Below are 115,343 nucleotides of genomic sequence, written 5' to 3'. Positions count from 1 at the left end.
GGCCAGGCACCATGCCGACGCACAATCCTGCCAGCAAACAATCCATCCCGGTTTCCCACTCTGGCACCACCAACCGCCGCTGATTATCCAGCGTCCATGTCATACGGCGCGGTAACGCACGCGAGGTATCCTCCAGCACCAGCGATGGCCACGCCCGCAAGGTTTCATCATCCAGCTCCTTGCTGTTAACCAGCGGATGATCAGGGCTCACCACACAACGCCAGTTCAGCGCGCCCATATCCTGAAAGGCAAAACGTCCGCCCACCGGAATGGCCTGGGTTGCGCCAATCGCCACATCCACCCGACCATCAGCCAACGCATCCCACACGCCGTTGAACACTTCGTAGCTGATAATCAGCTCCATATCGGGAAAATGGCGATAGAAGTCCTTCACTAACTGTCGCGTGCGCTGCGGTTTTACAATGCAGTCAACCGCGATGCTCAACTCGCCGCGCCAGCCATTTGCCAGTTGCTGACACTGTCGGCGAGTGGCCAGCATTTTTTTGATAACAGATCGGCCTTCCCGCACAAAATGCTCGCCCGCCGCTGTCATCACCACTTCCCGATGCTGGCGCTCAAACAGCGGCACCGCCAGCCAGGTTTCCAGCTGGCGCACAGTATAACTGACGGCAGAGGGCACGCGATGCAGTTCCTGCGCTGCCGCGCTAAAACTGCCGGTGCGCGCTACTGCATCCACCACTTCAAGCGCATATTCTGACCACATAAATTTGCCTTCAAAAATTTTAACAGCACCATGCAAATATTAGCGTTTCACAAAGCGCGCCGCATCCTTTTACACTCCCCGGCGTTCACCCTGCCCAAAAGAGAATCAACATGTTGTCGTCTAAAGCATTTATGCCTTATCTCGCCGTGCTCAGCATGCTCGGCTTTCTTGCCACGGATATGTATTTGCCCGCCTTTGGCGATATGCAGCGTGATTTTGCTAGCGCACCCGGCACCATCAGCGCCAGCCTGAGTCTGTTTCTCGGCGGTTTTGCCTGTGCCCAGGTATTTTGGGGACCGCTATCAGATCGTTATGGACGTAAGCCGATTTTGCTGGCGGGCCTTGCCATCTTCGCCCTCGGTTGTCTGGGAATGCTGTGGGTGACCGATGTCCGCCTGATGCTGGCGCTGCGTTTTATGCAGGCGATTGGCGTGTGTGCGGCTGCCGTAAGCTGGCAGGCGCTGGTGGTGGATCACTATCCAAAAGCGAAAGCCAATAAAGTGTTTGCAACGATTATGCCGCTGGTTGCGCTGTCGCCGGCGCTGGCACCGCTGCTCGGCGCCTGGCTGATCGGCCACTTCCACTGGCGCAGCATCTTTATCACGCTGACGCTGGTTGCCGTAGTGTTGCTGATCGGTACGCTGCAATTAACCTCGCCTAAGCGCGAGAAAGTTGCCTCAGGCAAACAACCCGGCTGGTTGACTTTGCTGGGTACCCGCGTATACAGCGGTAACGTCTTAATCTATTCGGCATGTTCGGCGAGCTTTTTCGCGTGGCTGACGGGCTCACCTTTCATTCTCGCCGCAGCTGGCCTGACGCCGGGTGATATTGGCCTGAGCTATATTCCGCAGACCATTGCGTTTCTGATTGGCGGCTTTGGCTGCCGCACGCTGTTAAATCGTTATCAGGGCGCGCAACTGCTGCCGTGGTTGCTGGTGCTGTACAGTCTGAGCATCCTAAGTCTGTTTGTCATCGCCCTGATGCCTTCAGCGCCGCTGTTTGTGCTGCTGATGCCCTTCTGCGGCATGGCGCTGGCCAATGGCGCGATCTATCCGATTGTGGTGGCCAGCGCATTAGCGCCCTTCCCGCACGCCACCGGTAAAGCGGCAGGATTACAGAATTTATTGCAGTTAGGATTGTGCTTTGTCGCCAGCCTGCTGGTCTCCGCCGGCCTTGAGCAGGCGCTGTTCAACACCACATTAGTGATGGTGGCCACCGTGGTACTGGCGTGGGTGGGCTTTGTCTGCCAGCGATCGGCAAACGCACAAAGTGATATTGCCCACACTTCCCGTCCCTGCGAAGATAATCTCTAAGCCAACGCTTTTCGTTAGCAAACTAACGATAACCCGTTGAATATTGACCCACGTGAGCATATACTCAGTGGGTCAATAATTCTGTATTAAATCAATAATATAAATGTAATACCTTTAGCGACTCTGTCGCGGGATGGCGTCTGCACGATACTCCAGTGCGGCGTCCAACTTTTCTATTCAAATTCATGCCTCTGTAAAACGTCGGATTTCTGGCGCACGGATTTTCCGTGAGTTCTCTCACAGGTCTTGGGAAATTGGCTATTCTTTTTCTCAGGTTCAGATCGGAAGGTGATGGAGAAGCTATGAGTTCATCTGTTATAGAAGAAGTGAGCCTTGAAGAAAACCACTGGTTTCGGATCGTCAATGAACTGCTAGAGCGTGCTGATATTGCAGTTAATGGCACTCGTCCCTGGGATATTCAGGTAAAGCATCCAGATTTTTTTAAACGCGTGCTCGAGGAAGGATCGCTCGGATTAGGTGAAAGTTACATGGATGGTTGGTGGGAGTGCGAACAGCTTGATATGTTCTTCCATCGCGTTTTAAAACACCATCTGGATAAACAATTACCGCGGCATTTTAAAGATACGTTGCGCATCGCCGCCGCGCGTCTTACTAATTTGCAATCGAAAAAACGCGCCTGGATTGTGGGTAAAGAGCATTACGACCTGGGTAATGATCTATTCTCACTGATGCTTGACCCTTATATGCAATATTCCTGCGGCTACTGGAAAGATGCTGATACGTTGGAAAACGCGCAGCAGGCCAAACTGGATATGATTTGCCGCAAGTTACAACTTGAACCGGGCATGACGCTGTTGGATATCGGTTGTGGCTGGGGCGGACTGGCGGAATATGCCGCTCGCCATTATGGCGTTACGGTGCATGGCGTCACTATTTCTGCTGAACAACAAAAACTGGCACAACAACGCTGTGAAGGACTGGATGTCACAATATTATTGCAGGACTATCGCGATCTGAATAATCAATATGATCGCATTGTTTCTGTCGGAATGTTTGAACATGTCGGGCCGAAAAACTATGCCACTTATTTTGATGTTGCTGACCGCAATCTCAAACCAGACGGCATATTTTTACTGCACACCATTGGTGCCCTCACAACGGATATGAATGTCGATCCGTGGATTGATAAATATATCTTCCCGAACGGTTGTCTGCCGTCGGTCCGTCAAATCGCTGATGCCAGTGAGCCACATTTCGTCATGGAAGATTGGCATAACTTTGGCGCAGATTACGATACGACGTTAATGGCCTGGTATGAACGTTTTCAGGCGGCGTGGCCGCAGCTGGCTGAGAAATATGGCGAACGTTTTAAACGAATGTTCGACTATTATCTCAACGCCTGCGCCGGTGCGTTTCGTGCCCGTGATATTCAGCTGTGGCAGGTGGTATTCAGTCGTGGCAAGGATGGCGGATTACGCGTAGCGCGTTAATGAGCTTGCAGAAATAAATCAAGGCGCCGCAGGGCGCCTTTTTTAGCGCCATTATTCTGCGCTGGCAATCTGCGCCAGTGCAGCGGCTTCACGCTGCGCTAATACGCGTTCAACGGTTTCCACAATGGCCTGCGTATGAGGATCAATCTCAATATTGACCTTCTGACCAAACTTCTTCGCGCCTAACGTGGTGCGCTCGAGGGTTTCCGGAATCAGATGCACACAGAACTTGCTTTTGGTAACGTCGCCAACGGTCAAACTAATTCCGTCGATACCCACAAAACCTTTATGCAGAATATATTTGATCTGCGTGGCGTCCTGTAATTTAAACCAGATTTCGCGGTTGTTTTCTGACTGGATGATTTTGCAGATTTCCGCCGTGGTCATAATATGGCCAGACATTAAATGGCCGCCAATTTCATCACTGAACTTCGCTGCACGCTCAATATTCACCACATCCCCGACCTGTAATTCACCCAGGTTGGTAATGCGCAATGTTTCTTTAATCAGATCGAAGCTAACCCGATCGCCATTAATCTCAGTCACAGTCAGGCAGCAGCCGTTGTGGGCTACCGATGCGCCCAGCGCCAGTCCCGGTAACAGCTCATCCGGTAAGCGCACAATATGGGTACGAAACAGATCTTTCTCTTCAATGCCGACAATTTCTGCCGTGCCTTGCACAATTCCAGTAAACATAATCTTAGCCTCTGCAAAGTTTGCGTCAGTTTATCACAGCTTGTCGGCGGCAGCTTAATTTGGCGGAGTTCAAACTTTACACAAATTGCTAAACAAAATGCGATCAACGTTTGGCGGAAGCCAGCGCTGCCGCTACACTGTGCGCGCATTCTTTGGGGATTTCGCCCCGCTCTCTTCATTAATTAAGCAGGTGTAACGTGCAGAAGTATTTTACCGAAGCGCGTCAATTGCTGGCCCTCGCGATCCCGGTCATCCTTGCTCAGGTGGCCCAGACTGCGATGGGATTTGTAGATACTGTTATGGCCGGTGCGGTAAGCGCCACGGATATGGCCGCCGTCGCTGTCGGCACCTCTATCTGGCTTCCCGCCATTCTGTTTGGTCATGGTCTTCTACTGGCTTTGACGCCTACCGTTGCGCAACTCAACGGTTCAGGACGACGCGAACGTATCGCGGAACAAGTACGCCAGGGATACTGGATGGCAATCGGTGTTGCACTCCTGATTATGGTGGTGCTGTGGAACGCTGGTTATCTGATTAACACCATGCATGATATCGATCCTGAATTGGCTGCCAAAGCTGAAGGATACCTGCATGCCTTGCTGTGGGGCGCACCGGGTTACCTGCTGTTCCAGGTGATGCGCAACCAATGCGAAGGTTTGTCGAAAACCAAACCGGCGATGCTGCTCGGCTTCCTCGGCCTGATGGTGAATATTCCGCTCAACTATGTGTTCATTTACGGCCATTTTGGTATGCCGGCCTTAGGCGGCGTCGGCTGCGGCGTGGCGACGGCATCGGTCTATTGGGTGATGTTCCTGGTGATGCGCTTCTGGGTGAAACGCATGGCAAGCATGCGCGACATCCGTATGAAAACGCGCTGGTCTGCACCGTCACGTGCGATTTTGTCACGCCTGTTCACGCTGGGTTTGCCGGTGGCATTGGCGCTGTTCTTTGAGGTGACGCTGTTTGCCGTGGTGGCGCTGTTGGTATCACCGCTCGGTATCGTGAAAGTGGCCGGACACCAGATTGCACTCAACTTCAGTTCGCTGATGTTCGTGTTGCCGCTGTCGCTCGGCGTCGCCACTACCATTCGCGTTGGCTATCGGCTGGGACAAGGTTCGGCCGAACAGGCGCGCGTTGCTGCGTGGACCGGGCAAGGCGTCGGCATCAGCATGGCGGCCATCACCGCGCTGTTTACCGTGATTTTCCGTCACGATATCGCTGGCCTGTACACGGCAAATCCAGAAGTCATTACCCTTGCGGCACAGCTCATGTTGCTGGCGGCGATTTATCAGTTCTCAGATTCAATTCAGGTGATTGGCAGCGGTATCTTGCGCGGTTATAAAGACACGCGCTCGATCTTCTTCATTACTTTTATCGCCTATTGGGTGCTGGGTTTGCCGGTGGGTTATGTACTGGCGATGACGGATTGGGTCTTGCCGAAGTTGGGTCCCGCCGGTTTCTGGTGTGGCTTTATTATCGGCCTGACCTCCGCAGCGGTGATGATGATTTGGCGCATCCGTCGTTTGCAGCGCCTGCCTGCGCAGGTCATCCTGGCGCGCGCTGCGCGCTAAGTGGCTGGTAACGGCGAAAAAAACGACGCATAGCACAGTTGCTGGTCAGTCGTAGGGGAAAAACACTTTTTCCCCTTGCCAGCATCACGGCCTGCCGTTAATATTCGTCCCCGCTGTCGCCCTGACAGCGTGTTGCGCTCTTAGCTCAGTTGGTTAGAGCACCACCTTGACATGGTGGGGGTCGATGGTTCGAGTCCATTAGAGCGCACCAAGTGCGTCCGTAGCTCAGTTGGTTAGAGCACCACCTTGACATGGTGGGGGTCGGTGGTTCGAGTCCACTCGGACGCACCAATTTTGTGAATTTCCTCAATGCGCTCTTAGCTCAGTTGGTTAGAGCACCACCTTGACATGGTGGGGGTCGATGGTTCGAGTCCATTAGAGCGCACCACTCTGGTTTTATCTCCTTGCGCAACACCTTTTTCTTGATCTGCATCGTCTATATCGCGCCGCTTTTATATTGGTTTTCGCATACTTAGCGACTATACTATGCCGCGTTGTTCCACCTGAAAGGTTTCAGCGCTAACGTGCCTATGCAAACAACTCCAATGATTTGCGCAACACTGATCACTCAGTTCCCTCGCGTACTGCATAACTTCTCTGCACGCTTTGCTTTCGTCTCCTATTCTTATTTCTGTGAAATCCGATCCAACACCATAAATATTCTCACTTCGGTGCCGTGCGCATCGAATCCCGACCTTTATCATCCATCACAACTTATAGAAAACCTGACATGAAAAAGACCAAAATCGTTTGTACTATCGGTCCAAAAACCGAATCTGAAGAGATGCTGACCCAACTGCTGGAAGCGGGCATGAACGTGATGCGCCTTAACTTCTCGCACGGGGATTACGCTGAACATGGCCAACGCATTACCAACATGCGTGCCGTTATGGAAAAAACCGGTCGTCAGGCCGCTATTCTGCTGGACACCAAAGGTCCGGAAATTCGTACCATGAAATTGGAAGGCGGCAACGATGTGTCGTTGAAAGCCGGCCAGACCTTCACCTTCACCACCGATCAGTCAGTCATTGGTAACAGCGAACGTGTTGCCGTGACCTACGCCGGCTTCACTGAAGATCTGAAAATTGGTAACACCGTTCTGGTCGACGATGGTTTGATCGGTATGCAGGTCACTGAAGTGACTGAGAATTCAGTAATCTGTAATGTCCTGAACAATGGCGATCTGGGTGAGAACAAGGGCGTTAACCTGCCAGGTGTCTCCATTCAGCTGCCTGCATTGGCGGAAAAAGATAAGCGCGACCTGATCTTTGGTTGCGAGCAGAACGTTGATTTCGTCGCCGCTTCGTTTATCCGTAAGCGTTCTGACGTGCTGGAAATCCGTGAGCACCTGAAAGCGCATGGCGGCGAGCATATCCAGATCATCTCGAAAATCGAGAACCAGGAAGGCCTGAACAACTTCGATGAGATCCTCGAAGCCTCAGACGGCATCATGGTTGCTCGTGGCGACCTCGGCGTTGAGATCCCGGTTGAGGAAGTGATCTTCGCGCAGAAGATGATGATTAAGAAATGTAATAAAGCACGCAAAGTGGTCATCACCGCGACGCAGATGCTGGATTCCATGATCAAGAACCCACGCCCTACCCGCGCGGAAGCCGGCGACGTGGCGAACGCCATCCTCGATGGTACCGATGCGGTCATGCTGTCTGGTGAGAGTGCTAAAGGTCGTTATCCACTGGAGTCGGTCACCATCATGGCGACCATCTGTGAGCGTACCGATCGCGTGATGAAATCGCGCATTGACTCGCTGCAGGACTCACGCAAGCTGCGCATCACCGAAGCGGTATGCCGCGGTGCCGTTGAGACTGCAGAGAAGCTGGAAGCACCACTGATTGTTGTAGCCACCGAAGGTGGTAAATCTGCTAAAGCTATCCGTAAGTATTTCCCGGATGCCACCATTCTGGCGCTCACCACCAACGAAACCACCGCTCGTCAGCTGATTCTGAGCAAAGGTATCGAAACTCATCTGGTGAGAGAAATTGCCTCAACTGATGATTTCTACCGCATTGGTAAAGAAATGGCGCTGGAAAGCGGATATGCGCAGAAAGGCGATGTGGTGGTAATGGTTTCAGGTGCATTAGTACCAAGCGGAACGACAAACACCGCGTCTGTACATGTAATCTGATTAGCAACTGAATTTTTATTTAAAAGCGCCTTTTAAAGGCGCTTTTTTTATTGCAGAGGTAATACAAAAGCCAGAAATTTCCAATCGAAATTAACTATTCAAAATCTCGTATGATTAAGGTTAGTCCGATTAAATCTCTCTGTTTTAGCTAATTATTTTCATCATCTTCTGTTAAATGCTGTTTCTTTGAGCGAACGATCAAATTTAAGCATGTTCTCATCAAAAATTTATTCTCAACTCAAAAAGCTTTGTGTAATACTTGTAACGCTACATGGAGATTAACTCAATCTAGAGGGTATAAAGAATGAATCGCACTAAACTGGTACTGGGCGCTGTAATCCTGGCTTCAACTATGCTGGCTGGTTGCTCAAGCAACGCTAAAATCGACCAACTGTCTTCAGACGTTCAGACTCTGAACGCTAAAGTTGATCAGCTGAGCAACGACGTGAACGCAATCCGTTCTGACGTTCAAGCTGCTAAAGATGACGCAGCTCGTGCTAACCAGCGTCTGGACAACCAGGCTCACTCTTACCGTAAGTAAGAGTTCTGGTTTGAAAAATGGTGCCCATGTGGCACCATTTTTTTTGTCCTGATTCTGCGATGCTCTGGTCCGAATTCAGGGCTGCGCTACAGCTTCACCACGCTGCTCCGTTGGTACTGCGCTTTCATCTGTCACCGGCTCACCGCTGCTCACTAATACTGGCATCCCGGAACGTCGGGCTATCGCTTCCTTGATCAACGCCGTATCACTCTTCTCGCTCTTTGAGAAGGCTTTCAGCTGCGCTGACTGCGCAATCGGCATGGTTTGCGGATCGTCCTTATCATTACGTGATAACGGCTGATGCACTTCAACGTAGCGCTTACCGTCGGGCTCAATCGCATATTTGATGGGCTGATTGATCACCTGCACCCGCGTCCCTTTAGGCACGCTGTTGAACAGCGCTTCAATATCATCCGGTCGCAAGCGAATACAGCCGGAACTTACGCGCATGCCAATACCAAAGTCAGCATTGGTGCCGTGAATCAGATACTGACCGGTCCCACGCGCCAGACGCATCGCAAACAGCCCCATTGGGTTATCTGGCCCGGCTGGCACAACGCCCGGCAAGGTAATGCCCTCTTTGGCGTAGCGCTTGCGGATATTGGTGGTTGGCGTCCAGGTAGGATTCGGGATTTTCTGGCTGATGCTGGTGACCATGGTTGGCGTCATAGCGCCTAACTGACCGATCCCGATCGGATAGACGACCACACGATCTTCACCTTTCGGATAATAGTAAAGTCGCAGTTCCGCGAGGTTAATCACGATACCTTCCCGTGGTGCATCGGGTAGCAGCATCTGCAGTGGCACGGTTAATTGTGTGCCAGCCTTGGGGAGCCAGGGATCAACGCCTGGATTAGCTTCAAGCATGCCGAGCATGCCTATCTTATAACGTGCGGCAATGCTCTCCAGCGGCCGCTTGTCATCCGGCACGGTGGTCAGGGTGTTTTCGCCAATCAAACGGCTATTATCGGCTGGTAGGGGATATTCCGTAGCAAATGCAGGTGCAGAGAGTCCGCAACAGGACAACAGCAATGCACCGGCTAAACGTAAGGCTGGTTTCATGCAATTTTCTCTTTGTCGGATAGAACAGACCCCGGTCAAGCCGGGGTCTGGAGAGTGTAACTTAGCTGAGGGTCTGAGCGTTATGCCGGATCGCGCGAATCATCGCTTCCAGCCCCTGCGAACGCGAGGGAGTGAGATGTGAGGTCAGCGCCAATTCGCCGAACCAGTGGCGCACATCGAGATCGAGAATCTCTGACGCCTTAAGCCCTTGATACAGACTAAATACCACTGCAATCAACCCTTTAACGATGGCGGCATCGCTGTCGCCTTCGAGGGCGATGGTGCCATCGGCCTGCGGGGTCATGCGTATCCACACCTGGCTCTGACAACCTGAAATCACGTGTTCCGGCTGCTGTAAGCTTTCGGAGGATTCTGGTAATTTCCCACCGAGTTCAATGATGTAGAGGTATTTCTCTTCCCAGTTTGCGCAACGATTGAAGTTACGAACCAGTCTCTCTTTATCTGGCAAATTCGCCATGAATCACTCCTGAAGTCTGCTCAACCGCCCAGCAGACGATGAATACGGGTCAAACCTGCGGCCAGACGATCGGCTTCTTCTTCGGTGTTGTACAGCGCGAAGGAGGCACGACACATGGCCGGCACCGCATAATGACGCATCAGCGGCATCGCACAGTGATGGCCGGTGCGGATCGCAATACCGTATTGATCAAGGAAACTGCCGACATCAAAGGCGTGATGGTTGCCGAGGTTAAAGGCCACCACGCCGCTGCGACTTTCCGGACCGTAAATCACCAGATCCGGCACCGAAGCCAGTTTATCCAGCGCATAACGCATCAGCATCGATTCGCGCTGATGAATCACGTCCAGGCCCAGTTCGCTGATCCACGTTAACGCCGCACCCAAACCAATGATGCCGCCGGTATTCGGCGTGCCCGCTTCGAAACGCCATGGTGTAGTGTTAAAGGTGGTGCCGGTTGGCAGCACAACATCCGAAATCATCGAACCGCCGCCTTCCCAGGGTGGCATGATCTCCTGCAACGCTTTACGCGCATACAACACACCAATGCCGGTCGGACCATAAATCTTATGGCCGGAGAAAGCGTAGAAGTCGCAGTCGATATCCTGCACATCCACCTTGTGATGCATCACCGCCTGCGCGCCATCCAGCAACGTAATCACACCAGCGGCTTTCGCTTGTGCCACGATAGCTTTTACGGGATTGACGGTGCCGAGCACGTTAGAAACGTGGGTGACCGCCAGCAAACGGGTGCGGCTATCAATCAAGCCGCTCAGCTGTTCCAGCGCCAGCTCGCCCTGCGCATTCAGCGGCAAAACGCGAATTTCTGCGCCGGTACGCTGCGCCACCATTTGCCACGGCACGATGTTAGCGTGATGCTCCATCTCGGTGACGATGATGTTGTCGCCCGGCTGCAACTGACTGCCGCCCCAACTGTTCGCCACCAGATTGATGGCTTCCGTGGTGCCTTTGACGAAAATAATCTCTTCTGGCGAAGCGGCGTTAAGAAAACGCGCGGCCTGATGACGTACGTTCTCCATGTCGGTGGTCGCCTGCGCGCTCAACGAATGGATACCACGGTGCACGGCCGCATAGCCGTGCTGGTAGAAATAACTTTCCGCATTGATGACCGCGAGCGGGCGCTGTGCGCTGGCCGCGCTATCAAGGTAGGCCAGCGGATGTCCGTTGACCTCACGTTTCAGAATCGGAAATTCCGCTCTGATGCGTTCGAGATCGAAACTCATGACTCAACTCCCGGGATACGCGCGGCAATGCGCTGCAGCACCACCTGACGCAATACCGGATTTTCCAGCGTTTCGGTGAGTTCAGCGGCAAAGGCATGGATGATCATACGCTGTGCGGCAGTCTCATCGATGCCGCGCGAGCGCAGGTAGAACATCTGCTCTTCATCAATACGACCAATGGTCGCACCGTGGCTGCACTTCACGTCATCCGCATAGATTTCCAGCTGCGGCTTGGTGTCCACTTCAGCCAGACGGCCCAGCAACAGGTTGTTGTTGGTCATCTGTCCATCGGTTTTCAGCGCGTGCTGCGCCACTTTGATCATGCCGTTGAACACCGCACGACCTTTATCGCGCGCGATGACTTTATGCATCTGACGGCTGGTGCAGTAGCCTTTGTTGTGTTCCAGATAGCTGCGGGTATCGCACACTTCCTGATTCACCGGCAACGACAAGCTGTTGATAGCCAGATTGGTATTTTCGCCATTAAGCTGCGCGCTGGTGTTATGACGCGATAAGCCGGCACCCAGCAGGAAGCTAGTGGTGGCCACATTCGCATCGCGGCCCATCACCACATCATTGTGCGCGAAGTGGTAAGCCTTCTCGCTCTCGAATGACAGTTTGATGTGCTGCAGTTTGGCATTGTCGGCCACGTCGAAAGTGAAACGCGCGCCGGTAAAGTGCGCCACGTCATTCAGCGTGACATAGTGCTCAATCACTTCCGCTTCTGCGCTGGCTTCCAGCTGCAGATGGTGGCGATGGTGCACGGTGTTGGTGCCCGCATCCTGACCGCTGGTGATGTGCAACAGATAAAGCGGTTTAGCCGCTGATTTGCCACGCGCCAGACGAATTGTCGTGGCTTCTTCTGCCAGACTTTCAGTAAGATGCAGGAACACTTCCGGCTGAATCGGTGCCGGTAGCGGACGACGCTCAGAAGCCTGCGCAAGCTGAATTTCAAACAGGCCGGTATCACGGCTGCTCAATTCAGCCTGAAAACGGCCGTCAACAAACACCAGACGCACCGCATCAACCGGCAGCGCCAGCGCTTCAACTTGTTCCGGGCTCACTTCCTGCGGCTGCGGCAGCACAAACTGCTGCGCCAACAGGCCATCAAGCGGCGTGTATTTCCAGTTTTCATGCTTACGCGTCGGCAGGCCGACACGCATCAGTTGCTGCCAGTGCTGCTGCGCCTGCAAAGAACGTACGTCACCGCGCGATTCAAACAGATGATGCCACTGCTGCAGGGCGTTATCACTCCTGGTCGGTAAGCCAGCCATAGCCTTGCTCCTCCAACTGTTTCACCAGCGAGAAGTCGCCAGATTTAACGATCTTGCCCTGATACAGCACATGTACGTGGTCTGGCTTGATGTAATCCAGAATACGCTGGTAGTGCGTCACGATGATGAATGAACGCTTACCGTCGCGCAGGCTGTTTACGCCTTCTGCCACGATTTTCAGCGCATCGATATCCAGACCGGAGTCGGTTTCATCAAGGATGCACAGCTCAGGTTCCAGTGCCGCCATCTGCAGGATGTCGTTACGCTTCTTCTCACCACCGGAGAAGCCCACGTTAACTGAACGGGTCAGCAAATCTTCTGGCATCTTCAGCAGCTGGATTTTATCTTCGATGAAATCCTGGAAGTCGAAACGGTCCAGCGGCTCCTGCTCACGGTATTTACGTACCGCGTTGACCGAGGTCTGCAGGAAAAACTGGTTGCTGACGCCCGGAATTTCTACCGGATACTGGAACGCCATGAAGATGCCTTCACCGGCACGCTCTTCTGGCTCAAGTTCCAGCAGATCTTTGCCCTTGAAGGTGACAGAACCGCCAGTGACTTCGTAATCTTCACGGCCAGCCAGCGTTGCAGACAGGGTACTTTTACCTGAACCGTTCGGTCCCATGATGGCGTGGACTTCGCCCGGTTTCACTTCGAGGTTCAGACCGCGCAAAATCTCTTTGTCTTCAACGCTAACCTGCAAATCTTTAATGCTTAACATACTCTTTCCTTCACATTGCTTCCGGCAACGGGCATCAGCCCACACTGTGCTCAAGGCTGATAGCTAACAATTTTTGCGCTTCCACGGCGAATTCCAGTGGCAGCTCGGAGAAAACGTCTTTGCAGAAGCCGTTGACAATCATTGAGATCGCATCTTCTTCGCTGATGCCACGCTGCAGGCAGTAGAACATCTGATCTTCACCGATGCGCGAGGTGGTGGCTTCGTGCTCCAGATGGGCGGTATTGTTGCGCGTTTCCACATATGGGAAGGTGTGCGCACCGCACTCGGCACCAATCAGCATCGAGTCGCACTGAGTGAAGTTACGCGCGTTGGTCGCGGTTGGCATGATTTTCACCAGGCCACGATAGGTGTTCTGACTCTTACCGGCAGAGATACCTTTGGAGATGATGGTCGACTTGGTGTTTTTACCGATGTGAATCATCTTGGTACCGGTATCCGCCTGCTGGCGGCCTGCGGTCAGTGCGACCGAGTAGAACTCACCGATGGAGTAATCACCGCGCAGAATGCAGCTTGGATATTTCCAGGTGATCGCCGAACCGGTCTCAGACTGCGTCCAGGACATCTTGCTGTGATCGCCTTCGCACAGGGCACGTTTGGTCACGAAGTTGAGGATACCGCCCTCGCCTTCGCCGCCTGGGAACCAGTTCTGTACGGTGGAGTATTTCACTTCAGCGTTTTTATGGATGATCACTTCTACCACTGCGGCGTGCAGCTGATAGGTGTCACGCACAGGCGCAGAGCAACCTTCGATGTAGCTGACGTAGCTGTCTTCATCGGCGATCAAAATGGTGCGCTCGAACTGACCGGTTTTTGCCGCGTTGATGCGGAAATAGGTCGACAGCTCCATCGGGCAACGTACGCCTTTCGGGATATAAACGAAGGTACCGTCAGAGGCCACAGCGGAGTTCAGCGCAGCGAAGAAGTTATCGTTTGGCGGCACGACGGTGCCGAGATACTTCTGCACCAGCTCAGGGTGATCGTGAATCGCTTCGCCGAACGAGCAGAAGATGATGCCCTGCTCCGCCAGCTTGCCGCGATAGGTGGTTGAAACGGAGACGGAGTCGAAAATCGCATCCACCGCCACTTCACGACCTTCACGCACCGGAACGCCTAACTGGTTGAACGCGTCTTCCACTTCCTTCGTCAGGTAGTCGCTGGACGCGACGCTGCCGGAGGTTTGCGTGGCACCGGGTTCAGAAGCACAGCTGTCATCGCAGTTGCCGCAGGACGGCGCGGAATAATAGCTGTAATCCTGATAATCCAGTTTCTCGTAGTGCGCTTTCAGCCAGTGCGGCTCTTCCATTTGCTCCCAGGCGCGGAACGCCTTGAGACGGAATTCAAGCATCCATTCAGGTTCGTTACGTTTAGCCGAAATGGCGCGCACCACATCTTCATTGATGCCGTGGGCAAATTCTTCAGTTTGTAACTGGGTAAAGAAGCCCTCTTTATAGTTGAGCTTACCTTCCCACATTTGTACATCGTCAGATGCTTCGCTGTGTCGTGACATATTTCACTTACTCGACGCCAAAGCTTTCACCGCACCCGCAGGCGTGTTGAGCTTTAGGGTTGTTGAATTTAAAAATCTGGTTAAGACCTTCGCGGACATAATCCAGCTCGGTACCGTCAACAAACGGCATCGCCTGAAGTGGCACAAACAGTTTTGCGCCGAATTGCTCAAACTGCAGGTCGTCATCGGCAGGATCTTTCACCAGGTCCATAACGTACCCAAAACCGGCACAGCCGGACGTTTTCACACCCAGTTTCAAGCCCTTGACTTCAGGGTCTTGTTCTACCAGGTTAAGAATCTGTTTCGCTGCCGATTCGGTCAGCGTGAGCCCTTTCCAGACGAAATCTTCGGGTGAAAAAGAGTCGGCATTTACTGATGACATTGTGCTACCTCGTATGTCTGGGCCTTTTCAGGCTATCCCCCTATGGTAGTGATATCAGATATCACTTCAACCTCTTGTTTTGCAGGGATAATCATCTCGTGCTGTTTTTTACTGCTGCTTTATTAAGCATAGTCGCTTCAAAGCAGATTGACGGCAGCATTCCCGTGCGCGCCTGACCAACGTAACCCGTTAAATTGTCGTAAAATTTCCAAAATCAATTTTACGTTTCCATCCTGATTGATAGGTTACGCCTTTCCACTATGTAAAGAAATTGTTATTACCGATTTTAGTAACAGGCAGAGGAAATCAATAAAATTTCACAGCGGGAATTGCATTCCTGACGCGGTTTAATATGATAATGATTATCATTAACCTAAAAAGGTGGCGATATGACGCTTACCGTCTCAGCCTGGTTACAACATAAAATCGACGAATATAAGTTTTCGGTGCGTGATATCACCGTTGACTTCTACATGGCTCAGGCAAAGCTCAACCGCACTGATTGCACACTCGACCAACTGCGTCGCTTTAACGACACCTGTCTTGATATGGCAGAAATCTGCGAAATCAACGGCGACGATCACAGCTTTCTGCATGCCATGGGCAAGCTCCATCATCGCTTAGTGCAGGAGATGGGCAATGCCGATCGTGACCGTTTGTTCCGGATTCAGGCCTATCAACTGGCGCGCCTGTCATTAACACGCTTGTGTCATCAACTGGCGCTCAGCGGCGAGTGGGATCAAGCCACCCGCCTGCAGAGTGATTTTGTTCGCCACGCAGGCTGGATATTCTAATCCAGCTTTGTGACGTCTCCTACAATTTGTTTACATCATTTCCAGTAATGCTTGCAGTGGATGACGCATGCCATTGCCTTCTGCGCGTTTTACCTGACTACGACACGAAAAACCGGTTGCCAGACAGCGCTGACGCGGCAGCTTTTGCAATTGCGGATGCCAGGACAGCTCGTAAATCCCCAGCGAATTCTCCAGGTTTACGCTTTCGTGGCCATAGGTTCCCGCCATTCCGCAGCAGCCCACATTGACGTTTTCCAGCTTCGCACCAAAGCGCGCAAAAATGCTCTGCCACTGATTCGGCGTGGACGGTAGCGCGGTCACTTCGGTGCAGTGCGCAAACAGATACCAGGCTTCGCCGCTGGCGGTTTGCTCCGCACGTGCCGACAAGGCGGTTTGCAGCCACTCATGCACCAGTTGTACGTTAAACTCGCCGCGCTGCTCGCCCAGCACCTGATGGTACTCATCGCGGTAACAGAGCACGGTCGCCGGATCGACACCGACCATCGGCATGCCCAGTTTTGCCACGCGATTGAGAAAATCAGCGGTTTTGCTGGCGGTGCGCGCAAAGCGCTGCAGGAAGCCTTTCACATGCTGCGCCTTGCCATTCGGTGAGAACGGCAGCAGCACCGGACGATAACCGAGTTTCTCAATCAGCTTGACGAAATCGGTGACCAGCTGTGCCTCGTAATAGCTGGTGAAGGGATCTTGTACCACCAGCACGCAGTTTTCGCGTTGCGCCGCATCCAGCGCTTCTAACTGCTCCAGCGTCAGGTTCATCGCCGGATGGCCGCCTAACTGCTGCTTGAGGCTCGGCGATGACAGCAGCGGCAAATCCACCATGCCGATATGCTTTTTGCTCAGCTCGCGCATCCACGGCTGCTTGAGGAAAAAGTTGAACACCTTAGGCGCTTTGGCCATCAGCGGCGCGTAACTCTCCACGGTGGCTACCAGATGATCGCTCATCGGGCGCAGATAGCGGGTGTGATACAGCTGCAGGAAGCGTGAACGGAAGTTCGGCACATCGATCTTGATTGGGCACTGCGTCGAGCAGGCTTTACACGCCAGGCAGCCCGACATCGCCTCTTTCACTTCGTGCGAGAAGTCATATTCGCCCTGATTTGCGTGCCAGGTATTACGCGTGCGCTGAATCAGCGTACGCAAGCTGGCGCCCTGTTTCGGCAGCGCCTGCTCAAGTTGGGTAGGATCCACGCCCTGCTCGGAGAGCAAACGCAGCCATTCACGCGTGAGTGTGGCGCGCCCTTTCGGCGAGTGAATGCGGTTGCGGGTAATTTTCATCGACGGGCACATTGGGCTACGTGCATCAAAGTTGAAGCACAAACCGTTGCCATTACACTCCATCGCACCGCGCCACTCGTTGCGCACCGTAACCGGAATCTGCCGATCATAGGTGCCGCGTTTCACCGCATCAACCTGCATCATCGGTTCATCACTGCCGAGCGGCGTACAGATTTTGCCGGGATTCATGCGGTTGTCAGGATCGAACGCGGCTTTGATGCGGCGCAGCTCATTGAATAACGTTTCGCCAAAGAACTCCGGGCTGTACTGCGCGCGGAAACCTTTGCCGTGCTCGCCCCACAATAAACCGCCGTAGCGCGCGGTCAGCGCCACCACTTCATCAGAGATCTGCTTCATCAGCAGCTCCTGCTGCGGATCGCACATATCCAGAGCCGGACGCACATGTAGCACGCCAGCATCCACATGCCCAAACATGCCGTAGCTCAGGCCGTGACTGTCGAGCAGCGCGCGAAAATCGACGATGTAATCCGCCAGCTGTTCTGGCGGCACCGCGGTGTCTTCCACAAACGGAATCGGCTTGGCGCGCCCTTTGGCATTCCCCAGCAGGCCAACCGCTTTTTTGCGCATATTATAGATGCGCTCAATGCCGCCTAAATCGTTACACAGTTGATAGCCAATCACGCCGCCCATCTGCTGCTGCATCAGCTCATTTAAGCGCTGACATAGCGTGCTGATCTGCTGCTCAATCAGTTCGCCATCATCACCGGCAAACTCCACGATGTTGAGCCCCAGCAACTGTTTATCTGGCACATCGGTAATTAATTCATTTACCGAATGCCAGACGATATCTTCTCGCGCCAGATTCAGGACTTTTGAGTCAACGGTTTCAACCGAAAGCGCTTTGGCTTCCACCATTAAAGGGGCGTTACGCAGGGCTGAGTCGAATGAATCGTATTTGATGTTGACTAGACGGCGCACTTTAGGGATGGGGGTGATGTCGAGGCGCGCTTCGGTAATAAAGGCCAATGTGCCTTCCGCGCCGCACAGCAAACGCGTCAAATCAAACGTCTGCAAATCGTCGCTGAACACATGACGCAGGTCGTAGCCGGTCAGGAAGCGATTGAGCTTGGGGAATTTCTCCAGAATCAGATCGCGCTGTTCGCGGCAGCGACTCAACACCTGCTGGTAAATGCGCCCTTCCGCGGTCGGCGTGCTGGCCAGCTGTTCCGCCAATTCAGTCGGCATGGCGCGCGTATCAAGGATGTCGCCACCCAGCAGCACCGCGCGCAGGCCTTCAACGTGATCGGAGGTTTTGCCATACACCAGCGAACCCTGGCCTGAAGCATCGGTGTTGATCATGCCGCCGAGCGTGGCGCGGTTGCTGGTGGAGAGCTCCGGCGAGAAGAAGAAGCCATACGGCTTGAGCCACGCATTGAGCTGATCTTTCACCACGCCCGCTTCAACCCGCACCCAACCTTGCTCGGTGTTGATTTCCAGGATGCGGTTCATGTAGCGCGACAGATCCACCACGATGCCCTGATTCAGCGACTGTCCGTTGGTGCCGGTGCCGCCACCGCGTGGCGTAAACACCAGGCTGGTAAAACGGGTTTCACCGGCAAGGCGCGCAATCAACGCCACATCCGCCGTCGAGCGCGGAAACAGCGCCGCATCAGGCAGCAGCTGATAAATACTGTTGTCGGTGGCAAGCGAGAGGCGATCGGCATAACTGGTGGCGGTATCGCCGGTAAAGCCTTGCTCTTTCAAGGACTGCAGGAATGTCAGCACCAGTTGAACGAGGCCCGGTGCCTGAGAAATCTGTGGGATCATTATTGAGTGACCGAGATGTTGTAAACGTTTGCGTCGTGATTTTTTTCAGCCCTTGGTTTTATCATACTTTTCTGCTGGCTGCTGTTTTTTCAGGAAAGCGCGCCGCCGTCGCTGCTTTTCCTGTTTAATTTTCAGGAAATAGATCATCATTAATCAGGGCTGTTCAGCCCCACTCTGAAGGATTCAATCGAGGTTAACCGTTGTGATGAAAGACCTGCAACGCGGTATGGATTTACCGCAAATGCTGTTTTCACTGATGTTCATTCTAATCATGATCATCGCCAGTCTGTGGGTGGTGCAGCCCTTTATTCTTGGCTTCGCCTGGGCCAGCATGGTGGTGATCGCCACCTGGCCGTTGATGATTCGTCTGCAGCACATGTTGTGGGGACGGCGCTCGCTGGCGGTGATCGCCATGACCATTTTGCTGTTACTGCTGTTTATTATTCCTATCGCTTTGCTGGTCAGCAGCCTGATTGATAACAGCGCGCCGGTGATCGCCTGGGCAACGCAGCGCCATCTGGTAATGCCTGACTTCGATTGGTTGCGACAGATTCCCTACGTCGGCAGGAAACTCTACTCGAGCTACCACAAATTAGTGGATGGCGGCGGCGCGGCGATGCTGAATCAGGTGCAGCCTTATATTGGTCGCACCACTGGCTTCTTTGTGGCGCAGGCCGGCCACTTCGGCCGCTTTATGATGCACCTCATCGTGATGCTGTTGTTCAGCGTGCTGCTCTACTGGCGCGGCGAGCAGGTGGGCCACGGCATTCGTCATTTTGCCTATCGCATGAGTGGACGCCGTGGCGATGCCGCAGTGCTGCTGGCCGGTCAGGCGATTCGTGCTGTGGCGCTGGGCGTGGTGGTCACCGCGCTGGTTCAGGGCGTGCTCGGCGGCATTGGTTTAGCCATTTCCGGCATTCCTTACGCCACGCTGTTAACCGTGTTGATGATTCTGACCTGCCTGGTGCAGCTCGGGCCGCTGGTAGTGTTAGTGCCAGCGATTATCTGGCTGTACTGGAGCGGCGATACCACGTGGGGCACGGTGCTGCTGGTGTGGAGTTGCGTGGTCGGTACGCTGGACAGCGTGTTGCGTCCGGTGTTGATTCGCATGGGTGCCGATTTACCGATGATCCTGATTCTTTCCGGCGTTATTGGCGGATTGATTGCTTTCGGTATGATTGGGCTGTTTATCGGTCCGGTGGTCCTGGCGGTGTCTTATCGTCTGGTTTCAGTGTGGATGCATGAAGCGCCCGAACCGGATGACGATGTGCAGACCGCCATCGAAGCGTTGGCCGATCACGAAGAAGAACTACATTAAGCGTTCCCCGCCGGGTCGCCATTCATTCATGGCGACCTCATTCACATTAACGCCCACTCAGCGAAGATACACGTTCTCTCAGTTTTACACTGGCCTTACTTTAACCCGCCTAATGCCCCAACATCGCCACCGCGCATTTCTTACTGATAATAATTTTTTTTCATAAGCGGTTTTTAAGAAAAAACGCAGTTTTAGGCGCTTTAGGCGGAATTCTCTTACGGAATGATTATTTTTACAGCTGAATTGCCGCTTAGCAGGGAAGAAAAAGGCCACGAAAGGTTATCAGCTTTAAACTAATAAGAGGATTCTTAAAGACGCCAGCGAGCCTGATCAATAACATGTTTCCTATGTTTTGAATCAAGCTACTGATTTCTAAACAACCTTATTCCCCTGAGTAAAGTGAAGAATTGCTGTGTGTAGTCTTTGCCCATCCCCTGTGATGGGCTTTTTTTTGGCTTTTTTTTAGACAAAAAAATAAGGTCAGCAGCGCTGACCTTGATAATTACACTAATGACACATCAGATTCTCATCTGATGCATCAAATTACCGCCTGGTTAATGTTTGGATGCGTTCAGCTCTGCCAAACTCAACCAGGTTTCAACCACGGTATCCGGATTAAGCGACAGGCTATCAATGCCCTGCTCCATTAACCATGCCGCAAAGTCCTGATGATCCGACGGTCCCTGACCACAAATACCGACGTATTTGCCCTGTTTTTTCGCCGCTTTGATCGACATCGATAACAGCGCTTTCACGGCATCATTACGTTCATCAAACAGCGCGGACACCACGCCAGAGTCACGATCTAGGCCCAGCGCCAACTGCGTCATGTCGTTGGAACCGATGGAGAAGCCATCGAAGTGCTCGAGGAACTGCTCAGCCAGCAAGGCGTTGGACGGGATCTCACACATCATGATCACTTTCAGGCCATTCTCGCCGCGCTTCAGACCGTTTTTCGCCAGCTCGGCGACCACCGCTTCGGCTTGATCGACGGTACGCACGAACGGAATCATGATTTCAACGTTGGTCAGCCCCATTTCGTTACGCACGCGCTTCACCGCTTCGCACTCCAGCTTGAAGCAGTCGCGGAAGTTGTCAGCAACGTAGCGACCGGCGCCACGGAAACCGAGCATCGGGTTCTCTTCTTCCGGCTCATAACGCTCGCCACCCACCAGGTTGGCGTATTCGTTGGTTTTGAAATCGGAAAGACGAACAATCACCCGTTTCGGCGCAAATGCGGCACCCAGCGTCGCAATCCCTTCGGTTAGACGGCCGATGTAGAACTCAATCGGGTCATCAAAGCCTTTCATCATCTGACGAATCTGCTGCTGCAATTCCGGCGTTTGCTGATCAAACTCCAGCAACGCTTTGGGATGCACGCCAATCATACGGTTGATGATGAACTCCAGACGCGCCAGGCCAACACCTTCGTTCGGCAAGCAGGCGAAATCGAAAGCACGATCCGGATTACCGATGTTCATCATGATCTTCAGTGGCAGTTCCGGCATGGTATCGACCTGCGAGCTGGTCACTTCGAAGTCCAGCAGTTCGTCATACACATAACCGGTATCACCTTCGGCGCAGGAAACCGTGACTTTGTGGCCATCTTTCAGGTGATCGGTGGCATCGCCACAGCCCACCACCGCCGGAATGCCCAGCTCACGCGCGATGATCGCTGCATGGCAAGTACGACCGCCGCGATTGGTGACGATGGCTGAGGCTTTCTTCATGATCGGTTCCCAATCGGGATCGGTCATGTCGGTTACCAGCACGTCGCCTTTTTCAATGCGATGCATCTCGCTGATGTCGTGGATGACTTTGACTTCACCGGCGCCGATACGATGACCAATGGCGCGGCCTTCGACCACCACGTTGCCTTTGCCCTGCAGCGTATAACGTTCCATCACCTGACCGTTGGAGCGCACCGTTTCCGGACGCGCCTGCACGATGAACAGTTTGCCGGTGTGGCCATCTTTCGCCCATTCAATGTCCATTGGGCGTTTATAGTGCTGCTCAATCAGCACCGCCTGACGCGCCAGCGCCTGCACTTCGTCATCGGTTAAGCTGAAGCGATCGCGCTGTTCCTGCTCGACATCTTCAATGCGCACCTGCTCGCCATGCTCCTGCGAATCCGCATACACCATGCGCAGCTTTTTTGAGCCCATGGTGCGGCGCACAATCGCCGGACGATTGGCGGCCAGCGTTGGTTTATGCACGTAGAACTCGTCGGGGTTCACCGCGCCCTGCACCACCATTTCGCCCAAACCAAAGGCGGACGTGATAAACACCACCTGATCAAAGCCCGATTCGGTATCAATGGTGAACATCACGCCCGACGAGGCGAGGTCCGATCGCACCATGCGCTGAATACCGGCCGAGAGCGCCACGCCGCGATGGTCGTAGCCCTGATGCACACGGTAGGAGATGGCACGATCGTTAAATAAGGAGGCATAAACGTGCTTCACCGCGATGATGACCGCGTCATAACCCTGCACGTTAAGGAAAGTCTCCTGCTGGCCGGCAAACGAGGCGTCGGGCATATCCTCGGCGGTGGCTGACGAGCGCACCGCAAAGGAGGCGTCGGCATCATCAGCAGAGAGTTGTTCGTAGGCGCTACGAATTGCCGCTTCCAGTTCAGGCTGGAATGGCGTGTCGATCACCCATTGACGAATCTGTTTACCCGCTTGCGCGAGCTCAGCAACATCATCAACATCCGTTTTATCCAGCAAATCATAGATCCGCTGGTTCAGTCCGCTTTGATCGAGGAACAGATTAAACGCGTAAGATGTGGTCGCATAACCGTTTGGTACGGAAACTCCCAGCGACGACAAATTCGTAATCATTTCTCCAAGGGAAGCATTCTTGCCTCCCACCCGATCAACATCATGCATGCCAAGCTGGTTGTACCAGAGCACTAGCGACTGTTGGTCTTGATTGGACATTGAGATTATCCTTTTAAATGATGTGAATACACATGGAACATTTTGCTATTCGCCAAAACAGCCTGGCACAACCGATTAATAAAGACTAAGTGTTGAATCGTTAAAGCAAGAAAAGAAAGACAAAATCGGATTAGTACTTAGAATTAATTGTGTTGCGCAACCGCCCTATTTCACGCTAATAGATTGCTGTAGCGATATTTTTCCCCTTTTCAGAGGGTTAGCGATTGATTTTTGTTGCGCAACGCCTTCACACTTTATTTCATGCGCGAAAAGGAAAATGCGCGAAAATAATGCTTTTCAAAACAGCATTTCATCTAATATTGATTATTCGCTGATTCATCTTTGTGAGCGCAATAGCGGACAATATGGATATTTCATTTTACTATTAATTAAAATGAAATATTGTCATCGATAATTTGGGCATTGCTACGCAAGAGGATATTTGCACTATGAACACTGAACGCAGCGTATTCTACATTTCTGATGGCACCGCCATTACCGCCGAAGTGCTGGGCCATGCGGTGTTATCTCAGTTCCCGGTGATGACCCACAGCGTGACGCTGCCGTTTGTCGAGAATGTGCAGCGCGCTCAGGCGGTTAAGGCGCAGATCAACGCGCTTTACCAGCAGAGCGGCTTGCGCCCGCTGGTGTTCTTCTCCATCGTCACGCCCGACGTCCGCGAAATTATTCTGGAGAGCGAAGGCTTTTGTCAGGACATCGTGCAGGCGCTGGTGGCGCCGCTGCAAAGCGAGCTCGGCGTGGCGTCAATGCCGGTGGCGCACCGCACGCACGGTTTGACCGCCAGCAACCTCGGCAAATATGACGCGCGCATTGCCGCCATCGATTACACCCTTGCACATGATGACGGCATTTCCCTGCGCGGCCTCGAAGATGCGCAGGTGATTCTGCTCGGCGTGTCGCGCTGCGGGAAGACGCCCACCAGCTTGTATCTGGCAATGCAGTTTGGCGTGCGTGCCGCTAACTATCCGTTTATCGCCGATGATATGGATAACCTGAAACTGCCGCCGGCGCTGCGTGCACATCAGCATAAGTTGTTTGGTTTAACCATCGACCCGGAACGCCTGGCGGCGATTCGCCAGGAGCGCGCGGAAAATACCCGCTACGCTTCGTTGCGCCAGTGCCGTCTCGAAGTAGGCGAAGTGGAAGCGCTGTTCCGTACCAACCAGATTCGTTATCTCAACAGCACCAACTATTCGGTGGAAGAGATCGCCACCAAAATTCTCGATATCATGGGTCTGAGCCGCAGCATGTATTAGGTTTCTCTGCCGGTCGCCATAAATGGCGACCTCCCGCCACATACCTGGCCTGTATTGCAATCGTAAAGTCTGGCTTCCGTCTGGTTTTAAGACCTTTGTTTTTAGCAGGTTGAATTCGCAGGCTATTAGTTTATTGTGATCACCATCACTTCCCGGTATTTCACCGCTGCGAAGAACAAATTTTTGAGAATCTCAATGAATAAGACTGATGAACTGCGTACCGCGCGCATCGGTAGCCTGCTGACTCCGGCTGCGCTCGCGCATGAACACCCTATTTCGGCAGAGATTGCCGCCAACGTCACCGCTTCCCGCCAGCGCATCGCACGCATTCTGACCGGTGAAGATCCGCGTCTGCTGGTGATTATTGGCCCTTGCTCGCTGCACGATCCTAAAGCGGCGATTGAGTATGCTGAACGTCTGAACGTGCTGCGTGAGCGCCATAAAGATCGTCTGGAAATCGTGATGCGTGCCTATTTCGAAAAACCGCGCACCGTGATTGGCTGGAAAGGCCTGATCTCCGATCCCGATCTGGATGGCAGCTACGATGTAAACCGCGGCATCGCCATTGCGCGCAAACTGCTGCTGGATATCAACGCGCTGGGCTTGCCAACCGCCACTGAATTCCTCGATATGGTGATCGGCCAGTTTATTGCCGACCTGATCAGCTGGGGCGCGATTGGCGCGCGTACCACCGAAAGCCAGATTCATCGTGAAATGGCGTCAGCGCTCTCCTGTCCAGTCGGTTTCAAAAACGGTACCGACGGTAACGTGCAGATCGCAGTCGATGCGATTCGCGCCGCGCGTGCTAGCCACATGTTCCTGTCACCGGATAAAAACGGTCAGATGACCATCTATCAAACCAGTGGCAATCCGCATGGTCACGTGATCCTGCGCGGCGGTCGACAGCCGAACTATCACGCCGAAGATGTGGCGGCGGCAGCGGCCAATCTGCGCGACTTCAATCTGCCGGAGCAATTGGTGATCGACTTCAGCCACGGCAACTGCCTGAAGCAGCACGGTCGTCAGCGTGACGTTGCCGATGATGTGGCGGCGCAAATCCGTGCCGGATCGCGCGCGGTTGCGGGCGTGATGATCGAGAGCTTCCTGCAGGAAGGGAATCAGAAAGTGGTGAACGGTGCGGCGCTGACCTATGGTCAGTCAATCACCGATCCGTGCCTCGGCTGGGAAGACAGCGCCGAGGTGCTGGCAAAACTGGCTGCCGCGGTCGACAGCCGTTTTTAATGCTGATCTAGCTGGAACAACTCACTTCAAGCGTTTTGCCCCACTCTGGTGGCCGTTGGCGCAACTCTGCGCTGACGGCCGCATCGCTAAACGGTTGCTGTAACGCGCTATGCAGCTTCGCTAACGCCGTGGTCTCGCCGTTCTCGACCTCTTCAATCACCTGCTGTGCCAGATAGTTGCGTAACACCAGCGCCGGATTAGCCGCTTTCATCACCGCCTGACGCTGCGCATCGCTGGCGTGGTCTTGCAACAAACGCTGGCGATAATCGCTGTACCAGCGATCAAAGGCCTCACGATCGATAAACTCATCACGCAACGGCGAACGGCTTTCATCTTGCTGCGTGTCGCTCAGCATGCGGAAGGTCAGCGTGTAATCACTGTGTTCCGCCGTCATCATCGACAGCAAGCCAGTCAGAAGCGTGTTGTCATTGGCATCCGCCGTCAGCAAGCCGAGTTTGGCACGCATTTTCTCCCCCCAAACGCGCATCAGCTCACCTTCATAATGACTCAGCGCCTGCTTAAGCTGCTCGGTGGTCATCAAGCCCGACAAGGCATGCGCCAGGCGATTAAGGTTCCACAAGCCAATCATCGGCTGATTTTCGAAAGCGTAGCGGCCCTGATAGTCACTGTGATTGCAGATGTAATCCGGCTGATAGTCGTCGAGGAAACCGTAAGGACCGTAATCCAGCGTTAAGCCCAGAATCGACATGTTATCGGTGTTCATCACGCCGTGCGCAAAGCCAACGCTCTGCCAATGGGCGATCAGGCTGGCGGTGCGTTTAACGATATCGGTGAACCACAGCAGGTAACGATCCGCTTCATCCTTGAGCTGCGGCCAGTGATGGCGAATGGCGTAATCCGCCAGCTGGCGCACTTTGTCTTGTTCACCGCCGTAATAGAAATGCTCAAAATGACCGAAACGCAGATGGCTGTCGGCAATGCGCATCAGCATCGCACCGCGTTCCTGGGTTTCGCGTAGCACCGGCTCATCGCCAATGGCTAACGCCAGCGCGCGCGTGGTGGGAATGCCCAGATGGTGCAGCGCTTCAGACGCGAGGAATTCGCGTACGCTGGAGCGGATCACCGCGCGACCGTCGCCCATGCGCGAATAGGGCGTTAATCCGGCCCCTTTTAAGTGCCAGTCGAGCTTGCGACCGTTGGCCAGCTGCTGTTCACCCAGCAGAATGCCGCGCCCATCGCCCAGCTGTCCGGCCCAGACGCCAAACTGATGGCCACTATAAACCTGCGCCAGCGGCGACATGCCGGGCAGCATTTCGCGTCCTGACCACACGCCATGCCCGTTGCCGGCGAACAGCGCATCGTCTAAACCCATCTCTTGTGCCAGCGGGGCATTGTGATAAAACAGCCGTCCGCCCACTAATGGCGTTGGGTCCAGCGCGGTGTAGAATCCGGGTAATTCTTGCTGCCAGCTATTGGTAAATTGCATCGACACTCCGGAAGGTGCGCTTAAATCAGGCACCCGCAATAAGTTATAAGATAACAGAGAGTGTAACGCCGACGCGGCGCGGAAGACAGGCGAAAGGGTTACTGCTGCGAAGGCGTGTGTAAATTCAGGTCGGAATAGATGAGATCGTCAAGACGTTCAGCTTTCACCACCGGGAGCAGGCTGCCCTGTAGCTGCGCACCACTCAACGTGGTCATCTTTTCCATCATGTGGTTATCGTCAATACCACAAATAATGATCTGGTCCGCAAAATCGGAAAAATTATTGATAACTGTCTGAATAAAAGGCGTAAACGAGGCGCGCTTGGCCAGGTTGTGAATAAAGGCTTTATCCAGTTTTAACACGCTAAACAGATTATCGTACACCGCGGTTGCTGGTGCTTTTCCTGCGCCAAATTGTGAAAGCGATAAACGAAATTCACTTTGTAATGCTGCGAGCAATGGATGGGATTTACCCAAAGATAATTGCGGAAACGTTTCGCTGATATCTAAAACAATAAAAGGGATTTGTCGGAATTTCCTTAACAGAAATTCGCTGGCTAAAAGTGTATTGGCCATAGAATCATCAATACGTACCAACGCGGTAATTTGATTAATCTCAAAAAAGTCGCGGTACTTTTCCAGCAATGAAAGCTGGCTCTGCAGCAAACGTAATTGCTGCGCATCGTCCAATTGCGGCAACAGCAAATCCTGCGGCAGCGTAATAGGTGCGCTGTCGTGGACAAATTGCGTCACCAGCTCGACCGCAGTCAGCTGGCCCGCCAGAGAGTAAACTGGATAAAACCAGGTTTCCGACTGATAGTCGGCAGACAAATGGACTTTCATTTTTCAAGCCAGAAGCAATGGCAATTGGCGCATCGTATATCAACGAATTCCACCAGGCAATAGGACCAAACGTTTGAAGAGGTGCCGTTTTAGGTCTTATTACGCTGATTTAAGCCGCAAATAATACTTAAGCCAAATAAGCCGGGGTTAATGTCCATACCAATTAAATAAATTTAGCTTTATTATTAGTATTAAATCGATAACGGGTAAAGTGCCATTTTAAATGATAGTTAAATATCGGCAGAATTCAGATTTAATTCAGGGTGAGATACCCTTTCTTTTTTCGCGTCTTTATTAAGCGATAACAACGCTATTTAGATGCGACGCGCCTGCCAAAATACTTTACGCCAGTAAACATTATCCAGCGACGAGCGGATCACACCCTGGCTGGTTGAGGCGTGAATAAAGGTGTTGTCGGTATCGTAAATACCGACGTGCAAACCGTTTTCTCCGCTGCCGGTTTTGAAGAACACCAGATCGCCAGGCAGCAGATCGCCCTTGTCGATGCGCGTACCAATGTCGGTTTGATCAATGGTCGAGCGTGGCAGCTGCATATCGAATTTATCGCGGAAGGTGAGATAGACGAAGCCGGAACAATCTACGCCACCGCGGCTTAATCCGCCATAGCGATACGGCGTTCCCCGCCAGCGGCTCAGCTGATCGTTGAGTTGGGCAATCACGGTGATAGAGTCAGACAAACGGCCATTCGGCGGCGGTGCATGATGGCTACAGCCCGCCAGCAACAGTGCCAAAATCAAAATTGTCAGCCGCATCCGCCTTTTCCTCTCTCCCTTGTCCGGCAGACACTGTAGCGGCAAAGCGCTACGGCACGCAATCCTCTGTCAGGGAATAAACAGCAGCGGACCTTGTGCGGTATCAATTTGTTCAAACGGGGTTTGGTAAAGCGGGGTTAAATGCGCAGCGGTCAGCACCTCGCAGGCCCTGCCCTGACGGACAACCGCGCCTTGATGCATTAACCACACGCGCTCGGCATGGCGCAGGCTGTGGTTGAGGTCGTGCCCGCTGGCAACAATCGCCAGGCCGCTGCAACACAGTTCAGCCAGCAGCTTATCGACCGAACGCTGTTGCGCCACGTCGAGTGCACTCATCGGCTCATCCAGTAGCAGGAGTTTGCCGCGTGGATTGACCGCCGGATGAACCTGCAACACCACGGCAGCCAACCGCACGCGTTGCCATTCGCCACCAGAAAGCTGCGTAAGACTGCGCGTCAGTTTGTCCTGCAGCGCTAACTGCGCGAGCACCTCTTGTAAGACGCAGTCTGTTTCCGCCGTTTGTGTGGTGACATGCATGCGTAAGTAATGCCACACCGGCATTTGTCCCGGCGCCATCTGCTGTTGCGGCAGCCAGCCGCGCAGCGGGGCCAATGCCGCACCGTTTAACGTGGACAGCGGCGCGCCATCCAGCAGAATGCTGCCCTGACTCGGCAACAAACCGGACAGCGCGTTGAGCAAGGTACTTTTGCCAGCGCCGTTCGGCCCCACCAGATGCACTAACTCACCGGCGTTAACGCTAAGTTCAACGGGAGCCAGCCGCCCTGTGACGCTGACTCCCTGACACTGCAATAGCATTTATTCGGCCAGCGCCTGCTCTACACTTTTCAGGATGATGGGATCGTCTGGCGTCATATCCGGTGAGAAGCGCGCAATGACTTTGCCCTGCTTATTAATTAGGAATTTTTCGAAGTTCCACAGGATATCGCCTGGCGCTTTCGGCGCGCGCCCTTTGCTCTCCATGCGCTCGAGGAAACCGCTGCCTTCCGGGCGTTGCGCCACCGGCTGCGCCGCCGTCAGCTGCGCATAGAGAGGGTGACGATGCTCGCCGTTGACATCGGTTTTATCGAACATCGGGAAAGTGACGCCGTAAGTGGTGCTGCAAAAGGTTTTAATCTCTTCGTTACTGCCCGGCTCTTGCTCGAGGAACTGATTGCATGGGAAGCCAAGCACGCTGAACGGCTTATCCTGCCAGGCTTTCTGCAGCGATTCTAACTGCTCATACTGCGCCGTCAGACCACATTTGGATGCCACATTGACTACCAGTAGCACCTTGCCCTCATAGGCCGCCAGCGTGGTTTTTTCACCGTCCAGCGTAACCAGTTCTGTCTGATAAATGCTCATCGTCGATTCCTGTTGTTGATAACACGTTGCCAGCCAAAGCTAGCGCGAAGACTTCACTAATAGCATGATAAACAGCGGCGCGCCGAGCGTGGCCGTTACCACGCCAATCGGCAGTTCGGCGGAGGTTAGCACCAACCGCGCAATAATATCCGCGCCAAGCAGCACTGCGGCACCGGCTAACGCCGCCGCAGGCAACAAATAACGATGATCGCTAAAACCGCTGAGACGCAATAGATGCGGGATAACCAGACCAATAAAACCGATCGCACCCGCCATCGCTACGCTCACGCCCACCAGCCAGCCCATCGCCAGCACCAGCAGGTTGCGCCACAGCAGCAGCGGTAATCCGAGCTGACGTGCCGAGGTTTCGCCCAGCGCCAGCAAATTCAACGTGCGTGCGGTGGCGATCAGCAGCAGCGTTACCGGCAGCAGCGCCAACATCATCCAGCCATAGCGCCAGTCGATGCCGCTAAAGCCGCCCATCATCCAGTACATCAGCTGACGCAGATCGAGGCTGGTGCTAAAGTACACTGCCCACGTCATGATGGCGCTACAGATAATGCCAAGCGCTACGCCGGTCAGCAGTAAGCGGCTCACTGAGAGTTGTTTGTGAGCGAAGTGCAGCAGCATCAGCGTGATCAGCAGCGCACCGGCCATGGCCGCCAGCGCTAAGCTCCATAGCGAACCGTTACCGAGCATCACGCCTAATACCAGACCAATCCCCGCCCCATTAGACACGCCAAGTAAGCCGGGTTCCGCCAGCGGATTGTTGAACAGCGCCTGCATTACCACGCCGCACACCGCCAGCGCCGCACCCACCAGCAGCACCGCCAGCGTGCGCGGCATGCGCAGCTGCCAGACGAACAGATCGCCTTCCGCCGAAAACCATTGTGTGGGAGAGATCCAGCTGTCGCCGGCACACAGGCTAAGCCCGATGAGCAGCAATAGAAGCGCAATGAGTGCGATGAGCCAGCGCTGGCTGCGGCGATTTGCCTGGGAAGCAAGCTGATCCAGCAGAGTCATAGATAAGATTGGCTGAGAAAACAGAGATTTGATTGTAGTGGGATTACAGCAAAAAGAAAGCGGCGCTGTGGAGGCGCCGCTGGAGAAGCCTTACTGATGCGGAGGAAGCGGCTGACCATGATTATCACGCTTCTGCTGATTGTCACGCTGGTCGTGATGCTGCGGTTGCGGCTGACGTTTGTCGTCGCGGTGCGGTCCATTGCCCGGATGCTGCGCCTGCCAGCCGTTACCGTTCCAGTAACCGTGCGGACCTTTGGTGCCGATGCGCTGGTTATGGTGCTGTTTCCACCACGTTGGCGCACGCCAGTCGTAACCATCCCAATAGTAGCCGCGCTTATCCTGATCGCCGATATGCACCGAAACGCCCGGCGTGTTGATGCTGACGGAAACATTGGCGCTAGCCAGCAGCGGCATGCCTAACAAGACACTTAATAAAATTGCTGTCTTTTTCATTATTCGAACCTTTTGCTCTGTGATGGCGCTGTTATAACAAAAGTGTTGATGCCGTCACTATCGGTAATGACCGATTTTCGCCCTATTTTCCGGATACTTACTAAATCCTTACATCGTGAATAAATCGTGAGGAGCGGCCAGATTTAAGACAAAAAAAAAGGCCGCTAAGCGGCCTTTTTGTCGTACTGAAATTAGTCAGCATCCTTGGGTGTCGCGTTCTCGACGCGACTTTTCAACTTCTGTCCCGGACGGAATGTCACCACTCGGCGCGCGGTGATAGGAATATCTTCCCCCGTCTTCGGGTTACGGCCCGGACGCTGGTTTTTGTCACGCAGATCAAAATTACCAAATCCGGACAGTTTTACCTGTTCTCCGTTTTCCAACGCGCGGCGAACCTCTTCAAAAAAAAGTTCTACCAACTCTTTGGCATCGCGTTTGCTCAACCCGAGTTTTTCAAACAGGTACTCTGACATTTCAGCTTTTGTAAGCGCCATAGGTTCAATCCCTCAAGGTTGCCTGGAATCGCTCTTTTAATGCCGCAACGCATTTGGCAACGGTCGCGGCAATCTCCTCTTCTTCGAGTGTCCGGCTGGTATCCTGCAAAATCAGGCTAATCGCTAGGCTCTTTTCACCTTCGTTTACGCCCTTACCACGGTACACGTCAAACAAGTTTACGCCAACTACCTGATTTACGCCAACTTTCTTACACTCCGCAATGATATCTGCTGCAGGCACATTTTCAGCCACCACAACGGCGATATCACGACGGTTTGCCGGGAAGCGAGAAATCTCGCGCGCATCAGGCAGGACGCGGTCTGCGACCTTATTCCAAAGCAGTTCAAACACTAAGGTGCGACCATTCAGATCCAGCTTACGTTCCAGCTCTGGATGGACCACCCCGATAAATCCGATTCGTTCGCCGCGTAAATAAATTGCGGCGCTTTGTCCTGGATGCAGCGCCGGATTGGCTTCCGCACGGAAGGAAATCTCATCAAGTTTACCGGTCAAATCCAGCAGCGATTCTAAATCGCCTTTCAAATCATAGAAGTCAACCGTCTGACGCGCCAGATCCCAATGCTCTTCATAGCGATTGCCGCTTAAAACGCCGGCCAGCATAAGATCCTGGCGGATACCCAGATCGGCCTGTGTATCAGGAACAAAGCGTAAACCGCTTTCAAACAGGCGTACGCGGCCCTGCTGACGGTTTTGGTTATACACCACCGCGCCCAGCAAACCGGTCCACAGCGACAGGCGCATTGCCGACATATCGCTGGAGATTGGGCTGGGCAGGATCAGCGCCTCTTCGCCCGGATGCAGCAACTGCTGCAGTTTGGGATCAACGAAGCTGTAGGTAATCGCTTCCTGATAACCTTTATCTACCAACAGATTTTTCGCACGCTTCAGCGACAGGTCGGCTTCACGATGCTGCGTCATGATCAGGCTGGCTTTCACCGGCACATCAGGGATGTTGTTGTAGCCGTAAACGCGCGCCACTTCTTCGACCAGATCTTCTTCGATAGCCATATCGAAACGCCAGCTTGGCGCAACGGCTTGCCACTCACCTGCACTCACTTTCACTTCGCAACCCAAACGCGTCAGGATGTCAGTAACCTGTTCGTCAGCAATCACATGGCCAATCAGACGATCGAGCTTTTCACGGCGCAGCGTGATGGTGGCGCGTGGCGGCAGCGCGCTCGCGTCAGTTTGGTCGATGACCGGGCCCGCTTCGCCGCCACAGATGTCGAGCAACAGTTGCGTCGCGCGTTCAATCGCTTTGTGCTGCAACGCTGGATCGACGCCACGCTCGTAACGATGTGACGCGTCGGTATGCAGACCCTGACGGCGAGCGCGGCCGGTGATCGCCAGCGGATCAAAGTAGGCGCATTCGAACAGCACATTTTGCGTCTCTTCATTGACACCGGAATGCTCGCCACCAAAGATGCCGCCCATCGCCAGCGCTTTGTGGTGATCGGCAATCACCAGCGTGTCGCTGCTGAGTTTAGCTTCGGTACCATCCAGCAGCGTCAGCACTTCGCCCTCTTCTGCCATACGCACCACAATGCCGCCGTCGATGCGGTCGAGATCGAAGGCATGCATCGGCTGGCCAAGCTCCAGCAGTACAAAGTTGGTGATATCGACCACCGGATCGATTGAGCGAATACCGCAACGACGCAGCTTCTCACGCATCCACAATGGCGTATCGGCTTTGACGTTGACACCTTTCACCACGCGGCCAAGGTAGCGCGGGCAAGCGGCGGTGGCATCAACGCGAATCGGGAAGGTATCGTTGATGGTGGCTTTTACCGGCTCAATTGCGGGAGCCGTCAGCGGCAAACCGTTCAAAACTGCTACATCACGCGCAATCCCGATGATGCCCAGACAATCGGCGCGGTTTGGCGTGACGCTGATTTCAATGGTGTTGTCATCCAGCTGCAGATAGCTGCGGATATCGGTGCCAATTGGCGCATCGGCTGGCAGCTCGATGATGCCGTTGTGATCGTCGGAAATACCCAGCTCAGAGAAGGAGCACAGCATGCCTTCAGACGGCTCGCCACGCAGTTTTGCTGCTTTGATTTTGAAATCGCCCGGCAGCACAGCGCCAACGGTCGCTACCGCCACTTTCAGGCCCTGACGGCAGTTTGGCGCGCCGCAGACGATATCCAACAGGCGCTCGCCACCGACGTTGATTTTGGTGACGCGCAGTTTGTCGGCGTTCGGATGCTGGCCGCACTCAACCACTTCACCCACCACAACACCGTGGAACGCACCGGCAACCGGATCCATGCCGTCCACTTCAAGGCCGGCCATGGTGATTTGCTCAGACAGCGCAGCGCTGTCCAGGGCTGGATTTACCCATTCGCGTAACCAGAGTTCACTGAATTTCATTGGATAACCTGCCCTTATTTAAATTGTTTGAGGAAACGTAAATCATTTTCGAAGAAGGCGCGCAGATCGGTCACACCGTAGCGCAGCATGGTGAGACGCTCCATGCCCATGCCAAACGCAAAGCCCGAATAAATTTCCGGATCGATGCCAACATTGCGCAATACGTTCGGGTGCACCATGCCGCAACCCAGCACTTCCAACCACTTGCCGTTTTTACCCATCACGTCCACTTCTGCGGACGGTTCGGTGAACGGGAAGTAAGAAGGACGGAAGCGAATTTGCAGATTCTCTTCGAAGAAGTTGTTGAGGAAATCGTGCAGTGTGCCTTTCAGGTTGGTAAAGCTGATGTCTTTATCGACAATCAAACCTTCCATCTGGTGGAACATTGGCGTGTGCGTCTGATCGTAATCGTTACGATAAACACGGCCTGGCGCGATGATGCGGATTGGCGGCTGCTGGTTTTTCATGGTACGGATCTGCACGCCTGAAGTTTGGGTGCGCAGCAGACGCGTGGCATCAAACCAGAACGTGTCGTGATCGGCACGCGCCGGGTGATGGCCGGGAATGTTCAGCGCATCAAAGTTGTGGTAATCGTCTTCAATTTCCGGACCTGTTACCACCGCGAAACCCAGTTCGCCGAAGAAGGTTTCGATACGATCAATAGTGCGGGTCACCGGATGCAAGCCACCATTCTCAACGCGGCGGCCAGGCAGCGACACGTCGATGGTTTCCGCAGCCAGACGCGCATTCAGCTCCGCACTTTCCAGCGTCTCTTTGCGCGCGGTAAGGCGGTCCTGCACTTGCTGTTTGGCCTCGTTGATGACCGCACCCGCAGCCGGGCGCTCTTCTGCCGGCAGTTCACGCAGGGTAGTCATTTGCAGCGTCAGATGCCCTTTCTTACCCAGAAATTCGACGCGCACGGCGTCCAGAGCAGCGATATCCGCCGCCTCGTCGATGGCGGCCGTGGCACGAGCCACCAGGTCTGCGAGTTGGGACATGATTTCCTCTTCTTCCAGCCGGGCTGGTCAGTTCTCGTTGGGATCAGATGATCCGATTAAGTGTCGCCAGAAACAAAAAAGCCTCCACGAGGGAGGCTTTCAGCGCGATTTTTCGTTTCTTTTCTTATGCGCAAAAGCCCCTGATGTTCAGGCGCTAAAGTAAAAAAAGAAACGGAAAATAGCAGCATTCATGCTTGCGTTACCTTGTCATATTTAGAAACCGCACTATTGAAATGCGCAGCGGCCAAAATGTCAATCTTTTGCGTGAGTTGCGGGTAATAAAAAAGGGAGCAAGCTCCCTTTTTCAACTGACTTACGCCAGAGCTGATTTTGCTTTTTCAACAAGTGCAGTAAATGTCACTTTGTCGAATACAGCGATGTCAGCCAGAATCTTACGGTCGATTTCAATAGAGGCTTTTTTCAGGCCATTGATGAAACGGCTGTAAGAGATACCGTTCTGACGAGCCGCAGCGTTGATACGCGCGATCCACAGTTGACGGAACTGACGCTTACGTTGACGACGGTCACGGTAAGCATACTGACCAGCTTTGATAACAGCCTGGAAGGCAACGCGGTATACACGTGAACGTGCACCATAGTAGCCTTTAGCTTGTTTTAAGATTTTCTTGTGACGTGCGCGAGCAATTACACCACGTTTAACGCGAGCCATGTGAGCTCTCCTATATCATATTCTGTGATTTCCCTTCATCTTTCGTGCCGCAGCGGCGTTGGCTGTCTTCATTCATCCCAGTCACTTACTGATGTAAGTTCAGGGATTCATTCAGTTGCCGCCTTGCTGCAACCCGAAATCTTTCGGGGAATTAAACTAAAAAAAATTTACTTATGCGTACGGCAGGCAGGCAATAACCAGACCCAGATCGCCTTTAGACACCATGCCTTTCGGACGCAGGTGACGTTTACGCTTAGTAGACTTTTTAGTCAGAATATGACGCAGGTTCGCGTGCTTACGCTTGAAGCCGCCAGAAGCGGTCTTCTTGAAGCGCTTAGCGGCGCCACGTACAGTTTTAATCTTTGGCATTTTTACAAATATCCACTTCGCATTGTTAATAAAATGAATCAGACAGGCGAATAAAAATCCGCACAACGCAAGCGCTGCGCGGCTCTATTACTTGAAGGCCTACTGTTTCTTCTTAGGAGCGAGCACCATGATCATCTGACGACCTTCGATCTTCGAAGGGAAGGATTCGACAATCGCCAGATCCATGTCTTCACACAGATCTTTACGGACGCGGTTAAGCACTTCCATACCGATCTGCTGGTGCGCCATCTCACGACCGCGGAAACGCAGCGTGATTTTGGCTTTATCACCCTCTTCCAGAAAGCGAATCAGGTTGCGTAGTTTGACCTGATAGTCGCCATCATCGGTACCAGGACGGAATTTGATTTCCTTAACCTGGATAACTTTCTGCTTCTTCTTCTGTTCCTTAGAAGACTTGCTTTTTTCATAAAGGAACTTGCCGTAATCCATGATACGGCAAACCGGCGGTTCGGCGTTCGGGCTGATTTCAACTAAATCTACGCCGGCTTCTTCAGCTTTCTCAATGGCTTCACGCAGGGTGACAATGCCAAGTTGCTCGCCGTCTACGCCAGTTAAGCGCACTTCGGTGGCACGGATTTCGCCGTTGATACGGTTCGGACGTGTTGGTTGTACTCGTTTTCCGCCTTTAATAACCTGTTTCCTCTAATTGGTGAAGATGTCGGCTGCGAATCTCTTGTTGCAGCTTCTCAACAAACACATCTACGTCCATGCTCCCAAGGTCTTTACCACGGCGGGTGCGCACGGCAACTTTGCCTGCTTCCACCTCTTTGTCACCGCAAACCAGCATATAAGGGACGCGACGTAATGTGTGCTCGCGGATTTTAAAGCCTATCTTCTCGTTTCTCAAGTCTGCTTTGACACGAATGCCAGCATTCTGCAATTTCTTCGTCAATTCACTGACGTATTCTGACTGACTGTCGGTGATATTCATCACCACAGCCTGCACCGGCGCCAGCCAACTCGGGAAGAATCCAGCGAATTCTTCGGTCAGGATGCCGATAAAGCGTTCCATTGAACCGAGAATTGCGCGATGGATCATTACCGGTGTCTGGCGGTCGTTGTTTTCGCCGACAAAAGTCGCGTCCAGACGCTTCGGCAGGGAGAAGTCTAGCTGAACGGTACCACACTGCCAGGCGCGGTCGAGACAATCGTACAGGGTAAACTCAATTTTAGGGCCGTAGAAGGCACCTTCTCCCGGCTGATATTCGAATGGAATATCATTCTCTTTCAGCGCTTCTGCCAAATCCACTTCCGCACGATCCCACATTTCGTCGGTACCGATACGTTTTTCCGGACGGGTCGACAGCTTCACCACGATTTTTTCAAAACCGAAGGTGCTGTACATGTCGTATACCATGCGGATACAGCTGTTCACCTCATCACGTACCTGATCTTCGGTACAGAAGACGTGAGCATCATCCTGGGTAAAGCCGCGCACGCGCATCAGACCATGCAAGGCACCTGATGGCTCGTTACGATGGCAGCTGCCAAACTCCGCCATACGCAGCGGCAGGTCGCGGTAGGATTTCAGACCCTGATTAAAGATCTGAACGTGGCCTGGGCAGTTCATCGGCTTGATGCAATATTCACGGTTCTCTGAAGAGGTGGTGAACATGGCTTCTTTATAGTTCTCCCAGTGCCCGGTTTTCTCCCACAGCACGCGGTCCATCATGAACGGACCTTTCACTTCCTGATAGTCGTACTCTTTCAGCTTGGTACGCACAAACACTTCCAGCTCGCGGAAGATGGTCCAGCCGTCATTGTGCCAGAACACCATGCCCGGTGCTTCTTCCTGCATGTGGTAGAGATCGAGCTGCTTACCGATTTTACGGTGATCGCGCTTCGCCGCTTCTTCCAGACGCTGCAGATAGGCAGCCAGCTGCTTTTTATCCGCCCAGGCCGTACCGTAAATACGCTGCAGCATTTTGTTGTCGCTGTTGCCGCGCCAGTAAGCCCCGGAGATTTTCTGCAGTTTGAAGTGATGGCAGAAACGCATATTCGGCACGTGCGGACCGCGGCACATGTCGATGTATTCTTCATGTTGATACAGGCCAGGACGATCGTCGTGGCTGATGTTCTCGTCAAGAATGGTGGTTTTGTAGCTTTCGCCACGCTCAGCAAACACGTCACGTGCTTCCTGCCAGCTCACCTTTTTCTTCACCACATCGTAGTTGGTTTCAGCCAGCTGGTGCATACGCTTTTCCAGCAGCTCAAGATCTTCCTGGGTTAAGGTATGTTCCAGGTCAACGTCATAATAGAAACCGTTATCAATCACCGGGCCGATCGCCATTTTGGTGTTTGGCCACAGCTGCTTAATCGCATGCCCTAACAGGTGCGCGCAAGAGTGACGAATGATTTCTAAACCGGCGTCGTCTTTAGCGGTAATAATCGCGACCTGAGCGTCCTCGGTGATCGGATCAACCGCATCAACCAATTCGCCATTCACGCGACCCGCGATGCAGGCTTTCGCCAAACCCGGTCCAATATCCAACGCAATATCCATCACGCTGACCGGACGGTCAAAGCTGCGCTGGCTGCCATCAGGAAGAGTAATTACTGGCATTTCATATCCTTAATTGCAGTGGTAAGCCACACGAAAGCCTACATGCAAAAATGAGTTTCATAGTGTGTAACCCGGCGTGATGTCAGACCCACGTTGTCGGAATGACGCCAGGAATGTAAAGCGGCGATGATAATAGCAGCTTTCGCCGCCGATCAAAACCCGTGCAGAGATTCGCTAAGCTAAAGAGAAATAAAAAAAACCGCTGCGAGGCACAGGCCTGGCAGCGGTGATTCACATCCGTCTCGCTTACATTGAGTATGAGAGCTGGATCGTGGTTTTGGTATCGGTACGATCCGGCGCAGATTCTGGCGGATTATTGTTCCAGGTCACGTTGTAGCCCAGCTTCAGCGCGAAATGGGCATTGATGGCCACCTGCAGCGCGGTTTCTGAGTTCAGCGTGGTGTCTTCACCGAAGCTGCTCAGCACAGAAACACCCTGGATAAATTTGGTGGTATCAGTCAGCTGCCATTGATAGCTCACTGCACCATAACCCAATGCTTTGGTTTCATGGCCGCCATCATGGAAATCGTCGTAACGCACACCCGGACCGAATTCAGCACGCAGTGAGTGAACCGGGCCGCTGAGGATCTGACGACCGTAACCGGCGGTCAGCACATCGCGTGAGTCATAACCGTTGAAACGGTCGCTTAGCCAGCTTGCCTGGCCAAACAGGTAATCAGCGCTATTGAGGTTATAGCGGCTACGGCCACCGATATTGTAAGTCTCAGATGAACGCTCATCGTTTGAGGAGTTGTTTGCGGCGTTGCCCCACAGACTCAATGCGGTATTGGTTTGATACCACGTCATATTGGTAGACGCACTCAGCGAAGAACTGGTGGTGTTTCCAGTTTGAGCCAGGTAACCCGCTGAAGCGCTGCCTTCAAACGGCTTTTTCGCCGTTGCAGGGTCATCCATGGAGGTGAAAACGGCGTTATCTGCAAAGGCCTGGTGACAAAATGCTCCAGCAGAGAGCAATAAAACAGCGGACAGCTTGTTAAAGGCTTTCATTAAAAGTAATCCGTACGACAGTTTAAAAAACGAAGAGTCTGAAGCGTTTCTCCGGCCAATCAATGCAATTTACCGTAAGTTTTGTAAAAAAGTATGTATCCGCATAAAAAACCAGGAAAGCCGCTGGACCGCTCTTTTAATGGGACTTTTCCCATTTTCGCTGCGCATTATAGGGGGCAATTACTCAAATAGCAGCCTGAAGGCTACAAGATTTTTCTGAACTCTTTTGACAAAGCTTTACCTGCTATTTTAACTAATGAATTGGCTAAAATTCGCTCTATACAGCGCGCTGGTCTACGCTGAAATCTGTTCGATAACAATGAGGTGAATAATGAGTGACCATGATGTCAAACGTTACATTGTCACGTTGAAATATCAGGAAAGTGGACTCGGCGACGTGCAGTCAGTGAACAGCGCCATGATCAATGGCGGATACAGCACCACCTTAAGCGATGATGAAGGTCATCCACATGAGTTGGGCACCAATAGCTTCGGCATTGTCAGCGCGTTAGAGGAGCATGAAATAGCAGAGCAAGCCGCGGGATATGCCCAAATCGCGCTAGATCATAAACCTGAGGTCACCGTCATCACGTTAGAGGCGTTTCTGAAACAACAATCCTGACGCAGTGCAAAAAACGGCATCGACGCCAGGTTTGCTCAGGTTTTGCGCGTTACAATCGAACTCACGCAGCGAACAAAGAGGATTACCCGATGTGGTCAGCCATTAGTCGTCTGTTAAGCGAGTACGCCGGTGATGCCGAAATCACCGACCGTCAGGAACTTCCCGGTGGCGATGTCCATCCCGCCTGGCGCATCCGCTATGGCGAGTTGGATGTGTTCGTCAAATGTAACACCCGCGATATGCTCACCTTGTTCAGTTGGGAAGCCGATCAACTCGACCTGCTGGCGCGCACGCAAACCGTTCGCGTCCCGAAAGTGTATGGCGTTGGCAATGATCGTGATACCAGCTTCCTGCTGCTGGAATATATTCCGCCTCATCCCTTTACCGCACAGAGCGCTTTCCAGCTCGGCCAGCAGTTGGCGCATCTACACCAATGGAGCGAGCAACCGCAATTTGGTCTCGATTTCGACAACAACATCACCACCTCACCTCAGCCGAATAGCTGGTTACGCCGCTGGTCAGTGTTCTTCGCTGAGCAGCGCATCGGCTGGCAGCTGCAACTGGCCGCGGAAAAAGGCGTGCACTATGGCGATACCGAACTGATTGTTGATTGTGTGCAGCGCACGTTAGCCAACCACCATCCGCAACCTTCTTTATTACACGGCGATTTGTGGCCCGCCAACTGCGCCGGCAGCGCAGAGGGTCCGTGGTTGTTTGATCCCGCCTGCTATTGGGGTGATCGCGAATGCGATTTAGCGATGCTGAGTTACTACGCCGATTTGCCGCGCCAGATCTATGATGGCTACCAGGCTGTTTGGCCACTGGAAGACGGATTCTCGCAGCGTCAGCCGGTGTATCAGCTCTATTACCTGCTGAATCGCGCCAATGTTTTCGGCGGCAACTGGACGGGCGAAGCGCAGTTCGCCATCGGCCAGTTGTTAGATGAAGATGTGTTGGGCGAACGTCAGGCCAGACCGGCCTGACGTATTACAGCATGCCGAGCAGTTTCAGCACAAAGTAGCCCGCGATAGCGATAATGATCGGCAGGATATAGAGCGGGAAAATCTGCAAGAAAATGGTGTGACGCGGGATGTGGATTTTCTCTTCCAGTTGCGCTCGCGTGCGCCCTTCACTGCCTTTGGCCTGTTCCATGATCAGCTGATCTTCAATGCCCTCTTTAATATGGCGCGACTGACGCCACATGCGCGCACCTGAAGCCTGCAGCGCTATGCCGACAAAGATCAGGATGTAGATCAGCCAAAACCCAATATTCGCGCCACCGTTAAATTCCGGCACCGGAGAGTTCTGCCAAAACACATTAAGAAACGGCGTATTGAACTTCACCATGTCGACCATGACATGCACAAAATCGAGCATCACGGCATCGATGCCCGGCTGCTTTTCACTGTGCTTAAACATAAAGCCCAGCAGCGAAATAATCGTGGATAACAATGCGGGTATAAAAATCACCCAGCCAGCCACTCGCTTAAGGATGGCGATGCGGCCAGCCTGTTGGTAAGTCATGGTGTCTCCCTGAACCAAAAATAGTTTTGCCTAAGTCTACCTGCACTACTGCAATTTTTCCTGAAAAATGCGTGGCCTGCCGCAAGTCGGCTTTATCAGGCTCTCGTGCTATGGTAAGCCAAATTTCTAAGGGAGCAGTTATATGTCATATCGTCGTCCTGTATTGGCCGCCATCTTTGATATGGATGGATTGTTGATCGACTCAGAACCGCTGTGGGATCGCGCGGAACTGGATATTTTCGCCAGCCTTGGCGTGGATATCACCCGCCGCCACGAGTTGCCCGATACGCTGGGTCTGCGCATCGATCAAACCGTGCGCATGTGGTTTGAAGCGCTGCCGTGGAGCGGCCCGGATCAACAGGAAGTGACGCAACGCATCATCGCCCGCGCGCTGGCGCTGGTGGAAGAGACGCGTCCGCTGCTGCCTGGCGTGGAGCTGGCGCTGCAACTGTGCCAGCAGCAAGGTTTGAAAATCGGCCTCGCCTCCGCCTCGCCGCTGCACATGCTGGAGCGAGTGCTGGAGATGTTTGACCTGCGCAAATACTTTGATGTGCTGGCGTCCGCGGAAGCGCTGCCGTACAGCAAGCCGCATCCGCAGGTCTATCTCGACGCCGCAGCCAAACTGGGTATCGATCCGCTTAACTGCGTCACGCTGGAAGATTCTTTCAACGGCATGATCGCTACCAAAGCCGCACGCATGCGTTCAATTGTGGTGCCGGCGGCCGAGCATCGTGAAGATGCGCGTTGGGCGCTGGCCAATGTGATTCTTGATGATTTAACCCAGCTCAAACCCGAACATCTGCACGGTTAATCGCAGCCCGCTTAACGCGGGCTTTTTTATGCAACTTGATCGCGCACGCAAATAAATAAAACATCGTTTCATTTTTATTGAATTCACATCTCATCCTGCCTAAGATGCCCAAAGACCCGCATCGGGACCACTTCCTTTGACTCTTGAGAGGCCTGAGATGGACATTCGTCAAAGCATTCATAGCGAGCATGCCAAAACCCTGGACACGGACGGCTTACGCCGTGAGTTTCTGATCGACAAGATTTTCGACGCCGACAATTACACCCTCACTTACAGCCATATCGATCGCATCATTATCGGCGGCGTGATGCCGGTGCAGAAACCGGTGACTATCGGCCATGAAGTGGGTAAGCAGTTGGGCGTAAGTTACTTCCTCGAACGCCGAGAACTCGGCGTAATCAACATCGGTGGACCCGGGGTGATTGAAGTGGATGGTAAATCCTGGGAGATTGGTCAGCAGGAAGCGTTGTATGTCGGACAAGGCGCGCAGAGCGTGATTTTCCGCAGCAGCGATGCCAGCCGCCCGGCGAAGTTTTACTACAATAGCGCGCCGGCACACACCCATTATCCAGACAAAAAAATCACCCTCGACGAGGCAGTGAAAGCCACGCTCGGCGACGCGGCCACCTCGAACCGCCGCACCATTAACAAATTCATCGTGCCCGACGTGTTGCCAACCTGCCAGTTAACCATGGGATTAACCCGCCTTGATGACGGCAACTTGTGGAACACCATGCCGTGTCACACCCACGAACGTCGCATGGAAGTCTATTTCTATTTCGACATGGCCGACGACAGCGCCGTGTTCCACATGATGGGCCAGCCGCAGGAGACGCGTCATCTATTGGTCCATAACGAGCAAGCGGTGATTTCACCGAGCTGGTCGATTCACGCGGGCGTGGGAACGCAGCGCTATACCTTTATCTGGGGCATGGTGGGCGAAAACCAGGTATTTGATGACATGGACCACGTCAACATCAGCGCACTGCGCTAACAAGGAGCGAATCATGATACTCAACGCATTTAATCTTGCAGGCAAAATCGCGCTGGTCACCGGCTGCAATACCGGTTTAGGACAAGGTATGGCGCTGGGTCTGGCACAGGCGGGATGTGATATTATTGGCGTTAACCGCGCCGGACCGGATGATACGCAGGCCAAAGTTGAGGCATTAGGCCGCCGTTTTTGGTCAATTCAGGCCGATCTGACCAAGCCATCCATCGTGCCGCAAATTGTTGAACAGGCGGTGGCGCAGGCCGGTCGCATCGACATTCTGGTGAATAACGCCGGCATCATTCGCCGCGAAGATGCACTCAACTTCAGCGAGCAGGATTGGGATGATGTGATGAACATCAACAGCAAAAGTCTGTTCTTCCTGTCACAGCAGGTCGCCCGGCAGTTTATCGCGCAAGGCAATGGCGGCAAGATCATCAATATCGCCTCGATGCTGTCGTTCCAGGGCGGCATTCGCGTGCCTTCTTATACCGCATCAAAAAGCGCAGTGATGGGGTTAACCCGTTTGATGGCCAACGAATGGGCGAAGCACGGCATCAACGTTAACGCCATTGCGCCGGGCTACATGGCCACCAATAACACGGAACAGCTGCGCAGCGATGAGTCACGCAACGAGGAGATTTTAGGCCGCATTCCATCAGGTCGCTGGGGCATCCCGGACGACATGATGGGCCCAATTGTGTTCCTCGCCTCCGGCGCCTCCGACTATGTGCAAGGTTATACGTTGGCCGTCGATGGCGGATGGTTAGCGCGCTAGGCTAACCCGTTCTTTTCCCGCGTCATTGTGACGCGGGAAAGTGAAAAATATTAACGCTTCGTTACAGCGTCACCATTCTCATTCACTGGATAAATCCCTATACTGGATGCATCGACAGTTTTATGCAGCCAGGTTTCATCATGACGGCCGAAGGCCATATCATTTTTGCCATTGCCAGCGCCATTTTTGCCAAGCGCGCGGAGCTGACGCCAGTATTGGCCAGCGCCGACTGGTGGCATTTAGTGCCTGCTGCGCTGTTAACCTGCCTGCTGCCCGATATCGATCACCCTAAATCCGTGTTAGGCCAGCGCTTAAAGTGGCTATCGCATCCCATCGCCCGCATCTTTGGTCATCGCGGTTTTACCCACAGTTTGCTGGCGGTGGCGGTGAGTTTGTGGCTATTCCAGATCAATGTGCCCGCCGACTGGTTTCTTCCCGCCGACGTGCTGCAAGGCATGACGCTCGGCTATCTCAGCCATATTGTCGCCGATATGCTCACGCCCGCCGGCGTGCCGCTGCTGTGGCCCTGCCGCTGGCGCTTCCGTTTGCCCATCCTGAATAGTCAAAAAGGTAACCAGCTGGAGCGCGCACTTTGTCTGGCGCTGGTCGGTTATGCGTTGTGGTTCCCGCCCGGCATGCCCTCTTTTGGTGCCAACGGCTGGCCGGAGCAACTGTTCAATACGCTACAAAATGGCGTCGGTCGGTTGGTTAATGGTCAAAACGGTCAATAAGCAGTCGAATCAAGCGTTAAAGTTATAAAGCATTCTTTTTGGGTATAAGCCCGCCCCACGCTGAACTGATAACATTCCAAATATTCCCTAACGGGGACTTACTGTTTTTCGTGCCATCCCAGGATGGCGCGTCACACTCTGGAGTTGAGCATGGATTTTCCCCTCATTATTAATATCGTGGCGTTTATCGCACTACTGATTCTGCTGAATCGGATTGGCAACCAAAGCTGGAGCCTGTCCAAACGCGTGCTGACCGGTTTGGTTTTCGGTGTGGCCTTTGGTCTGGCTCTGCAAACCATCTATGGCGAAAACAGCCCAACCGTGAAAGCGTCGATTGGCTGGTTCAATATCGTCGGTAACGGCTACGTGCAATTGTTGCAGATGATCGTGATGCCGCTGGTGTTCGCCTCGATTCTGAGCGCGGTCGCACGTCTGCACAATGCCTCATCGCTGGGTAAAATCAGCGTGCTGACCATTGGCGTACTGCTGTTTACCACCGCGATTTCCGCGCTGGTCGGCGTGCTGGTGACCGGCCTGTTTGGCCTTAGCGCTGAAGGTCTGGTGCAAGGTGCGCAGGAAACCGCGCGTCTGAGCGCGATTCAGAGCAACTACGTGGGCAAAGTGGCTGATCTCAGCACGCCACAGCTGCTGCTCTCCTTCATTCCGAAAAACCCGTTTGCCGATCTGGCGGGCGCCAATCCCACCTCGATCATCAGCGTAGTGATTTTCGCCGCCTTCCTCGGTGTGGCGGCGCTGCAACTGCTGAAAGATGACAAGGTAAAAGGCGAGCGCGTACTGGTGGCGATCGATACCCTGCAATCCTGGGTCATGAAGCTGGTGCGTTTGATCATGAAGCTGACGCCGTACGGTGTGCTGGCGCTGATGACCAAAGTAGTAGCCGGTTCCAACCTGCAGGACATCATTAAGCTGGGTGGCTTTGTGGTGGCCTCTTATCTCGGTCTGGCGATCATGTTTGCCGTACACGCGCTGCTGCTGTCGGTTAACGGCATCAATCCAATGCGCTTCTTCCGTAAAGTATGGCCGGTGATCACCTTCGCCTTCACCAGCCGTTCCAGCGCCGCCAGTATTCCACTGAACGTGGAGACTCAAACGCGTCGCCTGGGCGTGCCAGAATCGATCGCCAGCTTCTCGGCGTCATTCGGTGCCACCATCGGCCAGAACGGCTGTGCCGGTCTCTATCCCACCATGCTGGCGGTGATGGTTGCGCCAACCGTGGGCATCAACCCGTTTGATCCAATGTGGATTGCAACGCTGGTAGGTATCGTGACGCTGAGTTCTGCCGGTGTGGCTGGCGTCGGCGGCGGTGCCACCTTCGCCGCGCTGATCGTGCTGCCGGCGATGGGCCTGCCGGTCACGCTGGTCGCGCTGCTGATCTCCATCGAACCGCTGATCGATATGGGCCGTACCGCGCTCAACGTTAATGGTTCAATGACCGCCGGTTCACTCACCAGCCGCTGGCTCGGATTGACCGACAAGAAAGTGCTGGAGAGCGACGAGCACGCCGAACTGGCACACCGCTAAATTGATGAGTTGCAACAACGGCAGATCGCAAGGTCTGCCGTTTTTTTATGCCTGCGATATGCCCCGTAAGATCTCCAATTATGACGACCTTCCCCGCTTTCCTCCCCAATTCAACCCAATCATGGCGCTAGCGTCAGGAAAGCGTTAAGCATGGTAAACAGAGGAAAAATCAGCCGCTTTTCGCTTGAGTTTTCGCTCAGGAAGGCCAATTCTGCAGTTAATCACAGCAGGAGAATCACCGATGAAAACAGTTATCGCCTCGGTGCTGGCGTTAACCTTATTAACACCAGCCATCAGTTTTGCCCATCCCGGCGGTTGGGGCCCCGGCCCAGGCCCGCATTGGGGTGGAGGTCCACGTTGGGGCGGTCCCGGCCCGCTGCGTTTCCTACCCGAAGCAGCAACCGCCGTTTTGCTGGGCGGTCTGACCTATTACATGCTGAACGGTAACTACTATCAGCGTCAGGGCGACACCTATGTGGTGGTGCAGCCGCCTGAAGCCCCGCCGGGCGGCGGTATGCGCGTGCTGGATTTCAACGGCAAGCGTTATTACGTGCAGGAAGGTCATTACTACCAGCGCGAGATCGGCGGCGAGTATATCGAAGTGCCGCGTCCTTACGGTTTATAAGCGCCACAACGAAAAACGGCCCGTCAATGACGGGCCGTTTCTTATTCTGCTGCGATTACTGAGCCGCTTGCGGATCGGTATCGTAGTCTTTACAGCTCTGGAAACCGTAGTTCATGACGCGACCGGTGTCGTTATAGCTAACGAAGTAGGTCTGCGGTTTGCCGTCGCGCTCGCCAATCACGTAAGTCTGGCAAGTACCGCGGGCGTGAACCATGGTGATTTCAGTAGACGCTGGTCCGGCAATCTGGCGAACCTGATCGCGCGTCATGCCTTTCTTAACATCCTTCACTACCGGCTTGGTTACGTAGCTTTCGGCTTTGTCATAAGTCGTACAACCAGACAGGGCTGCCAGCGTCATAGCGGCAGCGATACATCCCATCACTTTATTCATGTTGTTGTTCCTCGTTTTTTTGTCCGTGTGAAATTAGCCTGGAACATAAATCCAGATTTATCAACTTTATGGGATAAATTTAGCTAAATTCCGAAGCGTTAGGATTTGGTAAAAATGCTGTGTTGATGCGCTACGGTTCGTATAATCACCCGCGAAAAAATACCTATAGCAATGAATAAAGACAGAGGATTAATGACACCTGCACCTTCTCATCGGCTGGTTTATGCCATCACGCTGGGCCTGCTCGCTGCGCTCGGGCCACTTTGTATCGACCTTTACCTGCCGGCGCTGCCGGAGCTGGCGCGCGATCTGCACACCGAAACCGCCACGGCGCAGCTGAGCCTCACCGCTGGCTTGCTGGGTTTAGGTGCAGGTCAATTGCTGTTTGGGCCAATGAGCGACAAGTTTGGTCGCCTCCGTCCGCTGCTGTTATCGCTGGTGCTGCTGTTTATTGCCTCAATTGGCTGTGCGTTGGCAAAAGACATCCACTCGCTACTGGTGGCGCGTCTGTTTCAAGGTTTGGCAGGCGCCGGCGGCGCGGTGCTGTCGCGTGCCATTGCCCGAGATATGTACAGCGGCCATGAGCTGACGCGTTTCTTTGCACTGCTGATGCTGGTCAACGGTTTAGCGCCGATTGGTGCGCCGGTGCTGGGCGGCGCGTTGATGACGGTGCTTAACTGGCGCGGCATTTTCGTGGTGCTCGGCTGCATTGCCGTCCTGCTGATCTTCCTTGCCCGCCGGAAATTGCACGAAACTTTACCACCAGCGCGCCGCAGTCAGGGCTCGATCTTTTCCGCCTGGGCGGCGCTCGGCCAGGTCGTCACGCATCGGCAGTTTATGGGCTTCTGCCTGACGCAAGGTTTTATGATGTCCGGCATGTTTGCCTATATCGGCGCCTCGCCGTTTGTACTGCAACAGCTGTATGGCCTGACGCCGCAAGCCTTTAGCTTCTGCTTCGCTGCCAACGGCTTCGGCCTGATTATTGCATCACAAACCAGTGCGCGCCTCTGTCCGCTGTGGGGAGAATATCGCGTACTGAAAGGGGGCCTGACGCTGGCGTTTATTGCGTCGAGCTGCTTGCTGCTGGCGGGACTTACCGACGCAGCGCTGCCAGTTCTGCTGGTCGCGCTGTTCTTCACCATCGCCAGTAATGGCGTGATCGCCACCACCGCTTCTTCGCTGGCGATGCAGAGCCAGGGCCAGCGCGCGGGCAGCGCCTCGGCGGTGATTGGCGTCGGCATGTTCACCTTTGGTGCCATCAGCGTACCCATTACCGGCCTGGGCGGCACCTCGGTCGCGAGCATGACCGGCACCATCTTTGGCTGTTTTATGCTGGCGATCGTGTCGTTCAATCTGCTGGTGCAGAAGGCAAAAAACGTCTGATTTGCCAGCAAATAACCTGAACAACCAGCCGTGCGGCTTGTTGTTTGTGGGGAGAGGCGTTAGCTTTAGCAGATGATTCGCATTGTGCCGTCAGGCTACTGACTTGAGGAGAGGTTCATGTCACTGCAACAGGAAATCATTGAAGCCCTTGGTGTAAAACCGGTTATCGACCCGCAGCAGGAGATCCGCGTCAGCGTTGATTTTCTGAAGTCTTACCTGAAAGCCCATCCCTTTTTGAAAACGCTGGTACTCGGCATCAGCGGCGGCCAGGATTCGACACTGACCGGCATTTTGTCGCAAACCGCGATTCGCGAACTGCGTGAAGAGAGCGGCGATAACGATTACACCTTTATTGCCGTGCGTTTGCCGTATGGCGTGCAGGCCGATGAGCAGGATTGTCAGGATGCGCTGGCATTTATCCAACCCGATCGCACGCTGGTGGTGAACATCAAAGAAGCGATCCTGGCCAGCGAACGTGCGTTGAAAGATGCGGGTATTACGGTATCGGATTTCGTGCGCGGCAATGAAAAAGCGCGTGAGCGCATGAAAGCGCAGTATAGCATCGCCGGCATGACCAAAGGCGTGGTGGTCGGTACTGACCATGCGGCAGAGGCGATCACCGGATTCTTCACCAAGTACGGTGACGGCGGCAGCGACATCAACCCGATCTTCCGCCTGCATAAAGGCCAGGGCAAACAGCTGCTGAAAACGCTGGGCTGCCCGGAACACCTCTATCTCAAGCATCCTACTGCCGATTTGGAAGATGATCGTCCCGGCTTGCAGGATGAAGTGGCGCTCGGCGTGACTTATCAGCAAATCGATGCCTATCTGGAAGGCAAGACCATCGATGCCGCCGCAGCAAAAACCATCGAAGGCTGGTATCTGAAAACTGAGCACAAACGTCGTCCACCGATCACCGTGTTCGACGACTTCTGGAAGAAGTAAGTGCATGGCGTTTCCCGCCGTCCGGGCGGGAAACTTTCTCATCGCCGCTGACTGGCGAGAAAAAGCACAGTTTGATACACTGGATGAACAACCAGTAATTGGAGTGTGCTTTGGTCAGACGTGCAGCCAGCCACCGCCTCGATTTCGATGCGGCAGCCATCTATCAATATCCCGAACATCTACGTCAGTGGCTGGAAGGTTTACCCAACCAGCCGGGCGTCTATACCTTTCACGGTGAAAGCGAAAATCTGCCGCTGTATATCGGCAAAAGCGTCAACCTGCGCAGTCGGGTGATGGCGCATTTCCGGGCGCCGGATGAAGCCAAAATGCTGCGTCAGGCGCGGCGCGTCACCTGGATCCCCACCGCTGGCGACGTCGGCGCTCAGTTGCTGGAAGCGCAGATGATCAAAACGCAACAGCCGCTGTTTAATAAGCGCCTGCGTAAGAACCGCCAGCTCTGTTCGCTGCAGCTGGGCGACGGTGCGCCGCAGGTGGTGTATGCAAAGGATCTCGACTTCTCCCGCTCGCCCAATCTTTATGGCCTGTTTCGCAGTCGCTTTGCCGCGCTGGAGAAGCTAAAAGCCATCGCCGATGAGCAGCGCTTGTGCCACGGCTTGCTTGGGCTGGAGTCGTTGCGTCCGGGACGCGGCTGTTTTCGCGCTGCACTAAAACGCTGCGCCGGTGCCTGCTGTGGTAACGAGTCGGTTGCTGATCATCAGCAGCGCCTGCATGCGGCATTAGAGCAGATGCGCATTCAATGCTGGCCGTGGCAAGGCCCGGTTGGCATGGTGGAAACGGGGACAAACATTACGCAAATCCATGTGATCGATCACTGGTTCTGGCTGGGATCGGTCAGCAGCGAGGCCGAAGCGCGCCAGCTGCAGCGCGCCTCGCACGGCTTTGATCATGACGGCTACAAAATTCTCTGCCGTCCGCTGCTTTCTGGTGTGTTCCCGCTGATCGAGCTGTAAAACAAAACCGCCGAGGTTGCCCAAAGCATCAGATGCGATGGACAACCCCGGCGGTCTCTATTCCGTTAGCGAAAGAACTTATTCAGCATCAGCCGGCGGTGGTGGCGTTTTACCATCGTGCGGGCCTTTCTCAGTTAAGCGCTTCTCAAAGTTCGCGTTGTACTGTTTCTTCTGCTCTGGTGTCAGCACGTTGTAGATCTTGTTCTGAGTTTCCATCATCTGCAGCGCACGATCTTTGGCATTAGCCGTCATCTTCTCAGCCTGCACTTCGGCTTTCGCACGGTCAAAGGTATCGGAAGCGATGATGGCATGGTCAGCACGACGCTCTTCCAGCGACGGGCGTTTCATCTCTTTATGGCCATCACGCAGAATCGTTTTGATCTGCGCTTTCTGCGCATCGGTCAGGTTCAGACCTTTAAACATCATCTCCATACCGTGGTGGCGCATCGGCGGCTTATGCATCGGTTTTTCGCTGCCTGCTGGCGGCGGAGTCAGGTTGTCTGCCGCTGCATGGACGATATTTGCAGCACCAAAAGCCATTGCGGTAGCCAGGAACACAGAAGTTAATTTACGCATAATATTGTCCTTACTTATCAGTTTAATGACGACAGCCTGTGTCGCGTCTTCGGAAACAAGCATACGACGCTGAACGTCAACTACTCAGAGGCTGAGTAAAGCCCTGAAAGCATAAAAGACAGAGATCAGGCAATCATGGAGAGAAAGAGAAGAAATGCGTGAGGAATTGAAAAAGTTTATGACAATCAAGGGAAAAACGCAGGAATTAAGGAGGAGTGTAACGGTATTGTCGGTTTTCAGGAAGGGAAATGTCGGCGCGTTGATGCCCTCACCCTGGCCCTCTCCCACCGGAAGATGGAAACGCTGCCACATGTCACTCAATCCAAATATTCGCTCGTTCGGCTCCCTCTCCCGCCTGCGGGAGAGGGTTAGGGTGAGGGAAAATCACAACGCCAGCGCCTGCGTCTGTTCATTCTCCTCTACCAGCATCAGCCCCGCGCGCAATCCTGGCGCGACATTCGGATTGGGAAACAGCACATACTCGCGCGCCTGCTGCACGTAGTAACGCCGGTCACCCTCCTCCGCCAGCAGCGTGCCCTGCGGGAAAGCGGTGAAGTTCAGCGTCTCCGGCCCCATGTGCAACACAAACTTATCGCCGTGCCGGGTCAGCTGTTGCGCCACGCGATAATGGCGAGGCTGCTCACGCACCTCCGGCAAGGCATCGCCATACAGCAACGCCGCCAGCGCCCGCTGTACGCCAGCAAACTGGCTTAAATCGTTCTCACCAAACGGCAAAGCCTTGCCCAGCTCCAGCGTGCAGCTCGCCGCATTATGGTGCTCGCAGCTGTAATGGGTGAAGGTGCCGCCCGGTGAACGATGGAACACCAGCGCCTCCATTTCTGCCGCGGCCAGCCAGTGCATAAACGCCTCGGGCCACGGATTGGGATTCAGCGGCATTACGCCAAAACGCGCATGATACGAGCCGCGAATCGCGGTATGCAGATCGAGGTGCCAGCGCACTTCATGATCGAGACAGGCGCGCCAGAAACTCTCCAGCTCCTGCTCCAGCTGCAGCACGCGCTGCGCTTCGGGTACATCGGCCACCTGCTGCCAGCGTCCACCAAACAGGCGATTGATATCATGTTGCTGATAGCGCTTGCCGCTGCGCAACGCGGCGGGATTACCCAAAATCACCAGCAAGCGCACTGCCAGCGGCTTCTCACCTTTTAAGAGTGGCGTCAGCAACAGATTGAGAATCTCAACCGGCGCGGTTTCATTGCCGTGAATGCCCGCAGAGAGCACCAGCGCCTGCTGTGTGGGCGTATGCGGCGTGAGGGACATCAGTCCCTCGTTGTGCCATTGCCAACTGAGATGATCGTTGCTGCCCTCTCTTTGCTGTGGCGGCTCACCAGACAAGGTCTGCTGTAAAAAATCCTGCATGTTCACTCCTTTTTAACGACGTGGGGCGAACCTCTCACCCCGGCGTTAACGCTGAAACGCGTAGACACTGCCTAAGTCTAGCAGCTTCGTCAGCTCATCCAGCGCGGTGCGCCCTTCACGCAGCAGTTGCGGGTCGGCTAAATCGGCCTGAGTTAAGCGATCGCGGTAGTGGCGATCCACCCAATCGTTGAGCGTGGCAAACAGGCGATCGTTCATCAGTACCGCCGGATTCAGCGCCTGACGCTCGGTTTCGGTTAACACCACGCGCAGACGCAAACAGGCCGGACCGCCACCGTTAAACATGCTTTCACGCAGATCGAAAACTTTCAGTTCACGGATCGGCCCGCCGCTCTCCACCAGCTCGGTAAGATAACGCCACACGCCTGTATGCTGGCGTGACTCTTCTGGCAGCACCAGCAGCATACCGCCGTCGGCGCGCTGCAACAGCTGGCTATTAAACAGATAGGTGTTGACCGCATCGGTTACCGATACTTTATCGCGCGGCACTTCAATCGGCTGGAAACCGCTAACGCGGGCGGCGATGTCACTCAGCAACTGCGGCTGGTTCACAAAGGCATCCTGATGGCAGAACAGCACCTGCTGATTGCTCACCGCAATCACATCGTTATGAAACACGCCCTGATCAATCACCGCTGGATTTTGCTGAGCAAACAGCGTGCGTTGCGCATCGAGCTGATGCAACCGCGCCACCGCTTCGCTGGCTTCCCGCGTTTGACGCGCTGGATAACGTGCTGGCGTTGCGCCCTGCTGCTGACCATCACGGCCATAAATAAACAGCTGCACGCCCGCATCACCGTAATCACTGCCGAAACGATTGTGATTGGCCGCGCCCTCATCACCAAACTGCGCCACCTGCGGCAGCGCATCGTGCACGCAGAAGTGCTGCGGATGACGGAAAATCGCGCGCAGCAGATCGGCAGTTTCCGGTGCCTCGATGGCGCGATGGAATTTGTTATTCAGATTGGCGACGGTGAAATGCACGCGACCATCGGCGCTATCCGCCGACGGCGACACAGTGGCGGCATTCGCCACCCACATCGCTGAGGCTGAGCTGGCCGCCGACAGCAGCTGCGGCGCGTGCTTAGCCGCCTGCGCCAGCACCTGTTCATCGCTGCCGCCAAAGCCGAGCTGGCGCAGCAGCGGCAGATTAGGACGTTCGTGCGGCGGGATCACGCCCTGTACGTAGCCCATATCCGCCAGCGCTTTCATCTTCAGCAAACCCTGCTTCGCCGCCAGACGCGGGTTTGAGGGCTGCAGCTGATTGCGCGTCGAGGCTTCGTTACCAAACGACAATCCCGCGTAATGATGTGTCAGGCCGACCAGCCCATCAAAGTTCGCTTCAAATGCTTGCATTATTTCGCCCCCTGCGCGGAGAAATCGAGGCCCGGCGCTAAGCTGCCCGGCAGCGCCAGGCTTGGGCTCTCCAGCGACGCCATTGGCCATGCACAGTAATCGGCGGCGTACCATGCGCTGGCACGATGATTTCCGGATGCGCCAATGCCACCAAAGGGGGCGGTGCTGGCCGCGCCGGTCAGCGGTTTGTTCCAGTTAACGATACCGGCGCGCGCCTCCAGCAATAGCTGATCAAACTGCGCGCGCTGCGGCGAAATCAGACCGCACGACAAGCCATAGCGGGTATTATTGGCGATAGCAATCGCCTGCTCGAAGCTGTCGTAACGAATCACCTGCAGCAACGGACCGAAGACTTCTTCATCCGCTAAATCATGCACTCCGGTCACATCAATGATGCCCGGCGTGATGATGGCGCTGTCGCGATCCGGCCAGTGCATGCCGAGCAACACTTTCCCGCCCTTTTCCACCTGCTGCTGCCAGGCAGCAAAAATATGTCCAGCGGCGGCAGGGGAAATCACGCTGCCCATAAACGGCTGCGGTTCGGCATTCCACGCGCCAGGCTGCAAGCGCGCGCTAACCTCAACCAAACGCTGCAGGAAGGCATCGCCCGCCGCACCGCGCCTCACCAGCAGACGACGCGCACAGGTGCAGCGCTGTCCGGCGGTAATAAAGGCCGACTGAATGGCGATGTGTACCGCACCATCGAGATCCGCAGGATCTTCAACAATCAACGCATTGTTGCCGCCCATCTCCAGCGCCAGCATTTTTTCTGGCTGTCCGGCGAACTGACGATGCAGGTGATAGCCGGTGGCGGCGCTGCCGGTAAACAGCAGACCATCAATTTGTGCCGCATTGGCCAGCGCCTGGCCGGTTTCACGACCGCCCTGCAGCAGCGCCATTACGCCCGCCGGTAAACCCGCTTGCTGCCACAGCTGCACGGTTTTCTCCGCCGTCAGCGGCGTCAGCTCGCTCGGCTTAAACACCACGCAGTTACCCGCCAGCAAAGCTGGCACAATATGGCCGTTCGGCAGATGGCCAGGAAAATTATACGGACCAAACACCGCCAGCACGCCGTGCGGACGATGGCGCAGCGAGCTCTCGCCATCGGCCTGTTCGCCGGTGCGGCTGTGATAGGCCTTAATCGAGATGGCGATTTTGTTGATCATCGCCTGCACTTCGGTCAGCGTTTCCCAGCGCGGCTTGCCCGTTTCCTGGGCGATGGTTTCCGCCAGCGCGTTTTTGTGGCTTTCAAGCAGACGGGCAAACTCTTCCACCAGCGCCTGACGCTCCGCAAACGGTTTTCTCGCCCACTGCGGGAACGCCGCGCGCGCCGCTTCGCAGGCCGCAGCCACTTGTGCTGCCGATGCCGCTTTGCCCTGCCACAGCGTTTCGCCGGTTACCGGATTGTGTTTGCTCAGGGCGTCAGCGCCGCCGGTCACCCATTGACCTTGAATAAAATGCGTCATGCTTTTTTCTCCTCGCGACACAGCGTGACCACACGCAGTTGATCGCCAATGTTGCAATGCAGCGCCGCGCGCTGGCTTTCAGTCAGTTTTACCGTGCCGGATGTCATATCCACCGGCAGCAACGCCACGCGGAAATGCTGGTAATCCGCGTTGGCCACCAGACACAGCGGCCAGCTTTCATCGGCTGCACCGCTCTCAGCGGTTAACTGGCGACTCTTGCGAATGGCACGAATGCGATCGATTTCGCACTCCAGCGTCGGGCCGCCGTCGAAGATGTCGACATAGTTGAGATAGCGGAAACCTTCCGCCTCCAGCACCGCACGCGCGGGCGCAGTTTTCGGATGGACTTCGCCAATCACTTTTTGCGCCGCTTCAGACAGGTAATGAATGTAGAGCGGATGTTTGGGCATCAGCTCGGCGATAAAGGCTTTTTGCCCGGTGCCGCTCAGAAAGTCGGCTTTGCTGAACTCCATCGAGAAGAAGCGGCTGCCGACGCTGTCCCAGAATGGCGAGTGGCCATTGTCATCACTGACGCCACGCATCTCCGCCACCACATGTTGCATAAAGCGGTCGCGGAAGTTGGCCATAAACAGAAAGCGCGATTTCGACAGCAGATGGCCATTTTTTCCATCGCGGTAATCGGGATCGAGGAACAGCGTGCAGAGTTCGCTGCTGCCGGTGTGATCGTTGCTCAGCGACAGCGTCGGCAGGCTGGCATACACGTTCAGCTCTTTCGAAGCGTGCACCTGTGTGCCAACGCGGAAGTTGTACCAGGGATCCTGCAAACCCACCGCCGCTTCGATGGCGCAAATGCCGACGGCGCGATTATCCTCGCTGTCGGCCAGCACAAACACATAGCCTTGTTCGGCAGGCGGTAACGCGCCTTGCCAGGTGAGCAGCGAACGCTCAATACGGGCTTTAAGCGTTTCGCTATCCGCGGGCAGCGAGGTTAAGCCACCCCCGGTTTTGCCCGCCAGCGACAACAACTGCGAGAGATCGTCACGTTCGACGGGGCGAATCACCATCATGATGTGGCTCCTTTGAGCACGCGTTCACAGGCACGTTCGAAACGCGCCAAACCTTCTTTAACTTCGCGCTCGCTGATGTTCAGCGCTGGCGCAAAACGTACCACGTTGGCACCTGCTATCAGCACCATTACGCCCTCTTCGGCCGCGGTGAGGTTGAACTGTTTGGCTTTACCGGCGAAATCGTCGTTTAGCACGGCGCCAATCAACAGACCCAACCCGCGCACTTCTTTAAATACCGGCAGACGCTTGTTCAGTTCCTGCAACGCCGTAACAAACCATTGATGACGCTCAGCCACGCCGGCCATAAATTCCGGCTGATTAATCAGTTCCATCACTTTACCCGCGACTGCGCCCGCCAGCGGGTTGCCGCCGTAGGTGGTGCCGTGCGTGCCCACGCCCATCACCTGCGCCAGATCTTCACGCGTCAGCATTGCGCCAATCGGGAAGCCGCCACCCAGCGCTTTGGCGGTGGTCAATACATCCGGGGTCACGCCGTAATGCATATAGGCATATAGCGAACCGGTGCGACCCACGCCGCTCTGCACTTCATCAAAAATCAGCAGCGCATGATGTTTATCGCAGAGTTCACGCAGTCCGCGCAGGAAAGCGGGATCGGCTGGCAGGACGCCGCCTTCACCCTGAATCGGCTCGACGATCACCGCGCAGGTTTGGTCATTGATCAGCGCGGCCGCCGAGGCCAGATCGTTGAAATTAGCGTGTTCGACCGCCGGCGGTAGCGGCGCAAAATCACGGGAATAGGCCGGTTGTCCGCCTGCTGTCACGGTAAACAGCGTGCGACCGTGAAAAGCATTATTAAAAGCAACGATGCCATTTTTCTCAGCACCGAAACGGTCGTGTGCGGTTTTACGTGCCAGTTTCAGCGCCGCTTCATTCGCTTCAGCGCCGGAGTTACAGAAAAACACGCGATCGGCAAAAGTAGCATCAATCAACTGTTTAGCGAGACGCAGGATAGGTTCATTGGTATAGCCATTTCCGGTATGCCACAGTTTGCCGGCCTGTTCGATCAGCGCCTGCTGCAACGCCGGATGCGCATGTCCCAATGCGTTAACCGCAATGCCACCGGCAAAATCGATATACTCTTTGCCTTGCTGATCCCACAGCGTTGAACCTTCCGCGCGGACCGGAACAAAAGCCGCGGGTGCATAAACTGGCATCATCCATTGATCGAAATTCTGACGTGAAACCTGCAGTGACATAGCCCTTTCTCCTGCTCCACACCCGGTGAAGCCTTTTGTTTTGAAATTGTTAAAAATGTTAAGTGGCAGCTCTACTGTATATTGCAGATAGCGTGCCAGCCAGCCGCAAAATTGCATAACCGTCTTACCACTACGGAATATCAATAACTTAACAGGTACTGATATTCACTTTAATTGCATAAAAAGTGAATATCAGTCTGATGCAGGCTGAATAGCAGTAATTTATTTAGCGGATTTATGCATCGGCAAAATGAAATATTGCTTTTGTGATCGGGCAGGAAATATTTCGCCAAATTAATGCGATAAACGCACTTTTTTGGGGCGCAATGTGCCTGATTGGTGCAGGAAAGTGATAGCGCGGTGCAAATTTAGCATGGCGCGAATTAATCGGGTTTTAACATTTCCCTCACTGAATTGAATATTATTTCGCCAGTTCATTGTTAAGCGAAAAGCTAAATAACATTTTGTGACCAAGGTTATTATCAGAACAGAAATAAAAGGACACAAAGCCATGAAGGCGATAATTACTCTGCTAATGATTAGCTGGATTCAGATATTTGCTATTGAACAATAATGCATAGGCTTGTGCTATTTCACGAACAAGCTACTGATTTTATTTACGCATCTTTAAATTTAAAGTTATTCAATAAAATCATACAGATAAATATTAAAATCATCATTACACATGTTGTCTTATGGATAAGTTTAACCAATACAAAATTCCACATAATGGAATTTAAGATTAAAAATCACACAAAAAGTTAACTAGAAATATTTAGTTACATATATTGCACTGTCGATCTTGAACCTTTTGTGTCATTTTCTTTTCACCCCGCAGATGGGGACAAAATTAAAAAATATCACAGGGTAAAAATTAAATGATGAAGCGCTCCTTACTGGCAGCAGTGATGCCTTTACTGCTGGGACTTTCTTCGGCTCAGGCCGCCGAAATCTATAACAAAGATGGCAACAAGCTGGACCTGACTGGCAAAATTAACGTCTCGCATCTGTTCTCCGATAACGAAGGGTCAAATGGTGATACCTCGTCTTATACCCGTATTGGTTTTAAAGGCGAAACCAAGATCAACGATCAACTAACCGGCTACGGTCAATGGCAGTACCAGTACAGCCTGAGCAACTCTGAAGGCAGCGATGCCAACAGCGGTAACAGAACCCGCCTGGGCTTTGCTGGCCTGAAGTTTGGTCAGTTCGGCTCGATCGATTACGGTCGTAACTACGGTTTAATTTATGACGTGCTGGGCTACACCGATATGCTGCCCTTCTTTGGTGGCGATCAAGGTTACTCTGATGGGTTCCTGTCCAGCCGCTCAGGTGGCGTGTTGACCTGGCGCAACAAAGATTTCTTCGGTCTGGTGAAAGGCTGGAACGTTGCTGCTCAGTATGAAGGGAAAAACGATCGTAACGATGCAAACATTGCCGTACGCCGTTCGAATGGTGATGGCTTCGCCCTCTCCACTTCTTATGATTTCGATTTCGGTCTGAGCCTGGTTGGCGCTTACGCGAGCCTGGATCGTACCAATACGCAGAACCAGGCCTTACGTGGCGAAGGCGAGAAAGCACAGCACTGGACTGCGGGCCTGAAATACGATGCGAACCAGATTTACCTGGCAACCATGTACGGCGAAACGCTCAACGCAACCCCAATCACTGGTGGCTTCGCTAACAAAGCCGTTAACTTTGAAGCCGTTGCGCAGTATCAGTTCATTAACGGACTGCGTCCTTCAATCGGCTATGTTTCATCGAAAGGCAAAGAGATTGAAAATATTGGTGATGTCGATCTCACCAAATACGTCGCTGTAGGTGGAACCTACTACTTCAACAAAAACATGTCTGTGTATGCTGAATACAAGATCAACCTGTTGAAAGATGATAATGCGTTGGGCATCGCTTCTGATGATGTCACCGCTGTGGGTCTGATTTACCAGTTCTAAGTGGCAATACCCTCATGGCTGTTCGGCTAGTGTCGGCTGAATATGCGCAAAGGGCAGCGAAAGCTGCCCTTTTTTATTGGTGCGAGGCGATTACGGCGCCATCAAATCAAAGCGCTCATCATCGCCCTGTTCCAGTGAGAACGGCGGTTGCAATTGCAGGACGATTTCGTTCGAGGTGACCCGGTTCTGTTTGCTGTCTTCTAACACCACCGACAGTCGATAGCTGTTACGCGCACCCGGCGAGCTATCCCACGCGGGCAGGATCACGCTCCAGCCCTGTGGATCGTTGGGATTGGCACCCGGCGTCAGGCTCAGCGCCTGGGTATCGCCCTGCCACATCACTTTAGCGATCGGATTGGTGCTGCGGATTTGCAATTTCAGCGGCAAACTTTCTCCGCCATTCAGCTGCCACGGCGGCGTAGCGAGAAACACCGACAGCGTTTTACGCTGGCGATATTCCAGCACCGGCGTATAGCTGCGCGTCACGTTATCGTAGCGACTGCCGCGCAGTGAGTGCGCAGCCGCTACGTTATCCGGACTCAGCTGCTGGCTGAGCGCCACGCCAAAGCGATAGTTGAGACGCAAGCCGAGCTGATCCTGGCTCTCACCGCTGTCGCTGGTTTTATGGCTGGCAGATAAGGTCACCAGCGGCACCGGTGTGTAGGTGACACCAAAGGTTAATGCTGACGGATTGTGGTAGCGGTTGCCGGAGCTAAACAGATCGACGTTATCGCCCAGATATTGCTGCCAGCTTACTGACGCACCGAGTTGACGATAGTGCGGCAAATAGCCTTGGGTGGTGAAATCATAGCCGCGCGCCATGCGCTGCTGCTGGAAGGGATTGCGATCCTGCCAGCCCGACAGCGGCGTATAGTAGTTGGCGGAGAAGCGCAGATAATCGCCCCATGCTTCGGTCCCCAGCGAAGCGCGCTGTAGGCCACTGCTGAACATGCGATCGACGAAACCGTTATAGCCCAGCAGCCATTTTCCTGCCACCCAACGTTGCCCGAGGCCAGCATTGCCGACCAGCCCATCATCAGTTTGATGAAAGCCGACCTGACTGAAGGTCAGGTAGCGATAGTTATCCGCCCAGGGTGTCAGCAGCGAAGCACCGCTGCCGGCAAAATTGCCCTCCATATCCACATTGAAATCGATTTGAGCATTGCCATACGGTGACAACAGCGACTGGCCTTCATCAACCAGTCGATTGCCCACTTCATCGCGGAAATGGTTAAAGGCCCACAGCCCCGCCTGCTGGCCAAGGGCATTGTCGTCCGTACTGTTCTGGCTGGCTTCACCAATGCTTTTGGCAATGGTCGCCAGTTTTTTGTTGAACGCTTCCGTTTCATCCTGGTAACCCAATGCAGGCAACTGATCGGCCATTTTCTGGAAACGTGTGGGATCGCTAAACGGCGCATCGGCGAGTTTAGTGTCAGAGATCAACGCCAGCGCAGGCGCGGATGCGGCAAGTAGTGAAAAACCAGAGAGATAACGCACGCTTTTAGGTGATAACAAAGTAAATAACATAGCTAAAAATAGGGTTCGACCCGGTTCAGAATTAGAGGTGGCTCACAAAACTGCATAAGTCTACCCTAGCATATTCTGATGCAAGTGCCGGACATGTCTGGTTTCGATTAAGGCAGAAAACGAAAAAATCAGAATGTAGGTAAGCAGGCGACGCAATATGTTGTGCCCTGCTTGCCCATCAAGAGATGACATCTCAAATCATTGAGCGCGCACATTGTAGCGGCGCAATGCATTGCGCGATGAATCACGCCGCTACGGAAGGTGCGGTCATAAGGCTTCATGTTTAGCATTACGCCATTAATGGCGACCCAACAGCGAACTATCAGGAAAAGATTAAACCGCCATCCACATTGATGGTCTGCCCGGTGATATAGCGCGCATCGTCAGAGGCGAGGAAAACCACTAAGCCAGCGACATCTTCCGGCTGCCCTGCGCGTTTAAGCGGGATGTTTTCCACCCATTCGGCCATCAGTTCGCCTTTGCCATACTGCTTTTTATCGCTGCTGAGGATCTCGCCCCACACGCGATCGTTGTAGTCCCACATTTCACTCTCGATGATGCCCGGACAGAAGGCATTCACCGTGATATGCCACGGCGCCAACTCCAGCGCCAGGCTTTGAGTAATACCGATCACGCCCATCTTGCTGGCGGCATAGTGCGGCGTATAAATGAAACCCTGCCGTCCCTGACCGGACGAGGTGTTGATCAGGCTGCCGCTGCCCTGTTTCACCATATATTTCGCCGCTTCCCGGCAGCACAGCCACACGCCCGTGGTGTTCACCGCAAGGATCTTCTCGAAGTCACTTTTGGGCATCGCATCGAAACGATCGATGGTAATCACCCCCGCATTCTGAATCGACACATCAATGCTGCCAAAGCGCTCAGCCGCCTGCTGATAAAGCTGCTGTACCTCCGTTTCATCGGTAACATCGACCTGCAGCGCCAGAACCTCACTGCCAAACTGCTGTTCGATGGCCTGCGCGGTACTGAAAACGCGTTCCGAATTCGACACCATCACCAAACGCGCCCCGTCGCGGGCAAAGCGCGCTGCAATGCCCGCGCCAATGCCGCGGCAGGCGCCGGTAATCACCACCGTCTTTCCACTAAAATCGCGTGTCATATTGCCTCCTGTTATCCATGTGTCGCTTCAGGCAGGGCGGCCGATTGCTGCTTTTTTTCATGTCTGCGCAGCAGCACCACCTTACTTTGTAATTTTTGCTGGAACTGATCGATCACCACCGCAGTGACAATCACCAGGCCTTTGATCACCATTTGCCAGAAATCGCTGACGCCCATCATCACCATGCCATCGGCGAGAAACACGATGACAAAAGCACCGATAATCGAGCCTGAAACGCGACCGCGTCCACCCGCCAGTGCCGTGCCGCCCAGCACCGTGGCACCGATGGCGTCCATCTCGAACATGTTGCCGGTCATCGGGTGCGCGGTTTGCAACTGCGACGCCACAATCAAACCGACCAGCGCGGCACACAAGCCGGAAAAGGCGTAGACAAACACTTTGACCTTGATAATCGGCACACCTGCCAGGCGCGCCGCCGATTCGTTGCCACCGGTGGCATAGATATAACGACCCAGCGGTGTTTTACGCGTCAGATACAACCCCAGCAGCAGGAAGCCGAGCATCATCCATATCGGGATATACACGCCCAATATCGAACCCGAACCGAGCAAGGCGAAGCCGGTATTACCCAGTGCTGGCGTGCCGACAAGGTTGGCGTACGTGCTGCCATCGTTGAACAGCAGCGCGGCGCCGCGTGCCACGTACATCATGCCGAGCGTACAGATAAACGGCGCTACGCCGAGTCGCGTCACCACCGCGCCATTAATCAATCCCAGCGCCACGCCAAACAGCGCCACCACCAGAATCACTTCGGGCACATTGAAAAACAGTACGTTGCCGCCCCACAGCGGTACGCCGTTGGTGAGCAGCGCACCCGCCACCATGCCGCATATGCCTGCCACCGCCCCAACCGAAAGATCGATGCCGCCAGTCAAAATCACCAGCGTCATGCCAATCGCCAGCAAGCCGGTAATTGCCACATGCTGCGTCATGATCAGCAAGTTGGAGGTGGTGAGAAAGTTAGGCACCATAAAGCTGAAGAAACTCACCACGATCAGCAAGGCAATAAAGGTACGCGCCTTAAGCAGGTACATATAGATCAGGTATTTTTGATTCATCGTTTTACTCTCCAGCGGGCTCAATCATGTGGCGTTGAGGCGCTAATCAGGGCTTCGCGCGTGGCCGCCGCGCGCGGTAAATCGGCGGTGATGCGACCATCCGCCATCACCAGAATACGGTCAGCCAGCGCCATCACTTCATCCAGTTCGGACGAGGAGAGCATCACCGCCAATCCCTGCTGCGCCAGGTTGCCAATCAGGTGATAAACATCGGTTTTTGCCCCCACATCAATGCCGCGCGTGGGCTCATCCAGCAGCACCACCTGCGGCCCGGTCATCAGGGCTTTGCCCAGCACCACTTTTTGCTGATTGCCGCCGCTTAAGGAGGTGATCGGCAGCTCGGGATCGCTGACCTTGATAGCGAGATGGCCAATCATTTCATCCACACGGCGCTGCTCGTTGTGCGGATTGAGCTTGCGCCAGCAGCGGCGGAAACCCCGCAGGCTGAGATCGCTGAGCGTCATGTTGGCGGTGATCGACATCAGCTGTACCACGCCTTCGGTTTGCCGATCTTCCGGCACCAGCGTGATGCCTTTTTTCAGTCGCTGCTGGAAACTGCGCTTCTCCAGCGCTTCGCCGTTCAGACTGACGCTGCCCGACTGACAGTGCATCATGCCAATCAACCCTTTGAACAACTCGGTGCGCCCGGCGCCCAGCAAACCGTAGATGCCAATCACTTCACCTTTTCGCAGCGAGAAAGAGACATCATTGAGCTTGTAACCGCCGTTTTGATGCAGCGCGGTCAGCCCGTTGACGGTGAGTACCGTTTCACCCTGCGTCGCCGGTTGATAATCGAAGTGTTTCTTCTTGTCGCCCACCATCTGCTCGATGATCCACGGAATCGAGGCGTCGCGGACTTCGCGTTCGCTGATGAAGCGTCCGTCGCGGAAGATGGTGATGTGATCGCCAATCTCCATCAGCTCTTCCAGCCGATGTGAGATATAGATAATGGTGACGCCGCGCCGTTTAAGCTGGTCGATGACGTTGAACAGCACTTTCACTTCTGACTGGCTGAGCGCGCTGGTCGGTTCATCCATGATCAGCACGCGCGTGTCCTTGGACAGCGCGCGGGCGATCTCCACCAGCTGCTGATGGCCGATACCGAGTTCAGCCAGCGGCGCGTAGGGATCGACATCCAGCTCCAGCCGTTCCAGCAACGCTTTGGCGAGCGAATACTGATACTTCTCGTTGATCACGCCGCGCTGGAAAAACTCATTGGCCATGAAGATGTTGTCCATCACGTTCATATTGGGAAACAGGTTCAGCTCCTGAAAAATAATGCTGATGCCCTGTTTTTCCGCCTGATGCGTGGAGCTCAGCGACACCGCTGCGCCGTCCAGCAGAATCTCGCCGGATGACGGGATCTCCACGCCCGCCAGCATTTTCATCATGGTGGATTTGCCCGCGCCGTTTTCGCCAATCAGCACGTTAACTTTGTTGCGATAAACGCGATAATTGACCTGATCCAGCGCGGTGACGCCGGGATAGATGCGCGACACGTTGCGGGTTTCAATGATCACGTCATGTTGAGGCTGTTGCATATCCGCTCCTTACTGACGTGTAATCGCCGCTGGTGTCACATTCGGCACCTGTTCCGGCGTATCAAAGCTGCTAAACACGCCAGCCAGCTGCACTTTGTCACCCACTTTGGGCTTGAAAGCACTCATCATGTTCGCCGCTTGCTGATTGATCGCGCGACTGTAATCGCCGAACAGCACCTGATCGTTAAAGTCCTGATAGCTGGCACCTTTGTAGGCATCGCGCAACACCGTGCCCGGAAAAATCGGGCCAACCTGCACCGTGACGGTGTCACCGGACACATCTTTCACTGTCATCCGACCGTTACGCGACGTGGTGTTAACCGCCGTGATTTCACCGCTCACGTTGACACTGAACACGCACGGGTTCTCATCCTGACTGCGATAGCCGTAGGTTTTACAAGCGCTATCAAAATCTTTGGCGGATTTCAGCGCATTCAATAACTCGGCCACCGGCTTCGCATCATGTTGAACTTGCGGTACCAGCTTCTGTTGCCACGTTTGGGCAATATTGCCCATTTTGGGATTGGGAGGATTTTTCAGGTCGGCCAGCTCCTGCTGCGACACAATGCGGCAACCGCTAAGGATCACGACAGGAAGCAGTAACCAGAGTCGTCTGTGCATCACATTCTCCTGGGCGCCCGATCTACGGGCGCACCGCATTGATTACGACTTGAAGTTAAAGTCCTGCACGCCTTTGGCGTTGTCTGGCGTAATGAGAATGCCGCGGAACATCACGCGCTGCTTCTCAGGCTTGGTGCCTTTCTGAATAAAGTTGTCGAGGTCGGTCACGCCCTGTGCGGCGATGGCTTGTGCCTGCAGCATCACCGTGGCTTTCAGATCCCCTTTTTCCACCGCGTCACGTTCATCATTGCTGCCGTCAATGCCGACCACGATGACGTCGTTACGGCCTGCCGCTTTCAGAGCTGCAATCGCACCCAGCGCCACGGGGCCGTTACCGCAGATCACGCCTTTCACATCCGGATGCGCCTGCAGAATGCTGTCCATGATGCGTTTGCCGTCAATCAGCGTGCCTTTGGCATCCTGACGCGCCACGCTTTTCATATCGGGATATTGGTCGAGCACCTGATGGAAGGATTTGGAGCGTGTGACGCAGTTGTTGTCAGCAAGGTTACAGGTGAGTTCCGCGTAGCTGCCCTTTTCCCCCATCTTCTCCACAAACACGTTTGCCACGTCGGAGCCGGCCTGGAAGTTGTTGTGGGTGATCTGCGCCAGCGCCACGTCATCCACCGGGATTTCGCGGTTGATCAGCACCACCGGAATGCCGGCATCTTTGGCTTTTTTAATCGCGGCGACGCTGGCGGTGGAGTCGGCGTTATCCAGCACGATGCCCTGCACCTTTTTGCCGATGGCGGCATCAATCAGTTCACTTTGCTTTTTCACATCTTCGCCATGCGACAGCACGCTGGTTTTATAGCCCAGCTCCTGCGCTTTGAGGTTGGCACCTTTGGCTTCGGAGGCGTAATACGGGTTATCCAGCGAGTTCACCAGGATCATGATGGTGCCTTTATCGGCAGCGAAACTGGCTTGGGAGATCAGGCAACTGGCAATAGCAGTTAACAGCAGGGTACGTTTTTTCATGGTGAGGTTCTCTCATTGTTATAGTGGGTCACGCAGGGTCAGCCGTTCTGGTGTTGGCGCGGCTTACCAGATGGTAAAGCCACCGTCGATCATCAAATCTGCGCCGGTGATCATGTCGCTGCCGTTGCTGGCGAAGAACAGCACCGCGGCGGCGATTTCGTCGGTATAGGCAAAGCGTCCCAGCGGGATCAGCTTTTTCATCTGCTCGCCCTTCTCACCGCGCCAGGCTTTTTCACCCATCGGCGTCAATACCACGGTGGGCGATAAGGTATTGACGTTAATGCGATAGGGAGCGAACTCTTTGGCCATCACTTTGGTCATGCCGAGCAGACCGGCTTTGGCGGAGGTGTAAGCAACGTGGTTATCGATAGCGATGGAGGCGGCCTGCGACGCAATGTTGATGATTTTGCCGCCGTTACCGGCGCGCACCATGCGTTTACCGGCCGCCTGCGAGCAGAGGAAAGGACCGGTGAGATTGACGTCGATCTGCTTCTGCCACTCGGCAAAATCGGTTTCTAACACCGGTTGCAACATCACGTAGCCCGCGCAGTTCACCAGGATATCAATCTGACCGTAATGTTGTTCGACGCGATCAAATGCCGCTTCAACCGAGGCCGGATCGGTCACGTCGCAGCACACCAGCAGCACGCGATCGGCAGCAAATTGATCCTGCACGCCAGCCACTTTGTCGCTTTCGAAGGGCGGATAGAGCAGCGCCAGCCGTGCGCCCTTCTCCAGCAGCATGGCATTACTGGCCATCGCAATCCCGCCCAGCCCGCCGGTGACTACCGCCACTTTGCCGGTTAAATCCTGCTCAATGTTCACGCCGTAGCGCAGGTTAACATCATATTCCCCACTCATCGTCTCTCTCCATAATGGTGTACGGCGGCGCTGGTTATTGCTGGCCGGGTTATCGTTTTTAAAAATATCATTTTCGAACAAAAATATAAGCTATCGATTAATAATGGTTTGTGGAGGAGATCAAATTTCATACAAATTGCAGCAATAAAAATTATCTTCATGATTTTGTTGAATTTGCAAAATTCGCCGCGTTCAGGACATGGAGCGAGCTGCTGACGGCTTTCTGCGAAATCAATCGCATAGCAAATGATGATTTTCATTCGAAAATGAATGTTTCTGGAAGCTACCTCGCAAATGGCCAAATCGCAGAGTAAAATCAGCTCGGGTTTCCTTATTGGCGAAACCCGACCGTGATTGGAAAGAGGGAGCATTTCGATTGAAAAGCAAAACTGAGCAGCTGGCAGATATGCAGCAGCGCCGTGAGAAGATTCTGGAGATGATCCGCGAAGACGGCACCGTCACGGTTAAAGCGCTGACCGATACCTTCGGCCTGACCGAAGCCACCATTCGAACCGACTTGCGCATGTTGCAGCAAGAGGGGCACGTACAGCGTTATCACGGCGGCGCCACGCTGATGACCGGCAAGCAGAATACCGGCGCGATGTTGCTGGAGCGTCAAACACATCTGGAAGAAAAACAGGCGATTGGCCGCCTTGCCGCGCAGCATGTGGAAAATGGCGACACGGTGATTTTCGATTCCGGTACCACCACCACGGCCATTGCCGAGGCGATCAGCCATATTCGTCGTTTATCGGTGATCACCACGGCGGTGAATATCGCGCTGAAGCTGGGTGGCGAGCCGGGTATCAATATTTTGCTGACCGGTGGCACTTTTAAGTTCCCGACGCTTTCGACTTCAGGTGAGAAAGCCGCCTCGTTTTTCGAAAACGTGCTGGCGGAGAAGCTGTTTCTTGCCACGGCCTGTATCTCACCGCGTCTCGGTTTGAGCTTTCCCAGCGAGACCGATATCAAGGTGAAAATGGCGATGATCAATTCGGCTAACAGCGTGTATGTGGTGGCGGATTCCAGCAAGATCGATAAGGTGTCGATGTTCGCGCTGCCGTGCGACTGGAGCCATATTCACTATCTGATTACCGATAGCGGCATTTCGCCGGCGCAGGTCGCGGCGTTTGAGGCGTTAGGTGTGCAGGTGCTGGTGGCGCAGTCGGCGTTGACGCAGAAGCGCGCGGTGTAAGGTGCGGTGCGCGCTGTCCCTCACCCCGGCCCTCTCCCGCAAGCGGGCGAGGGAGACGCTGCCATATGCAGGCCCGAACGGTTCCCTCTCCCACCTGTGGGAGAGGGTTAGGGTGAGGGCAAACGTGTTTAAAACCCTAAGCTATCCAGCAGGTCATCAACCTGATCCTGGTTCGCCACCACGCCGGGTGCATTGGCGTGGATCTGCGGACCGTTCAGCAGGCTGTTGCCCTCTTTACGCGCCGCGGCGTTGGCTTCTGGCATATTCTCCAGTAGCACCATCAACAGCTGACGCTCGATCTCCTGGATCACATCCATCATGCGCTTGATCACCTGACCGGTCAGGTCCTGGAAATCCTGTGCCATCATGATTTCGAGCAACTGCTTATTGGTGTACGACGTGTGTCCCGGAACGTCAGTCAGGAACTGGCGCGTATCCGAAACCAACTCGCGCGCATCTGTCAGTTCAATCGGATTTTCAAACCACGCATCCCAACGGCCTTTCAGCTGGTTGGCGCCGGCTTCCATTTGGTCCTGGTGTGGCTGCGCTGCTTCAACGCAGTTCAACGCACGTTCTGCCGCTTGCGCCGTCATTTGCACAACATAATCCAGACGATCGCGCGCATCAGGAATCGCTTCCGCCGCTTCAGCAATTGCCTGGTCTAACCCCAGCTCACGCAAACTGTCACGCAACATGCGCGTCAGTGAGCCGATGCGGGTAATAATGTCGTGTGCCGAGGCTTCTTCGGTTGATTTCGGAAGGTCGCTCATCACATCTCCTTACATACCCAGTTTTTCGAATATTTTGCCTAACTTCTCTTCCAGCGTGGCCGCCGTGAACGGCTTCACCACGTAGCCGCTGGCGCCCGCCTGCGCGGCCGCGATGATATTCTCTTTCTTCGCTTCCGCGGTCACCATCAGCACCGGCAGTTTGTTCAGCGTGGCGTCAGCACGGATGGTTTGCAGCAGCTCCAGACCGTCCATGTTCGGCATGTTCCAGTCGGAAACCACGAAATCAAAGCCACCGGCACGCAGTTTGGTCAGCGCATCGACGCCATCTTCTGCTTCTTCAACGTTATTGAATCCAAGCTCTTTCAGCAGGTTACGGACAATACGACGCATCGTATTGAAGTCATCCACCACCAAAAAGCGCATATTTTTATCAGCCATATCTACTCCCGTGTTGTCTCGTCCAGCAGGACGGGCTCGTTAAATTCGCAATGCCTGTCCGGCGCTAATTTTCGCCAGCATGTGCTGACTGATGTGGCCTAAATCGACCACTTCACTGGTGCCGCCCATCGCAATCGCTTCGCGCGGCATACCAAATACCACGCAGCTGGCTTCATCCTGCGCGATGGTCCAGGCGCCCGCGCGATGCATTTCCAGCATCCCGGCCGCGCCGTCGTTACCCATCCCGGTCAGAATCACACCCACCGCATTTCGTCCTGCGTGCACCGCCACCGAACGGAACAGCACATCCACCGATGGCTTGTGTCGGTTCACTGGCGGACCGTCATTCAGTTTCACCACATAGTTGGCCCCGCTTCGGCCCAGCTCCATGTGCATGGCGCCCGGCGCGATATAGGCGTGGCCGGGCAGAATACGCTCGCCGTCTTCCGCTTCTTTCACGGTGATTTGGCACAATTTATTCAGACGCTCGGCAAACGAGCGCGTAAAGCCTGGCGGCATATGCTGGGTAATCAGCAGCGCCGGGCTGGTCGCCGGCAGCGGCTGCAGCACATGGCGAATCGCCTCGGTTCCGCCGGTGGACGAGCCGATGGCGATCAGCTTTTCACTGCTCAGCAACGGGCCGGCTTTCAACGTGACCGGCATCGGCGTGGAGGCACGCACATGCAGCTTGGCGCGCGCGGCGGCGCGGATCTTGTCAGCAATCATCTGGCTATACGCCAGCATGCCTTCGCGGATGCCGAGCTGTGGCTTGGTGACAAAATCCACCGCACCCAGCTCCAGCGCGCGCAGCGTCACTTCTGAACCTTTACCGGTCAGCGAGGAGACCATCACCACCGGCATCGGACGCAGGCGCATCAGCTTCTCGAGGAAATCGAGGCCATCCATGCGCGGCATCTCCACATCCAGCGTCAATACCTGCGGGTTGTACTGTTTGATTAAATCCCGCGCCACCAGCGGATCGGGCGCACTCGCGACCATCTCCATATCGGGATGGCTGTTGATGATTTCTGTCATCAACTGTCGCATCAGCGCAGAGTCATCCACGCACATCACGGTGATTTTGCTCATCGTCTTTCCTTGCTCAGTCCATAGACTGTCTGTCCACGCAGCCAGAACTCTTTGCTGATCTGACTAAAGTTCTCTGAATGCCCGGCAAACAGCAGACCGCCGGGTTTCAGCAGAGGCACGAAACGGCGCAGAATCTGTTCCTGCGTCTCTTTATCGAAATAAATCATCACGTTGCGACAGAAAATTGCGTCGAACGGACCCGGCAACGCCCAGTCGTGTGCCAGTAAATTCAGTTGCGTATAGTTCACCATGTTGGCGAGGTCGGAACGCACGCGCACCATGCCTTCATGCGGACCGGTGCCGCGCAGGAAAAAGCGCTGCAGCTGCGACTGCGATAGCGTGCGTAGCTCTTCCTGGCGATACACGCCGGCCACGGCTTTCTCGAGCACCTGGGTATCGATATCGCTGGCGTGGACCTGGAATTTACCCGGACCGGTGCCCAGCGTTTCCGCCAGCGTCATGGCGATGGAGTACGGCTCTTCGCCGGTTGAGGCGGCGGTGCTCCACACGCTGTAGTTACCCGTGCGCTTACGCGCATGATCCGCGAGGATCGGAAAGTGATGCGCCTCGCGGAAGAAAGAGGTCAGATTGGTGGTCAGCGCGTTAATAAACGCCTGCCACTCCGCACTGTTTTGGTCTTGCTCCAGCAGCGCCAGATAGCGGCCAAAGTCATCAATATTCAGCATGCGCAGACGACGCACTAAACGGTTGTAAACCATCTCGCGTTTGTGATCGGCCAGCACAATGCCCGCGCGCTGATAGATCAGCTGGCTAATGCGACGAAAATGCGTATCTGAGAGCGGTAACCGCTGCACCATTTGCGAGAGCAGCGTGGTCGCTTCACTTTGATCCAATAACGTCGATTTCTTCATTTCAGGTCACCCGGCAACAAACTGTTTAAATTGTGATACTGCGGTTGCTACTGTGCTGCCAGTCGCGCCATTCTCATGGGCCGCCTTGCGGCGGCCACAAGGATTAAAAGGTTTCCCAGTTATCGTCAGTGCTACGTGCGCCTGCCGGTGCCAGTGCTTTTGGCGTGCCGGAACGCAAATTTTTTGCCGCTGTAGATACGTTAACGGCCTGAACGACAAATTCTTTACCGATATTGAACACCGCAACCGACTGTTTCAGTCGGCTGGCCTGATCTTCCAGCGCGGCCGCCGCCGTTGCCGACTCTTCGACCAGCGCGGCGTTCTGCTGCGTCACGCGATCCATCTCGTTCACCGCCAGACCGACCTGATCGATACCACGGCTCTGCTCGTCCGACGCCGAGGCGATTTCGCCCATGATGTCGGTGACGCGCGTGACCGCATTCACGATGTTGGTCATGGTTTCCCCGGCGCTCTCCACCAGCACGGAACCGGTGTTGACACGGCTGACCGAATCCTCGATCAATCCTTTAATCTCTTTCGCCGCCTGCGCGCTGCGCTGTGCCAGACTGCGCACCTCGCCCGCTACCACGGCAAATCCACGTCCCTGCTCACCGGCGCGTGCCGCTTCTACCGCAGCGTTCAGTGCGAGGATATTGGTCTGGAAGGCAATGCCGTCGATCACGCTGATGATGTCAGCGATTTTCTTCGAGCTGCCGGTGATCTCTTTCATGGTAGTCACCACGCCATCCACCACTTTGCCGCCCTGCTGCGCGGTCTCCGAGGCGGTGAGCGCCAGCTGTGACGCCTGACGGGCATTTTCGGCGTTCTGCTTCACCGTGGCGGTTAACTGCTCCATGCTGGCAGCGGTCTCTTCCAGCGAAGCCGCTTGCTGCTCGGTACGCGAGGAGAGATCGTTGTTGCCCATGGCGATTTCACTCGCACCGGTGTAGATCGCATCGGAACCGTCACGCACGGTACGCACCGTCCGCGCCAGCTCTTGCTGCATCTCTTGCACCGAGGTGAGCAGCTCGCCCATCTCGTTGCGCACCGTGATCTCCACCTGCTGCGTCAAATCGCCACGCGCGATGTGACGAATGTGCTCGATGCTGTGCTTTAGCGGACGGATCAGCACCGTACGCATGCCGCTCCACACCAGCGCAATCACCAGCAAGGTCACCAGCAGCGTGCCGACCACCAGCATGATGGATTGGTTATACGCCGCCTCATTGGCTGCAATGCCCTGATTGGCGAGCACAATGTTGTAGCTCAACCATTCGTTGTAATCCTTAGCAAACTTGTCCTGGAATCCCTGCGTCGGCTGATCGACAAATCCTTTGAAATTTCCACTACTGAGGAAATCGATCAACTCACCCAATGCTCCGCGATAGGCGTTGTAGTTGGCCTGTAGCGTCAGCACGTTCTCGGCCTTTTTGCCCTTTTCAGACAGGTTGGCGTTAAATTCGGCAAAACCCTCATCAGCGTGCTTCAACTCCTCACTCGCCAGCGCCACCAGATCTTTCACGGTTGCGCCTGAGCCAGCCTGCTGACTGTCCAGCAGGTAACGGATCCCCGCACGGTTCAGCGTGTTACGCGCCTGAACCAGCGATACCCATGAGGTGCCCATTGCCCGCTGCAGCGTGCTAAGACGCTGGTTATAGGCAAAATTTTCTTTATCGGCTTTGACCGTGGAGTAGAACACTCCACCGGAGAACAGCTGCAGTAAGGCAAACAGCGCCAGCACGCACAGCAGGCCGGATACAACACGAATACGACTAAACATAAACACCTCATTGGTTGGCGGATCGCCTCTGTTATCGGCTTTTCTGAGGGGATCTTTATGTGTGTTCGCAGGGGTTGGACCAGCGGGGGTTGATGGGTGCTCGCTGTCCCTCACCCTAACCCTCTCCCGTGTACAGTCCGGGGACATGGTGAACACTTGTTCGGGGACATGGTAGACACTTACAACTAAGTCATAAGAACCCGTTTATGGAGTCGCTTATGTCCTGGGATGCGAGAGATACCATGTCATTACGTAAAGAGTTTGTTCTGTTCGCCTCGCAAGACGGGGCGAACATCCGCGCACTCTGCCGTCACTACGGCATTTCTTCCGCCACTGCCTACAAGTGGCTTCGCCGCTGGGCTGAAGAGGGAGAATCCGGTCTTGAGGACCGCCCCTGCATACCCCATCACTCTCCCAACCGCTCGTCTGACGACATCACTGACCTGCTTCGTATGGCGCATGAACTTCATCAGCACTGGGGCGCGCGCAAGATAAAGCGCTGGCTCGAAGACCGCGGACACCGCATGCCCGCCTTCAGCACCGTCCACAGCCTGATGGCCCGCCACGACCTGCTGCCGGGCTCAGCTCCGGGTGTCCCGGCCACGGGCCGGTTTGAACATGCGGCCCCGAACCAGCTCTGGCAGATGGATTTCAAGGGGCATTTTCCCTTTGGCGGCGGCCGCTGCCACCCGCTTACCCTCCTTGACGATCACTCCCGCTTCTCGCTGTGCCTCGTACACTGCGCTGACGAGCGGCGTGAGACGGTGCAGAAGCAGCTGGTCAGCGTCTTTGAACGTTACGGCCTGCCGGACCGGATGACGATGGATAACGGTTCGCCGTGGGGCGACACTACCGGGACCTGGACGGCCGTCGAGCTGTGGCTTATGCGACAGGGTATCCGGGTGGGGCACTCCCGGCCTTATCATCCGCAGACGCAGGGCAAGCTGGAGCGCTTTCACCGCAGCCTGAAGGCTGAAGTGCTGCAGGGGAAGTGGTTCGCGGACGACGGTGAGCTGCAGCGCGCCTTCGATCACTGGCGGACGGTTTATAACCTTGAACGCCCGCATGAGGCGCTGGATATGGCGGTGCCGGCGTCGCGCTATCAGCCATCGGCTCGGCAGTACAGCGCCAGCGTAACGTCAGCGGAATACGACGAGGGCGTGATGGTCAGGAAGGTAGATATCAGTGGGAAGCTGACTATAAAAGGCCTGAGTCTGAAGGCAGGCAAGGCGTTCAGGGGAGAGCACGTTGGCCTGAAGGAGATGCAGGAAGACGGGTGCTACGAGGTATGGTGGTACAGCACAAAAGTGGGGGTGATCGACCTGAAGAAAAAGTCGATCACCATGGGTAAAGGATGTTAAAAAGTGTTCACCATGTCCCCGAACACCTGTCTACCATGTCCCCGGACTGTACACCCGCAGGCGGGAGAGGGAATTGATCGAGCTAACATATGGCAGCGTCTCTCTCTCCCGTTTACGGGAGAGGGCCGGGGTGAGGGGAAGCAACTCAGAACTTAAAACGTCTCCCAGTTACCCTCACTCACCGGCGCGGCAGCCGCTTTACGCGGTGCGCTGGCGATCTGGCGCACCGTGCTCGCCTTCGGTTGCGCCTGTGCGGCGCGCGGAATGCGGAACACCGATACCGACTGGCTCAGGCGGCTCGCCTGCTCTTCCAGTGATGCGGCGGCGGCGGCGGACTCTTCCACCAGCGAGGCGTTCTGCTGGGTGACGCGGTCCATCTCGGTCACCGCTTGTCCCACCTGATCGATACCACGGCTCTGCTCATCCGATGCCGAGGCGATTTCGCCCATAATATCGGTGACGCGCGTAACGGCGCCGACGATATCGTTCATGGTTTCTCCGGCGGTGCCGACCAGCTGCGAGCCGTTGTTGACGCGGTTCACCGAATCTTCGATCAAGCCTTTGATCTCTTTCGCCGCCTGCGCACTGCGCTGCGCCAGGTTGCGCACTTCACCAGCCACTACAGCAAAACCACGGCCCTGTTCACCGGCGCGTGCTGCTTCTACCGCCGCGTTCAGCGCCAGGATATTGGTCTGGAAGGCGATGCCATCGATCACGCTAATAATGTCGGCGATCTTCTTCGAGCTGCCGGCGATATCCTGCATGGTACGCACCACGCCATCGACCACCTCGCCACCTTTGCGTGCGGTATCGGACGCGCTGAGTGCCAGCTGCGACGCCTGACGCGCATTCTCGGCGTTCTGTTTCACCGTCGCGGTGAGCTGCTCCATGCTGGCCGCCGTCTGCTCCAGCGAGGCGGCCTGCTCTTCGGTACGCGCCGACAGATCGTTATTCCCGGCGGCGATTTCGCTGGCGCCGGTGAAAATCGCATCGGAACCGTCACGTACATTGCCCACGGTGCTGACCAGCGACTGCTGCATCTCATGCAGGCTTCCCGCCAGCTGGCTCATTTCATTGCGCCCTTCCACCACGATATTTTGCGTGAGATCGCCCGCAGCAATATGGCGAATATGCGCCAGCAGCTGATGCAGCGGCTGAATCAGCACGCTACGCAGGCCGAACCAGCAGCCAACGATCACCGCAATCACCACCAGCGCCACCGACGCCAGCAGCCACATCATGGTGTGGAAGGCGCGCTGATTCTGCGCCACGCCTTCTGCCGCCAATGTGCTTTGTTCAGTGCGCCACTCTTCGTAAGTGGCTTTCATCGCGACCTGTTTAGCTTCGATGTTCTGCGCAAACATGCCTTGCAGATCGTTGGCTTTCAGGCGATCCAGCATCGCCTTCAACCCGTCGTTGAAAGCGGCGTAGTTCGCTTCCAGCTTATCGCGCAACGCGTCTGGCAAGCCCGGCGTGGCTGGCAAGTCGTAGTAGCGTTGATAGTGGCCGGCAGCCACATTGAGTTGTTTTTCGGTCTGGGCGATTAAGGCACTCAGCTGACCGCCATTCGACTGCGCGGGCATGGTGCCCTGCATACGCAACATGGCGCGGTTGAGTACGGTGCGGGTTTGGTTCAGTTCAATCCAGGCGTCTGACATCGCGCCAACGTTGTTGGAAGAGATCTGCGCTACCGCAAACGCCTCTTTATCTTTTTGTAAGGCGGACCAGAACAGGCCACCCGACAGTAATTGTAAAGCGCCAAACACCAGTAATACGGCGATTAAACTGGTCACTACATTGATTCGTTTTAACATGGGATCTCCAGGGATGCGTTTCGGCTCCCCCAGTTATCGACCGGCAATCTGAATTTTTCAGGGTGCTTAAGCTACTTTACGAATTAAAACTCTGCGTTTGCGCATGATTGCAGTGTTTTATAACTAAAGAAATTAACAGTAAAAAAAATGCGCCTTTATCGGGTGAGCGATAAAGGCGCATTGGGTGGTGCGGGTTGTCCCTCACCCCGGCCCTCTCCCGCAGGCGGGAGAGGGAGACGCTGCCACATGCTGGCTCGGACAGTTCCCTCTCCCACGTGTGGGAGAGGGTTAGGGCGAGGGACCGACCACTCCGAAACTTAAAACGTTTCCCAGTTGCTGTCCCCAGCCGCGCCGGTCAGCGCTTTACGCGGTGTGCCGAGCGTGGGTGGTGCGATCTGCGGATGACGCACGCCGCTTCTGGCCTGCGGCTGCGCGTGTGCCGCGCGGAGTACGCGGAACACCGCCACCGACTGGCTCAGGCGACTGGCCTGCTCTTCCAGCGAGGCCGCCGCCGCCGCAGACTCTTCCACCAGCGAGGCGTTCTGCTGCGTCACGCGATCCATCTCCGTCACCGCCTGGCCGACCTGATCGATACCACGGCTCTGCTCATCCGATGCCGAGGCAATTTCGCCCATGATGTCGGTGACGCGCGTTACCGCATTAACGATATCGCTCATGGTCTCACCGGCGGTGCCCACCAGTTCAGATCCGCTGTTCACGCGGCTGACGGAGTCTTCAATCAACCCTTTAATCTCTTTCGCCGCCTGCGCGCTGCGCTGGGCCAGATTACGGACTTCACCCGCGACCACCGCAAAGCCACGGCCTTGCTCACCGGCGCGCGCCGCTTCTACCGCCGCGTTCAACGCCAGAATATTGGTCTGGAAGGCAATGCCATCGATAACGCTGGTGATGTCGGCGATCTTCTTCGAACTGCCGGCGATGTCGCTCATGGTGCGCACCACGCCTTGCACCACATCACCGCCCTTCTGCGCGGTTTCGGAAGCACTCAACGCCAGCTGCGACGCCTGACGCGCGTTTTCGGCGTTCTGCTTCACGGTGGCGGTCAGCTGTTCCATGCTGGCGGCGGTCTGCTCCAGTGAAGCCGCCTGCTCTTCGGTACGTGCCGAGAGATCGTTGTTGCCCGCAGAGATTTCGCTCGCTCCGGTAAAGATGGCATCCGAACCGTCACGCACATCACTCACCGTGCGCACCAGCGACTGCTGCATCTCATGCAGGCTTTCCGCCAGCTGGCTCATTTCGTTGCGTCCTTCGACCGTGATGCGCTGCGTCAAATCGCCCTGCGCAATGTGCTGAATATGCTGGATATTCTCATTAAGCGGCTTGATGAGGATTTTGCGCATGCCAAACCAGCACAGCACAATCACCGCCACCACAATCGCCAGCACCGCGCCTAACAGCCAGATCATGTGATCGTAGGCTGAGCTGTTGGCTTCGACGCCCGCCGCAGTCAGGCGATCCTGATCGGCACGCCATTGGCGGTACTCTTTCAGGAAGGCGTTTTGGCTTGGCGCAACCGGCGCTTTGGCTGCCTGATCGAGATCTTTTGCGACCAACGCGTCCTGCAACTGGCCTAGCGCGCTGGCATAGGCGGTATAGGTTTGATCGAGACGTTTGTTGAGCGCGGCATCCTGTCCCGGCGTGTCCGGCGTCGCTTTAAACAGCTGGTAGTTATCGGCGGCCTCTTTCTGGAAGGCTTTGCTGTCGCCGTACAAACCGGCGATATCCGCTTCGGTACCGGTCAGTTTGCTGGTTGCCATGCGCAGCTGAATGCGGGTTAACACCACACGGCTCTGATTGAGGCTCATGTAGGCGTCGTTGATGGCGGCGGTGTTTTTGCTCGCCAGTTGTGAAACGTTAAAACTGTTTTTGTCATCGCTTAGCGCTTTAAAAAACAGTGAGCCGGATGCCAGCTGTAAAAAGCCAAACACTAACAACACCAGCAATAAGCTGGTGACAACGCGGATTCTCGTAAACATAGTTTGCCCTGGAAAATGAAGGAAAAAATCGTACCGATCGGTTATCGACCAGGGGCGGAGAAGATTGAGGGATATTACAGCGATTTTTTGCGGATTTATTGTTGATTTGTAAGGAATTAATTAATGTATGTAATGATAACGGGCCGCAGCAGCGCGGCCCGTTGCGGGGACTATGCAGTACGCAGGTTATCCACCAGCGCCATCTCTTCGCTGCTCAGCAGCTTTTCGATGTCGACCAGAATCAGCATACGTTCACCCAGCGCGCCCAGACCGGTCAGGTACTCGGTGGACATGGTGACCGCGAACTCCGGTGAAGGACGAATCTGCTCTTGCGTCAGCGACAGCACGTCAGAAACGCCATCCACCACGATGCCCACCACGCGATGCTCAAGATTCAGCACGATCACCACGGTGTTCTCGTTGTACACCACATCCGGCTGCGAGAACTTCACACGCAGGTCGATGATCGGCACGATCACGCCGCGCAGGTTGGTGACGCCTTTGATGAATTCCGGCGTGTTGGCGATGCGGGTTACCTGATCGTAACCGCGAATCTCCTGCACTTTCAGAATGTCGATGCCGTACTCTTCGTCACCCAGTGTGAAAACTAAGAATTCCTGGCCCACGGTTTCGCCAGCGATTTTGGTCACGGTTGCCATGTCAGTCATTTTTTTACCCTTTCGTTATCTATTACGCTGCGGCACCGGCCACACGCTTTTCACGGTTCAACGATTGCAGTGCTGAGACATCCACAATCAGCGCCACGCTACCATCGCCTAAAATGGTGGCGGCAGAGATGCCCGGCACTTTGCGATAGTTGCTTTCAAGGTTTTTCACCACCACCTGATGCTGACCAATCAGCTGATCGACCAGCAGCGCATAGCGACGGCCTGCGCTTTGCAGAATCACCACAATGCCTTGCGTGGCGTCGGTTTTGGCATTCTGCACCTCAAACACATTCCACAGTTCCACCAGCGGCAGATATTCGCCACGCACTTCCAGCACGCGCTCGCCACCGGCCAGCGGTTTCAGCTCTTCTGCGGTTGGCTGCAGCGATTCCATTACCGCGTTGAGCGGCAGAATGAACACTTCGTTAGCGACGCGGACTGACATGCCGTCGAGGATCGCCAGCGTCAGCGGCAGCAGGATGCGAATGGTGGTGCCCTTGCCCTGCTTCGAGGAGATTTCGACGTGACCGCCCATCTCCTGAATATTCCGTTTCACCACGTCCATGCCCACGCCACGTCCCGACACGTCGGTGACCTGCTCAGCGGTGGAGAAGCCCGGCGCGAAGATCAGCATGCCGACTTCTTCATCGCTCATGCTGTCGCTGACCGGCAGGCCAGACGACAGCGCTTTAGCCAGAATACGTTCGCGGTTCAGACCGGCACCGTCATCGATCACTTCGATGCAGATGTTGCCGCCCTGATGTTCCGCCGACAGCGTCAGGTTGCCAACGGCGGTTTTATTCGCAGCCAGACGTTTTTCCGGGGTTTCGATACCGTGATCGAGGCTGTTACGCACCAAGTGCGTTAACGGATCGATGATACGTTCAATCAGGCTCTTATCCAGCTCGGTTGAGCTGCCAAGCAGCGTCAGCTCCACTTCTTTGCCCAGCTTGCTGGCCAAATCGCGTACCAGACGCGGGAAGCGACTGAAGACGTACTCCATCGGCATCATACGAATCGACATCACCGATTCCTGCAAATCGCGGGCGTTACGCTCCAGCTGACCCATGCTGTTCAGCAGGTCGCCGTGCGCTACCGGATCCAGCGCACCGGAGCGCTGTGCCAGCATCGATTGGGTGATCACCAGTTCGCCAACCAGGTTAATCAGCTGGTCCACTTTCTCGACGGCAACACGGATGCTGCTGGATTCGCTGCCTTTGGCCGGTGCGGCGGCACGTTTAGGTTCGCGCTTCACCGCTGGCGTGATATCGGTGACGGTGGCGGTTTGCACCGGTTCAGCAGCCACTTCAGCAACCGGGGCGTCGGCAACGGCCGCCGCGCCTGTCGGGAAGTGAATCTGTGCTTCATCCAGCACAAAACAGAGCACCGCGACGATGTCATCTTTGCCGACGCCATCAATGGTAACGTCCAGCGAATTAGCGCCTTTCACCACGTTGCTGACGGTACCGAGATTGCCGAGCTCCTCCAGCATCAGCTCCGGCTCTTTCTCTTTCAGGTCAACCAGTTGCAGGCGCAGACCTGCGGCCGCAACTGGTGCTGCGATCTCAACCACTTCGGCGACTTTGGGCGCTTCAGGCGCAATGCCTTTCGCTTCCAGTGCCAGCTGACGCAGCGCTTCACAGATATATTTAAAGCTTTCTGCATTCGGCTCCTGCGCCGTTTTATAGGCATCGAGCTGTTCTTGCATAATATCTTTGGTTTCCAAAAACAGGTTGATGATATCGGTGCTGAGCTGCATCTCGCCGCGGCGCGCACCATCCAGAATGTTTTCCAGGATGTGGGTGGTTTCCTGTAAAACCGTAAAGCCAAACGTACCGGCTCCGCCCTTGATGGAGTGGGCGGCGCGGAAGATGGCATTCAACTGCTCGGAATCGGGCTCCTGGGGATCAAGTCCCAACAGGTGTTGCTCCATATCCGCTAACAGCTCATCGGCTTCATCGAAAAACGTCTGGTAAAAATCGCTGATGTCCATGCTCACGGGATCACCTCGGCTGTGAGGGTTGGTCTGGTGTCACCGCGCTCGCCGTGGGCGTCGCCGCTGCCGCAGGGGCCGTTGCAGCAGTCGGCGCAGCCGGTGTTGCAGTGGAACCTGTTGGGGCAGTCGACGCAGCCGGTACAGCGGGTGCGGTAATGTTGGGAATCATTTGCGCCGGGTCGCTCACCTGAACGGCATCGCTCTCGGCATTCTCTTTTTCAATCGCCGCTTCGGTGTCGTGATTCAACACCAGCAGGCTAATGCGGCGGTTGACTGCATCATTAGCACCACGGTTTTTCAGCTTCATGGTGTCGGCCATACCGACCACACGCAGCATTTTGGCGCCGTCGAGGCCACCAATCACCAGCTCGCGCCGTGAGGCATTGGCACGATCCGCCGACAGTTCCCAGTTGCTGTAGCCACGATCGCCGTTGGCATACTGGAAATCGTCGGTGTGACCCGCGAGGCTGATTTTGTTCGGAATATCATTCAGCACCGGCGCGATAGTGCGCAGGATGTCGCGCATGTAAGGCTCCACGTCCGCGCTGCCGGTTTTAAACATCGGGCGGTTCTGGCTATCGATAATCTGAATGCGCAGTCCCTCTTCGACCATGTTGATGATCAGATGCGGACGCAGCGCTTTCAGACGCGGGTCGGCTTCAATCAGCTGGTCGAGCTTTTCACGCAGGCGATTCAGGCGGATCTCCTCCAGCTTCTTCTTCTGCGCATCCATATCGACAATCTTCTTCACTTCACCTTTCTGCTGCGTCGGATCATCGCCGCCGCCGGGGATCGGACTTTCGCTGTCGCTGCTGCGCTGACCGCCGGTCAACGCCACTTTCAGGGGCGTTTTAAAGTATTCCGCAATCTGGACCAACTCTTTGGGGCTGGAGATGGAGAGCAACCACATCACCATAAAGAACGCCATCATCGCCGTCATAAAGTCGGCATAGGCAATCTTCCACGAACCGTGGCTCCCATGGTGACCTTTATGTTTGCGCTTTTTAACCAGCACAATGGGGCGATTGCCTGCTTTCATGAATTCTCATCCGAAGTTTGTTTCGCCGGGTTCTTGGCGTTACGCACGTGCTCTTCCAGCTCCGAGAACGACGGACGTTCAGCGGAGTAAAGCGTTTTACGACCAAATTCCACTGCGATTTGCGGTGCGTAACCGTTGAGGCTGGAGAGCAACGTCACCTTCACGCACTGCATCATCTTGGTGGTTTCGGCACATTTCTGACGCAGCACCGATGCCAGCGGAGAGATAAAGCCGTAGGCCAGTAAAATTCCGAGGAAGGTACCGACCATCGCATGGGCCACTAACGCACCCAATTCGGCCGCCGGACGGTCGGCTGACGCCAGTGCGTGCACCACGCCCATTACCGCCGCGACAATACCGAAAGCCGGTAAGCCATCACCCACCGCCGAGATACTTTGCGCGGGGACTTCACACTCGTGCTCGTAGGTCTCAATCTCTTCATCCATCAACGCTTCAATTTCGAAGGCGTTCATATTTCCGCTGACCATCAAACGCAAATAATCGGTAATAAAATCGACTAACTGTTTATCGGACAAAATACGCGGATAGTTAGCGAAAATTTCACTCTGGCTGGGATCTTCAATGTCACGTTCTAATGACAACATGCCTTGCTGACGGGATTTCGCCATCAGGCGATAAAGCAGCGCCATTAAATCCATGTATACGGCTTTGTTATATTTCGAGCCGCGCATTAACAATGGCAGCGCTTTTAATGTTTTCTTAATCGATTTGCCATTATTGCCGACTAAAAAGGCACCAATACCGGCACCGCCGATAATGATCAGCTCCGCCGGTTGATAAAGCGCGCCTAAATGTCCGCCGACCATCGCGTAGCCGCCCAACACGGAGCCGACGACCACGATATAACCCAGAATTATCAGCACAAAAAATCCTTACGTCCGTAACGTGTTGATGGAAGTTAAGCCAGAGAGCCGCAGGTGTTATTCGTTTATCGCAGGCAAAAAAAAAGCAGCGGTATTAACCGCTGCTGGATGTTTTCCACGATGCGAACAAACTTAAACGGCGCGTTTAACCTGTTCATCCAGCAGTTGTGGAAAGGTATCGGCAGAATCTGCAGAAAGTTTACGTCTTTTTACGGCACGTGATGGCGGCTGGCACAGGCTGCAGACAAAGCTGCCGATGGGCTGATGAGCGTGGTTAATAAAGCTGCCACCACAGCACTTACAGTCAGACAGTTCCAGCATGCCACTTTCAACGAATCGCACCAGGGTCCATGCACGTGTTAGCGCCAACAGCGGGCCCTCGTCCGATTGCGGACACTGCTCAAGATACAAGCGATAAGCTTTGATTACCGCTTCAACGCCACTGTTCAAGCCGGTTTTCAGCAGGAACTGCCAGGCGTTACAGAACATAGAAGAGTGAATATTTTGTTCCCAGGTCATGAACCAATCGGTAGAGAATGGCAGCATACCTTTCGGTGGTGGCGCACCACGCAACTCTTTATAGAGTTTAATCAGGCGACCACGGCTCAGCTGAGTTTCACTCTCCAGCATTTGCAGTCGTGCGCCCAATGTAATCAGCTCCATGGCCAGCTGAATATCACGCGCTTCCTGAACAATACTTTTTTCGCTCATTAAACGGCCCTCTTCTTCGCAGAGACGTCATCTTTAGACGCATTTCGCAGGAGACGGCTGGATAATAAAATACCGGTGTGGATTTGCTGTAAGTCATCCACACGTGACTCTTGAGTCAGGCGATTAATATGGTTGTGATCGGTAAATCGGAACTGGCAAACCAGTTGGTTGGTTTCCGCTAATTTTACCATCTCAGGTAAAGTTAATTGCGACAATGCATCAGCCATCGATTCATCGATGCCTAAACGAAACATTGCTGAAGCTTTTTCCTGGTTAATTAAACGCTGAGCAAGGAGCAAATATGACAGATTGATGTCATATATATGTTTTAGTAATTCTGATGTACCCATTTTTTTCCATCCTGATAGACGCGACACATATACGGCCACAGAATTAAATTGTTCTATGGTTCGGGCTGCTGGTTGGTAAATCTAAAGATGGCAAAAAATAATCAGGCTTGAGCCAACGTGCTCCTGACTGTTGCACTTTTCGTCAGGACACTGATCTGTAGTAATCAAAACTCCAGGCCATTCTTTGCTTGAGTTGTAACCATCTTCCGTGACGTCTGCTTACAGTTTTTTAAGACTAATCTGAAAACAAGGCAAATCTATATTGTCTGATTTCGACATACAACGTGAGTGGCGCGAAATTTTAGATAAAGTGTGATCCACGTCACACTTTTAAGGCAAATTTTTTTTCTAAACCTTCAGCAGCGCTTTTCTGTTGTCCATTTTTTGCTCGATTTCTGATTATTTCCTTAATATTTTGCTGAAGTAAGGCGGATTTTAGGCTGTGCGGAAGATTGTCATTACAACGCGATCAGTTATCTGTCCTATAGGAATTAGGGTGCTATAACACGCCATATAAAGGATTATATGCAGCATAATACTCTGAATTAGCATGAAACTATTCGCTTCTAAATTAATCACTTACAGGGAATATTGCCCATGTGCCGTAAAGCGAGACGCTAGCGAAGCGTGAAGTCTGGGCGCAGAGCGCCAGGGAACTGTTAGTGGATTGTAGGGAGTGTTTAGCGCACGGCAGGGGATGTAACAGGGCGTTACATTAGAGAAATGAATGAATAGGCATTTTTCGGTTTGCTCCGCGATGACTATCGGCCTGCCACCTGAGATCTTTAGGGTTGCGAGGAAAAAAAGCTCTTTTTGCCTTTCGATTGTATGCTTTTTAACCAAATCGTGCGCTTTTTGCTGATGAGTCAGCGCATTAGCGCTCAAAGAAATGAAATCGATTTCGTGAAGTTACAGTGGCGCGTGAAAACGCTGTGCAGCGGAGCGTAAATTCAAAAATGTGCGATAAATCGCGCCGCTACGGAAGTGTGCAATAAGTGAGCAAAGCACCCAATGTTAGCATTTACCGTAGCGGCGCAATGTATTGTGCAATTAAGCGTTACGCTAATTTCGGAAAGGTAGCGACTTTATTTACCGTACCGTGATCATCACTGCGTACCGGCAAAGTATTTAAATCTTTCAGGAAGCTTTCACGCCAGTGTGAAATATCCTGTTTGCGCAACACCGCCATCATGTCGTTGTAACGCGAGATACGTTCGGTACGCGGCATGGTCAACGCGCGATCGAGCGCAGCCGCCACGTCATCACGATCGTACGGATTGACGATCAGCGCGGAAGTCAGCTCATTGGCCGCACCAGCAAAGCGGGACAACACCAACACGCCAGGGTTATCCGGGTCCTGCGCTGCTACATACTCTTTCGCCACCAGATTCATGCCGTCACGCAGCGGCGTAATCAAGCCGACGTTGGTGAGACGGAAGATCTTCATTAACAGACGACGATCAAAGTGCTGATTGAGGTAATAGAGCGGCGTCCAGCCCAGCGTGCCGTATTTACCGTTGATGCGCCCCGCTTCCGTTTCCAGCTGGTGACGGATGTCCTGATAAGCCTGCACATCGCCGCGCGAGGTGGGCGCAATTTGCGAGTAGCGAATTTTGCCGCGGTGCTGCGGGAAATTCTCCAGCAGGGCTTCGAAGGCCAGGAAACGCTCCGGCAACCCTTTAGAGTAATCCAGGCGCTCACAGGCAATGATATTCTGCAGATCGCCCAAATCGCGTTTCATCGCCGCCATTTTCGGTGGCAGCGGTCCTTCCGCCATCTCTTTAATGGTGTCTGGCTCAATACCAATCGGATAGACCTCAGTCATAAAGGTGTTACCGAAGGCACGATGCTTCTTCTCTCCTTTATTCTGCAGCTGCGTCAGCTGGCTCAGGCTATCAAGGAAAGCTACGCGGTCAGATTCTGTCTGGAAGCCCAGCAGATCGTAGTCGCACAGCATCTCCAGCAGCTCCTGATGCGGCGGCAGAGCATTGAAGATCTCTGGCGTCGGGAACGGGATATGCAGGAAGAATCCGATGCGGTTATTAATGCCCTGTTTGCGCAGCTCGGCGGCAAACGGCAGCAGATGATAATCGTGGATCCACAGAATATCGTCGGGCTTCAGCAGCGGTTTAAGGCGCTGCGCCAGCAAAGTATTGACGCGGCAGTAGCCATCCCAGGCTTCGCGCTGATACTGCACCAGATCGAGGCGATAGTGGAACGCCGGCCAAATCACGGTATTGGAGAACTGGAGATAATATTGATCATAATCGTTTTGATTAAGCGGCAGTGACGCATAGGTGATGCCGTCTTTTTCGATCTGCGTAAGTTCTTCATCCTCTTCTTCACCCGAGAATTCGCTGATCTCTCCGTTCCAGCCAAACCATAATCCACCGGTATCTCGCAGTGCATCTAAAATACCGACAGCAAGCCCGCCTGCGCTGGCCTTGCTACCATCGGGGATCGCGATACGGTTAGATACGACGACTAAACGACTCATAACCTAAACTCCTTACCAACATTGTCATGTTCTAGTTGTAATAATAGTTGTTCAAGCCAGTGCCATACGGCCTCAACGCTGTTGAGGCGATAGCGTGCATGGCTGGCCCCTTCACCGACTTTGACAGAGATCCCCTGCATGGCATTTACCACGAGGAATCCTTTTTCATCTGTCAGGTCGTCTCCCACAAATACCGGAATGCGTCCGGCAAAGGGTGCTTCCTGCATAAACTCACGTACGGCAGCGCCCTTATCGATGCCTTGCGGCTTCAGTTCCACCACGCATTTACCTGGCTGAAGCGCCAGCTCGGGAAAGCGTGCAACGGCGTCTTCGGCCAGCTGCATAATGGCGTTTTCGTACTGCGGCGCATTGCGATAGTGCAGCGCAAATGCCATGCCTTTCACTTCTAATAGCGTATCGGGCCACTGATCCAGCGTCTGCTGCAGTTCAGTTTGCAGTGTTTGCGCAATATCCCCCGGCAAGCTGTGGCGATGCACGCGGCCCGCCGCATCGCGGCGTTCTGCACCGTGCACGCCCGCGGCGGGGGCTTCGAGTGGCGCGACTAAGGCGTCGAGTTGCGCAATCGGACGGCCGGAAACCAGCGCTAAGGCGCCGTGGCTAAGATTGGAAATGTGTTGCAGCAGCTGGCGTACCGGAGCGGGAATGGAGACCGACTCGGGCTGCGACTGAATCGCTGCCAGCGTGCCGTCGACATCAAAAAAGAAGGCGTAGAGTCCGCCACTTAATGACGGCAAGGTGCTGTTGTGATTAACCGCGGAGGTCACGACTCTTCTCCTGTCTTGTGGAATTTGTCATTACAGGATGTTCGGAGGCTGGCTGGGTGATCGAGGCGGTTGCTACCGCAGAAGTGTGTGCGAGGAGGTTTTGCAGATAACACGGAATTTCGATAGATAACTCTCCACAAACAAACATCATTTAAACTCACTCGCCAGGCTGACTGCGAACATCGTCAGAATTAAGTGTAGACGCAGATCACGATATTGCCAGATTCGCGCGGCCTGGCTATAGGATAAGTGGCCGTTTTAGGCCTTATGCCGCAAAAGAATTGCCTCAGCGCTTTTTCAGCCGCTTCGCTTATTTTTTTAGCGTTGATGACGCCCTTCTCCCGCCTCAATTCCCGGATTATGCCGACTTGCATCCGCCGCGAGGATTATCATATGGTGCGTTTACCGTGCGGCTACAGCGCGGAAATAGCGCCCTGATCGGCATTGATCACGGCTGTTAGACCCATTCAGGCAGGAATCCGGATAATGGAAAACCGATCGACATCACATTTTTCACTTGTCGCGGCAGGTGAGCGAAGATGATCCCGCAAAGCTACAGCCAACGCGTTCACTTCTATTACTGCATTCTGGTCGCCCTGAAAATCAACGCCAAAACGAAGAAGTCTGGCGGCGTGCGCGGCAAGAATAACTTCCTGCTGAAATGGCTGCGTAATGCGCAGAACAACACCATTTTCCCGCCGGATATCACCAGCGAGATTGAGTGGCTGCGCGCCAAGATCATCAGCTCCGGGCCCGACACCGACCTGGAACCGATGCTGCAATATGTTTACGACACGGCGAAGCGTGCCGAGACGATGCGTTTAGGTTCATGATTCCTTCCATTTATTCGACTCAATGGAAACCGCGATTTTATTGAGGCAACGCAATATCTGTATCGTCATTACCACGTAAATCTGGATACGGTTAAATCTTCTTATCTTGATGAATTTAATCGAAAAATATTAAATCTGGCATCTACGTGAAGGTAATTAATATGATTAACAGAATGATCCTCAATGAGACCGCCTATTTCGGTGCGGGCGCGATTAATTCTATTGTCGATGAGATTCACAAACGCGGTTTTAACAAAGCGTTGGTGGTGACCGACAAGGATTTGATCCAGTTTTCTGTCGCCACCCGCATCACCGATCTGCTGGCGCAGAACGACCTCAGTTTCGCCATCTATGATGAGGTGATCCCCAATCCTACCGTTGAGGTGGTGCATGCGGGCGTCGAGGCTTTTCGTCGTTCGGGTGCCGATTATCTGATCGCGGTGGGCGGCGGCTCGCCGCAGGATACCTGTAAAGCCATCGGCATGATGATTGCCAATCCCGAGTTCAGTGACGTGCGCATGCTGGAAGGCGGCGCCGCCACGCGCAATCCCTCCGTACCGATCATTGCGGTGCCGACTACTTCCGGCACCGCAGCGGAAGTGACCATCAATTACGTCATCACCGATGAAGAGAAGAAGCGCAAGTTCGTCTGCTACGACCCGCACGATATCCCGGCGATTGCCATTATCGATCCCGACATGATGGCCAGCATGCCCGCCAGCCTGAAAGCGGCGACCGGCGTCGATGCGCTGACGCACGCCATTGAAGGCTACATCACGCGCGGCGCGTGGGAACTGACCGACATGTTCCATCTCAAAGCGATTGAAATTATTGGCCGCTCGCTGCGTGATTCGGTTAAAGGCGTGCCTGCGGGCGTGGCGGATATGGCGCTCGGTCAGTACATCGCCGGAATGGGCTTCTCGAATGTTGGCTTGGGTCTGGTGCACGGTATGGCGCATCCGCTGGGCGCGTTTTATGGCACGCCGCACGGCATCGCCAATGCGGTTCTGCTGCCGCATATCATGGCGTTCAATGCCGAGCATACCGGCGAGAAGTACCGCGATATCGCCCATGCGCTGGGCATGGAAAGTGCCTATAGCCGTTCATTAGCCGATGCCCGTGCGCTGGCCATTGATGCGGTGATCACCCTAAACCACGATATCGGTATTCCGCTCAGACTACGTGATATCGGTATGCAGGAGCAGGATGTGGATGCGCTTGCCGCCGCAGCTTTCGCCGATGTATGTACGCCGGGCAATCCGCGGGAGTGCAGCGTGGCGATGATCGCTACGCTGTATCGTGAGTTGTTCTGATTAGGCGTTAACCTGGTCGCCATTAATGGCGACCGACGTGTTTTGTAGGTGCGCATTTATGCGCACCAGAACGACGCGCTTATTTAATTCATGCCAACATTCACCCTTTAAAATAATATTTATCTCGCGGCTTAAAATAAAATTAATTCAACCCGGTGCGCTTGCAGCAATGGGATGCCCGCTTAGTATTAATGAGGCGGCATGCGGTTGATGAGTACAAGGCTAAATTCACTCCTTCCCTCCTCCATTTCTTATCGTTATTTATTTTTAAACATCAGAATTAATTCCCTTTCTCCGTTTATTTTATTTTTTGAGGTGAGCTATGTTTCGACATGTAAAGCAGTTGCAATATACCGTGCGCGTTAATGCGCCCAATCCCGGTCTGGCCAATTTATTACTCGAGCAGTTTGGTGGTCCGCAGGGCGAATTAGCCGCTGCGATGCGCTATTTCATGCAGGGCTTAAGTGATGAAGATGCGGGTCGTCGCGAGATGCTGATGGATATCGCGACTGAAGAGTTGAGCCATCTGGAAATTATCGGTTCGCTGGTTGGCATGCTGAATAAAGGTGCCAAAGGCGAACTGGCGGAAGGCAGCGAAGAGCAAGGCGATCTTTATCGCTCCATCACCGGCGCGGGCAATGACAGCCATCTGACATCGATTCTGTACGGCGGCGGCCCGGCATTAACCAACTCCGCGGGCGTGCCCTGGACAGCGGCTTACATTGATACCATTGGCGAAGTGACAGCGGATCTGCGCTCCAACATCGCGGCCGAAGCGCGCGCCAAAATCCTCTACGAACGCCTGATCAACCTCACCGATGACGTGGGCGTAAAAGATGCGTTAGGCTTCCTGATGACGCGCGAAGTGGCGCATCAGCTGTCGTTTGAAAAAGCGCTCTACTCCATCCACAACAACTTCCCACCGGGCAAACTGCCGCCGATCGAGAAGTATGCGCACACCTACTACAACATGTCTCAGGGTGACGATATTCGCGGTAGCTGGAACTCGGATGAGAACTTCGACTATGTCGCCGACCCGCAGCCCGCAGTGGATGGCGGTGATGGCTCCGCCAGCGTGACGCTGCCGTCAAAACAGCTGAGCGATCTGGATACGCTGGCAACACGCACCGCTTCACAGCCCGATACCAATCCGATTACCGGTGCGGAACCCGGCAGTAAAACTCCCCTCACCAATCAGTAATTAACGTCAGGTCGCCCTAAACGGCGACCTGGCAGATTAATCCGGAAAACGCCCTTTCATTTCAGTTACGCGGCTGGGTTGTTGAGGGATGTGCCATAGTTGATGCTGGCATAATTAATAAGGAGGGCTTGATGATGTTTGGTTTTTTAACTTCCCTGTTCGGTAGCCCGGAGTCATTAGTGCAAGTCATGACGCGCCAGGACATTCAGGAATCGATTGAGGAAGGCGACAGAATTATTATTGATGAAGATGGTAACGCTTCGGTTAATGCTTTGAGTCCTCAAGTGCAGCGCGATTTTGCCCATCATGTCAGCACATTAAAGGATATTTAAATGGGCACGGCGATATTTATGGTGATGATGGTTTGCGGCTATTGGTATACCAGCCGCGACATGTCGAGCCGTTTAAAAATTAAGCGTTCCTTTGGCTGGGATGTCTATTTTCTCATTGCGCTGTATGGCTGCATATTTGTGCTGCAAGGCGTGCTGGCGACCGCGATTATCTGGCTGATTCTGCTGGCCGCATCGGGCGTGAATAATGCGTTTGCGCTCACCTCGGCAGAGAATGTGCACTGGAACGTCGATTTTATGACGTGGAGCTTTTTAGGCATTCAGGCGCCGGTGGTGCTGATGCTGGCCTTTGCCATCCTGTTTTGCATGTATCGCTCCAACTGGGCGGTCAGCGCCCGGCTTAACGCCGGTGGACGCAAAGAGCTGTATCAACGTCTTTCCCGCTCTAATGGCATTGAACAGTTGCTTTTGCAGTGTATGGAAGAAGGCGAACTGGCGTGGGTTACGCTGAAATCGCGCCGTATCTATATCGGCATGATTCACGCGGCGACCTTTGAGTATCCAAACACCGCCAACATTGTGTTGATCCCGATGCTGAGCGGCTACCGTGATTCACGCACGCTTAATCTGGCGATCGAGCATAATTACAGTTTGTGGTACCACAATCACAATATTGACTTCTCGTCCGCACCTAAAAGTGCCCTGGAGTTTCGTAAAGTGATTATGGTGCATCAAATAGAAAGTTTGTCGCTGTTTGATCCGGCCAGCGCCAGCGCATTAGCGATGGATAAGCAAAGCGGTAATAAACGCAAATGGATGCGAAAATCCACGCCCAAGCGCGACTATCCCTAAATTTAATTTTCAAAGATGCTGGCTTAATTGCGCAATTGCTTTATGTTGCACGGAGCCAGCAACATTCCATAATAAGTCAAAATAATAAGGGCATCATGATGGACTTTAAAAAGTTCGAGGACACTTTACAGCTGTGGGGGAATTTACACTTCACGGGAATTGAACTGCAACAGCGTGATAATAAAAGCGAAATTTACGCGACCGGCACTAATAATCATACCCAAAGCCAGCTGTATATTTGCACGCTTTCAACTGATGTCGCTTCACACGTCCAGTTAAAACAGTTTCGCACCTGGTTGCACAGAATTAATATTGGCAAAGCGAAGCGCCGATTAGCTCTCGCCAGAAAGGATTAATTCATTGTCCCCGCGCGGGGGACAGAGAGGAATATCAGGCGTCGTCAGGCGTGTAACCCACCACAATTTCCAGTGTTTTGCGCAGCACATCAGCTTCAGCATCACCTTCTGCGGTTTCCAGCGCCATAATCAAACAGAGAATAATCGATTTATTACTGACGCGCCCTTCCGTGGCCAGCACGTGGCGGATAACCCTATCCAATACGGCAGCTTCGTTTCTTAACGTACTGTCTGCATTGCGAAAATGCTCTGCCAGTTCGGTGTCAGGCAGTGCAGCGTAGAGGTTGTGATTTTCCGACATGATTCCAGTCCCGTGATTGTATCTACGCTCGAATTTACAGTGCCTAAATGCGAGCCAATCGGTCAATGTTTACGATTGTTACCAGACTGTTGGTTGTTACCAAACAGCTGAAGAACGTTGTCGCTTTGCGGCTGCTCTTCGCGCAGCTTTTTTCCCGCCGAAATACTGTTGCGTACATCGGTGATGGCGGCAGTAATCGCTGCACGCTGCTCTTCGTCATTGCTCTGCTGCTTCATCAGCATCAGCTGATTCAACAGCGCTTGCGTATTGACCGGGCCCGTACGTTGCAACAGCGCCAGCGCCGCTTCGCCAATAATTTCATCGATTATTTTCTGGTGTTCACTTCTATTCATAACGAATTTTCATAACGAATCTCTGACCGCCGCTTCGCCCCGGTGCGGGGCGAAACCAGTGTGGGAGCGTATTCAGAGTAAAATTTTAATACTTGTACAAGTTTGACGTCTGACTGGCTCTCAGCTTTCACGTTCAAATAACAAGCCAATCAGCTGATGATAGTGATGCTCTTCTTCAGCATTGGCGGCCAGTTCCAGTCTGCGCAGCAGCTTGGTGCATAGCGATTTGCGGTTGAGGTTACGGCCTTCGCGTAAGATTTCAACCACGATCTGACCCAAGGTTTCCTGCTGCGATGGCAGCGACGCTTTGCTGAAATAGTTGGCAATGGCCTCGACTGAACTCGGCGTGTATCCGTTCTGACGCATAATTGACCCCAATAAATGAAAAAGTTAGATCATTTGACCTAAGTAAAGTTGTACAGATAGCAAAAAGCTGTACAAGGAGCTTACTCAAGATATCAGGCAGGTTTTGTTGCAAAAAGTGCTAAGAAGTGTGAATTAGGACAATTAGAAAGCTTTTATTTCCAAATCTGTGCGCTCCGCGCCGAAAGTCATTGACGCGTGAGCCGGTTGGGATGGTCAATTGTCGTCGGCATCGGCCGAAGGCATTCTGACACTGCCTTCCTGGCGACTCAATCCGCGCAATGCTGAATGGACGCGATTATCGCTGCCCGCCGGTTGACGGTGCGTGAGCAACCATTGCTGCGCCTGGGCAATACGCTGCTGCTGTTGACTGTTTTGCTCTTTTCTCGCCATGCGCGCGAGCTCTGCCAGCAGTGTGGAAACGCTGACTTCCTCACGGCGCACCAGTAATGCATAGGCCGCTTCGCCGATAATTTTAGGTTGCGAATCTGACATCTTCTACCTCCTGAGAATATGGGCTTACGCTTGCTTCTCACTCTTCATTATAGATCATCGGCCTGGCACCTTGTTAACAGACAGCTCTGGTTATCTTGGGTTTTTGTTACTAACACGTTATGGTAACTGCCCTTCGGTGGCCTCTGCTCGCACCGACGACGTGATTAATAACAAGCATTAAGCAAGGAAATCTGGCATGGAGTTCACCATACGCAAAGCCACGGCAGAGGATGCAGAGCTGCTGCACCTGCTGGGCCGCATGACCTACAGTGCGCATTTCAAACATATGTGGGTTTCCGCAGACGAACTGGATGCCTTTATCGACAAGGAATACGGTCTGGCAGAGCTGAATAGCAGCCTCGCGGCGCCCAATGAGAGCTGGCTGATCGCCGAGACCGACAAGCCGATTGGCTTCGCCAAAGTCACCTGGAACACGCCAGTGCCGGATTCCGGCATGAGCGGCGCGTTGCTCAACAAGCTCTACCTCAATCCAGAAGAAACCGGCAAAAACTACGGCCGCTGGATGTTCGAGAGCATCATCAATGAGGCGCGCGACAAGCGTGAAGGCTACCTGTGGCTGGAAGTGTTAGGCGATAACGTGCGTGCACGTAAGTTCTACGAAGCCTTTGGTATGCAGCACATCAAAGACATTCCGTTTATCACCGCTTCACAGCAGAGCACCCTGCAGATCATGGGGATGATGATTTAAGCGCAGCGGCAAGCCCTTTGGCACAAAATAAATTTCCTTTGCTGCCAATTGTTTTGCAAATCATTACGGGTTCTGGCTTGATCAAACTGCCTATTCGACATTACTGTATACATATACAGTGACGATTTGAGATCGCAGCCATGCAGTTTTATCAGCCCGCGGAAATCCGCGCTATTCTCGCCTTACCTTTGTTCATCAGCCGCGTGCCCTGCGGCTTTCCGTCCCCGGCGCAGGACTACGTTGAACAACGTATCGACCTCAACGACTTTTTAGTCGATCACCCCAGTTCAACCTATTTCATTAGAGTCAGCGGTGACTCGATGATCGACATCGGTATCAATGAGGGTGACATGCTGGTGGTGGACAGCTCGCTCAAACCCAAACACGGTGACATTGTGGTGGCTTCCCTTTCCGGCGAGTTCACCGTGAAACAGCTGATGTTACAGCCTTACCTGCATCTCAAACCGATGAATACCGCGCATGCGGTGATCGCCATTCCTGACGCCGATGAGTTCGAAGTCTTCGGCATCGTTAAACACGTGATTAAAACCATAGGCCGCTGATGTTTGCCCTGGTGGATGTGAATTCGTTTTACGCCAGCTGTGAAACGGTGTTTCGCCCGGATCTGCGCGGCAAGCCGATTGTGGTGCTGTCGAACAACGACGGCTGCATTATTTCGCTAAGCAGAGAAGCCAAGGCGCTGGGCATTAAGATGGGCGCGCCCTACTTCAAACATCGCGAAGAGTTGATGCGCCACAAAGTGGTGGTGTTCTCGTCTAACTATGCGTTGTATGGCGATATGTCGCGCCGCGTGATGGAGACGCTGGCGCTGATCTCCACGCGCGTGGATGAGTATTCCATCGACGAAGCCTTCGTTGACGTCACCGGCATCAACGCCTGCATGACATTCGAACAGTTAGGCCGCGACATTCGCGACCGTATTTATCGGGACACCCATTTGCGCGTGGGTGTCGGCATTGCGCCGACCAAAACCCTCGCCAAGCTCGCCAACTGGGCCGCCAAACGCTGGACCAAAGCCGAGAACGTGATGGATCTCTCTTTGCCCCACCGTCAGCGCGAGTTGATGAAACTGGTCAAGGTTGAAGAGGTGTGGGGCGTGGGCCGGCGCTTATCGAAAAAGCTCAACCTGATGGGCATTACCACCGCGCTGCAATTGGCTGAAACCCCGACCGCGCTGATCCGTAAACACTTTGGCGTGGTGCTGGAGCGTACGGTGCGTGAATTATGTGGCGAGTCTTGTCTGGCGTTTGAAGAGGTGATTCCCAACCGGCAAAATATCCTCTGCTCGCGCTCGTTTGGCGATCGCATTACCGAATATCAGGATATGCGCGAAGCCATTGCCAATTACGCGGCGCGTGCCGCAGAGAAATTGCGCAGCGAGCGGCAATATTGCCGTCATATCGGGACGTTTATTCGTACCAGTCCGCACGATCCGCATCATCCTTATTATGCCAATGCGGCCAGCCAAACCTTGATTACGCCCACCGCTGACAGCCGCGATATTATTCAGGCCACGCTCAACTGTTTAGATCGCATCTGGGTGCCCGGTAAGCGTTATATGAAAGGCGGCGTCATGCTGGGCGATTTCTTTAGCGATGGCGTGGCGCAGTTTGATCTGTTTGCGGAATATCAGCCGCGTCACAATAGTGACCAATTAATGGCCCTGATCGACAAGATGAATGCCCACCAGCGCGGTGCGTTATGGTTTGCCGGGCAAGGCATTCAGAAACCCTGGTCGATGAAGCGCGAGATGCTGTCCCCGGCCTACACCACCCGGCTGGCGGATCTGCCGGTAGCGAAGTAAGCGCTTCACGCTTGAATTACACCCATATCAATACACTCTTCAGTCCCTGACACAGCGTCATCACAACCGTAGAACCGGGTTCGTCTAAAGGTGTCTGAACCGACCAAAGAAAAACCGCGCCAGCTAGCGCGGTTTTGTACAGGTATCTGGCGTGGGTGCGTTACTTCGCTGCCCTGTGCGCCTCAGAAGCGGCATTCATACCCGGATGCAGATTGACACCGGAAACGTCCGTGGCTTCTCGTGCCTTGTGCAGGTCACATGCCGCCTGCATTGATAACCACAGGCGCGCCGCAATACCCAGCCCCGCCTCAAGCCGCACCGCCATTTCAGGACTGACCGATGCTTTACCGCTGGCGACTTTACTCAGCGCTGAAGCTGATACGCCAAGCTCTTTCGCCAGTACGCGCAAGCCAATATTGTTATCTTCGATGTATTCGGTGATCAGACCGCCCGGATGCGGGGGATTGAACATTGCCATCAGTGGTAGTCCTCCAGGTTAAGAATATAGGCATCGCCGTCGGTGAATTCGAAGGTGATACGCCAGTTAGCCCTGACCGTTAATGAAAACAGGTTTTTCCTGTCCCCTTTCAGGGGATGAAAACGAAACCCCGGATAGTTTCTGAATTCATCCGTGCAGAGCGCTTCATCAATGACCAGAAGGCGAAGCCGAATGCGTTCCGCGTCCTGCGCCTGGACACCGCTGATATCACCTTTCTCAAACAACTTTGTAATCCTCTATGCTTCCAGCTTTTAATCACGCCACGCCTCCGCGTTTCCTGCTGAGAACAGCATATAATATGTTTCACAGCAGGAAACAGGTCTGGCTTTTTATTTTCGCAGCGCGTCACAGACTCAAGCCCTGAGCGGATCTGCCGGTAACGAAGTAACCGCTTCACGCTTGAATTACACGCATGCGAATGCGATATTCAGCCCCTGATACGGTCACAGCTTAATAACATCCGGAGAACCTATGTCGAATGAAGAACGCGTAAACGAGCTGGAAGCAACGGTAAACCAGCTGCAGATTGAAGTCGCTGCCTTGCGCGAGTTAATGATTAAGCAGGTGGCGGTAAATAACATCACCTTCAAAGGGAAATATGATGAGGTGATTATTCAACTGGCGAAAGAATATGAAGAGCGCGGCTTAGAGGACGAAAGGAATAGCCAGATGCACGAGGCGCTGCGTCAATATATTAAATACCAGCTGCCCGCCGTGGAATAAGCCAATTACGCTTGCGATTCATCTATATTAATCCCTTTCACATCATCACGCCCTTCACGCTTTGCCCGGTACAAGGCGTGATCGGCGTACTCCAGCAGTTTTACCGCACTGAGGGTGGCAGACGTCGCAGTGGTGGCGCAGCCGGCACTGATCGTCACCTGCCCTTTGGGCGAAGAAATATGCGCAAGCTGCCTGATACGCACCGCCTCAACCACCCGATGCGCAATCGTCATGCCCTCATTGAATGGGGTATCAGGCAGGATCAGCGCAAACTCCTCGCCACCATAGCGCGCGGCGATATCGGAGCGCCGCGCAACCACGGCAGCTAATACTTCACCGATCGCTTTCAGGCACTTATCCCCGGCGATATGGCCGTAAGTGTCGTTGTAATGCTTGAAGAAATCGATATCCATCATGATCAGCGTGAGCGGTTTACCGCTGGCGGCGGCGTGGGCCAGCGCTTGATGCAGGAAACGATCAAACTCCCTTCGATTCGCCAGACCGGTTAAACCATCAACGTGCGCGAGTTGATTCAGGGCGAGGTTGGCGCTGTGCAGTTCGTCGCGCAGCTGAGTCAATTCCTGCTGATAGCGCAACACGCTACGCGCCTGACGCAGCTGGAAAATACCGAGCAGCAAGATGGTCAGCAGCAGGATAATGCTGAGCAGAATATCCTGCGCCCGACGGTTAACCCACACATGGAACAGATCGTCACTGTTGTAACCGGCGGCGACGATAATCGGATAGCGATCGGAACGCGCAAAACCAAAGATCCGCGCCTGGCCATCCAGCACCGATTTCCACTGCCCGCTACCGCGATCCATTTTCGCCAGCATTTCCTGAAACAGCGGGCTGGCTGAGAGATTTTTGCCGATGTAACTGTCAGGCATCGGACGCGCATACAGCACCGTGCTGTCAGCCAGCATCAACACCAGCACATCGCGCGCACCGAGTTCGTAATAGCTGTAGAAGCGACGGAAAAAATCGACCTTGATGGTGGCCAGCAGCACGCCCTTAAAGCCACCGCTGGCATCACTGACGCGCAGCGAAACGGGGATGACCAAATCACCGGTGCTGCGGCTGTTGATCACCGGGCCGATATGCACGCTGTTGCGCCGGTTATGGCGCTGAAAAGTGAAGTATTCACGGTCGGAATTATTGATATTGTTGGGTGCGCGTTGGGCGGAGGTGGCGATCCACTTGCCATCTTGATCGTAGTAGAACAAGCCGTGTAACTGCGGTAAGCGGCGCTGTAATTCGCGCATGGTATTACTCAGGTCAGCGCCCTGAATGCGCGTTGCCAGCTGTAGCTGCAGATCACGCTGTACCTGGCGTAGCGAAAGCTCGGTCTGCAGGAAGGTGTCTTCCGCCTGACGCGATTGTGATAACGCCAGATTCATCGCGGATTCCTGGGTCTGACGCACGGTCGCCAGCCAGTCTTCACGCAAGGTCCAGATACTCATACTGGCTACGGTGATCAACAGCAGCAGTCCAGAGAGCACAATGCTTTTCAGTAAACCGCCGTCAGAAGAAACCGGCTTATCCATTTTTCTTTTAAACTGCATGTTGTCCTCTGTCTTCCCCACCAACAGAGTTAAGCAGGTAAACCACGCATCAGTGGACGAATGCGGTTATTTTTCGGGCCATCGATAACTCCTATGACCAGTTGCGAAATATTACTGTAGTCTGGTTCCACCACATTGAGTGGCAGCAACACACAGTACGCGTTTACACGATCACTTCGGTATGCATCTCGACCAGCCCGCTACGAGCGGTTTTTTTTTTGCCTAAGATGCAGGGAAAACGGGACGGAGCAATCAACTCCGCCCCGCGCATTAGGCTGCGACGGTCAGCGCTTTTTTGCTGCGCGACCAGACGCGATGGGATGCCATGACAGAAAGGAAGTCCGCCATAAAGGTGCCCTCGGCTTTCACATCTTCCACCAGCCCTTCCTCGACCTCATTGTCCTGCACGTTAAACTGCGCCTTAAACCGGCGTGCATCACCGCTCAGACCGATGGCTTTGAGATGCTTGTAGGCTTCCAGCAGGAAGTAGCGCGCATCACCGCTCAGCAGCAACGCATCGATATTGCCATCCGGCACAATCACCGCATCAAAGGTCAGCGAAGGAAGACCGGTAAAGGTGGCATCAACCGGCAGCACCGATCCATCATCCGCCAGCACTTGTCCCATGTGCGCTGCCAGAATTTTGGCATGCACGCCCTGCGCTTTCAGCGCCTGCAGAATCGCCAGCACGTCGGCGGCTTTCACACCGTCACTCAGCAGTAACGCCACCTGACGGCCTTTGATATCGCCGCTCGGTTGTGCATACAGACTCAGGCTGTCATCTTTTTTCAGGCCGTTGACCTCTTTCGGCGGAACGGTGTTGAGCTGCTCATCACTCAGCTTCAGCCCCAGATTGGTGGCCACAGCCTGCGCCAGCGTGACGTCAATCTGCAGCAGATGATCGACCACGCGTTCGCGGATGTAAGGACGCGCTACCTTGCTAAGCTCAAACGAATAAGCGCCGATGATATGCTGCTGCTCTTCCGCCGTCTGGCTCAGCCAAAACAGCCGTGGCTGCGAGTAATATTCGCCAAACGATGGGCTACGCTCGCGCACCTTGCTGCCTTCCACCCGCTCCTGATAGCTCTCGAATCCGCCCTCTTTTGCCGCTGGCGGCACTTCACGTGGCCAGTTGTTGTTGATGGAGTTCGGTTCGTAGTTGGCCGGATTGGTATCGATTTCCGTGCGATGCATGCCCTGACGCTGGAAATTGTGGTACGGGCAAACCGGACGGTTGATCGGGATCTCATGGAAGTTCGGCCCACCCAAACGGCTGATTTGCGTATCGGTGTAGGAGAACAAACGGCCCTGCAACAGCGGATCGTTGGTGAAGTCCAGCCCTGGCACAATGTGGCCCGGATGGAACGCCACCTGTTCGGTCTCGGCAAAGAAGTTGTCCGGATTACGGTTGAGCACCATTTTGCCGACCAGTTCGACCGGCACCAGCTCTTCGGGGATCAGTTTGGTGGCATCGAGAATGTCGAAATCGAATTTGAACTCATCCTCTTCCGGGATCAGCTGCAGGCCGAGCTCATATTCCGGGAAATCGCCGGCTTCAATCGCTTCCCACAGATCGCGACGGTGGAAATCGGGATCGCGGCCGGTCAGCTTCTGTGCTTCATCCCACAGCAGCGAGGCTTTGCCCGCCACCGGCTTCCAGTGGAAACGCACGAAGGTGGCTTTACCCTCAGCGTTAATCAGGCGGAAAGTATGGATGCCAAAGCCTTCCATGGTGCGGTAGCTGCGCGGAATACCGCGATCCGACATCGCCCAGATGACGTTATGCAGCGTTTCAGGTTGCAGCGACACATAATCCCAGAAGGTGTCGTGCGCGCTCTGCCCCTGCGGAATTTCGTTGTGCGGCTCGGGTTTCACCGCATGCACGAAGTCCGGGAATTTGTGCGCATCCTGAATGAAAAACACTGGCGTGTTGTTGCCGACTAAATCAAAAACGCCCTCATCGGTATAGAACTTGGTGGCGAATCCACGGATATCGCGTACGGTGTCAGCCGATCCTGCGCCACCCTGCACGGTGGAGAAACGCACGAAGACGGGTGTGATTTTTTCGGCATCGCTGAGGAAACCTGCTTTGGTCAGTTTTTCCAGCGAGCGGTAGGGCTGGAAATAGCCGTGCGCCGCCGAACCGCGCGCATGAACGATACGCTCAGGAATGCGTTCATGGTCAAAATGCGTGATTTTTTCACGCATGATGAAGTCTTCAAGCAACGTGGGCCCACGTGAACCGGCACGCAGCGAGTTCTGATCGTTGGCAATACGGGTGCCCTGATTGGTGGTCAGGTCGGCGTTTTCGCCATTTTTGCGGTACTCATCAAGCTGCTCAAGCTTGCTATTTTGCGTCTCGGGCGCTTTCAGGCTACCGGGCGCGGTGGGTTGTTTGCCCGGCGGCGTCGGTTCGGCGGCAGGTTTATGTCCACCGCCTTGCGGTGCTAAATCACCTAATCCTGGCTCAGAGGTTTCTGGCCCTTTGTGCGGCGCGGTGTGGGTTAAATTCTGTTCTTTTTTATCTTTCGACATGTGACATGCTCCTCCAGTTAAGACCCTATTAACTGTAGAGCATAAAAACGTTTATATTTCGCCTAGTTTAGAAATGATGTTTAAAGAGATTAATGAGGAGAATGTAAAGAGAGGATATTTTAACCAAAGGGTAGCTTTAATGGTTTATTAATAAGATTAATCCTGATAAATACCGTTGCGCTTTATTTTAATTATTTTCGCACCCTCCTCAGGGTCGCCATTAATGGCGACCAAAAATATCATGCGGCATAACAGGCGCTATGAATGCGTTAAGGTTTCAAAATCACCTTGGTCCAGCCCGCATCACGATCGTCGAAATGGCGGTACGCTTCGGGGCCTTCGGCCAGCGACAGTCGATGAGAAATAATGCTCGCCGGATGCGCTTTGTCGGTGGCAATCAATCGCGCGAGCTGGCGGTTATAGGCTTTGACGTTGGCCTGGCCGGTACGGATCGACTGCCCTTTAAACCAGAAGCTGCCGAAATCGAACGGCATTTTACCCACTTTGGCTAACTCGCTGGCCGCGCCGGGATCCTGCGGGATAAACACGCCCACCACGCCAATGCCGCCGGTGGCTTTGGTGGAGGCGACCAGGCTGTTCATGGTGGCGCTGTTATCTTCGTGTCCATGCTGATTACAACATTGATAACCCACGCATTCACAACCGCAATCCGTGCCGCGTCCATCCGTCAGATCAAGGATTTGCTGCACCGCTGCGTCGCCCACGGCATTGATGCCCGTTGCGCCCATCTGCTCCGCCAGCGCCAGGCGATCGGGGTGCGTATCCACCACAAACACCTGCGACGCGCCTTTGATGATCGCCGAATGCGCGGCCATCAAGCCTACCGGGCCCGCACCGTAGATGGCGACGCTATCGCCCGGTCGCAGGCCTGCCAACTCGGTTGCATGCCAGCCGGTGGGGAAAATGTCTGACAGCATCACATAATCTTCCTCTTTCTCCACCGCATCCGGTGGCAGCAGTAAACAGTTAAAATCGGCAAACGGCACGCGCAGCAGCTCGGCCTGACCGCCTTCCCACTCACCCATTTCAGCAAAGCCGTAGGCCGCACCTGCGGTGCCGGGGTTGGCGGTCAGACAGAAACCGGTTAACCCTCTCTCACAATTTTCACAGAAACCACAGCCGACGTTGAACGGCATACATACGTAATCGCCAACCTTAAGTCGCTCGACGCCACTCCCCACCTCCACCACTTCGCCAAGGTTTTCATGACCAAAGATGCGCCCCTGTTCAAAGCTGGTGCGCCCCTCGTACATATGTAAATCGGAACCGCAAATATTGGTGGTGGTAATACGAATAAGCGCATCGGTAGGACGCACAATTTTTGCATCAGGAACATTTTTAACCGAGACATCAAAAGGCCCGTTATAGACGATAGCTTTCATGATTTATTTTCCTGAGTGGCTAGCACTCTTAATTCGAATGAGCAGATAAGCACGGCGCTAATTTAACGTCGCGCTTAGCCAAAGAAATAAAAACCGCGTCTACATACCCTGGCATAAATAAGTCAGTTGTGCTTTTTTCAATTACCGCTGCGTTTGTCGTGCAGTCGCGCATATTTGTGCCAGACTTAACACCGTGTCAGCAGGAAAATCTATGGAGAGCGTATGAAACAGGTTGTTTTAGCTTCAGTAATGATGATGTTCAGCGTTGGCGTGAGCGCAGCGGAAGGCGGATACCAATCAGGTGAAACAGCACCGCCGCAGAAGAATCAGGATGCCGGTTATAAAGGATCGGAAGACACCGCACAAACCCCGATTTCACGTATTCGTGATTTCCGTCAGGGCGGCTATGTCACGCTCGAAGGCCATATTATTGAAAAGCTGAAAGGTGATAGCTACAAATTCCGCGATGATACCGGCACGATTATCATTAATGCTGAGAAGCCGGCCTTCAAAGAGAAAACCTATTCAGCCAGTGATAAAGTTCGCGTGAGTGGAAAAGTGTATGGGCGTGGCGAACAAACCACCTTGAGGGTATCGCGAATTGAAGAACCTTAAGGTTACGCATTTATTACCTTAAGAATAGCGGGTGAGTGCATGGCTTTTCATCCTCACCCTTTTTAGGCCTGACAGCGCAGTAGATAATCACATTCACATATACGTTTTTCGCCATTCCTTCAGCACTATTTTGTGGGTATATTAGCGCGCATGTAGTGAATAGAATTCGTAAGAGTCTGAATGAGTTTTTATGGATAGAACGATTTATATTGTTGACGATGACCCCGCTGTCATCAACGCGCTGCAAAATCTTCTGAGCTCAGAAGGCTACCTGATTTCGACCTTTACCTCCCCCGCTGAATTTTTACATCAGCCGCATTACCGCACCCCGAGCTGTTTAATTGTCGATATGAATATGCCGGGCCGCGACGGCTTTGATGTCTCGCAGGATCTCACCGCACGCGGATACACCATTCCCACCATTTTCCTCACCGGCTTTGGCACCATTCCTCTGACGGTCCGCGCGATGAAGGCCGGTGCCTTTGAGTTTCTCACCAAGCCGGTGATGCCGGATGACCTGATACAAGTGGTATCCGCTGCCATGGCGCTGGCCGAAAAAAGCGCAGCACTCGCACAGGAAAGAGTTATCCTCACCGGGCGTTATCACTCTTTAACGCCACGGGAAATGGAATTGATGCTGCTTGTCATTCGCGGTTTATTAAATAAGCAGATTGCCGCCGAAATGGGCATCAGTGAAATTACGGCAAAAGTGCATAAACGCCGCGTAATGGAAAAAATGGCGGTGCGTTCAGTATCAGAATTAGTCAGAGCCGCTGAGAAACTTCATTTACTGCAAGATGAATAACGCGCGCGTTATAGTGATAACGGTCCGATTTTCCTCCCGCGAAATAGCGCGGGAGGATCAGATAAACTATTTCCCCAGATTTAATGGCAGGGTAAAACTGAATACGCTGCCACCCTGTGGGCGGTTTTCCGCACTCAGCACACCACCATGACGTTTGATGATTTCGTTACTGATGGTCAGGCCCATTCCCATTCCTTCCGCTTTGGTGGTGTAGAAAGAGTCGAATATCTTGCCGATAACTTCTGCCGATAATCCGCTGCCGTTGTCGGCCACCTCTATACGAATATGATTCGCGTCAGGATTGCAGGATGAGAGCCGCAAAATACGCGCTCCGCCATTATCCGCCATCGCCTCAATGGCATTAATCACCAGATTCAGCAGCACCTGCTGAATCTGTACGCGCTCGCAAAACACCTCATCCCATGGCGCTTTAATATCCAGTTCAAGTGCCACCGAGCGGCGCTCAAGTTCCAGACGCGACAAGGTTAAAATATCGCGCGCCAGCAGATGAAGCCTGGCCGATGCATACTCCGCGACATTATTGCGCGTTAGTGACTGCAGGCCGCGAATAATTTCGCCAGCGCGCCGCCCTTCGTTAATGATCTCCTCAATGCTTTCACTGGCTTTCTCCAGCTGAGCCGGATCGCGTTTCAACCAGCGTAGGCTGGCGCCAGCATTGGCCACAATCGACATCAGCGGCTGATTGATTTCATGGGCGATCGATGAGGTCAGCTGTCCTACCGTGGTGGCGCGCGCCACGCGAGCCAGCTCGGCCTGGGCAATTCTGGCGGCATCTTCGGACTGACGCTGCGCGGTGATATCCGTCAGCGTGCCGAAATATTCGGCGACATCCGGCCAGTTCTCCACCGGCTCACCTATGCCTTTGATATAACGGCATTCGCCGTCATCACGGATGATACGAAATTCAGCCTGCATGCTCACGCCATGCGCCACGCTGGATTCAATCAGCGCTTTCAGGCACTGAAGATCGTCTGGATGCACCCGCCGCTGAAACTCGGCCATCGAGGTGCTCACCTGCCCGGCGGGCAGCCCCATGATGCGTTTATATTCGTCCGATATCAGCTGGATATCCGGCTCAAGATGCCAGTGCCAGGTACCGGTATTACTGATTTTTTCACCCAGCATCAGGGATGTCTGGCTGGCACGCAGCTGTTTTTCAATTTTCCGCCGCTGGATGTTCTCCTCCACCAGCTCGGCATACAGCCGCGCCGTTTCCAGAGAAACCGCAGCCTGCGCACCTAACATCGAGACAATGCGCGAGTGCTCCGCGGTGAAAACATCCGGCATCAGCCGGTTTTCCAGATAGAGCACGCCCACCATTTGCGCCTGACGGAACATCGGCACACACATCACTGCCGCGCCAGAGGCGACCAGATAGTTATCCTGACTAAACGGGCTAAACACTTCCGGCCGACCGGTACGGATTTCCTGTCCGGTGCGGATCACCGCCGAGAGAATCGACAGCGGCAAATCGGTCGCCACCGGCAGTTCATTAACGATTTTGACTCTGACGCCTTCCACCGTGGAGGAGGCGCGCGCCTGAATTTCCGGCACATTGCCGTCGATGAGGCGGATCAAAATACAGTGCTGCGCACCGGCGCGCTCCACCAACATCATCATCAAAATATGGATCAGCCGATCAAGATTGATCTCTTCGGTCAATGCGCGCATCGCCGTGACCAGGCTTTGCAGGTCGCTGATCACCGCGCTCTGCTCAAAGGTCACGGTGTTTAACGCGCTCTGCGGCGGGTGCGCCACCAGATGCGGATAGTGTATTTCAAGCTGACGCACCTTGGCGCCCGCGCCCCAGCGATCCCAGGCGGCAAGCGCGCCTTTGATGTAGCCCTCGGCGGCGAACGCCATGCCGCGCGCACTGGCGCAGCGCGCAGCCAGTTCGCATGCCAGAGCGTTGATCGGATGAAACTGCCCTTTACGCGACAGCTCAATGGCTTTTTCAAACTGCTCCAGCGCCGCGCCGCTGTTATCCTCCAGCCTGAGTAGTTCGGCGCGCAGTAGCGCCTCTTTGTCGGCGAAGGTGCCGGGGTTCTCCGTTGCCCAGGTGATGATTCTTTCAAGATGGCGCTGCAGTTGCTGCCGCTGCGTGGCATCAAGCTCATTCGGTTGCAGCGGTATACTGAGTGAAAGCGCGCTGTAGAGATGGAAATCCAGCATATGCACATGGCCGGGAATCACGTCTGTGAGCGGTGCGGCGTCGCTGAACTGGCGCTGGGCGGCGGCATACTCACCGGCAAAGAAGTGCGCCATGCCTTTATACAGCCGCGTCCAGAACTGCATTAAAAACAGCGGTTCAATGGCGTATTCGGGTTGCACCGCATTTAGCGCGGGCGCATGGAAATCATCGCCGGACAAGGTCTCACCGGCTGGCTTACGCAGGAACATCACGTAATCCAACTGCATGCCGAGTATCACTTCCACATCGCGATACTGCGCTTTGCGCACATAGACCATGCCGCGCATGATCGAAGTATGCACGCCATCAAGATGGTCACCGCGCGCCAGGCAATTCATGGTGAGATGACGCAGCGCCAGACACGCCGACGTGCGATCGCCAATATCAACCGCCACATCAAAAGTCGCTTTAGCGCACTCAATGGCGTAACTGAGTGGCATGGTCCAGACGCTCACCTGGTCCAGCGGCATCAGCGTGCGCGCTTTGTAGCTAACGAAGTCGTGCTTATACACCAGCTCACGGGCCAGCAGCGCGCTGGCGAATCCACGGCTGTATTCGTCGAACTGATCGCCACACACCACGCCGTACCAGGCAAGCGCCAGCGTGGAGGCACCGCTAATGCCCTTCTCCATCGTCAGATGCAGAAGTTTGCACAGGATAATGAACTGCAGCCGTGGGCTGATAAAAGCGGCGAAGGTGCTGGCGCTGGCCATCAGATTCATCACCGCTTCGGTTTTATGGCAGGTCACTCGCGCCAGGGAACGGAAGCGCGTGTAGGGATTTTTGCCAACCTCTTTTTTCAACCGTTGCCTGGCGACATCGCACTCGGCTTTATCCGGATAGCGCTGCAGATGAATGTCAAACACCGCCAGCCAGGCCAGCGCGGTTTCCAGCGCCAGCTGGCTGTCGGACTGACGCATATGAATTTCAGCAATCAGCGTCGCCGCTTCGGCTTTATCGGTGACCACACCGGGCGTGGCGAGAATCTCAGAGCTCAACGCCAGCGCGCCCGATAAGTTGCCGTTTAAAAACTCACACTCCGCTTGCTCAAACAAAAACGTGCCGCTCTCCTCCGCGCCTGACGCTGCGTTGAGCGCTCGGGCAGCGTGTAAGAAACGCAGCGCGGAAGCGTAATCGCCCATAATTTTCGCGCGTCGGGTGGCGTTTAATAACAGCAGACTAAACGCAGCGGCATCAGGCGCTAAAAGTGCGCGGTTTTGCAACGTGATGGTGTGATGCGCGGCACTGAACAGCAGCGCATGCGCGTTATCCTGGCGCGCGGCCTGCATGTAATAGCGCGCAGCGGCAAAGTGAAAATCATCTTTTGCCGCCGACGAAAGCAACTTCAGCGCGGCCTCATGCATGCTGTCATGCATAAAGGTGTAGCTGTCATCGGTCAGCGAGATCAGCCGGGCCTCAGCCGCAGGGCGCAGCGTGGCGCGAAGGGCGCTAAGCGCCGTATCGAGGATGCCGGCCAACACCGGCAGATCGCCGCTACTGCCGATGCAGGCCAATCGGCCCAGCAGTTGGCGCAGCGGCAGCGCGAGCAACTGCAGCTGCTGCAGCACGCTGGCGGCAACGTTCGCGGTGTAATGGCAGTTTCTCAACGCGTGCGGATTGTAGGTCCATTTATGGGATGCAGCGTGTGTGATGTGGTGATCGCGCACCGCCTGGCGGTAAAACTCACGCGTGGCGAGCGGATTCCCGGCGGTTTTTTCATGGATGATCTGCGCCAGCTCGGTGGTCTCCGCGCTGCGCGTGTGAAAAATGCCGGCCAGCCAGCTGGCGATATTTTTCACCGACAGCGGCTCGGGCGTGATATCCACAATGCGCGTGGCCGCCGCACGAATGCGCTCCAGGCTGGCGACCACCGTCGGACAGGGCAACGAGGCGCGATCGCGATGAGAAATCACCAGCAATAAGGGAATATCGTCGCTGGAGCGCAGCAAATTCTGTAGCAGCTGCAAGGTCGCCTGATCGGCCCAGTGCACGTCATCAATCAGCAGGATCAGCGGCCGCCCCGGCACCGTAAAGGCTTTCACCAGGCTGCAGGCCACCAGATTCAGGCGATTGCGTGCATCTAACGAGCGTGCATCCGCCTGCACACTGGCTTTGTGGTTGAGCAAGATGCCCAGTTCGGGCACCAGATTAACGGCCAGCCCAACATAATTCCCCAGTTGGCGCGCAATGTGTGTTTTCCAGCGCGCCAGCTCTTCGGCGGGCAACCCGAGCAGATGCAGCGTCAGCGATCGAAACGCCGAGGTAAATACCGCGTAGGGCAAAATGGGCGAGTGCTGGTCGGCTTTGGTCACCGTCAGCAGCGCGTTTTTTTCCCGCAGGATTTTAAGCGCCGAGGCCATCAGCGCCGATTTTCCGGCACCGGACGCGCCGCTAATCGCCACCATGCAGTGTTTCCCGCTGCTGCACACCTCATCAAACGCCGCCAGCATCTCGCTGGCCTGAGCATGGTCGCTGTACAGCACATCGGATAACAGCGTTGTGGTTGGCACATCCTGTGCGAAGGATTCAACTACGCCGTCAGGCATCAGGTTGGATTCACAGCGGCGCAGATCGGCCAGCACCCCTTCGACGGTTTGATAACGCTGCTCCGGCGATTTGGTTAGCAGGCGTAAAATGAGGGATGAGAGTACCAGCGGCACATCTTTGCGCAGCCGGTGCGGCGGCAGCGCTTCGGAGGCAATGTGATGGTGCACCCATTCAGCCGCGCCCCCTTCCGCGCTGCCATAGGGAAGCTTGCCGGTGAGTAATTCGTAAAGCACGATGCCCAGACTGTAGAGATCGCTGACCCGGCTGACCGCGTGCGCGGTGCGCGAGGTATGCTCGGGCGACATGTAGGCCAGCGTGCCGCCGGTCACAGAGGCGCGCAGCGGCTGCTGTGAGTCCGCTTCGATAAACGCCAGGCCAAAGCCGCCCAGCACCACGTCGCCTTGATCGGTAAAGAAGAAATTGGCCGGTTTGATGTCGCCGTGCACCAAACCTTGCTGATGCAGCTTGCTGAGCGCATTACACAGCAGCACGGCGCAGCTGATAAACTTCTGAATTTTACCCGCTGGCAGGCGCAGATAATCCGCCAGGGTTTGGTAGCGAAACGCGGGATAAATCAGGGCGTAGCGCCCCTGATATAACGTGTGGCGCAGCGGTTTTAGCGCCCAGCTTTCTGCTAATAAGGCGCGCAGCGCATACTCATTTTTCAGCAGTTGCGTTACCGGAAACTCCGCCTCTTCGGCCGCCGCCGTGGCCAGCACGAAGCGTTCATCGGAGATCGGGTGACGGCATTCGATCCACTCAACCTGCCCTTCCTGCGCCAGCGGGGTGAAAACGATGTCATCCGCCAGCACCAGCGCCGCGTCATCCGCGATATTTAACGACAGGAAAAGCGTGCTCATTGGCGCGCTGCCTGGGAGGAAAACGCCAGACGGATATGTTCAAACAGCAGGTCGATATCAATGGGCTTTCGCATAAAGGTGATCGCGCCTAGATGGATGGCATACCAGAGCATATTCTCATCGCCCTTGCCGGAGATGATAATTCCGGATGGGTTCTCGCGACGCTGTACCAGCGCACGGAACAACTCAAAGCCCGACATGCCTTTGAGCTCAACATCAATAATAAACAGCGCAGCGTCATTTAGCGCCGTCTCGTCCGCTAATAGCGCTTCAGCCGACTCAAATGCCTGCGTTGCGTATCCTTCCGACTGAAGCAGATTGCTCAAACCACTGCGAACCGATCGTTCATCATCAACAACGACAATGCGCTGCGACAGCTGCATGCTGTGTTCCTTCATTATTATTCACTGCCTGCGGCGCGTCCTCAGGAGGTTTTGTCACTCGATGGCGGCGTGCCGCTGATTTTAGGCACACACTCATGACGAAACCAGGCCAGCGTGACCGGTTGACGGTTTATCAGGCGCTTGCACAGCGGGATAATCTGTTCGCCGACCAGCATACCAAACAGACCAAGCAGCGCAATCACGGGCGGCGCTGGGGAATTGACGTCGATAACGGCATAAATGATGCCGACTAAAATACCGACCGAGAGCGATATCGCATAGGTTTTCAGCATGTTCAACCCGCCTGTTTTGCGGTGAGCATGGCGGGAGGTAGCGGCCTGTCAGCGGCCATCGCGCGTGAGGTTTTATCGACGGGCGCTACGGGATGCGTCAATTTTCCACCCAGCGAACTGCCCACAATCATGCCCAGCAAGCCCACCAGCGCCACGGCGGGCGGCGCCGGCGATCGCACGTTGAGCAAGGCGTAAATCAGGCCGATAAACACACCCGCCGCCAGAGAAATCAGTAAAGGACTCACCGGTCCTCCTTGAAAAAGAAAGGCGAGCCCGTAAGCGCTCGCCTGGGTGACGATTTAGCGTACGGGCGCAGCAACCGGTGCCAGCGTGCGATGCTCGCTCTTCTGACGCGATGGCGCTTTGTGCACCATGGTGTAAGCGTAATCAACGCCGATGCCGTAAGCACCGGAGTGCTCTTTCGCGATATCCATCACCGCGTTGTAGGTCTCTTTGTGCGCCCAGTCGCGCTGCCACTCCAGCATCACCTGCTGCCAGGTCACCGGGATCACGCCCGCCTGAATCATGCGCTGCATGGCATAGTCGTGCGCTTCTTTGGTGGTGCCGCCGGAGGCGTCAGCCACCATGTAGATCTCATAGTCGCCTTCCAGCATGGCGCACAGCGCGAAGGTGTTGTTACACACTTCGGTCCACAGACCGGAAACCACAATTTTCTTCTTACCGTTGGCCGCCAGCGCATCACGCACTTTCTGGTCATCCCACGAGTTCATCGAGGTACGCTCAAGAATGTCCTGGCCGGGGAACACATCCAGCAGCTCCGGGAAGGTGTTACCTGAGAAGCTCTCGGTCTCCACCGTGGTCAGTACGGTAGGAATGTTGAACACCTTCGCCGCTTTTGCCAACGCGACCACGTTATTTTTCAATACCTGACGGTCGATGGACTGCACGCCAAATGCCATTTGCGGCTGCTGGTCAATGAAGATGATCTGGCAGTTGTGCGGCGTCAGTACTTCTAATTTACTGGTTGTCATTTTTGTATGCCCATTGAGGTGAATGTCTGGGCGCAGTGTAAGAACCTTTGGGCACACGAACCATTATCTATAGGTATAACTATACGAAGGTATACCTATCCTTTTGTATAACTAGACGCTTTCCGCACCGCCTGAACATAATCCCACCCAGTATTTCACCTGCGAAATTGGCAGGACCTCTTATTCAGGAGATTTTATGGTTACGTTAGGCAAAGCAGACATCATTTTGACCAATGGGCGATTTCATACCGTCGATCGCGGCAACCCAATTGCCGAGGCCGTGGCGATGCGCGATGGCAAATTTCTCGAAGTGGGCAGCCTGGCCGACGTGATGCAGCATCACTGCGAAGGCACCAAAGTGATTGACCTCAAAGGCCATACCGCCATTCCCGGCCTGAATGATTCCCACCTGCACCTGATCCGCGGCGGCCTGAATTACAACCTCGAACTGCGCTGGGAAGGCGTGCCCTCGATCGCCGATGCGTTGCGGATGCTGAGAGAACAGGCGCTGCGCACGCCGTCACCCCAGTGGGTGCGCGTGGTAGGCGGCTGGACCGAGTTTCAGTTTGCCGAGCGTCGCATGCCGACGCTGGATGAGATCAACGAAGCCGCGCCCAATACGCCGGTGTTTATCCTGCATCTGTACGATCGCGCCTTGCTCAACCGCGCCGCGTTGAAGGTCGTCGGCTACACCAAAGACACGCCCAATCCGCCGGGCGGCGAGATCCAGCGTGACAGCAATGGCAACCCGACCGGCATGCTGATTGCGCGCCCTAATGCCATGATCCTCTACGCCACGCTGGCGAAAGGGCCAAAACTGCCGCTGGAGCAGCAGGTCAATTCCACCCGCCAGTTTATGCGCGAGTTGAACCGTCTGGGCCTGACCAGCGCGATTGATGCAGGCGGCGGTTTCCAGAACTATCCCGAAGATTACGAAGTCATTGCCGAGCTGCATGAGAAAAAGCAGATGACGCTGCGTATCGCCTACAACCTGTTTACCCAACGTCCGGGCCACGAGCTGGAAGATTTCGAGAAGTGGACCGACATGCTGACGCCGGGCCAGGGCAGCGACTATTTCCGTCACAACGGTGCCGGTGAAATGCTGGTGTTTTCCGCCGCCGATTTTGAAGATTTCCTCGAACCGCGTCCGGATCTGGCGCCCGGCATGGAAGATGAGCTGGAGCGTGTGGTGCGTCATCTGGTGGAACATCGCTGGCCGTTCCGCCTGCACGCCACTTACGATGAATCGATCAGCCGCATGCTGGATGTGTTTGAAAAAGTGAACCGCGACATTCCGTTCAACGGCCTGCACTGGTTCTTCGATCACGCCGAAACCGTGACGCAGCGTAACCTTGACCGCATCAAAGAGCTGGGCGGCGGCATTGCCGTACAGCATCGCATGGCGTTCCAGGGCGAGTACTTTGCCGAGCGTTACGGCATTGAGGCCACTCGCCATACACCGCCGGTGGCGCGCATGCTGGAGACCGGCGTGCCGGTGGGTTTAGGAACCGATGCGACGCGCGTGGCCAGTTATAACCCGTGGACCGCGCTTTACTGGCTGGTATCGGGACGCACTGTGGGCGGCATGCAGATGTACGACGTCAACGCGCGCCTCGATCGTGATACGGCGCTGATGTTGTGGACGCAGGGCAGCGCCTGGTTCTCCAGCGAGCAAGGTAAAAAAGGTCAGATTAAAAGCGGTCAGCTGGCCGATATGGTGGTGCTGAGCAAAGACTACTTCAGCGTGCCTGAAGAGGAGATCAAAGGCATTGAGTCGGTGCTGACGGTGGTGGACGGAAATATCGTTTATGCCGCCGGCGCTTTCAGCTCGGAAGCGCCGCCCCTCATTCCGGTGCTGCCGGAGTGGTCGCCGGTGGTCAAGGTTCCCGGCCACTATCGCAGTGCGCCACCGACCGCCACCACACGCGTGGGCATGATGCAGCAAGCGCATCACTGTAGCGGCCCGTGCGGCGTGCATACGCATTCCCACGAGATTGCGCGCGGCGCCAACCTGCCGGTTTCGGAAGAGAACGCCTTTTGGGGCGCGCTCGGCTGCAGCTGCTTCGCCTTCTAAACCATGAAACATTCACTCTCACAGCCGCCTCGCATTGATGCGGGGCTGTTCTTCCTGCGCCTTACCGGCTGCCTGCTGCTGATCATTTTCACCACGCTGGCGCTGACCGGCCCCGGTCGCTGGCGCGTGTTTGGCGGCGTTTCGGAGGTTGTTCATGGCGCAGGTTAATGACATTCATGACATCCCCGAGGCGGATCTGCCGCCCGTTTCGCAGACGGTTTCACCATGGCAGCCGCTGCGCCAGCGCGTGTTCCGCATGCTGTGGATCGCTACCGTGGTATCCAATGTCGGTTCATGGATGAACGACGTAGGCGTTAACTGGACCATGCTGACACTGAGCGCCGATCCGCTCTCGGTGGCGCTGGTGCAGGCCGCCAGCAGCTTACCGATGTTTCTGTTTGCACTGCCGTCTGGCGTGATGGCGGATATCGTTGACCGGCGTAAATACCTGCTGTTCTCGCAAATCTGGGTGTTTATTGCCGCCGCGAGCCTGACATTCCTTTCC

At 54.5% G+C, this 115,343-nt stretch carries 108 protein-coding genes, 3 tRNA genes, 1 other RNA gene, 1 pseudogene and 1 other annotated feature (2 of these 114 only partly in view); of the genes and pseudogenes, 42 read left to right on the top strand and 71 right to left on the bottom strand.

Annotated elements, in window-relative coordinates; all coding sequences use genetic code 11:
• Nucleotides 1-724 carry the 5' portion of a DNA-binding transcriptional activator PunR gene (gene punR / locus AAF463_RS08505; protein WP_101764625.1) on the bottom strand. Its footprint begins 188 nt before the window's first position, so 724 of the gene's 912 nt are visible here — the first part of the coding sequence; it begins with the start codon at nt 722-724; the stop codon falls past the left edge of the window.
• Nucleotides 725-834: 110 nt separating this feature from the next.
• Between punR and punC the strand changes: the two genes are divergently transcribed.
• Together punC and cfa are read left to right on the top strand one after the other, a co-directional pair.
• A complete protein-coding gene (gene punC / locus AAF463_RS08500) occupies nt 835-2,037 on the top strand; it encodes a purine nucleoside transporter PunC (protein WP_350261853.1) in 1,203 nt (400 codons plus the stop codon).
• Nucleotides 2,038-2,339: 302 nt separating this feature from the next.
• On the top strand, nt 2,340-3,488 hold the full coding sequence (cfa, locus tag AAF463_RS08495; RefSeq protein ID WP_110866031.1) for a cyclopropane fatty acyl phospholipid synthase: 1,149 nt from the start codon (nt 2,340-2,342) through the stop codon (nt 3,486-3,488).
• A gap of 51 nt (nt 3,489-3,539) precedes the next feature.
• Here the strand turns inward: cfa and AAF463_RS08490 are convergent, their stop codons facing one another.
• Complete coding sequence (locus AAF463_RS08490) at nt 3,540-4,184, bottom strand: riboflavin synthase subunit alpha (protein WP_110866030.1); 645 nt, start codon at nt 4,182-4,184, stop codon at nt 3,540-3,542.
• Between the two features lie 197 nt (nt 4,185-4,381).
• Here AAF463_RS08490 and AAF463_RS08485 point away from each other — a divergent pair, with 197 nt between their 5' ends.
• The 6 genes from AAF463_RS08485 (at nt 4,382) to AAF463_RS08460 (ending at nt 8,439) form a co-directional block, all read left to right on the top strand.
• Nucleotides 4,382-5,755: an MATE family efflux transporter gene (locus AAF463_RS08485; protein ID WP_222233545.1), complete on the top strand. Its 1,374-nt coding sequence runs from the start codon at nt 4,382-4,384 to the stop codon at nt 5,753-5,755.
• A gap of 134 nt (nt 5,756-5,889) precedes the next feature.
• Nucleotides 5,890-5,966, top strand: a tRNA-Val gene (locus AAF463_RS08480).
• A 3-nt stretch (nt 5,967-5,969) separates the two neighbouring features.
• A tRNA-Val gene (locus tag AAF463_RS08475) sits at nt 5,970-6,046 on the top strand.
• Between the two features lie 20 nt (nt 6,047-6,066).
• Nucleotides 6,067-6,143 (top strand) — tRNA-Val (locus tag AAF463_RS08470).
• A 342-nt stretch (nt 6,144-6,485) separates the two neighbouring features.
• A complete protein-coding gene (pykF, locus tag AAF463_RS08465; protein ID WP_110866028.1) occupies nt 6,486-7,898 on the top strand; it encodes a pyruvate kinase PykF in 1,413 nt (470 codons plus the stop codon).
• Between the two features lie 304 nt (nt 7,899-8,202).
• Nucleotides 8,203-8,439, top strand: a complete 237-nt coding sequence (locus AAF463_RS08460; protein WP_007892735.1) for a major outer membrane lipoprotein — start codon at nt 8,203-8,205, stop codon at nt 8,437-8,439.
• 75 nt (nt 8,440-8,514) lie between these two features.
• On the opposite strand, the gene AAF463_RS08455 is transcribed toward AAF463_RS08460, so the two are convergent.
• From AAF463_RS08455 to sufA, 7 genes are all read right to left on the bottom strand, one after another.
• Complete coding sequence (locus tag AAF463_RS08455) at nt 8,515-9,501, bottom strand: L,D-transpeptidase family protein (protein WP_137385673.1); 987 nt, start codon at nt 9,499-9,501, stop codon at nt 8,515-8,517.
• A 61-nt stretch (nt 9,502-9,562) separates the two neighbouring features.
• On the bottom strand, nt 9,563-9,979 hold the full coding sequence (sufE, locus tag AAF463_RS08450; RefSeq protein ID WP_101764556.1) for a cysteine desulfuration protein SufE: 417 nt from the start codon (nt 9,977-9,979) through the stop codon (nt 9,563-9,565).
• A 20-nt stretch (nt 9,980-9,999) separates the two neighbouring features.
• Nucleotides 10,000-11,223 carry a cysteine desulfurase SufS gene (sufS, locus tag AAF463_RS08445; RefSeq protein WP_350261852.1) on the bottom strand — a complete coding sequence of 408 codons (1,224 nt, stop codon included), beginning with the start codon at nt 11,221-11,223 and terminating at the stop codon, nt 10,000-10,002.
• Nucleotides 11,220-12,497 (bottom strand): Fe-S cluster assembly protein SufD, encoded by a 1,278-nt coding sequence (gene sufD / locus AAF463_RS08440; RefSeq protein ID WP_350261851.1) that lies wholly within the window; start codon nt 12,495-12,497, stop codon nt 11,220-11,222. Before sufD ends, sufS begins: the two co-directional genes overlap by 4 nt.
• Nucleotides 12,472-13,218 (bottom strand): Fe-S cluster assembly ATPase SufC, encoded by a 747-nt coding sequence (gene sufC / locus AAF463_RS08435; protein WP_008102973.1) that lies wholly within the window; start codon nt 13,216-13,218, stop codon nt 12,472-12,474. Before sufC ends, sufD begins: the two co-directional genes overlap by 26 nt.
• Nucleotides 13,219-13,252: 34 nt before the next feature.
• Complete coding sequence (gene sufB, locus AAF463_RS08430; RefSeq protein ID WP_101764559.1) at nt 13,253-14,746, bottom strand: Fe-S cluster assembly protein SufB; 1,494 nt, start codon at nt 14,744-14,746, stop codon at nt 13,253-13,255.
• Between the two features lie 7 nt (nt 14,747-14,753).
• Complete coding sequence (sufA, locus tag AAF463_RS08425) at nt 14,754-15,128, bottom strand: Fe-S cluster assembly scaffold SufA (protein WP_007892717.1); 375 nt, start codon at nt 15,126-15,128, stop codon at nt 14,754-14,756.
• A 389-nt stretch (nt 15,129-15,517) separates the two neighbouring features.
• On the opposite strand from sufA, the gene AAF463_RS08420 reads away from it, so the two are divergent.
• A complete protein-coding gene (locus tag AAF463_RS08420; RefSeq protein WP_101764560.1) occupies nt 15,518-15,922 on the top strand; it encodes a hypothetical protein in 405 nt (134 codons plus the stop codon).
• 30 nt (nt 15,923-15,952) lie between these two features.
• On the opposite strand, the gene AAF463_RS08415 is transcribed toward AAF463_RS08420, so the two are convergent.
• Entirely contained in the window at nt 15,953-19,006 is a 3,054-nt protein-coding gene (locus AAF463_RS08415; RefSeq protein WP_350261850.1) for an FAD-binding and (Fe-S)-binding domain-containing protein, read from the bottom strand.
• A gap of 205 nt (nt 19,007-19,211) precedes the next feature.
• Here AAF463_RS08415 and ydiK point away from each other — a divergent pair, with 205 nt between their 5' ends.
• A complete protein-coding gene (gene ydiK / locus AAF463_RS08410) occupies nt 19,212-20,324 on the top strand; it encodes an AI-2E family transporter YdiK (RefSeq protein ID WP_101764562.1) in 1,113 nt (370 codons plus the stop codon).
• A gap of 347 nt (nt 20,325-20,671) precedes the next feature.
• Nucleotides 20,672-20,779: antisense sRNA RprA (rprA, locus tag AAF463_RS08405), an RNA gene on the top strand.
• Between the two features lie 99 nt (nt 20,780-20,878).
• On the opposite strand, the gene ppsA is transcribed toward rprA, so the two are convergent.
• A complete protein-coding gene (gene ppsA, locus AAF463_RS08400; RefSeq protein ID WP_110866023.1) occupies nt 20,879-23,266 on the bottom strand; it encodes a phosphoenolpyruvate synthase in 2,388 nt (795 codons plus the stop codon).
• A gap of 449 nt (nt 23,267-23,715) precedes the next feature.
• On the opposite strand from ppsA, the gene AAF463_RS08395 reads away from it, so the two are divergent.
• Both AAF463_RS08395 and AAF463_RS08390 read left to right on the top strand, forming a co-directional pair.
• Complete coding sequence (locus AAF463_RS08395) at nt 23,716-24,543, top strand: pyruvate, water dikinase regulatory protein (protein WP_350261849.1); 828 nt, start codon at nt 23,716-23,718, stop codon at nt 24,541-24,543.
• Between the two features lie 195 nt (nt 24,544-24,738).
• The gene (locus AAF463_RS08390) at nt 24,739-25,785 is read left to right on the top strand and encodes a 3-deoxy-7-phosphoheptulonate synthase (RefSeq protein ID WP_350261848.1); all 1,047 of its coding nucleotides are present in this window, start codon (nt 24,739-24,741) and stop codon (nt 25,783-25,785) included.
• 7 nt (nt 25,786-25,792) lie between these two features.
• Here the strand turns inward: AAF463_RS08390 and AAF463_RS08385 are convergent, their stop codons facing one another.
• The 16 genes from AAF463_RS08385 to AAF463_RS08310 form a co-directional block, all read right to left on the bottom strand.
• Complete coding sequence (locus AAF463_RS08385; RefSeq protein WP_350261847.1) at nt 25,793-27,232, bottom strand: protein adenylyltransferase SelO; 1,440 nt, start codon at nt 27,230-27,232, stop codon at nt 25,793-25,795.
• Between the two features lie 98 nt (nt 27,233-27,330).
• Nucleotides 27,331-28,074: an EAL domain-containing protein gene (locus AAF463_RS08380; protein WP_271459870.1), complete on the bottom strand. Its 744-nt coding sequence runs from the start codon at nt 28,072-28,074 to the stop codon at nt 27,331-27,333.
• Nucleotides 28,075-28,388: 314 nt separating this feature from the next.
• Complete coding sequence (locus AAF463_RS08375) at nt 28,389-28,847, bottom strand: NlpC/P60 family protein (RefSeq protein ID WP_101764568.1); 459 nt, start codon at nt 28,845-28,847, stop codon at nt 28,389-28,391.
• A 69-nt stretch (nt 28,848-28,916) separates the two neighbouring features.
• Complete coding sequence (btuD, locus tag AAF463_RS08370) at nt 28,917-29,663, bottom strand: vitamin B12 ABC transporter ATP-binding protein BtuD (protein WP_350261846.1); 747 nt, start codon at nt 29,661-29,663, stop codon at nt 28,917-28,919.
• Nucleotides 29,664-30,209 carry a glutathione peroxidase gene (locus AAF463_RS08365; RefSeq protein ID WP_110866017.1) on the bottom strand — a complete coding sequence of 182 codons (546 nt, stop codon included), beginning with the start codon at nt 30,207-30,209 and terminating at the stop codon, nt 29,664-29,666.
• 39 nt (nt 30,210-30,248) lie between these two features.
• The gene (gene btuC, locus AAF463_RS08360) at nt 30,249-31,232 is read right to left on the bottom strand and encodes a vitamin B12 ABC transporter permease BtuC (RefSeq protein WP_101764571.1); all 984 of its coding nucleotides are present in this window, start codon (nt 31,230-31,232) and stop codon (nt 30,249-30,251) included.
• Nucleotides 31,233-31,322: 90 nt separating this feature from the next.
• Nucleotides 31,323-31,685 (bottom strand): DUF2502 domain-containing protein, encoded by a 363-nt coding sequence (locus AAF463_RS08355; RefSeq protein WP_350261845.1) that lies wholly within the window; start codon nt 31,683-31,685, stop codon nt 31,323-31,325.
• A 191-nt stretch (nt 31,686-31,876) separates the two neighbouring features.
• Nucleotides 31,877-32,179 (bottom strand): integration host factor subunit alpha, encoded by a 303-nt coding sequence (gene ihfA / locus AAF463_RS08350; protein WP_007892687.1) that lies wholly within the window; start codon nt 32,177-32,179, stop codon nt 31,877-31,879.
• A 4-nt stretch (nt 32,180-32,183) separates the two neighbouring features.
• Nucleotides 32,184-34,571, bottom strand: coding sequence for a phenylalanine--tRNA ligase subunit beta (pheT, locus tag AAF463_RS08345; RefSeq protein WP_350261844.1), 2,388 nt, complete (start codon nt 34,569-34,571; stop codon nt 32,184-32,186).
• A 14-nt stretch (nt 34,572-34,585) separates the two neighbouring features.
• Complete coding sequence (gene pheS, locus AAF463_RS08340) at nt 34,586-35,569, bottom strand: phenylalanine--tRNA ligase subunit alpha (protein ID WP_101764574.1); 984 nt, start codon at nt 35,567-35,569, stop codon at nt 34,586-34,588.
• 71 nt (nt 35,570-35,640) lie between these two features.
• Nucleotides 35,641-35,766 (bottom strand) — a sequence feature (Phe leader region).
• The gene (pheM, locus tag AAF463_RS08335; protein ID WP_106120997.1) at nt 35,717-35,761 is read right to left on the bottom strand and encodes a pheST operon leader peptide PheM; all 45 of its coding nucleotides are present in this window, start codon (nt 35,759-35,761) and stop codon (nt 35,717-35,719) included. (Overlaps the previous feature by 45 nt.)
• A 116-nt stretch (nt 35,767-35,882) precedes the next feature.
• Nucleotides 35,883-36,239 carry a 50S ribosomal protein L20 gene (gene rplT / locus AAF463_RS08330; protein WP_007892678.1) on the bottom strand — a complete coding sequence of 119 codons (357 nt, stop codon included), beginning with the start codon at nt 36,237-36,239 and terminating at the stop codon, nt 35,883-35,885.
• Between the two features lie 171 nt (nt 36,240-36,410).
• On the bottom strand, nt 36,411-36,608 hold the full coding sequence (gene rpmI / locus AAF463_RS08325) for a 50S ribosomal protein L35 (RefSeq protein WP_004157374.1): 198 nt from the start codon (nt 36,606-36,608) through the stop codon (nt 36,411-36,413).
• A 99-nt stretch (nt 36,609-36,707) separates the two neighbouring features.
• Nucleotides 36,708-37,259, bottom strand: coding sequence for a translation initiation factor IF-3 (gene infC, locus AAF463_RS08320; RefSeq protein ID WP_036621995.1), 552 nt, complete (start codon nt 37,257-37,259; stop codon nt 36,708-36,710).
• Complete coding sequence (thrS, locus tag AAF463_RS08315) at nt 37,255-39,192, bottom strand: threonine--tRNA ligase (RefSeq protein WP_101764575.1); 1,938 nt, start codon at nt 39,190-39,192, stop codon at nt 37,255-37,257. Before thrS ends, infC begins: the two co-directional genes overlap by 5 nt.
• A gap of 246 nt (nt 39,193-39,438) precedes the next feature.
• Entirely contained in the window at nt 39,439-40,200 is a 762-nt protein-coding gene (locus AAF463_RS08310; RefSeq protein ID WP_101764576.1) for a DUF481 domain-containing protein, read from the bottom strand.
• 331 nt (nt 40,201-40,531) lie between these two features.
• Here AAF463_RS08310 and ghoS point away from each other — a divergent pair, with 331 nt between their 5' ends.
• Nucleotides 40,532-40,822 carry a type V toxin-antitoxin system endoribonuclease antitoxin GhoS gene (gene ghoS / locus AAF463_RS08305; protein WP_101764577.1) on the top strand — a complete coding sequence of 97 codons (291 nt, stop codon included), beginning with the start codon at nt 40,532-40,534 and terminating at the stop codon, nt 40,820-40,822.
• A gap of 89 nt (nt 40,823-40,911) precedes the next feature.
• Nucleotides 40,912-41,805 carry a fructosamine kinase family protein gene (locus AAF463_RS08300; protein ID WP_110866013.1) on the top strand — a complete coding sequence of 298 codons (894 nt, stop codon included), beginning with the start codon at nt 40,912-40,914 and terminating at the stop codon, nt 41,803-41,805.
• Between the two features lie 4 nt (nt 41,806-41,809).
• Here the strand turns inward: AAF463_RS08300 and AAF463_RS08295 are convergent, their stop codons facing one another.
• Nucleotides 41,810-42,346 (bottom strand): YniB family protein, encoded by a 537-nt coding sequence (locus AAF463_RS08295; protein ID WP_110866012.1) that lies wholly within the window; start codon nt 42,344-42,346, stop codon nt 41,810-41,812.
• A gap of 142 nt (nt 42,347-42,488) precedes the next feature.
• Between AAF463_RS08295 and hxpB the strand changes: the two genes are divergently transcribed.
• The 6 genes from hxpB (at nt 42,489) to AAF463_RS08265 (ending at nt 47,824) form a co-directional block, all read left to right on the top strand.
• The gene (gene hxpB, locus AAF463_RS08290; protein ID WP_350261843.1) at nt 42,489-43,157 is read left to right on the top strand and encodes a hexitol phosphatase HxpB; all 669 of its coding nucleotides are present in this window, start codon (nt 42,489-42,491) and stop codon (nt 43,155-43,157) included.
• A gap of 157 nt (nt 43,158-43,314) precedes the next feature.
• The gene (gene kduI / locus AAF463_RS08285) at nt 43,315-44,151 is read left to right on the top strand and encodes a 5-dehydro-4-deoxy-D-glucuronate isomerase (RefSeq protein ID WP_277974779.1); all 837 of its coding nucleotides are present in this window, start codon (nt 43,315-43,317) and stop codon (nt 44,149-44,151) included.
• Between the two features lie 13 nt (nt 44,152-44,164).
• Nucleotides 44,165-44,926 (top strand): 2-dehydro-3-deoxy-D-gluconate 5-dehydrogenase KduD, encoded by a 762-nt coding sequence (gene kduD / locus AAF463_RS08280; protein ID WP_350261842.1) that lies wholly within the window; start codon nt 44,165-44,167, stop codon nt 44,924-44,926.
• A gap of 140 nt (nt 44,927-45,066) precedes the next feature.
• A complete protein-coding gene (locus tag AAF463_RS08275) occupies nt 45,067-45,657 on the top strand; it encodes a metal-dependent hydrolase (protein ID WP_192413536.1) in 591 nt (196 codons plus the stop codon).
• A gap of 150 nt (nt 45,658-45,807) precedes the next feature.
• Nucleotides 45,808-47,199: an L-cystine transporter gene (locus tag AAF463_RS08270; RefSeq protein WP_008102914.1), complete on the top strand. Its 1,392-nt coding sequence runs from the start codon at nt 45,808-45,810 to the stop codon at nt 47,197-47,199.
• A 241-nt stretch (nt 47,200-47,440) separates the two neighbouring features.
• On the top strand, nt 47,441-47,824 hold the full coding sequence (locus AAF463_RS08265; protein ID WP_101764583.1) for a DUF6515 family protein: 384 nt from the start codon (nt 47,441-47,443) through the stop codon (nt 47,822-47,824).
• Between the two features lie 55 nt (nt 47,825-47,879).
• Here AAF463_RS08265 and osmE read toward each other — a convergent pair whose 3' ends face one another.
• A complete protein-coding gene (osmE, locus tag AAF463_RS08260) occupies nt 47,880-48,215 on the bottom strand; it encodes an osmotically-inducible lipoprotein OsmE (protein WP_007892614.1) in 336 nt (111 codons plus the stop codon).
• A gap of 192 nt (nt 48,216-48,407) precedes the next feature.
• Here osmE and AAF463_RS08255 point away from each other — a divergent pair, with 192 nt between their 5' ends.
• From AAF463_RS08255 to cho, 3 genes are all read left to right on the top strand, one after another.
• Nucleotides 48,408-49,598 (top strand): multidrug effflux MFS transporter, encoded by a 1,191-nt coding sequence (locus AAF463_RS08255; RefSeq protein WP_350261841.1) that lies wholly within the window; start codon nt 48,408-48,410, stop codon nt 49,596-49,598.
• 117 nt (nt 49,599-49,715) lie between these two features.
• Complete coding sequence (gene nadE, locus AAF463_RS08250; RefSeq protein WP_101764585.1) at nt 49,716-50,543, top strand: ammonia-dependent NAD(+) synthetase; 828 nt, start codon at nt 49,716-49,718, stop codon at nt 50,541-50,543.
• A 110-nt stretch (nt 50,544-50,653) separates the two neighbouring features.
• On the top strand, nt 50,654-51,514 hold the full coding sequence (gene cho / locus AAF463_RS08245; RefSeq protein WP_110866006.1) for an excinuclease Cho: 861 nt from the start codon (nt 50,654-50,656) through the stop codon (nt 51,512-51,514).
• A gap of 78 nt (nt 51,515-51,592) precedes the next feature.
• Here cho and spy read toward each other — a convergent pair whose 3' ends face one another.
• From spy to AAF463_RS08215, 6 genes are all read right to left on the bottom strand, one after another.
• Nucleotides 51,593-52,090 (bottom strand): ATP-independent periplasmic protein-refolding chaperone Spy, encoded by a 498-nt coding sequence (gene spy / locus AAF463_RS08240; protein WP_110866005.1) that lies wholly within the window; start codon nt 52,088-52,090, stop codon nt 51,593-51,595.
• A gap of 384 nt (nt 52,091-52,474) precedes the next feature.
• Nucleotides 52,475-53,470, bottom strand: coding sequence for a succinylglutamate desuccinylase (astE, locus tag AAF463_RS08235; RefSeq protein WP_101764588.1), 996 nt, complete (start codon nt 53,468-53,470; stop codon nt 52,475-52,477).
• 45 nt (nt 53,471-53,515) lie between these two features.
• The gene (astB, locus tag AAF463_RS08230) at nt 53,516-54,844 is read right to left on the bottom strand and encodes an N-succinylarginine dihydrolase (protein WP_192233617.1); all 1,329 of its coding nucleotides are present in this window, start codon (nt 54,842-54,844) and stop codon (nt 53,516-53,518) included.
• Entirely contained in the window at nt 54,844-56,310 is a 1,467-nt protein-coding gene (astD, locus tag AAF463_RS08225; protein ID WP_350261840.1) for a succinylglutamate-semialdehyde dehydrogenase, read from the bottom strand. Before astD ends, astB begins: the two co-directional genes overlap by 1 nt.
• Nucleotides 56,307-57,338 carry an arginine N-succinyltransferase gene (gene astA / locus AAF463_RS08220; protein ID WP_110866002.1) on the bottom strand — a complete coding sequence of 344 codons (1,032 nt, stop codon included), beginning with the start codon at nt 57,336-57,338 and terminating at the stop codon, nt 56,307-56,309. Before astA ends, astD begins: the two co-directional genes overlap by 4 nt.
• Nucleotides 57,335-58,555 carry an aspartate aminotransferase family protein gene (locus AAF463_RS08215; protein ID WP_110866001.1) on the bottom strand — a complete coding sequence of 407 codons (1,221 nt, stop codon included), beginning with the start codon at nt 58,553-58,555 and terminating at the stop codon, nt 57,335-57,337. The genes astA and AAF463_RS08215 overlap by 4 nt, the downstream gene beginning before the upstream one ends.
• A gap of 878 nt (nt 58,556-59,433) precedes the next feature.
• Between AAF463_RS08215 and AAF463_RS08210 the strand changes: the two genes are divergently transcribed.
• A complete protein-coding gene (locus AAF463_RS08210; RefSeq protein WP_101764594.1) occupies nt 59,434-60,507 on the top strand; it encodes a porin in 1,074 nt (357 codons plus the stop codon).
• A 90-nt stretch (nt 60,508-60,597) separates the two neighbouring features.
• On the opposite strand, the gene AAF463_RS08205 is transcribed toward AAF463_RS08210, so the two are convergent.
• The 7 genes from AAF463_RS08205 to AAF463_RS08175 form a co-directional block, all read right to left on the bottom strand.
• On the bottom strand, nt 60,598-62,034 hold the full coding sequence (locus AAF463_RS08205) for a YchO/YchP family invasin (protein ID WP_350261839.1): 1,437 nt from the start codon (nt 62,032-62,034) through the stop codon (nt 60,598-60,600).
• Between the two features lie 322 nt (nt 62,035-62,356).
• Nucleotides 62,357-63,154 (bottom strand): glucose 1-dehydrogenase, encoded by a 798-nt coding sequence (locus AAF463_RS08200; RefSeq protein ID WP_350261838.1) that lies wholly within the window; start codon nt 63,152-63,154, stop codon nt 62,357-62,359.
• Nucleotides 63,155-63,165: 11 nt separating this feature from the next.
• Nucleotides 63,166-64,233: an ABC transporter permease gene (locus AAF463_RS08195; RefSeq protein WP_101764597.1), complete on the bottom strand. Its 1,068-nt coding sequence runs from the start codon at nt 64,231-64,233 to the stop codon at nt 63,166-63,168.
• Between the two features lie 20 nt (nt 64,234-64,253).
• A complete protein-coding gene (locus tag AAF463_RS08190; protein ID WP_350261837.1) occupies nt 64,254-65,774 on the bottom strand; it encodes a sugar ABC transporter ATP-binding protein in 1,521 nt (506 codons plus the stop codon).
• Nucleotides 65,775-65,783: 9 nt separating this feature from the next.
• Nucleotides 65,784-66,395 carry a DUF2291 domain-containing protein gene (locus tag AAF463_RS08185; protein ID WP_110865997.1) on the bottom strand — a complete coding sequence of 204 codons (612 nt, stop codon included), beginning with the start codon at nt 66,393-66,395 and terminating at the stop codon, nt 65,784-65,786.
• 42 nt (nt 66,396-66,437) lie between these two features.
• Nucleotides 66,438-67,373 (bottom strand): D-ribose ABC transporter substrate-binding protein, encoded by a 936-nt coding sequence (locus AAF463_RS08180; RefSeq protein WP_192233605.1) that lies wholly within the window; start codon nt 67,371-67,373, stop codon nt 66,438-66,440.
• Nucleotides 67,374-67,436: 63 nt separating this feature from the next.
• On the bottom strand, nt 67,437-68,234 hold the full coding sequence (locus AAF463_RS08175; RefSeq protein ID WP_101764601.1) for a GolD/DthD family dehydrogenase: 798 nt from the start codon (nt 68,232-68,234) through the stop codon (nt 67,437-67,439).
• 376 nt (nt 68,235-68,610) lie between these two features.
• Between AAF463_RS08175 and AAF463_RS08170 the strand changes: the two genes are divergently transcribed.
• Nucleotides 68,611-69,429 (top strand): DeoR/GlpR family DNA-binding transcription regulator, encoded by an 819-nt coding sequence (locus tag AAF463_RS08170; RefSeq protein ID WP_110865995.1) that lies wholly within the window; start codon nt 68,611-68,613, stop codon nt 69,427-69,429.
• 128 nt (nt 69,430-69,557) lie between these two features.
• Here the strand turns inward: AAF463_RS08170 and cheZ are convergent, their stop codons facing one another.
• From cheZ to AAF463_RS08145, 5 genes are all read right to left on the bottom strand, one after another.
• Nucleotides 69,558-70,199 carry a protein phosphatase CheZ gene (gene cheZ / locus AAF463_RS08165; RefSeq protein ID WP_101764603.1) on the bottom strand — a complete coding sequence of 214 codons (642 nt, stop codon included), beginning with the start codon at nt 70,197-70,199 and terminating at the stop codon, nt 69,558-69,560.
• A gap of 9 nt (nt 70,200-70,208) precedes the next feature.
• Nucleotides 70,209-70,598, bottom strand: coding sequence for a chemotaxis response regulator CheY (cheY, locus tag AAF463_RS08160; protein ID WP_008102871.1), 390 nt, complete (start codon nt 70,596-70,598; stop codon nt 70,209-70,211).
• Nucleotides 70,599-70,637: 39 nt separating this feature from the next.
• Entirely contained in the window at nt 70,638-71,687 is a 1,050-nt protein-coding gene (locus AAF463_RS08155; RefSeq protein ID WP_008102868.1) for a chemotaxis response regulator protein-glutamate methylesterase, read from the bottom strand.
• Nucleotides 71,684-72,559, bottom strand: a complete 876-nt coding sequence (gene cheR / locus AAF463_RS08150; RefSeq protein ID WP_101764604.1) for a protein-glutamate O-methyltransferase CheR — start codon at nt 72,557-72,559, stop codon at nt 71,684-71,686. The genes AAF463_RS08155 and cheR overlap by 4 nt, the downstream gene beginning before the upstream one ends.
• Before the next feature lie 103 nt (nt 72,560-72,662).
• Nucleotides 72,663-74,339 carry a methyl-accepting chemotaxis protein gene (locus AAF463_RS08145; RefSeq protein WP_137385648.1) on the bottom strand — a complete coding sequence of 559 codons (1,677 nt, stop codon included), beginning with the start codon at nt 74,337-74,339 and terminating at the stop codon, nt 72,663-72,665.
• Between the two features lie 206 nt (nt 74,340-74,545).
• Between AAF463_RS08145 and AAF463_RS08140 the strand changes: the two genes are divergently transcribed.
• On the top strand, nt 74,546-75,700 hold the full coding sequence (locus AAF463_RS08140; protein WP_350260848.1) for an IS481 family transposase: 1,155 nt from the start codon (nt 74,546-74,548) through the stop codon (nt 75,698-75,700).
• Nucleotides 75,701-75,852: 152 nt separating this feature from the next.
• Here AAF463_RS08140 and AAF463_RS08135 read toward each other — a convergent pair whose 3' ends face one another.
• From AAF463_RS08135 to otsB, 10 genes are all read right to left on the bottom strand, one after another.
• Nucleotides 75,853-77,514: a methyl-accepting chemotaxis protein gene (locus AAF463_RS08135; protein ID WP_350261836.1), complete on the bottom strand. Its 1,662-nt coding sequence runs from the start codon at nt 77,512-77,514 to the stop codon at nt 75,853-75,855.
• Between the two features lie 317 nt (nt 77,515-77,831).
• Nucleotides 77,832-79,511, bottom strand: coding sequence for a methyl-accepting chemotaxis protein (locus AAF463_RS08130; RefSeq protein WP_350261835.1), 1,680 nt, complete (start codon nt 79,509-79,511; stop codon nt 77,832-77,834).
• Between the two features lie 170 nt (nt 79,512-79,681).
• A complete protein-coding gene (gene cheW, locus AAF463_RS08125; protein ID WP_008102858.1) occupies nt 79,682-80,179 on the bottom strand; it encodes a chemotaxis protein CheW in 498 nt (165 codons plus the stop codon).
• 22 nt (nt 80,180-80,201) lie between these two features.
• Nucleotides 80,202-82,172 carry a chemotaxis protein CheA gene (gene cheA / locus AAF463_RS08120; protein ID WP_192233597.1) on the bottom strand — a complete coding sequence of 657 codons (1,971 nt, stop codon included), beginning with the start codon at nt 82,170-82,172 and terminating at the stop codon, nt 80,202-80,204.
• Between the two features lie 10 nt (nt 82,173-82,182).
• Entirely contained in the window at nt 82,183-83,214 is a 1,032-nt protein-coding gene (gene motB / locus AAF463_RS08115; RefSeq protein WP_101760735.1) for a flagellar motor protein MotB, read from the bottom strand.
• On the bottom strand, nt 83,211-84,098 hold the full coding sequence (gene motA / locus AAF463_RS08110; protein WP_007891047.1) for a flagellar motor stator protein MotA: 888 nt from the start codon (nt 84,096-84,098) through the stop codon (nt 83,211-83,213). Before motA ends, motB begins: the two co-directional genes overlap by 4 nt.
• Nucleotides 84,099-84,230: 132 nt before the next feature.
• Complete coding sequence (flhC, locus tag AAF463_RS08105; protein WP_101760736.1) at nt 84,231-84,809, bottom strand: flagellar transcriptional regulator FlhC; 579 nt, start codon at nt 84,807-84,809, stop codon at nt 84,231-84,233.
• Entirely contained in the window at nt 84,809-85,159 is a 351-nt protein-coding gene (gene flhD / locus AAF463_RS08100; protein ID WP_008102850.1) for a flagellar transcriptional regulator FlhD, read from the bottom strand. Before flhD ends, flhC begins: the two co-directional genes overlap by 1 nt.
• 1,057 nt (nt 85,160-86,216) lie before the next feature.
• Nucleotides 86,217-87,656, bottom strand: a complete 1,440-nt coding sequence (gene otsA / locus AAF463_RS08095; RefSeq protein ID WP_101760737.1) for an alpha,alpha-trehalose-phosphate synthase — start codon at nt 87,654-87,656, stop codon at nt 86,217-86,219.
• The gene (gene otsB / locus AAF463_RS08090; protein WP_101760738.1) at nt 87,653-88,441 is read right to left on the bottom strand and encodes a trehalose-phosphatase; all 789 of its coding nucleotides are present in this window, start codon (nt 88,439-88,441) and stop codon (nt 87,653-87,655) included. Before otsB ends, otsA begins: the two co-directional genes overlap by 4 nt.
• 542 nt (nt 88,442-88,983) lie before the next feature.
• Here otsB and AAF463_RS08085 point away from each other — a divergent pair.
• From AAF463_RS08085 to AAF463_RS08060, 6 genes are all read left to right on the top strand, one after another.
• Entirely contained in the window at nt 88,984-89,274 is a 291-nt protein-coding gene (locus AAF463_RS08085) for a hypothetical protein (RefSeq protein WP_101761029.1), read from the top strand.
• Nucleotides 89,275-89,435: 161 nt separating this feature from the next.
• The gene (gene fucO / locus AAF463_RS08080; protein ID WP_350261833.1) at nt 89,436-90,587 is read left to right on the top strand and encodes a lactaldehyde reductase; all 1,152 of its coding nucleotides are present in this window, start codon (nt 89,436-89,438) and stop codon (nt 90,585-90,587) included.
• A 322-nt stretch (nt 90,588-90,909) separates the two neighbouring features.
• The gene (locus AAF463_RS08075; protein WP_101760741.1) at nt 90,910-91,788 is read left to right on the top strand and encodes a manganese catalase family protein; all 879 of its coding nucleotides are present in this window, start codon (nt 90,910-90,912) and stop codon (nt 91,786-91,788) included.
• A 134-nt stretch (nt 91,789-91,922) separates the two neighbouring features.
• Complete coding sequence (locus tag AAF463_RS08070) at nt 91,923-92,120, top strand: hypothetical protein (RefSeq protein WP_350261983.1); 198 nt, start codon at nt 91,923-91,925, stop codon at nt 92,118-92,120.
• Nucleotides 92,121-92,930: a hypothetical protein gene (locus tag AAF463_RS08065; protein ID WP_137385642.1), complete on the top strand. Its 810-nt coding sequence runs from the start codon at nt 92,121-92,123 to the stop codon at nt 92,928-92,930.
• Nucleotides 92,891-93,286 carry a hypothetical protein gene (locus AAF463_RS08060; protein WP_255610240.1) on the top strand — a complete coding sequence of 132 codons (396 nt, stop codon included), beginning with the start codon at nt 92,891-92,893 and terminating at the stop codon, nt 93,284-93,286. The genes AAF463_RS08065 and AAF463_RS08060 overlap by 40 nt, the downstream gene beginning before the upstream one ends.
• 34 nt (nt 93,287-93,320) lie before the next feature.
• Here the strand turns inward: AAF463_RS08060 and AAF463_RS08055 are convergent, their stop codons facing one another.
• The 4 genes from AAF463_RS08055 to AAF463_RS08040 all read right to left on the bottom strand — a co-directional run bounded on the left by AAF463_RS08055 (nt 93,321) and on the right by AAF463_RS08040 (nt 94,798).
• Nucleotides 93,321-93,587: a biofilm development regulator YmgB/AriR family protein gene (locus AAF463_RS08055; protein ID WP_101760743.1), complete on the bottom strand. Its 267-nt coding sequence runs from the start codon at nt 93,585-93,587 to the stop codon at nt 93,321-93,323.
• A 62-nt stretch (nt 93,588-93,649) separates the two neighbouring features.
• Nucleotides 93,650-93,940, bottom strand: a complete 291-nt coding sequence (locus AAF463_RS08050; RefSeq protein WP_101760744.1) for a hypothetical protein — start codon at nt 93,938-93,940, stop codon at nt 93,650-93,652.
• Nucleotides 93,941-94,060: 120 nt separating this feature from the next.
• Nucleotides 94,061-94,306 carry a regulatory protein YcgZ gene (gene ycgZ, locus AAF463_RS08045; RefSeq protein ID WP_007891089.1) on the bottom strand — a complete coding sequence of 82 codons (246 nt, stop codon included), beginning with the start codon at nt 94,304-94,306 and terminating at the stop codon, nt 94,061-94,063.
• A 213-nt stretch (nt 94,307-94,519) separates the two neighbouring features.
• Entirely contained in the window at nt 94,520-94,798 is a 279-nt protein-coding gene (locus AAF463_RS08040; RefSeq protein WP_110865987.1) for a hypothetical protein, read from the bottom strand.
• A gap of 196 nt (nt 94,799-94,994) precedes the next feature.
• Here AAF463_RS08040 and AAF463_RS08035 point away from each other — a divergent pair, with 196 nt between their 5' ends.
• The 3 genes from AAF463_RS08035 to umuC all read left to right on the top strand — a co-directional run bounded on the left by AAF463_RS08035 (nt 94,995) and on the right by umuC (nt 97,332).
• Nucleotides 94,995-95,507 carry a GNAT family N-acetyltransferase gene (locus AAF463_RS08035; protein ID WP_101760746.1) on the top strand — a complete coding sequence of 171 codons (513 nt, stop codon included), beginning with the start codon at nt 94,995-94,997 and terminating at the stop codon, nt 95,505-95,507.
• A gap of 140 nt (nt 95,508-95,647) precedes the next feature.
• Nucleotides 95,648-96,070: a translesion error-prone DNA polymerase V autoproteolytic subunit gene (umuD, locus tag AAF463_RS08030; protein ID WP_101760747.1), complete on the top strand. Its 423-nt coding sequence runs from the start codon at nt 95,648-95,650 to the stop codon at nt 96,068-96,070.
• On the top strand, nt 96,070-97,332 hold the full coding sequence (umuC, locus tag AAF463_RS08025; RefSeq protein WP_350261832.1) for a translesion error-prone DNA polymerase V subunit UmuC: 1,263 nt from the start codon (nt 96,070-96,072) through the stop codon (nt 97,330-97,332). Before umuD ends, umuC begins: the two co-directional genes overlap by 1 nt.
• Before the next feature lie 160 nt (nt 97,333-97,492).
• On the opposite strand, the gene AAF463_RS08020 is transcribed toward umuC, so the two are convergent.
• Together AAF463_RS08020 and AAF463_RS08015 are read right to left on the bottom strand one after the other, a co-directional pair.
• Entirely contained in the window at nt 97,493-97,810 is a 318-nt protein-coding gene (locus AAF463_RS08020; protein ID WP_350261831.1) for a HigA family addiction module antitoxin, read from the bottom strand.
• Nucleotides 97,810-98,090, bottom strand: a pseudogene (locus tag AAF463_RS08015) (type II toxin-antitoxin system RelE/ParE family toxin). Before AAF463_RS08015 ends, AAF463_RS08020 begins: the two are co-directional and overlap by 1 nt.
• Before the next feature lie 212 nt (nt 98,091-98,302).
• On the opposite strand from AAF463_RS08015, the gene AAF463_RS08010 reads away from it, so the two are divergent.
• Nucleotides 98,303-98,554, top strand: a complete 252-nt coding sequence (locus AAF463_RS08010) for a hypothetical protein (protein WP_101760749.1) — start codon at nt 98,303-98,305, stop codon at nt 98,552-98,554.
• 5 nt (nt 98,555-98,559) lie between these two features.
• Here the strand turns inward: AAF463_RS08010 and AAF463_RS08005 are convergent, their stop codons facing one another.
• The 3 genes from AAF463_RS08005 to AAF463_RS07995 form a co-directional block, all read right to left on the bottom strand.
• The gene (locus AAF463_RS08005) at nt 98,560-100,119 is read right to left on the bottom strand and encodes a sensor domain-containing diguanylate cyclase (protein ID WP_350261830.1); all 1,560 of its coding nucleotides are present in this window, start codon (nt 100,117-100,119) and stop codon (nt 98,560-98,562) included.
• 270 nt (nt 100,120-100,389) lie between these two features.
• Nucleotides 100,390-102,654: a catalase HPII gene (gene katE, locus AAF463_RS08000; RefSeq protein WP_350261829.1), complete on the bottom strand. Its 2,265-nt coding sequence runs from the start codon at nt 102,652-102,654 to the stop codon at nt 100,390-100,392.
• A 269-nt stretch (nt 102,655-102,923) separates the two neighbouring features.
• Complete coding sequence (locus AAF463_RS07995; RefSeq protein ID WP_101760752.1) at nt 102,924-104,057, bottom strand: glutathione-independent formaldehyde dehydrogenase; 1,134 nt, start codon at nt 104,055-104,057, stop codon at nt 102,924-102,926.
• Between the two features lie 222 nt (nt 104,058-104,279).
• Between AAF463_RS07995 and AAF463_RS07990 the strand changes: the two genes are divergently transcribed.
• Both AAF463_RS07990 and AAF463_RS07985 read left to right on the top strand, forming a co-directional pair.
• The gene (locus AAF463_RS07990) at nt 104,280-104,672 is read left to right on the top strand and encodes a NirD/YgiW/YdeI family stress tolerance protein (RefSeq protein ID WP_350261828.1); all 393 of its coding nucleotides are present in this window, start codon (nt 104,280-104,282) and stop codon (nt 104,670-104,672) included.
• Nucleotides 104,673-104,862: 190 nt separating this feature from the next.
• Complete coding sequence (locus tag AAF463_RS07985) at nt 104,863-105,477, top strand: response regulator (protein ID WP_350261827.1); 615 nt, start codon at nt 104,863-104,865, stop codon at nt 105,475-105,477.
• Nucleotides 105,478-105,543: 66 nt separating this feature from the next.
• On the opposite strand, the gene AAF463_RS07980 is transcribed toward AAF463_RS07985, so the two are convergent.
• Genes AAF463_RS07980 through AAF463_RS07960 form a run of 5 tightly spaced genes read right to left on the bottom strand, consistent with a single transcriptional unit; the run spans nt 105,544 to nt 112,764 of the window.
• Entirely contained in the window at nt 105,544-111,096 is a 5,553-nt protein-coding gene (locus tag AAF463_RS07980) for an AAA family ATPase (RefSeq protein WP_350261826.1), read from the bottom strand.
• Nucleotides 111,093-111,479 (bottom strand): response regulator, encoded by a 387-nt coding sequence (locus AAF463_RS07975; protein ID WP_137385632.1) that lies wholly within the window; start codon nt 111,477-111,479, stop codon nt 111,093-111,095. The genes AAF463_RS07980 and AAF463_RS07975 overlap by 4 nt, the downstream gene beginning before the upstream one ends.
• Before the next feature lie 41 nt (nt 111,480-111,520).
• On the bottom strand, nt 111,521-111,772 hold the full coding sequence (locus AAF463_RS07970; RefSeq protein WP_110865979.1) for a XapX domain-containing protein: 252 nt from the start codon (nt 111,770-111,772) through the stop codon (nt 111,521-111,523).
• 2 nt (nt 111,773-111,774) lie between these two features.
• On the bottom strand, nt 111,775-112,017 hold the full coding sequence (locus tag AAF463_RS07965; protein ID WP_192413577.1) for a DUF1427 family protein: 243 nt from the start codon (nt 112,015-112,017) through the stop codon (nt 111,775-111,777).
• A gap of 54 nt (nt 112,018-112,071) precedes the next feature.
• Entirely contained in the window at nt 112,072-112,764 is a 693-nt protein-coding gene (locus tag AAF463_RS07960) for a hydrolase (protein ID WP_101760759.1), read from the bottom strand.
• Between the two features lie 196 nt (nt 112,765-112,960).
• Here AAF463_RS07960 and AAF463_RS07955 point away from each other — a divergent pair, with 196 nt between their 5' ends.
• The 3 genes in view from AAF463_RS07955 to AAF463_RS07945 are tightly spaced (at most 3 nt apart) and all read left to right on the top strand, a layout consistent with a single transcriptional unit that may run on beyond the window.
• On the top strand, nt 112,961-114,838 hold the full coding sequence (locus AAF463_RS07955) for an amidohydrolase (RefSeq protein ID WP_350261825.1): 1,878 nt from the start codon (nt 112,961-112,963) through the stop codon (nt 114,836-114,838).
• 3 nt (nt 114,839-114,841) lie between these two features.
• Nucleotides 114,842-115,006, top strand: a complete 165-nt coding sequence (locus AAF463_RS07950) for a hypothetical protein (RefSeq protein ID WP_167391167.1) — start codon at nt 114,842-114,844, stop codon at nt 115,004-115,006.
• Nucleotides 114,993-115,343, top strand: partial view of an MFS transporter gene (locus tag AAF463_RS07945; protein ID WP_350261824.1) — the 5' end (the start) only. The gene runs 1,275 nt beyond the window's last position; only the first 351 of its 1,626 coding nucleotides appear in the window; it begins with the start codon at nt 114,993-114,995; its stop codon lies off the right edge, out of view. The genes AAF463_RS07950 and AAF463_RS07945 overlap by 14 nt, the downstream gene beginning before the upstream one ends.

Source organism: Pantoea sp. BJ2, from assembly GCF_040255075.1.
GTDB lineage: Bacteria > Pseudomonadota > Gammaproteobacteria > Enterobacterales > Enterobacteriaceae > Pantoea > Pantoea leporis.
Note: the sequence above shows the minus strand (reverse complement) of the source record. Positions and strands in the feature narration are given on the sequence as shown.

Bases quoted from the DNA above. Each gene is read 5' to 3' on its own strand.
- AAF463_RS07990 (WP_350261828.1), top strand. From the start codon at position 104,280: ATGAAACAGGTTGTTTTAGCTTCAGTAATGATGATGTTCAGCGTTGGC.
- pheT (WP_350261844.1), bottom strand. From the start codon at position 34,571: ATGAAATTCAGTGAACTCTGGTTACGCGAATGGGTAAATCCAGCCCTG.
- AAF463_RS08140 (WP_350260848.1), top strand. From the start codon at position 74,546: ATGGAGTCGCTTATGTCCTGGGATGCGAGAGATACCATGTCATTACGT.
- kduD (WP_350261842.1), top strand. From the start codon at position 44,165: ATGATACTCAACGCATTTAATCTTGCAGGCAAAATCGCGCTGGTCACC.
- hxpB (WP_350261843.1), top strand. From the start codon at position 42,489: ATGTCATATCGTCGTCCTGTATTGGCCGCCATCTTTGATATGGATGGA.
- AAF463_RS08200 (WP_350261838.1), bottom strand. From the start codon at position 63,154: ATGACACGCGATTTTAGTGGAAAGACGGTGGTGATTACCGGCGCCTGC.
- astD (WP_350261840.1), bottom strand. From the start codon at position 56,310: ATGACGCATTTTATTCAAGGTCAATGGGTGACCGGCGGCGCTGACGCC.
- AAF463_RS08490 (WP_110866030.1), bottom strand. From the start codon at position 4,184: ATGTTTACTGGAATTGTGCAAGGCACGGCAGAAATTGTCGGCATTGAA.
- AAF463_RS08460 (WP_007892735.1), top strand. From the start codon at position 8,203: ATGAATCGCACTAAACTGGTACTGGGCGCTGTAATCCTGGCTTCAACT.
- AAF463_RS08185 (WP_110865997.1), bottom strand. From the start codon at position 66,395: ATGCACAGACGACTCTGGTTACTGCTTCCTGTCGTGATCCTTAGCGGT.
- cheA (WP_192233597.1), bottom strand. From the start codon at position 82,172: ATGGACATCAGCGATTTTTACCAGACGTTTTTCGATGAAGCCGATGAG.
- sufB (WP_101764559.1), bottom strand. From the start codon at position 14,746: ATGTCACGACACAGCGAAGCATCTGACGATGTACAAATGTGGGAAGGT.
- pheS (WP_101764574.1), bottom strand. From the start codon at position 35,569: ATGTCCCAACTCGCAGACCTGGTGGCTCGTGCCACGGCCGCCATCGAC.
- AAF463_RS08265 (WP_101764583.1), top strand. From the start codon at position 47,441: ATGAAAACAGTTATCGCCTCGGTGCTGGCGTTAACCTTATTAACACCA.
- astA (WP_110866002.1), bottom strand. From the start codon at position 57,338: ATGATGGTGATTCGCCCCGTCGAACGTGACGATCTCTCGCAGTTGTTG.
- sufS (WP_350261852.1), bottom strand. From the start codon at position 11,223: ATGAGTTTCGATCTCGAACGCATCAGAGCGGAATTTCCGATTCTGAAA.
- sufD (WP_350261851.1), bottom strand. From the start codon at position 12,497: ATGGCTGGCTTACCGACCAGGAGTGATAACGCCCTGCAGCAGTGGCAT.
- thrS (WP_101764575.1), bottom strand. From the start codon at position 39,192: ATGCCAGTAATTACTCTTCCTGATGGCAGCCAGCGCAGCTTTGACCGT.
- AAF463_RS08055 (WP_101760743.1), bottom strand. From the start codon at position 93,587: ATGTCGGAAAATCACAACCTCTACGCTGCACTGCCTGACACCGAACTG.
- AAF463_RS08365 (WP_110866017.1), bottom strand. From the start codon at position 30,209: ATGAGCATTTATCAGACAGAACTGGTTACGCTGGACGGTGAAAAAACC.
- AAF463_RS08155 (WP_008102868.1), bottom strand. From the start codon at position 71,687: ATGAGCAAAATCACCGTGATGTGCGTGGATGACTCTGCGCTGATGCGA.
- AAF463_RS08065 (WP_137385642.1), top strand. From the start codon at position 92,121: ATGGGCACGGCGATATTTATGGTGATGATGGTTTGCGGCTATTGGTAT.
- AAF463_RS08420 (WP_101764560.1), top strand. From the start codon at position 15,518: ATGACGCTTACCGTCTCAGCCTGGTTACAACATAAAATCGACGAATAT.
- btuC (WP_101764571.1), bottom strand. From the start codon at position 31,232: ATGACTCTGCTGGATCAGCTTGCTTCCCAGGCAAATCGCCGCAGCCAG.
- cheZ (WP_101764603.1), bottom strand. From the start codon at position 70,199: ATGAGCGACCTTCCGAAATCAACCGAAGAAGCCTCGGCACACGACATT.
- AAF463_RS07995 (WP_101760752.1), bottom strand. From the start codon at position 104,057: ATGAAAGCTATCGTCTATAACGGGCCTTTTGATGTCTCGGTTAAAAAT.
- AAF463_RS08295 (WP_110866012.1), bottom strand. From the start codon at position 42,346: ATGACTTACCAACAGGCTGGCCGCATCGCCATCCTTAAGCGAGTGGCT.
- AAF463_RS08075 (WP_101760741.1), top strand. From the start codon at position 90,910: ATGTTTCGACATGTAAAGCAGTTGCAATATACCGTGCGCGTTAATGCG.
- osmE (WP_007892614.1), bottom strand. From the start codon at position 48,215: ATGAATAAAGTGATGGGATGTATCGCTGCCGCTATGACGCTGGCAGCC.
- AAF463_RS08180 (WP_192233605.1), bottom strand. From the start codon at position 67,373: ATGAAAAAACGTACCCTGCTGTTAACTGCTATTGCCAGTTGCCTGATC.
- AAF463_RS08300 (WP_110866013.1), top strand. From the start codon at position 40,912: ATGTGGTCAGCCATTAGTCGTCTGTTAAGCGAGTACGCCGGTGATGCC.
- astE (WP_101764588.1), bottom strand. From the start codon at position 53,470: ATGCAGGATTTTTTACAGCAGACCTTGTCTGGTGAGCCGCCACAGCAA.
- AAF463_RS08380 (WP_271459870.1), bottom strand. From the start codon at position 28,074: ATGAAAGTCCATTTGTCTGCCGACTATCAGTCGGAAACCTGGTTTTAT.
- AAF463_RS08210 (WP_101764594.1), top strand. From the start codon at position 59,434: ATGATGAAGCGCTCCTTACTGGCAGCAGTGATGCCTTTACTGCTGGGA.
- AAF463_RS08205 (WP_350261839.1), bottom strand. From the start codon at position 62,034: ATGTTATTTACTTTGTTATCACCTAAAAGCGTGCGTTATCTCTCTGGT.
- AAF463_RS07955 (WP_350261825.1), top strand. From the start codon at position 112,961: ATGGTTACGTTAGGCAAAGCAGACATCATTTTGACCAATGGGCGATTT.
- otsA (WP_101760737.1), bottom strand. From the start codon at position 87,656: ATGAGTCGTTTAGTCGTCGTATCTAACCGTATCGCGATCCCCGATGGT.
- AAF463_RS07985 (WP_350261827.1), top strand. From the start codon at position 104,863: ATGGATAGAACGATTTATATTGTTGACGATGACCCCGCTGTCATCAAC.
- AAF463_RS08175 (WP_101764601.1), bottom strand. From the start codon at position 68,234: ATGAGTGGGGAATATGATGTTAACCTGCGCTACGGCGTGAACATTGAG.
- sufC (WP_008102973.1), bottom strand. From the start codon at position 13,218: ATGTTAAGCATTAAAGATTTGCAGGTTAGCGTTGAAGACAAAGAGATT.
- ydiK (WP_101764562.1), top strand. From the start codon at position 19,212: ATGAAAGACCTGCAACGCGGTATGGATTTACCGCAAATGCTGTTTTCA.
- AAF463_RS08395 (WP_350261849.1), top strand. From the start codon at position 23,716: ATGAACACTGAACGCAGCGTATTCTACATTTCTGATGGCACCGCCATT.
- punC (WP_350261853.1), top strand. From the start codon at position 835: ATGTTGTCGTCTAAAGCATTTATGCCTTATCTCGCCGTGCTCAGCATG.
- AAF463_RS08275 (WP_192413536.1), top strand. From the start codon at position 45,067: ATGACGGCCGAAGGCCATATCATTTTTGCCATTGCCAGCGCCATTTTT.
- AAF463_RS07960 (WP_101760759.1), bottom strand. From the start codon at position 112,764: ATGACAACCAGTAAATTAGAAGTACTGACGCCGCACAACTGCCAGATC.
- motB (WP_101760735.1), bottom strand. From the start codon at position 83,214: ATGAAAGCAGGCAATCGCCCCATTGTGCTGGTTAAAAAGCGCAAACAT.
- flhC (WP_101760736.1), bottom strand. From the start codon at position 84,809: ATGAGCGAAAAAAGTATTGTTCAGGAAGCGCGTGATATTCAGCTGGCC.
- astB (WP_192233617.1), bottom strand. From the start codon at position 54,844: ATGCAAGCATTTGAAGCGAACTTTGATGGGCTGGTCGGCCTGACACAT.
- sufA (WP_007892717.1), bottom strand. From the start codon at position 15,128: ATGTCATCAGTAAATGCCGACTCTTTTTCACCCGAAGATTTCGTCTGG.
- AAF463_RS08415 (WP_350261850.1), bottom strand. From the start codon at position 19,006: ATGATCCCACAGATTTCTCAGGCACCGGGCCTCGTTCAACTGGTGCTG.
- AAF463_RS08135 (WP_350261836.1), bottom strand. From the start codon at position 77,514: ATGTTAAAACGAATCAATGTAGTGACCAGTTTAATCGCCGTATTACTG.
- sufE (WP_101764556.1), bottom strand. From the start codon at position 9,979: ATGGCGAATTTGCCAGATAAAGAGAGACTGGTTCGTAACTTCAATCGT.
- ppsA (WP_110866023.1), bottom strand. From the start codon at position 23,266: ATGTCCAATCAAGACCAACAGTCGCTAGTGCTCTGGTACAACCAGCTT.
- AAF463_RS08310 (WP_101764576.1), bottom strand. From the start codon at position 40,200: ATGAAAGCCTTTAACAAGCTGTCCGCTGTTTTATTGCTCTCTGCTGGA.
- pykF (WP_110866028.1), top strand. From the start codon at position 6,486: ATGAAAAAGACCAAAATCGTTTGTACTATCGGTCCAAAAACCGAATCT.
- AAF463_RS08195 (WP_101764597.1), bottom strand. From the start codon at position 64,233: ATGAATCAAAAATACCTGATCTATATGTACCTGCTTAAGGCGCGTACC.
- AAF463_RS08010 (WP_101760749.1), top strand. From the start codon at position 98,303: ATGTCGAATGAAGAACGCGTAAACGAGCTGGAAGCAACGGTAAACCAG.
- spy (WP_110866005.1), bottom strand. From the start codon at position 52,090: ATGCGTAAATTAACTTCTGTGTTCCTGGCTACCGCAATGGCTTTTGGT.
- AAF463_RS08040 (WP_110865987.1), bottom strand. From the start codon at position 94,798: ATGTCAGATTCGCAACCTAAAATTATCGGCGAAGCGGCCTATGCATTA.
- ghoS (WP_101764577.1), top strand. From the start codon at position 40,532: ATGAGTGACCATGATGTCAAACGTTACATTGTCACGTTGAAATATCAG.
- ycgZ (WP_007891089.1), bottom strand. From the start codon at position 94,306: ATGCGTCAGAACGGATACACGCCGAGTTCAGTCGAGGCCATTGCCAAC.
- umuD (WP_101760747.1), top strand. From the start codon at position 95,648: ATGCAGTTTTATCAGCCCGCGGAAATCCGCGCTATTCTCGCCTTACCT.
- flhD (WP_008102850.1), bottom strand. From the start codon at position 85,159: ATGGGTACATCAGAATTACTAAAACATATATATGACATCAATCTGTCA.
- AAF463_RS08190 (WP_350261837.1), bottom strand. From the start codon at position 65,774: ATGCAACAGCCTCAACATGACGTGATCATTGAAACCCGCAACGTGTCG.
- AAF463_RS08035 (WP_101760746.1), top strand. From the start codon at position 94,995: ATGGAGTTCACCATACGCAAAGCCACGGCAGAGGATGCAGAGCTGCTG.
- AAF463_RS08375 (WP_101764568.1), bottom strand. From the start codon at position 28,847: ATGCGGCTGACAATTTTGATTTTGGCACTGTTGCTGGCGGGCTGTAGC.
- fucO (WP_350261833.1), top strand. From the start codon at position 89,436: ATGATTAACAGAATGATCCTCAATGAGACCGCCTATTTCGGTGCGGGC.
- cheY (WP_008102871.1), bottom strand. From the start codon at position 70,598: ATGGCTGATAAAAATATGCGCTTTTTGGTGGTGGATGACTTCAATACG.
- AAF463_RS07950 (WP_167391167.1), top strand. From the start codon at position 114,842: ATGAAACATTCACTCTCACAGCCGCCTCGCATTGATGCGGGGCTGTTC.
- AAF463_RS08455 (WP_137385673.1), bottom strand. From the start codon at position 9,501: ATGAAACCAGCCTTACGTTTAGCCGGTGCATTGCTGTTGTCCTGTTGC.
- AAF463_RS07980 (WP_350261826.1), bottom strand. From the start codon at position 111,096: ATGAGCACGCTTTTCCTGTCGTTAAATATCGCGGATGACGCGGCGCTG.
- AAF463_RS08270 (WP_008102914.1), top strand. From the start codon at position 45,808: ATGGATTTTCCCCTCATTATTAATATCGTGGCGTTTATCGCACTACTG.
- btuD (WP_350261846.1), bottom strand. From the start codon at position 29,663: ATGCTATTGCAGTGTCAGGGAGTCAGCGTCACAGGGCGGCTGGCTCCC.
- AAF463_RS08130 (WP_350261835.1), bottom strand. From the start codon at position 79,511: ATGTTTACGAGAATCCGCGTTGTCACCAGCTTATTGCTGGTGTTGTTA.
- kduI (WP_277974779.1), top strand. From the start codon at position 43,315: ATGGACATTCGTCAAAGCATTCATAGCGAGCATGCCAAAACCCTGGAC.
- AAF463_RS08145 (WP_137385648.1), bottom strand. From the start codon at position 74,339: ATGTTTAGTCGTATTCGTGTTGTATCCGGCCTGCTGTGCGTGCTGGCG.
- AAF463_RS08355 (WP_350261845.1), bottom strand. From the start codon at position 31,685: ATGAAAAAGACAGCAATTTTATTAAGTGTCTTGTTAGGCATGCCGCTG.
- rpmI (WP_004157374.1), bottom strand. From the start codon at position 36,608: ATGCCAAAGATTAAAACTGTACGTGGCGCCGCTAAGCGCTTCAAGAAG.
- AAF463_RS08385 (WP_350261847.1), bottom strand. From the start codon at position 27,232: ATGCAATTTACCAATAGCTGGCAGCAAGAATTACCCGGATTCTACACC.
- nadE (WP_101764585.1), top strand. From the start codon at position 49,716: ATGTCACTGCAACAGGAAATCATTGAAGCCCTTGGTGTAAAACCGGTT.
- katE (WP_350261829.1), bottom strand. From the start codon at position 102,654: ATGTCGAAAGATAAAAAAGAACAGAATTTAACCCACACCGCGCCGCAC.
- AAF463_RS08390 (WP_350261848.1), top strand. From the start codon at position 24,739: ATGAATAAGACTGATGAACTGCGTACCGCGCGCATCGGTAGCCTGCTG.
- cheW (WP_008102858.1), bottom strand. From the start codon at position 80,179: ATGACTGACATGGCAACCGTGACCAAAATCGCTGGCGAAACCGTGGGC.
- cfa (WP_110866031.1), top strand. From the start codon at position 2,340: ATGAGTTCATCTGTTATAGAAGAAGTGAGCCTTGAAGAAAACCACTGG.
- AAF463_RS08215 (WP_110866001.1), bottom strand. From the start codon at position 58,555: ATGTCACTGCAGGTTTCACGTCAGAATTTCGATCAATGGATGATGCCA.
- cheR (WP_101764604.1), bottom strand. From the start codon at position 72,559: ATGAAGAAATCGACGTTATTGGATCAAAGTGAAGCGACCACGCTGCTC.
- AAF463_RS08060 (WP_255610240.1), top strand. From the start codon at position 92,891: ATGGATGCGAAAATCCACGCCCAAGCGCGACTATCCCTAAATTTAATT.
- rplT (WP_007892678.1), bottom strand. From the start codon at position 36,239: ATGGCTCGCGTTAAACGTGGTGTAATTGCTCGCGCACGTCACAAGAAA.
- AAF463_RS07975 (WP_137385632.1), bottom strand. From the start codon at position 111,479: ATGCAGCTGTCGCAGCGCATTGTCGTTGTTGATGATGAACGATCGGTT.
- ihfA (WP_007892687.1), bottom strand. From the start codon at position 32,179: ATGGCGCTTACAAAAGCTGAAATGTCAGAGTACCTGTTTGAAAAACTC.
- AAF463_RS08020 (WP_350261831.1), bottom strand. From the start codon at position 97,810: ATGGCAATGTTCAATCCCCCGCATCCGGGCGGTCTGATCACCGAATAC.
- AAF463_RS08005 (WP_350261830.1), bottom strand. From the start codon at position 100,119: ATGCAGTTTAAAAGAAAAATGGATAAGCCGGTTTCTTCTGACGGCGGT.
- AAF463_RS08050 (WP_101760744.1), bottom strand. From the start codon at position 93,940: ATGAATAGAAGTGAACACCAGAAAATAATCGATGAAATTATTGGCGAA.
- AAF463_RS07970 (WP_110865979.1), bottom strand. From the start codon at position 111,772: ATGCTGAAAACCTATGCGATATCGCTCTCGGTCGGTATTTTAGTCGGC.
- AAF463_RS08255 (WP_350261841.1), top strand. From the start codon at position 48,408: ATGACACCTGCACCTTCTCATCGGCTGGTTTATGCCATCACGCTGGGC.
- umuC (WP_350261832.1), top strand. From the start codon at position 96,070: ATGTTTGCCCTGGTGGATGTGAATTCGTTTTACGCCAGCTGTGAAACG.
- AAF463_RS08070 (WP_350261983.1), top strand. From the start codon at position 91,923: ATGTTTGGTTTTTTAACTTCCCTGTTCGGTAGCCCGGAGTCATTAGTG.